121 protein-coding genes, 4 tRNA genes and 3 pseudogenes (1 of these 128 running past the window's edge) are annotated in these 103584 nt (G+C 50.4%); 93 read left to right on the forward strand and 35 right to left on the reverse strand.

The window, feature by feature from the left end:
* The 4 genes from IPH19_04965 to IPH19_04980 form a co-directional block, all read left to right on the forward strand.
* Window positions 1-480 carry the 3' end of an aminotransferase class I/II-fold pyridoxal phosphate-dependent enzyme gene (locus IPH19_04965; protein QQR60726.1) on the forward strand. The gene continues 1311 nt to the left of window position 1, outside the view, so only the last 480 of its 1791 coding nucleotides appear in the window; the start codon falls outside the window, past its left edge; its stop codon occupies window positions 478-480.
* Between the two features lie 120 nt (window positions 481-600).
* Complete coding sequence (locus IPH19_04970; protein ID QQR60727.1) at window positions 601-1380, forward strand: class I SAM-dependent methyltransferase; 780 nt, start codon at window positions 601-603, stop codon at window positions 1378-1380.
* Window positions 1381-1385: 5 nt separating this feature from the next.
* On the forward strand, window positions 1386-2129 hold the full coding sequence (locus IPH19_04975; protein QQR60728.1) for a class I SAM-dependent methyltransferase: 744 nt from the start codon (window positions 1386-1388) through the stop codon (window positions 2127-2129).
* Window positions 2126-2989: a glycosyltransferase family 2 protein gene (locus IPH19_04980; GenBank protein QQR60729.1), complete on the forward strand. Its 864-nt coding sequence runs from the start codon at window positions 2126-2128 to the stop codon at window positions 2987-2989. Before IPH19_04975 ends, IPH19_04980 begins: the two co-directional genes overlap by 4 nt.
* Here the strand turns inward: IPH19_04980 and IPH19_04985 are convergent.
* Complete coding sequence (locus IPH19_04985; protein QQR60730.1) at window positions 2986-3729, reverse strand: methyltransferase domain-containing protein; 744 nt, start codon at window positions 3727-3729, stop codon at window positions 2986-2988. The two genes, IPH19_04980 and IPH19_04985, sit on opposite strands and share 4 nt — an antisense overlap.
* Before the next feature lie 37 nt (window positions 3730-3766).
* Here IPH19_04985 and IPH19_04990 point away from each other — a divergent pair, with 37 nt between their 5' ends.
* Genes IPH19_04990 through IPH19_05010 form a run of 5 tightly spaced genes read left to right on the forward strand, consistent with a single transcriptional unit; the run spans window position 3767 to window position 8240 of the window.
* Window positions 3767-5161, forward strand: a complete 1395-nt coding sequence (locus tag IPH19_04990) for a glycosyltransferase family 39 protein (protein ID QQR60731.1) — start codon at window positions 3767-3769, stop codon at window positions 5159-5161.
* Between the two features lie 13 nt (window positions 5162-5174).
* Complete coding sequence (locus tag IPH19_04995) at window positions 5175-6389, forward strand: glycosyltransferase family 4 protein (protein ID QQR60732.1); 1215 nt, start codon at window positions 5175-5177, stop codon at window positions 6387-6389.
* A gap of 2 nt (window positions 6390-6391) precedes the next feature.
* Window positions 6392-6616 carry a hypothetical protein gene (locus IPH19_05000; GenBank protein QQR60733.1) on the forward strand — a complete coding sequence of 75 codons (225 nt, stop codon included), beginning with the start codon at window positions 6392-6394 and terminating at the stop codon, window positions 6614-6616.
* Between the two features lie 48 nt (window positions 6617-6664).
* Window positions 6665-7105 carry a hypothetical protein gene (locus IPH19_05005; protein QQR60734.1) on the forward strand — a complete coding sequence of 147 codons (441 nt, stop codon included), beginning with the start codon at window positions 6665-6667 and terminating at the stop codon, window positions 7103-7105.
* A 7-nt stretch (window positions 7106-7112) separates the two neighbouring features.
* Window positions 7113-8240, forward strand: coding sequence for an asparagine synthase C-terminal domain-containing protein (locus IPH19_05010; GenBank protein ID QQR60735.1), 1128 nt, complete (start codon window positions 7113-7115; stop codon window positions 8238-8240).
* Here the strand turns inward: IPH19_05010 and IPH19_05015 are convergent.
* Window positions 8203-9516 carry an oligosaccharide flippase family protein gene (locus IPH19_05015; GenBank protein QQR60736.1) on the reverse strand — a complete coding sequence of 438 codons (1314 nt, stop codon included), beginning with the start codon at window positions 9514-9516 and terminating at the stop codon, window positions 8203-8205. The two genes, IPH19_05010 and IPH19_05015, sit on opposite strands and share 38 nt — an antisense overlap.
* Before the next feature lie 143 nt (window positions 9517-9659).
* Between IPH19_05015 and IPH19_05020 the strand changes: the two genes are divergently transcribed.
* The 4 genes from IPH19_05020 to IPH19_05035 are packed head-to-tail and all read left to right on the forward strand — an operon-like array spanning window position 9660 to window position 13969.
* Window positions 9660-10328, forward strand: a complete 669-nt coding sequence (locus IPH19_05020; GenBank protein ID QQR60737.1) for a class I SAM-dependent methyltransferase — start codon at window positions 9660-9662, stop codon at window positions 10326-10328.
* 58 nt (window positions 10329-10386) lie between these two features.
* Window positions 10387-11010, forward strand: a complete 624-nt coding sequence (locus tag IPH19_05025; protein QQR60738.1) for a hypothetical protein — start codon at window positions 10387-10389, stop codon at window positions 11008-11010.
* A gap of 18 nt (window positions 11011-11028) precedes the next feature.
* Complete coding sequence (locus IPH19_05030) at window positions 11029-12192, forward strand: 7-cyano-7-deazaguanine synthase (protein ID QQR60739.1); 1164 nt, start codon at window positions 11029-11031, stop codon at window positions 12190-12192.
* A gap of 10 nt (window positions 12193-12202) precedes the next feature.
* The gene (locus tag IPH19_05035) at window positions 12203-13969 is read left to right on the forward strand and encodes an NAD-dependent epimerase/dehydratase family protein (GenBank protein ID QQR60740.1); all 1767 of its coding nucleotides are present in this window, start codon (window positions 12203-12205) and stop codon (window positions 13967-13969) included.
* Window positions 13970-13998: 29 nt separating this feature from the next.
* Here IPH19_05035 and IPH19_05040 read toward each other — a convergent pair whose 3' ends face one another.
* The gene (locus IPH19_05040; protein ID QQR60741.1) at window positions 13999-15261 is read right to left on the reverse strand and encodes a sugar transferase; all 1263 of its coding nucleotides are present in this window, start codon (window positions 15259-15261) and stop codon (window positions 13999-14001) included.
* A 433-nt stretch (window positions 15262-15694) separates the two neighbouring features.
* Here IPH19_05040 and IPH19_05045 point away from each other — a divergent pair, with 433 nt between their 5' ends.
* From IPH19_05045 to IPH19_05075, 7 genes are all read left to right on the forward strand, one after another.
* Window positions 15695-16651, forward strand: a complete 957-nt coding sequence (locus IPH19_05045; protein ID QQR60742.1) for a S8 family serine peptidase — start codon at window positions 15695-15697, stop codon at window positions 16649-16651.
* Window positions 16652-16740: 89 nt separating this feature from the next.
* Window positions 16741-17766, forward strand: a complete 1026-nt coding sequence (locus IPH19_05050; GenBank protein QQR60743.1) for an NAD-dependent epimerase/dehydratase family protein — start codon at window positions 16741-16743, stop codon at window positions 17764-17766.
* Between the two features lie 17 nt (window positions 17767-17783).
* Window positions 17784-18806 (forward strand): GDP-mannose 4,6-dehydratase, encoded by a 1023-nt coding sequence (locus IPH19_05055; protein ID QQR60744.1) that lies wholly within the window; start codon window positions 17784-17786, stop codon window positions 18804-18806.
* Window positions 18807-18845: 39 nt separating this feature from the next.
* Window positions 18846-19523 carry a glycosyltransferase family 2 protein gene (locus IPH19_05060; protein QQR60745.1) on the forward strand — a complete coding sequence of 226 codons (678 nt, stop codon included), beginning with the start codon at window positions 18846-18848 and terminating at the stop codon, window positions 19521-19523.
* Window positions 19524-19529: 6 nt separating this feature from the next.
* The gene (locus IPH19_05065) at window positions 19530-19850 is read left to right on the forward strand and encodes a DUF2304 domain-containing protein (protein QQR60746.1); all 321 of its coding nucleotides are present in this window, start codon (window positions 19530-19532) and stop codon (window positions 19848-19850) included.
* Complete coding sequence (locus IPH19_05070) at window positions 19847-20971, forward strand: glycosyltransferase family 4 protein (protein QQR60747.1); 1125 nt, start codon at window positions 19847-19849, stop codon at window positions 20969-20971. Before IPH19_05065 ends, IPH19_05070 begins: the two co-directional genes overlap by 4 nt.
* Window positions 20953-21987: a glycosyltransferase family 4 protein gene (locus IPH19_05075; protein ID QQR60748.1), complete on the forward strand. Its 1035-nt coding sequence runs from the start codon at window positions 20953-20955 to the stop codon at window positions 21985-21987. Before IPH19_05070 ends, IPH19_05075 begins: the two co-directional genes overlap by 19 nt.
* Here the strand turns inward: IPH19_05075 and IPH19_05080 are convergent.
* On the reverse strand, window positions 21966-23939 hold the full coding sequence (locus IPH19_05080; protein ID QQR60749.1) for a hypothetical protein: 1974 nt from the start codon (window positions 23937-23939) through the stop codon (window positions 21966-21968). The genes IPH19_05075 and IPH19_05080 overlap by 22 nt on opposite strands.
* 76 nt (window positions 23940-24015) lie before the next feature.
* On the opposite strand from IPH19_05080, the gene IPH19_05085 reads away from it, so the two are divergent.
* The 7 genes from IPH19_05085 to IPH19_05115 all read left to right on the forward strand — a co-directional run bounded on the left by IPH19_05085 (window position 24016) and on the right by IPH19_05115 (window position 27682).
* Window positions 24016-24597, forward strand: a complete 582-nt coding sequence (locus tag IPH19_05085) for a CDP-alcohol phosphatidyltransferase family protein (protein QQR60750.1) — start codon at window positions 24016-24018, stop codon at window positions 24595-24597.
* Window positions 24598-24599: 2 nt separating this feature from the next.
* Entirely contained in the window at window positions 24600-25934 is a 1335-nt protein-coding gene (locus IPH19_05090; GenBank protein QQR60751.1) for a UDP-N-acetylmuramoyl-L-alanyl-D-glutamate--2,6-diaminopimelate ligase, read from the forward strand.
* A 2-nt stretch (window positions 25935-25936) separates the two neighbouring features.
* Window positions 25937-26461: a PH domain-containing protein gene (locus tag IPH19_05095; protein QQR60752.1), complete on the forward strand. Its 525-nt coding sequence runs from the start codon at window positions 25937-25939 to the stop codon at window positions 26459-26461.
* Between the two features lie 14 nt (window positions 26462-26475).
* Window positions 26476-26889, forward strand: coding sequence for a septum formation initiator family protein (locus IPH19_05100; protein ID QQR60753.1), 414 nt, complete (start codon window positions 26476-26478; stop codon window positions 26887-26889).
* Between the two features lie 8 nt (window positions 26890-26897).
* Entirely contained in the window at window positions 26898-27467 is a 570-nt protein-coding gene (locus IPH19_05105; GenBank protein ID QQR60754.1) for a hypothetical protein, read from the forward strand.
* A gap of 63 nt (window positions 27468-27530) precedes the next feature.
* Window positions 27531-27605: transfer RNA gene (locus IPH19_05110), tRNA-Gly, on the forward strand.
* Between the two features lies 1 nt (window position 27606).
* Window positions 27607-27682, forward strand: a tRNA-Thr gene (locus IPH19_05115).
* A 33-nt stretch (window positions 27683-27715) separates the two neighbouring features.
* Here IPH19_05115 and IPH19_05120 read toward each other — a convergent pair.
* Both IPH19_05120 and IPH19_05125 read right to left on the reverse strand, forming a co-directional pair.
* Window positions 27716-28849, reverse strand: coding sequence for a rod shape-determining protein RodA (locus IPH19_05120; protein ID QQR60755.1), 1134 nt, complete (start codon window positions 28847-28849; stop codon window positions 27716-27718).
* A 9-nt stretch (window positions 28850-28858) separates the two neighbouring features.
* Complete coding sequence (locus IPH19_05125) at window positions 28859-29725, reverse strand: hypothetical protein (protein QQR60756.1); 867 nt, start codon at window positions 29723-29725, stop codon at window positions 28859-28861.
* An 83-nt stretch (window positions 29726-29808) separates the two neighbouring features.
* Here IPH19_05125 and gyrB point away from each other — a divergent pair, with 83 nt between their 5' ends.
* From gyrB to IPH19_05150, 5 genes are read left to right on the forward strand one after another with little or no spacing between them, the layout of a single operon-like run.
* Entirely contained in the window at window positions 29809-31848 is a 2040-nt protein-coding gene (gyrB, locus tag IPH19_05130; GenBank protein ID QQR60757.1) for a DNA topoisomerase (ATP-hydrolyzing) subunit B, read from the forward strand.
* 56 nt (window positions 31849-31904) lie between these two features.
* On the forward strand, window positions 31905-32309 hold the full coding sequence (locus tag IPH19_05135) for a putative ABC transporter permease (GenBank protein QQR60758.1): 405 nt from the start codon (window positions 31905-31907) through the stop codon (window positions 32307-32309).
* 51 nt (window positions 32310-32360) lie between these two features.
* Window positions 32361-32690: a hypothetical protein gene (locus IPH19_05140; protein QQR60759.1), complete on the forward strand. Its 330-nt coding sequence runs from the start codon at window positions 32361-32363 to the stop codon at window positions 32688-32690.
* A 44-nt stretch (window positions 32691-32734) separates the two neighbouring features.
* Window positions 32735-33418: a 50S ribosomal protein L25 gene (locus tag IPH19_05145; GenBank protein QQR60760.1), complete on the forward strand. Its 684-nt coding sequence runs from the start codon at window positions 32735-32737 to the stop codon at window positions 33416-33418.
* An 8-nt stretch (window positions 33419-33426) separates the two neighbouring features.
* Window positions 33427-34506 (forward strand): DUF3048 domain-containing protein, encoded by a 1080-nt coding sequence (locus IPH19_05150; protein QQR60761.1) that lies wholly within the window; start codon window positions 33427-33429, stop codon window positions 34504-34506.
* On the opposite strand, the gene prmC is transcribed toward IPH19_05150, so the two are convergent.
* Window positions 34503-35372: a peptide chain release factor N(5)-glutamine methyltransferase gene (gene prmC, locus IPH19_05155; protein ID QQR60762.1), complete on the reverse strand. Its 870-nt coding sequence runs from the start codon at window positions 35370-35372 to the stop codon at window positions 34503-34505. The genes IPH19_05150 and prmC overlap by 4 nt on opposite strands.
* Window positions 35373-35416: 44 nt before the next feature.
* Between prmC and IPH19_05160 the strand changes: the two genes are divergently transcribed.
* From IPH19_05160 to IPH19_05175, 4 genes are all read left to right on the forward strand, one after another.
* Window positions 35417-35493, forward strand: a tRNA-Val gene (locus tag IPH19_05160).
* 44 nt (window positions 35494-35537) lie between these two features.
* Window positions 35538-36554 (forward strand): hypothetical protein, encoded by a 1017-nt coding sequence (locus IPH19_05165; GenBank protein QQR60763.1) that lies wholly within the window; start codon window positions 35538-35540, stop codon window positions 36552-36554.
* 11 nt (window positions 36555-36565) lie between these two features.
* Window positions 36566-36799: a hypothetical protein gene (locus IPH19_05170; protein ID QQR60764.1), complete on the forward strand. Its 234-nt coding sequence runs from the start codon at window positions 36566-36568 to the stop codon at window positions 36797-36799.
* Between the two features lie 43 nt (window positions 36800-36842).
* Window positions 36843-38090: a PQQ-dependent sugar dehydrogenase gene (locus tag IPH19_05175; GenBank protein QQR60765.1), complete on the forward strand. Its 1248-nt coding sequence runs from the start codon at window positions 36843-36845 to the stop codon at window positions 38088-38090.
* On the opposite strand, the gene IPH19_05180 is transcribed toward IPH19_05175, so the two are convergent.
* The 4 genes from IPH19_05180 to IPH19_05195 all read right to left on the reverse strand — a co-directional run bounded on the left by IPH19_05180 (window position 38080) and on the right by IPH19_05195 (window position 41371).
* Window positions 38080-39402, reverse strand: a complete 1323-nt coding sequence (locus IPH19_05180; GenBank protein QQR60766.1) for a hypothetical protein — start codon at window positions 39400-39402, stop codon at window positions 38080-38082. The two genes, IPH19_05175 and IPH19_05180, sit on opposite strands and share 11 nt — an antisense overlap.
* Window positions 39403-39426: 24 nt before the next feature.
* Window positions 39427-39873: a hypothetical protein gene (locus IPH19_05185; protein QQR60767.1), complete on the reverse strand. Its 447-nt coding sequence runs from the start codon at window positions 39871-39873 to the stop codon at window positions 39427-39429.
* Between the two features lie 28 nt (window positions 39874-39901).
* Window positions 39902-41002: a hypothetical protein gene (locus IPH19_05190; protein QQR60768.1), complete on the reverse strand. Its 1101-nt coding sequence runs from the start codon at window positions 41000-41002 to the stop codon at window positions 39902-39904.
* A 75-nt stretch (window positions 41003-41077) separates the two neighbouring features.
* On the reverse strand, window positions 41078-41371 hold the full coding sequence (locus tag IPH19_05195; protein ID QQR60769.1) for a hypothetical protein: 294 nt from the start codon (window positions 41369-41371) through the stop codon (window positions 41078-41080).
* Between the two features lie 39 nt (window positions 41372-41410).
* On the opposite strand from IPH19_05195, the gene IPH19_05200 reads away from it, so the two are divergent.
* The 8 genes from IPH19_05200 (at window position 41411) to IPH19_05235 (ending at window position 46803) form a co-directional block, all read left to right on the forward strand.
* Window positions 41411-42553, forward strand: coding sequence for an NADP-dependent malic enzyme (locus IPH19_05200; GenBank protein QQR60770.1), 1143 nt, complete (start codon window positions 41411-41413; stop codon window positions 42551-42553).
* A 21-nt stretch (window positions 42554-42574) separates the two neighbouring features.
* The gene (gene ftsE, locus IPH19_05205; GenBank protein QQR60771.1) at window positions 42575-43261 is read left to right on the forward strand and encodes a cell division ATP-binding protein FtsE; all 687 of its coding nucleotides are present in this window, start codon (window positions 42575-42577) and stop codon (window positions 43259-43261) included.
* A 2-nt stretch (window positions 43262-43263) separates the two neighbouring features.
* A complete protein-coding gene (locus IPH19_05210) occupies window positions 43264-44169 on the forward strand; it encodes a hypothetical protein (GenBank protein ID QQR60772.1) in 906 nt (301 codons plus the stop codon).
* Window position 44170: 1 nt separating this feature from the next.
* Window positions 44171-44521, forward strand: coding sequence for a hypothetical protein (locus IPH19_05215; protein ID QQR60773.1), 351 nt, complete (start codon window positions 44171-44173; stop codon window positions 44519-44521).
* Window positions 44522-44542: 21 nt separating this feature from the next.
* Window positions 44543-44713, forward strand: a complete 171-nt coding sequence (locus tag IPH19_05220; protein ID QQR60774.1) for a hypothetical protein — start codon at window positions 44543-44545, stop codon at window positions 44711-44713.
* Complete coding sequence (locus IPH19_05225) at window positions 44710-46425, forward strand: hypothetical protein (protein QQR60775.1); 1716 nt, start codon at window positions 44710-44712, stop codon at window positions 46423-46425. The genes IPH19_05220 and IPH19_05225 overlap by 4 nt, the downstream gene beginning before the upstream one ends.
* Before the next feature lie 35 nt (window positions 46426-46460).
* Window positions 46461-46534: transfer RNA gene (locus tag IPH19_05230), tRNA-Gln, on the forward strand.
* A 62-nt stretch (window positions 46535-46596) separates the two neighbouring features.
* Window positions 46597-46803 carry a hypothetical protein gene (locus IPH19_05235; GenBank protein ID QQR60776.1) on the forward strand — a complete coding sequence of 69 codons (207 nt, stop codon included), beginning with the start codon at window positions 46597-46599 and terminating at the stop codon, window positions 46801-46803.
* A gap of 3 nt (window positions 46804-46806) precedes the next feature.
* On the opposite strand, the gene IPH19_05240 is transcribed toward IPH19_05235, so the two are convergent.
* Complete coding sequence (locus IPH19_05240; GenBank protein QQR60777.1) at window positions 46807-47427, reverse strand: hypothetical protein; 621 nt, start codon at window positions 47425-47427, stop codon at window positions 46807-46809.
* 42 nt (window positions 47428-47469) lie between these two features.
* On the opposite strand from IPH19_05240, the gene IPH19_05245 reads away from it, so the two are divergent.
* Genes IPH19_05245 through IPH19_05255 form a run of 3 tightly spaced genes read left to right on the forward strand, consistent with a single transcriptional unit; the run spans window position 47470 to window position 49671 of the window.
* Window positions 47470-48372, forward strand: coding sequence for an ABC transporter ATP-binding protein (locus IPH19_05245; GenBank protein QQR60778.1), 903 nt, complete (start codon window positions 47470-47472; stop codon window positions 48370-48372).
* Between the two features lies 1 nt (window position 48373).
* On the forward strand, window positions 48374-49126 hold the full coding sequence (locus IPH19_05250) for an ABC transporter permease (GenBank protein QQR60779.1): 753 nt from the start codon (window positions 48374-48376) through the stop codon (window positions 49124-49126).
* Window positions 49123-49671, forward strand: coding sequence for a DUF45 domain-containing protein (locus IPH19_05255; protein ID QQR60780.1), 549 nt, complete (start codon window positions 49123-49125; stop codon window positions 49669-49671). Before IPH19_05250 ends, IPH19_05255 begins: the two co-directional genes overlap by 4 nt.
* Before the next feature lie 38 nt (window positions 49672-49709).
* Here IPH19_05255 and IPH19_05260 read toward each other — a convergent pair whose 3' ends face one another.
* Window positions 49710-51089: a DEAD/DEAH box helicase gene (locus IPH19_05260; GenBank protein QQR60781.1), complete on the reverse strand. Its 1380-nt coding sequence runs from the start codon at window positions 51087-51089 to the stop codon at window positions 49710-49712.
* Window positions 51090-51250: 161 nt separating this feature from the next.
* On the opposite strand from IPH19_05260, the gene IPH19_05265 reads away from it, so the two are divergent.
* Window positions 51251-52279 (forward strand): AI-2E family transporter, encoded by a 1029-nt coding sequence (locus tag IPH19_05265; protein ID QQR60782.1) that lies wholly within the window; start codon window positions 51251-51253, stop codon window positions 52277-52279.
* A gap of 33 nt (window positions 52280-52312) precedes the next feature.
* On the opposite strand, the gene IPH19_05270 is transcribed toward IPH19_05265, so the two are convergent.
* The gene (locus IPH19_05270) at window positions 52313-53212 is read right to left on the reverse strand and encodes a DUF4163 domain-containing protein (protein ID QQR60783.1); all 900 of its coding nucleotides are present in this window, start codon (window positions 53210-53212) and stop codon (window positions 52313-52315) included.
* A 31-nt stretch (window positions 53213-53243) separates the two neighbouring features.
* Here IPH19_05270 and IPH19_05275 point away from each other — a divergent pair, with 31 nt between their 5' ends.
* The 5 genes from IPH19_05275 to IPH19_05295 all read left to right on the forward strand — a co-directional run bounded on the left by IPH19_05275 (window position 53244) and on the right by IPH19_05295 (window position 57087).
* The gene (locus IPH19_05275; protein ID QQR60784.1) at window positions 53244-53828 is read left to right on the forward strand and encodes a thermonuclease family protein; all 585 of its coding nucleotides are present in this window, start codon (window positions 53244-53246) and stop codon (window positions 53826-53828) included.
* Between the two features lie 7 nt (window positions 53829-53835).
* Window positions 53836-54375 (forward strand): vitamin K epoxide reductase family protein, encoded by a 540-nt coding sequence (locus tag IPH19_05280; protein ID QQR60785.1) that lies wholly within the window; start codon window positions 53836-53838, stop codon window positions 54373-54375.
* A gap of 37 nt (window positions 54376-54412) precedes the next feature.
* A complete protein-coding gene (locus IPH19_05285) occupies window positions 54413-55249 on the forward strand; it encodes an HAD family phosphatase (GenBank protein ID QQR60786.1) in 837 nt (278 codons plus the stop codon).
* Window positions 55250-55312: 63 nt separating this feature from the next.
* Entirely contained in the window at window positions 55313-56800 is a 1488-nt protein-coding gene (locus tag IPH19_05290; GenBank protein QQR60787.1) for a leucyl aminopeptidase, read from the forward strand.
* Between the two features lie 32 nt (window positions 56801-56832).
* The gene (locus IPH19_05295) at window positions 56833-57087 is read left to right on the forward strand and encodes a glutathione S-transferase N-terminal domain-containing protein (GenBank protein ID QQR60788.1); all 255 of its coding nucleotides are present in this window, start codon (window positions 56833-56835) and stop codon (window positions 57085-57087) included.
* 29 nt (window positions 57088-57116) lie between these two features.
* On the opposite strand, the gene IPH19_05300 is transcribed toward IPH19_05295, so the two are convergent.
* Window positions 57117-57569 (reverse strand): peroxiredoxin, encoded by a 453-nt coding sequence (locus IPH19_05300; GenBank protein ID QQR60789.1) that lies wholly within the window; start codon window positions 57567-57569, stop codon window positions 57117-57119.
* Between the two features lie 85 nt (window positions 57570-57654).
* Between IPH19_05300 and IPH19_05305 the strand changes: the two genes are divergently transcribed.
* Window positions 57655-58626, forward strand: a complete 972-nt coding sequence (locus IPH19_05305) for a hypothetical protein (protein QQR60790.1) — start codon at window positions 57655-57657, stop codon at window positions 58624-58626.
* 28 nt (window positions 58627-58654) lie between these two features.
* On the opposite strand, the gene IPH19_05310 is transcribed toward IPH19_05305, so the two are convergent.
* From IPH19_05310 to IPH19_05335, 6 genes are all read right to left on the reverse strand, one after another.
* A complete protein-coding gene (locus IPH19_05310) occupies window positions 58655-59470 on the reverse strand; it encodes a hypothetical protein (GenBank protein ID QQR60791.1) in 816 nt (271 codons plus the stop codon).
* Window positions 59467-60324, reverse strand: a complete 858-nt coding sequence (gene era / locus IPH19_05315; GenBank protein ID QQR60792.1) for a GTPase Era — start codon at window positions 60322-60324, stop codon at window positions 59467-59469. The genes IPH19_05310 and era overlap by 4 nt, the downstream gene beginning before the upstream one ends.
* 120 nt (window positions 60325-60444) lie before the next feature.
* The gene (locus IPH19_05320; GenBank protein QQR60793.1) at window positions 60445-60849 is read right to left on the reverse strand and encodes a hypothetical protein; all 405 of its coding nucleotides are present in this window, start codon (window positions 60847-60849) and stop codon (window positions 60445-60447) included.
* Between the two features lie 52 nt (window positions 60850-60901).
* Window positions 60902-62230, reverse strand: coding sequence for a 23S rRNA (uracil(1939)-C(5))-methyltransferase RlmD (gene rlmD / locus IPH19_05325; protein ID QQR60794.1), 1329 nt, complete (start codon window positions 62228-62230; stop codon window positions 60902-60904).
* A gap of 75 nt (window positions 62231-62305) precedes the next feature.
* On the reverse strand, window positions 62306-62614 hold the full coding sequence (locus tag IPH19_05330) for a hypothetical protein (GenBank protein ID QQR60795.1): 309 nt from the start codon (window positions 62612-62614) through the stop codon (window positions 62306-62308).
* 153 nt (window positions 62615-62767) lie between these two features.
* On the reverse strand, window positions 62768-63001 hold the full coding sequence (locus IPH19_05335) for a hypothetical protein (GenBank protein ID QQR60796.1): 234 nt from the start codon (window positions 62999-63001) through the stop codon (window positions 62768-62770).
* A 129-nt stretch (window positions 63002-63130) separates the two neighbouring features.
* Between IPH19_05335 and IPH19_05340 the strand changes: the two genes are divergently transcribed.
* The 22 genes from IPH19_05340 to ligA all read left to right on the forward strand — a co-directional run bounded on the left by IPH19_05340 (window position 63131) and on the right by ligA (window position 81245).
* Window positions 63131-63541: a TrmH family RNA methyltransferase gene (locus IPH19_05340; protein ID QQR60797.1), complete on the forward strand. Its 411-nt coding sequence runs from the start codon at window positions 63131-63133 to the stop codon at window positions 63539-63541.
* Window position 63542: 1 nt separating this feature from the next.
* Window positions 63543-64667, forward strand: coding sequence for a glycosyltransferase (locus IPH19_05345; GenBank protein ID QQR60798.1), 1125 nt, complete (start codon window positions 63543-63545; stop codon window positions 64665-64667).
* A gap of 28 nt (window positions 64668-64695) precedes the next feature.
* Entirely contained in the window at window positions 64696-65250 is a 555-nt protein-coding gene (locus IPH19_05350) for a glycosyltransferase (GenBank protein QQR60799.1), read from the forward strand.
* Complete coding sequence (locus IPH19_05355; GenBank protein ID QQR60800.1) at window positions 65247-65411, forward strand: hypothetical protein; 165 nt, start codon at window positions 65247-65249, stop codon at window positions 65409-65411. The genes IPH19_05350 and IPH19_05355 overlap by 4 nt, the downstream gene beginning before the upstream one ends.
* 1 nt (window position 65412) lies before the next feature.
* The gene (locus tag IPH19_05360; GenBank protein ID QQR60801.1) at window positions 65413-65754 is read left to right on the forward strand and encodes a Rieske 2Fe-2S domain-containing protein; all 342 of its coding nucleotides are present in this window, start codon (window positions 65413-65415) and stop codon (window positions 65752-65754) included.
* Complete coding sequence (gene murJ / locus IPH19_05365; GenBank protein QQR60802.1) at window positions 65751-67388, forward strand: murein biosynthesis integral membrane protein MurJ; 1638 nt, start codon at window positions 65751-65753, stop codon at window positions 67386-67388. Before IPH19_05360 ends, murJ begins: the two co-directional genes overlap by 4 nt.
* A 183-nt stretch (window positions 67389-67571) precedes the next feature.
* Entirely contained in the window at window positions 67572-67919 is a 348-nt protein-coding gene (locus tag IPH19_05370; GenBank protein ID QQR60803.1) for a hypothetical protein, read from the forward strand.
* Between the two features lie 59 nt (window positions 67920-67978).
* Entirely contained in the window at window positions 67979-69784 is a 1806-nt protein-coding gene (lepA, locus tag IPH19_05375) for an elongation factor 4 (GenBank protein ID QQR60804.1), read from the forward strand.
* 139 nt (window positions 69785-69923) lie between these two features.
* A complete protein-coding gene (locus tag IPH19_05380; GenBank protein QQR60805.1) occupies window positions 69924-70106 on the forward strand; it encodes a hypothetical protein in 183 nt (60 codons plus the stop codon).
* Window positions 70103-70375: a hypothetical protein gene (locus tag IPH19_05385; GenBank protein ID QQR60806.1), complete on the forward strand. Its 273-nt coding sequence runs from the start codon at window positions 70103-70105 to the stop codon at window positions 70373-70375. The genes IPH19_05380 and IPH19_05385 overlap by 4 nt, the downstream gene beginning before the upstream one ends.
* An 87-nt stretch (window positions 70376-70462) precedes the next feature.
* Window positions 70463-71827, forward strand: coding sequence for a single-stranded-DNA-specific exonuclease RecJ (gene recJ / locus IPH19_05390; GenBank protein ID QQR60807.1), 1365 nt, complete (start codon window positions 70463-70465; stop codon window positions 71825-71827).
* A 5-nt stretch (window positions 71828-71832) separates the two neighbouring features.
* Complete coding sequence (locus IPH19_05395; protein ID QQR60808.1) at window positions 71833-72183, forward strand: hypothetical protein; 351 nt, start codon at window positions 71833-71835, stop codon at window positions 72181-72183.
* A 208-nt stretch (window positions 72184-72391) separates the two neighbouring features.
* Window positions 72392-73255, forward strand: coding sequence for a hypothetical protein (locus IPH19_05400; GenBank protein QQR60809.1), 864 nt, complete (start codon window positions 72392-72394; stop codon window positions 73253-73255).
* 124 nt (window positions 73256-73379) lie between these two features.
* Window positions 73380-73883, forward strand: coding sequence for a hypothetical protein (locus tag IPH19_05405; GenBank protein ID QQR60810.1), 504 nt, complete (start codon window positions 73380-73382; stop codon window positions 73881-73883).
* Between the two features lie 120 nt (window positions 73884-74003).
* Window positions 74004-74411 (forward strand): ribonuclease HI family protein, encoded by a 408-nt coding sequence (locus tag IPH19_05410; GenBank protein ID QQR60811.1) that lies wholly within the window; start codon window positions 74004-74006, stop codon window positions 74409-74411.
* Between the two features lie 18 nt (window positions 74412-74429).
* Window positions 74430-75878, forward strand: a complete 1449-nt coding sequence (locus IPH19_05415; protein QQR60812.1) for a hypothetical protein — start codon at window positions 74430-74432, stop codon at window positions 75876-75878.
* A gap of 11 nt (window positions 75879-75889) precedes the next feature.
* Window positions 75890-76963: a type IV pilus assembly protein PilM gene (pilM, locus tag IPH19_05420; protein QQR60813.1), complete on the forward strand. Its 1074-nt coding sequence runs from the start codon at window positions 75890-75892 to the stop codon at window positions 76961-76963.
* Window positions 76964-76965: 2 nt separating this feature from the next.
* Window positions 76966-77781: a hypothetical protein gene (locus IPH19_05425; GenBank protein ID QQR60814.1), complete on the forward strand. Its 816-nt coding sequence runs from the start codon at window positions 76966-76968 to the stop codon at window positions 77779-77781.
* Entirely contained in the window at window positions 77760-78287 is a 528-nt protein-coding gene (locus IPH19_05430; GenBank protein ID QQR60815.1) for a response regulator, read from the forward strand. Before IPH19_05425 ends, IPH19_05430 begins: the two co-directional genes overlap by 22 nt.
* Window positions 78288-78303: 16 nt before the next feature.
* On the forward strand, window positions 78304-78762 hold the full coding sequence (locus IPH19_05435; GenBank protein ID QQR60816.1) for a prepilin-type N-terminal cleavage/methylation domain-containing protein: 459 nt from the start codon (window positions 78304-78306) through the stop codon (window positions 78760-78762).
* A gap of 25 nt (window positions 78763-78787) precedes the next feature.
* Window positions 78788-79261, forward strand: coding sequence for a prepilin peptidase (locus IPH19_05440; protein QQR60817.1), 474 nt, complete (start codon window positions 78788-78790; stop codon window positions 79259-79261).
* Window positions 79262-79265: 4 nt separating this feature from the next.
* Entirely contained in the window at window positions 79266-81245 is a 1980-nt protein-coding gene (ligA, locus tag IPH19_05445) for an NAD-dependent DNA ligase LigA (GenBank protein ID QQR60818.1), read from the forward strand.
* A 25-nt stretch (window positions 81246-81270) separates the two neighbouring features.
* Here ligA and IPH19_05450 read toward each other — a convergent pair whose 3' ends face one another.
* Window positions 81271-82359 carry a hypothetical protein gene (locus IPH19_05450; GenBank protein ID QQR60819.1) on the reverse strand — a complete coding sequence of 363 codons (1089 nt, stop codon included), beginning with the start codon at window positions 82357-82359 and terminating at the stop codon, window positions 81271-81273.
* A 66-nt stretch (window positions 82360-82425) separates the two neighbouring features.
* Here IPH19_05450 and gatC point away from each other — a divergent pair, with 66 nt between their 5' ends.
* The 8 genes from gatC (at window position 82426) to IPH19_05490 (ending at window position 87922) form a co-directional block, all read left to right on the forward strand.
* Entirely contained in the window at window positions 82426-82725 is a 300-nt protein-coding gene (gene gatC / locus IPH19_05455; protein ID QQR60820.1) for an Asp-tRNA(Asn)/Glu-tRNA(Gln) amidotransferase subunit GatC, read from the forward strand.
* Window positions 82726-82727: 2 nt separating this feature from the next.
* A complete protein-coding gene (gene gatA / locus IPH19_05460; protein QQR60821.1) occupies window positions 82728-84155 on the forward strand; it encodes an Asp-tRNA(Asn)/Glu-tRNA(Gln) amidotransferase subunit GatA in 1428 nt (475 codons plus the stop codon).
* Window positions 84155-84652, forward strand: a complete 498-nt coding sequence (locus IPH19_05465) for a hypothetical protein (GenBank protein QQR60822.1) — start codon at window positions 84155-84157, stop codon at window positions 84650-84652. Before gatA ends, IPH19_05465 begins: the two co-directional genes overlap by 1 nt.
* Before the next feature lie 80 nt (window positions 84653-84732).
* A complete protein-coding gene (locus IPH19_05470; protein ID QQR60823.1) occupies window positions 84733-84918 on the forward strand; it encodes a hypothetical protein in 186 nt (61 codons plus the stop codon).
* Complete coding sequence (locus tag IPH19_05475; GenBank protein ID QQR61369.1) at window positions 84897-85508, forward strand: prolipoprotein diacylglyceryl transferase; 612 nt, start codon at window positions 84897-84899, stop codon at window positions 85506-85508. The genes IPH19_05470 and IPH19_05475 overlap by 22 nt, the downstream gene beginning before the upstream one ends.
* A 12-nt stretch (window positions 85509-85520) precedes the next feature.
* A complete protein-coding gene (locus tag IPH19_05480; protein ID QQR60824.1) occupies window positions 85521-86435 on the forward strand; it encodes an FAD-dependent oxidoreductase in 915 nt (304 codons plus the stop codon).
* Between the two features lie 65 nt (window positions 86436-86500).
* On the forward strand, window positions 86501-87145 hold the full coding sequence (locus IPH19_05485) for a thioredoxin domain-containing protein (GenBank protein ID QQR60825.1): 645 nt from the start codon (window positions 86501-86503) through the stop codon (window positions 87143-87145).
* A gap of 45 nt (window positions 87146-87190) precedes the next feature.
* Window positions 87191-87922 carry a DsbA family protein gene (locus IPH19_05490; GenBank protein QQR60826.1) on the forward strand — a complete coding sequence of 244 codons (732 nt, stop codon included), beginning with the start codon at window positions 87191-87193 and terminating at the stop codon, window positions 87920-87922.
* A gap of 44 nt (window positions 87923-87966) precedes the next feature.
* On the opposite strand, the gene IPH19_05495 is transcribed toward IPH19_05490, so the two are convergent.
* Window positions 87967-88725, reverse strand: coding sequence for a ZIP family metal transporter (locus tag IPH19_05495; GenBank protein ID QQR60827.1), 759 nt, complete (start codon window positions 88723-88725; stop codon window positions 87967-87969).
* 59 nt (window positions 88726-88784) lie between these two features.
* Here IPH19_05495 and IPH19_05500 point away from each other — a divergent pair, with 59 nt between their 5' ends.
* The 5 genes from IPH19_05500 (at window position 88785) to IPH19_05520 (ending at window position 92245) form a co-directional block, all read left to right on the forward strand.
* Window positions 88785-89177, forward strand: a complete 393-nt coding sequence (locus IPH19_05500) for a transcriptional repressor (protein ID QQR60828.1) — start codon at window positions 88785-88787, stop codon at window positions 89175-89177.
* Complete coding sequence (locus tag IPH19_05505) at window positions 89174-90133, forward strand: AAA family ATPase (GenBank protein QQR60829.1); 960 nt, start codon at window positions 89174-89176, stop codon at window positions 90131-90133. Before IPH19_05500 ends, IPH19_05505 begins: the two co-directional genes overlap by 4 nt.
* 95 nt (window positions 90134-90228) lie before the next feature.
* Complete coding sequence (locus IPH19_05510; protein QQR60830.1) at window positions 90229-90996, forward strand: hypothetical protein; 768 nt, start codon at window positions 90229-90231, stop codon at window positions 90994-90996.
* A 142-nt stretch (window positions 90997-91138) separates the two neighbouring features.
* On the forward strand, window positions 91139-91900 hold the full coding sequence (locus tag IPH19_05515; GenBank protein ID QQR60831.1) for a hypothetical protein: 762 nt from the start codon (window positions 91139-91141) through the stop codon (window positions 91898-91900).
* Window positions 91901-92050: 150 nt separating this feature from the next.
* The gene (locus IPH19_05520; protein QQR60832.1) at window positions 92051-92245 is read left to right on the forward strand and encodes a hypothetical protein; all 195 of its coding nucleotides are present in this window, start codon (window positions 92051-92053) and stop codon (window positions 92243-92245) included.
* Between the two features lie 145 nt (window positions 92246-92390).
* Here IPH19_05520 and IPH19_05525 read toward each other — a convergent pair whose 3' ends face one another.
* From IPH19_05525 to IPH19_05555, 7 genes and pseudogenes are all read right to left on the reverse strand, one after another.
* Complete coding sequence (locus IPH19_05525; GenBank protein ID QQR60833.1) at window positions 92391-92843, reverse strand: magnesium transporter; 453 nt, start codon at window positions 92841-92843, stop codon at window positions 92391-92393.
* Between the two features lie 108 nt (window positions 92844-92951).
* The gene (locus tag IPH19_05530) at window positions 92952-93527 is read right to left on the reverse strand and encodes a hypothetical protein (protein ID QQR60834.1); all 576 of its coding nucleotides are present in this window, start codon (window positions 93525-93527) and stop codon (window positions 92952-92954) included.
* Between the two features lie 35 nt (window positions 93528-93562).
* Entirely contained in the window at window positions 93563-93958 is a 396-nt protein-coding gene (locus IPH19_05535) for an SIS domain-containing protein (protein QQR60835.1), read from the reverse strand.
* Window positions 93959-93990: 32 nt separating this feature from the next.
* Window positions 93991-94416: a DUF1761 domain-containing protein gene (locus IPH19_05540; protein QQR60836.1), complete on the reverse strand. Its 426-nt coding sequence runs from the start codon at window positions 94414-94416 to the stop codon at window positions 93991-93993.
* Between the two features lie 15 nt (window positions 94417-94431).
* Window positions 94432-96085 (reverse strand): annotated as a pseudogene (locus IPH19_05545) (ABC transporter ATP-binding protein).
* Between the two features lie 63 nt (window positions 96086-96148).
* Window positions 96149-97884 (reverse strand): annotated as a pseudogene (locus IPH19_05550) (ABC transporter ATP-binding protein).
* 14 nt (window positions 97885-97898) lie between these two features.
* Entirely contained in the window at window positions 97899-98156 is a 258-nt protein-coding gene (locus IPH19_05555) for a helix-turn-helix transcriptional regulator (GenBank protein QQR60837.1), read from the reverse strand.
* Between the two features lie 145 nt (window positions 98157-98301).
* On the opposite strand from IPH19_05555, the gene IPH19_05560 reads away from it, so the two are divergent.
* The 4 genes from IPH19_05560 (at window position 98302) to IPH19_05575 (ending at window position 100315) form a co-directional block, all read left to right on the forward strand.
* Window positions 98302-98937 (forward strand): NAD(P)H-dependent oxidoreductase, encoded by a 636-nt coding sequence (locus IPH19_05560; protein ID QQR60838.1) that lies wholly within the window; start codon window positions 98302-98304, stop codon window positions 98935-98937.
* An 11-nt stretch (window positions 98938-98948) separates the two neighbouring features.
* Window positions 98949-99467: a DUF1993 domain-containing protein gene (locus tag IPH19_05565; GenBank protein ID QQR60839.1), complete on the forward strand. Its 519-nt coding sequence runs from the start codon at window positions 98949-98951 to the stop codon at window positions 99465-99467.
* Window positions 99468-99549: 82 nt separating this feature from the next.
* Entirely contained in the window at window positions 99550-99918 is a 369-nt protein-coding gene (locus IPH19_05570) for a MerR family transcriptional regulator (protein QQR60840.1), read from the forward strand.
* Entirely contained in the window at window positions 99887-100315 is a 429-nt protein-coding gene (locus IPH19_05575) for a TipAS antibiotic-recognition domain-containing protein (protein ID QQR60841.1), read from the forward strand. The genes IPH19_05570 and IPH19_05575 overlap by 32 nt, the downstream gene beginning before the upstream one ends.
* A gap of 533 nt (window positions 100316-100848) precedes the next feature.
* Here the strand turns inward: IPH19_05575 and IPH19_05580 are convergent.
* The 5 genes and pseudogenes from IPH19_05580 to IPH19_05600 form a co-directional block, all read right to left on the reverse strand.
* Window positions 100849-101262, reverse strand: coding sequence for a hypothetical protein (locus IPH19_05580; protein QQR60842.1), 414 nt, complete (start codon window positions 101260-101262; stop codon window positions 100849-100851).
* A gap of 539 nt (window positions 101263-101801) precedes the next feature.
* Window positions 101802-102191, reverse strand: coding sequence for a DUF1428 domain-containing protein (locus IPH19_05585; protein QQR60843.1), 390 nt, complete (start codon window positions 102189-102191; stop codon window positions 101802-101804).
* A 4-nt stretch (window positions 102192-102195) separates the two neighbouring features.
* On the reverse strand, window positions 102196-102528 hold the full coding sequence (locus IPH19_05590) for an MscL family protein (protein ID QQR60844.1): 333 nt from the start codon (window positions 102526-102528) through the stop codon (window positions 102196-102198).
* Window positions 102529-102535: 7 nt separating this feature from the next.
* Window positions 102536-102791, reverse strand: a pseudogene (locus IPH19_05595) (GIY-YIG nuclease family protein).
* A 2-nt stretch (window positions 102792-102793) separates the two neighbouring features.
* Window positions 102794-103450, reverse strand: coding sequence for a tryptophan-rich sensory protein (locus IPH19_05600; protein ID QQR60845.1), 657 nt, complete (start codon window positions 103448-103450; stop codon window positions 102794-102796).
* Window positions 103451-103584 lie beyond the last annotated feature (134 nt).

The following is a 103584-nucleotide window of genomic DNA, read 5'->3' on the forward strand; positions in this document are numbered from 1 at the left end:
TTTGTGCAAATGCGTTTTCGGCTCTGGTCAAAAGCAAAAAATGATTGGTTGTTTATCATTGATTCAGATGAATTTCCTACGTCGGCTCTCGTGGAGCGTGTTCGGGCTATTATCGCGGGAGATCGTCATGGGGAGGCGCATCGTTTTTGTCGTTTAGCAAGATTGCCGAATGGACAAATGATCGAACGAGCTACTTTTTATCCGGACTTATATATTCGATTGTTTCGCCAGTCGGACAAATTAACGTTAGCGAAGAAGAGAGTGCACGAACGGTTTATCGTCCCGAGTGATGTTATTCTAATCGACCATTCAGAAGCGCTGGTGGCGTATTGGCCTGAATTATCGGTTTTTGAGGCAAAATCAGAGAAATATTTATCGCTTGACCTTGAATCATCAGTTATCGATTGGAAAACGTTTTGGCGTTGGATATTTTGGTATAATATCCGACATGGCTTCGGTATCATTTTCAAATCTTTTTAGTGAGATGTCTCGCATATATCCAAGGTAAAATTGTCACGCCATGGGCCTACGAGCGAGTATTTTTGGTTTACAAGTATCGTATCGTGAAGGGTTATTGGCACCGGTTAAATCAAAATCCGTATGAGCGACATTCAACGCAAACAAGACGATTGGAAATGGCAATGGGAGCGCTATGAGGATAAAGAGCGCTGGTTGTTTCATGATTGGATTTTTCCTAACACGTTGGAGGCTTTTCGTGGAAAGCGTGTTTTGGATGCGGGTTGCGGCGGTGGTCAGCACACTTCATTTGTCGCACCATATGCGGCGGAGATTGTGGCGGCTGATCTGAATGCACTCGATGTCGCCAAGGAACGTACCAAGCAGTTTACCAATATCCAGTACGTTGAAGGGGATATTGCCAAGATTACATTTGATCAACTTTTTGATATCGTTTATTGCGTCGGCGTTATCCATCACACGGATGATCCGGACGCGACGTTCAAGAATTTGGCGAGTCTCACCAAGCCCGGCGGAAGAACGATTATTTGGTGCTACTCATATGAGGGAAATTTCTTGAACCGAGTGTTTGTCGAGGGTGCGAAGCGCTTGATTCTCATGCGCTTGCCTAAACCCGCTTTGAGAATGTTTTCAAAAATCATGACAGCGTTGGTTTATATTCCGGTGTATACGATTTACTTTTTGCCGCTGCCTTTTCTTCCGTATTACGAGTACTTCCAGAATTGGCGCAAACTTTCTTTTGAGCGCAATGATTTGAACGTGTTTGATAAGCTGAATGCTCCACAGACAGACTTTATTAAAAAGGAACGCGCAGAGCGTTGGTTTACGGAGAACGGATATCGCGATATCTCTGTCACGCCCTATGTAGGCGTGAGTTGGCGGGCGTCGGGGACCAAGACGTAGCTATTATGGAACAACCCGTCGGATCTTTAACGTTTAATCCCGCGATATCAAAAGCGATGGGGTATCAGCGTTGGATTTTTGATTTGATGAAGCCCGTGATCGGGCTTCATGTCCTCGAGATTGGGGTTGGATCAGCGCCATTTGTAGGATTGTATTCTGGAATTCGTCGATGGTATCCGTGCGACATTGATTCGAAAAGCGTGGCGCGCGCTCTTGAAATTGGTACCTCTGCTTTACCAGGAGTACAAATCAAGGGTTATGTAGGCGATGCTGGTTCTGATGCTTTTTGGGATCAGCTCAGTGAGTCCGAGCCCGATACGGTGATCGCTGTAAATGTCATGGAGCATGTGAAGGACGATGCGCTTTTCCTTAGGCGAATCTATCAAGTGTTTGACCGATCTGGTTCTGGAAGTGTCGGTCTATTTGTTCCTGCGCTACCATTTATTTATGGCAGTATGGATGCTTCGGCGGGTCACTATCGACGATATACAAGGTCCGGGCTTATGAAGCTTTGCCAGGATGCTGGATTTGTTGTCGAGCACATTCAGTATGTTAATTTTCCAGGGATTTTTTATTGGTGGTGGCGTGGAAAGATAAGAAAAACACGAGATCTCGCTGATCCCGGCTTAGAAAATAGTATTTCTAAAATAGATCAGTACGCCGTTCCTATTATCCGTTTCTTTGAAGATCGTGTCCCTCCACCCATTGGACAATCTTTAGTAATTCGGCTAAAGAGGGTATCAGTATGAAATCACTTTCGGTCATCATTCCGGCACTAAATGAAGCAGATGGAATTGCTCCTACGCTCGACCGAATCAAGGCCGTTGCCCAAGTCCAAGGATGGGATTTGGAGCTGATTGTTGTTGATGATGGCAGCAAGGATGGGACTGGGGATAAGGCTCGGGAAGCAGGCGCGACTGTTATCCGGCATCCCACGAACGGGGGATACGGCTTGTCTTTGCAGGATGGAATCCGTCTTGCGAAGCATCCGTTGGTTGCGATTACGGATGCAGACGGTACCTATCCGATCGAAGAGCTGCCAAAGCTGTACTCGATGGTTGCGGACGAGGGTTACGATATGGCTGTTGGTGCTAGAACCGGTACGGAGTATAAAAAGGGACTGCTCAAATATCCGGCACGCATCATGTTCCGATTACTTGCCGAATATGTCGCGGGACGTCGTATCCCGGATATCAATTCTGGTTTGCGCGTCATGCGCCGCGAGAAATTACTGCCGCATCTCTCGCGAACCTGTCTTGGATTTTCTTTCACGACATCGATCACGCTGATTTTTTTCTTGAACGGCTTTTTTGTCGGATACACGCCGATCAATTATGCGGTGCGTATGGGTAAGAGCAAGGTGCGTCACATTAAAGATACGCTACGTACGACGCAGATTATGGTGTCAGTGATTGCGCACTATAATCCATTGAAATTGTTTTTGCTGATCGCGCTTTTCTGTTTGCTCGCTGCATTGGTTGCGGTGTTTTTGGGATGGCTGATCGGTAGCACGTGGCTAGGATGGGTTTCAGCTGTATTAGTTGGCGCTGCTCCGATCTGTTTTGCTGTGGGTTGTTTGTCTGAAGGTGTAAGACTTTCGTCGACTTAAATTTTTCTCCACTGGGCGACCAGCATTCCTGATGCGAATCGTTTTGAGAAAATGGGCGACAGCCACTTTTCTAGTTTGAACAAGAAGGGCGATAGTATCGTTTTTAATTTCTTTGGCATTCTCCAGACCATGGAATTCAGAACAAATATGTACGCCGGACCACCGATATACGTACAAGATATCTCTTGGAAATGTCCTGACGATTTTTGAAGAAGTTCCTCGTAATTGATCGCCTCTTCATTTTCTTCGAAGAGATTATCGATGCTGTACCACATTTTGCGAATGATGTTCAGGAACGATTTGTCATGCGGTTCGGCAAAACACAATATTCCATTTGGCCTCAGTAATCGATGAAATTCCTTAATCCCTTCCATCGTGTGCGGCGGAAGGTGATGCAACCCGCCCACAATACAGATTACGTCGTAGGTGTTTGCAGGTAGGTTGGTTTTGGTTGCAGAGGCATGCACGGTGCGTGTTTGCGGGCGTTTTTCTTGATAGATGCTTAGTGCATTGCTAGAGATATCCAAAGCGGTAATACTAGCGTGGTTCCTAACAAGAAAGTCTCCGCAAGCTCCGGAGCCGCACATGGCCTCCATAACTTCTTTACCCGCCAGATCGATGTTTTTAAACAGATGCGGGTTTAAAAATTCCTCACGATATTTCTCGCTTTCAGCGTCGTGATAGTGGCTGTCGTATAGCGAGATAATGTTGTCGTAGTGCGCTTCCTGGGAGGATTCCATAGATGTATGATTATTATGCTGTATTGATTTTTTGTCTATGTTCCAACGATTACATGCCTTCGGCTTTGTTCGAATGAAGTATTTTGTGCTTTTGCTCGCTTTGATCGTTGGTTCGTATTACATCATTGCAAGTCCTGGTGTTTTGGAGGCAGACGCATCTCAATATCATGAAATGGCGCTCGGATTGACCTCTGGGCAGGGTTTTATTTTGGAGGGTGAAGTCAGTATGGAGCGCGAGCCATTGTATCCGTTGTTTCGGGCCGGATTATTGATGCTTGGCATAGATGTATCTGGCATCCTGTGGGTACAGCTTGCGTTTTTGATCTTTGCGCTTTGGGTTTTTATGCTCGTACTTGAGCGATTTTCCCATGCTCAGGCGCTTTGGAGCGGGGCGATCGCGGCTGTATATCCAGGATTCATGATTTGGCCATCTCTTCATCTTTCTGAAAGTCTATCCATTTTTCTTTTAGCAATTTTTTGTTATTTGTATGATCGTGCTTTGTCGCATGATGCTGCCCTACGTCAATCATGGTGGAAATTCTGCATGTTGGGTATTGTCTGCGGTTTACTGATATTAACCAAGGCTGCATATCTTCTTTTGCCAATCGTTATTGTTATCGCTATCTGTTTTCAAAGCAAAGTCGCGAAGCTCGCTAAGGCTTCACTATTTTTTGTTTTGGTTTTGGCGGTATTAATGCCATGGCTGTATCGTAATCATGTGCGTTTTGATCGATGGAGTATCACGAATCGATCCGGATGGATGGTTTATGCGCGTGGTATCAAGACGGAGTTTTCTTGGGGGCAGCTATTGCAAACCGGTGCTTCAGTTCTAGTTGGGGAGTCTGTTTTAGTCTGGCTCGATCCAGAAGCTCGGCCGATCGTTCGTCAACAATGGGTTGAGCCGCTCCAATCTGTTATTGCGATGAGAAAAGAGGGTGTTTCCTATGTTGAAATCGATCGGGTATTTATGGAACGCGGAAAAGAAAAACTGTTTTCACATCCGGCAAACTTGCTGCGTTATGCCGCTTGGATACCAATTGAGACGGTACGGTTGCTCGCTTTTGTGTCGCCGCGTTCGCCGCTTTTTAATGTCGAGCAAATGTTTATCGTTGAAGCGCGCGCAGAGGCACTTTCTTGGTTCAAAATTGTTCTGCTTGCTGTTTTACATTTTTTTCAGTTCGTTTGGATTGTCTCGATTTTTACCGGGTTGGTTATTCTTCTGCGACGAGGTCTGTTCTTTCAAATCAATATAGTGCTCGTATTGTATACGATTGGGATTTATGTTTTATTCGATTCCATCGCGCGTTACAGTGCTCCTGTTTTTCCGTTATTGGTTAGCTTGGCTTGCGTTGGTTTTGGTTGGCATGTCTCAGGTTTGAAAACGTTTTCTCGCTTTTTAAGCAAGCTGGCTTTTTTAAAGCCAGCGCGCTAGGATCGTTGGAACTATGAAAATTGCGATGGTGACTGACAGTTTGTATCCATGGGTGGGCGGGTCAGAAACGGCGATTCGTATGCATGTAAAGACGATGCGATCCATGGGGCACGACGTGCGCGTCTATGGTCTTTTTGATCAAGTCGAGTCACCTGGCGAGGATGTACCTACGATAAAAGTTTCGAGCCGCTGGATGGGTCTTCCGCTTAAGATCTATGGACGATATCGAAATTTACGACGTGAATTATTGTCTTTTAAACCCGATGTGATCAATGCCCATTTTATGCTCCAATCCGGATGGGCCGGTGTCGCTTGCGGGAAGTCCTTGGGTATTCCGACGGTAGTAAGTGTGCGAGGTAAAGGTGTTTTTTATCGGCCGAAAAGCTGGCTCGAGGTTCTGGCGTTCCCGATCTTTCGTCACCGCTCATTAACCGCAGACGCGATGCTTGCGACAAGCGAAGAGATGGCGGATATGGTGTTATGGCGGTGGGGCTTTAAGCCAACGCCGCTTGCTAATGGTGTTGAGACGCATCTTTTTCATCCGGACGTTGATGGCTCTTCCATACGGCGCGAACTTGGTTTGGAGGGTAAGCGTGTTATTTTCTGCGCGCGAAGGTTGGTTGTTAAAAATGGTATTCAGTATCTCGTAAAGGCATTGCCCAGGATCGCAAAAGCAGTGCCTGATGTGCAGCTTGTACTCGCTGCTCCAAAAGAACGTGAGTATGAAAATTTGATTGCTGATGCTAAGCAGCTGGGTGTTTTTGATCGGATGCATTTTGTCGGACAAGTTGATCACGATGTGCTGCCTCAGTACTTTGCGATGGCTGACGTCGTTGTTCAGCCGTCGCTCGCTGAAGCGAGGAGTTTGTCGTGTCTTGAGGCGATGGCATCTGGCAGTGCTATCGTTGCTACTGCTACAGGTGGATTGGCCGAGTTGTTAACGCATCGTCTCGATGGATATCTTGTCCCGCCGTTTGAGCCGAGTACGTATCATGTTTCGGCCCCAAAAGAAGAAGGTGTGCAGAATCTCGCGGCTGCAGTGATTGAAGTTTTGTCGGATGATGTGTTGCGAGCCTCCCTTGAGAAAAACGCGCGAGAATCGAGTTTGCAATACGATTGGTCTCAGACTTCTACGCGTACGCTTGAGATTTATCAGCAGGCAATGAAGATTCATGAGCAGGGTGGCCGTCGGTACAGCTGGTGGTCCTATTTTGGGTTTGATCGCTAACTATGTGCGGGATTGCCGGCAAAGTTGGGCCTGGCATCGGCCATGATCATCAAGATGATGTTTTGAAGGCCGCGCAACTCGTTTCGTATCGAGGGCCGAATGGCTGTCATGTTGATACGGTGCCTGGCGCCTCTTTTTCTCAGGCGCGCTTATCAATTATCGATTTGCATCAACGATCCGATCAGCCTTTTTTGGTCGTCGGATCGTCGTTACATGATGGTTTATAACGGTGAAATTTATAACTACCTCGGAGTTACGCTCCGGAGCTTGTTGCCTTGGGTTGGACGTTCCGTACAGAAGGCGATACAGAGGTCGTTATTGCTGCATATCAACAGTGGGGAGATGCTTGTTGGAATCGTATGAACGGAATGTGGGCGGTGGCGATTTGGGATACAGGGACCCATTCGTTAACGCTTAGTCGTGACAGGTTTGGCGTCAAGCCCCTCTACTACTCTCTCGCTGGGGATTCTCTAGTCTTTGGTTCGGAAATAAAGCAGGTGCAGCAATTAATTGGTTGGACGCCTGATCCGAATTGGAGAGAGGTGTTACTCATGCTGGATCGAAGGAACATCAATAAACGTGAAACGGTTTTTCTTGATATCTATCAGCTTGAAAATGGGTCTTTGCTAACCTATCGATTGGATGACGAGTCGAGACCTGTTTTGCGTCCTTGGTATGCGATGTCTACGCAGTCGACGGAATTAGCTTACGGTTGATGCGACGGTGCAGCGCTTCCGCGAGTTATTTATCGATAGTGTGCGTTTACGCTTACGTAGCGATGTTCCGGTTGGAATTTGCTTGTCAGGTGGGTTAGATTCGAGCGCGATTGCTTGTGTTATGGCGCGTGAACTTGGAGTTACGCCGCACGCGTTCAGCGTTGTTTACCAGGATCCTCGGTATTCGGAGGAGCGCTATATGGATGCCGTGGTTGCACATACGGGAGCCAATGGCGAAAAGATTTTTCCCTCCGGACAACAGTTTATTGAATCTATTCAGAAAATCGTTTGGCATCACGATGAGCCGCTTCAGATGCCAGGCACATTCTCGCAGTGGGGGGTTATGTCTTTAGCTGGTAAATCCGTACGCGTTGTGCTTGATGGACAAGGCGGGGATGAAGTTGCTGGAGGTTATCCTTCTTTTCACCCGGCCCTTTTTAGAGGTCTTGTTCGGGATCTTGTGTCTTCACGTGCGGCGAGTGCGTATCGTGAGATTGTCGAGATTGTTCAGGTGCAAGGTGAATATGGTTCATCGCTTAAGCATTTAATCGGCGAGTCTCTATTTCCGAGCACTAAACTGCCAAGCCGCACGTTGCGTTTATTAACTAAACAATATGCAACGCGCATATCGGGCACGCAGATCGCGCTCTCCTTCCGTGATGCCTTAGCAACGGAAATGTACAGGCAATTTGATCTGGAAAATTTGCCTATGCTTCTCAAGTATGAAGATCGGATTAGTATGGCGCACTCTATTGAGTCGCGTGCTCCATTTATGGACTATCGATTAGTCGAATTTTGCTTTGGCCTGCCCTATCAATACAAGATAAAGGGTTCGAGCATGAAATGGATTTTACGGCAGGCGCTGCAAGATTTGTTGCCAGCTGCCGTCCGCGATCGCCGGGATAAAAAAGGATTCCCAACGCCGCTAGCTGAATGGATGAAGCGTGATGTGGGCGCGTGGATGCGTTCTCAAGTTGGTCAGGCTTTTGAAGTTCGACCAGAGCTGCGAGAGATTTTTCAGCCTGAGGAAATTGACCGGTGTTTTGTTGAGCATCAAACCGGACGTGCTAATCACGAAAGGATTTTGTTTCGTGTTTTTACGACGATGCTTTGGTATCGTCAGTGGTATTCCTAGAGGATGCGCGTGGATAGGTGAGCGGAATGCCGGTAAGGCGGGTGAGGGTTTTTGAAATAACGGCGCCCCAAGCGCCAAAGAGCGGGATCAGGATGACGTTGCTCGCGATTTGAAGCACGGTATTAACTCCATAGAACTGCCACAGCGCTTTTACGTTGTGATGTGCTTGGAAATAGTTGATGCCGACGATGGATGCTAGTCCAAAAAGGCCGATAGCGTAAACGATTGAAGGTAGAACCTCATTTCCATATTGCGGGAATAGCAGCGGAATGGCGATCGGGGCGATCACGACGTAAGACGCGATCATGAGTCCCGATAATCCGAGCATCGTCCAAAAATGCTTGCGTGTCTGTGCGAGCGTTTTTTGATTTTGTTCGCGTGTCGAGAAACGGCGCAGCATCACGCCTCCGATCGCATTCACGAAATCCTTCATCTGCTCCGGAATCAGCGTTGCGATGCTGTAGTTGGCGAGCGTCCCGTATCCGGCAAGACTTTGCAGCAGAATTTGGTCGAGCTGTGCGGCGAGTGCTTGGATGATGCCGATCGCGTTCAGGTGGTCGCCGAGTTTTACGTGTTCGTCGGCGGAGCCTTGTTTTGGCAATTTACGGATCTCATTCCAGGTGATGAAGCCGCGGAATAAAATATCGAGACCGAGATAGGCAAAGAAGACGGGGAGCAGTTCTTTGGTTTTCCAGATGACGAAAAAGAAACACATGGCAAAAATGGTGTTATTGATCACGGCGATTTTTGTCAGACGCTGGATGCGTTCTTGTCCTGTCAGAATCGATCCGTATAAACCGCAGATGGCGTAGACCGGAAAGAGCGCGCCGGAGAAGGCGAGGGCCATAGCGACATGCGTTTCACCCACATACCAGCGCTCGATCGCCGCGATCAAGAGCACGAGCGAACCGAGCGGAGCGATCATGAGGATCCGTTTCATGCCGGCCCAAACAACGATCGTATCGCCTTTAGCAATTCCGCGAATAATTCCGGCGCTGACTCCACCGGCGGCAAACATTCCGGCAAGCGCAAACATGGCGAGGACATAGCGGAATTCACCCATGGTGTTTCTCGGCAACCAACGAGCCATGAGAAATGTCGTCGCGACACCGCGTAGCACACCGCTCGCTTGTCCAAAGCCTAGCCAAACAAAAGACTTGCCGTAGAAGCGCACATCAAAGCCAAGGGCTTGTGTGACTCGGTCCAAAGCTTTGCTACTTGATTGACGCAGTTCCATGCGACAGGTAGCGTACCCATGATCACTTTTTTGCGCCATATGGTAGAGAATAAGGACTTTTACGCCGAACATTCCGATCAGATTTGGGAAAAGCGTTTTGCGTCTCCGTTTCCTATCCGGAGATATGCACACACGACGCAATACGAGGCGATTTTAGCGCATGTGAAAGCCGGGAATCGGTTTTGGATTCCGGCTGCGGCGAGGGTGTTATTCCGATCATGCTTGCCAAACGTGGGATCGCGTCGACGGGAAGCGATTTATCACGGCCAAATATCGAACATGCCAATCAGTTGGCAAAATCACAAGGTGTAGAATCGCTCACGACCTTTCTGGAAGCTGATGCCGAACGTCTTCCGTTTGCCGACAGGTCGTTTGATGTTGTGATCAGCTCACATGTGCTCGAGCATCTGCCTGATTTTGATCAGGGGTTCCGCGAGCTGTGTCGTGTGGCTCGTAAGCGGGTTATCGTTGCTTTACCGACCGGCTTGAATGCTAGCGCTATGGCGCTTCTAGGTGGCGATCATGGATATTGGAAGCTCGGTAAGAAGTCCTTTGTTGCATTGCCGTGGGGATTTTTACGTGTATTATTTGGCGTTTTTGGTGAAGGGGTTCAGGAGGGCTATGCCGGACATGATGAATTGCCGCATATTTGGCGATACCCGTGGGTGATGCGCCGACGCTTGCAGCATCCTGAATGGAAGTTGGTTTCTTTTGAGGCGAGCACGCTTGTCATGCCGTATTTTAATTTCTTATTGCCAGTCGCCAAGTTTTTGGATCGATATCGCTCTGCTCCGATTTTGCGTAATTTTGGGTACGGATCGATTGCGGTTTTTGAACGGATCGATTCTTGATTATGTGCGGACTTGCCGGCTTTGCCGGATCTGGGGATCGGCGGAGGCCTTACGCAAGATGGCGAAGGCCATCGAGCGGCGCGGGCCTGATGATGACGGTTTTTTTGAAGCGCCTGGAGTCGGATTTGGTTTTCGACGATTGAGTATTATCGATGTTGGTGGCGGTCATCAGCCTTTATCAAATGAAGATGGTAGCGTGCAGGTCATGTTGAATGGCGAGATTTATGGATTCCAGAGACTGCGCGATGCATTGTTAGCGGATGGTTATCGTTTCAAGACAAAGTCCGATACGGAAGTCATTGTGCATGCGTATGCCAAATGGGGAGATGCGTGTTTTGAAAAATTGGACGGCATGTTTGCGATTGCGATTTGGGATGCAAAGGAGCGGCGTCTTGTGATCGCGCGTGATCGGCTCGGGAAGAAGCCGATGTATTGGACGGTGAACAATAATACGATTTGGTTTGCATCAGAACTGAAAGCGTTGCTGGCTGCGCGCGTTGTTGAGAAAAAGATCGACCTCGTTTCTTTGGCTGCTTATTTCAGGAGCGATGCTGTGCCAACGCCGCGCTCCATGTTTGAGGGCGTTTCAAAATTGCCGCCAGCTTCTGCCATGTCATGGAAAGATGGAAGTATTGAAAAGACTTGGAAGTTTTGGAGCTGCCCGCAGGAAACGATCGACTAAAGAGATCCGGTTGCGGGATTGCGTGAACGGTTTGATCTTGCCGTGAAAGAGCGTTTGGTTTCCGATGTGCCGCTCGGATTATTTTTGTCCGGCGGACTTGATTCGACAGCGGTTGCGGAGAGCGCGAGTCGGCAATCTTCAACAAAACTCAAGGCATTTACTATTGGATTTGATGACAAGTCGCATGATGAGTCGGAGGCTGCGGCGTTGGTCGCAAAGTCGCTGGGGCTTGAGCACTATGTTGAAAAATTAACCGCGGAATCGGCTTTGTCGATGATGCATGAGGCGACAGAGATGTTGGATGAGCCTTTGGCGGATGCGGCCGTGCTGCCGCAATTATTGTTGTCTCGATTTGCGAGAAAACAGGTAACTGTTGCTTTGAGCGGTGATGGCGGTGATGAATTGCTTATTGGTTATCAGCATATTCCAGCACATCGAGTGGTTGAAGCATTGCCTGCGATTTCCCGTTTTGGATCGCGTGTCGCGCAAAAACTTCCGGCTGGAGGAGGGTATTTTAGTTTGGGATTTAAGGCGCAGCGATTTGCGCGGGGAGCATCCATTGAAAATCGTTTGGCGAGAGATTTGGCTTGGCGCGGCGCGGTAGACGCATCGACGTTGAAGCAGATTCTTGATTCGCGGGTTTTATTGAACGCTGATCCGGATTGGTCTGAGCGTTTGTTGACTGAGTATGCTGCTGAAGCTGGGAATGATTTTGATGGATGGCGCGGATGGTCTTGGGCGTATCTCCGAAGTTTCCTGATGGATGAAGTTTTGGTGAAAGTGGATCGGGCGACGATGTGGTTTTCTCTCGAGTCTCGTGCGCCGCTGCTTGATCGACGCGTTGTTGAATATCTTCTCGCTTTGCCGACCAAGTACAAGACGGGTGCTTGGGGGAAGAAACGGCTGTTGCGTGAGCTTGTGAAGGGGCGCGTGCCGTCGGAGATACTTGATAAGCCAAAGCATGGTTTTGGTGTACCGGTAGCTGATTGGTTGCGAGGGCCGTTGAAATCGATGTTGTTGGAATTAACAGCGACGGATCGACTGCGTGAGCAGGGATTATTCCGACCAGAAGGTGTTGAACAGCTCGTGAGCGACCATATTTCCGGGAGAATTGATCGAAGAAAAGAGCTTTGGGCGATGCTTCAATTTCAGCTCTGGCATTCCAAATTCTTTCGTGATTAGGTAGCGGCCTATGATCAGGATTGCCATCATGGGTACAGGTATGGTGGGTGGAGCTCTTGAGCGCTATTTCCGTCTGCACGGTACCGTTCCGGGACTTTTTGACCCGCCAAAGGGTTTAACGGATGCATCGGTATTGGCTTTAGCCGATGTTATTTTTATCGCCGTTCCAACGCCGTATTATTTGGACGGGAGCGGGTTTGATGAAAGCTATTTGCGTTCCGCGATTGAAGCGATTCCGGTTCCGGGTAAGACTATTGTTTTGAAGTCGACGATTTTGCCAGGAACGACAGAGCGCATGCAGGCGGATTATCCGATGCATCGTTTCTTATTTAATCCGGAATTTTTGACAGAGACGACGGCGGATCGGGATATGCAGTTTCCAAATCGACAGATTGTCGGATACACGGCGGAGAGCCGGAAGGATGCGGAGCTCGTGATGGGTATTCTTCCGCGAGCGACTTTTGAGAATATTATTCCATCGCGTGCCGCGGAAATGGTGAAGTATTTTGGCAATGCGTTTTACGCGCTGAAGGTTGCGTACGCCAACCAGATGTATGATCTTTGTGAAAAGATCGGTGTCGATTATGACTTGGTCAAGGAATGCGCCAAAGCCGAGCCGTGGATGGGCATGCATCACTGGGAGATATTCCATAAAGGTTATCGCGGGTATGGAGGAAAATGCCTGCCAAAGGACACACGCGCGATTGTCCAGCTCGGAAGCCGTGTCGGATCGGATCTGTCGATTTTAAAGCAAGCAGAAGATTATAATAATGCGATCTGCGCTGCCCAGGGTTTGAATATCCAGTGGGAAGAAGGCTCGCCCAAGAAGGGAATGATTCCGCCAACATTTATCAAGAAGAAGAAATACTTGGTGACAGGTGGAGCGGGATTTATCGGTTCAACGCTCGTTGATGCTCTAATCGCCGCTGGTCATGAAGTGCGCGTGATCGATAATTTGTCGACCGGAAAACGGGAGCGCGTGCATCCATCGGCGGAATTCGTTTTGGCAGACTTCACCGATTTGGAACAGATTCGCGATCATTTTCAGGGTATCGATGGCGTATTCCATGTTGGAGCTTTGCCGCGTATTCCGTATTCCATCGAACATCCATTGCCGGCCGCGGAAGTGAATGTTATGGGAACGTTGAATGTGTTTGTGGCGGCTCGCGATGCGAATGTGAAGCGCGTTGTGTATAGCGCTTCTTCATCTGCGTATGGCAGCCAGGAGGAATTGCCTTTGCGCACGGATATGCCGGCAAATCCTTTGAATCCGTATGCATTGCATAAGTACGTCGGGGAGAAGATTGCCGAGCAGTTCCATCGTTTTTATGGAATGGAAACCGTGTCACTCCGTTATTTCAACGTGTATGGACCGCGGATGGCTAATGAAGGGGCTTACTTGAATGCGATTGCCGCCTTTATCAAGCAGCGTAAAAATGGCGAGCCGCTAACGATTTATGGTGACGGTGAGCAGACGCGCGATTTCACGCATGTGTTTGATGTGGTACGTGCCAATATGATGGCGATGGAATCAAGTCGCGTGGGCCAAGGCGATGTCCTGAATGTTGGAGCGGGCGAGAAACACTCGGTCAACGAGATCGCTGCCATTGTCGGGGGAATACCGCAGTATCTCGAAGCAAGAAAAGGAGAGGCTCGTGATACGCTTGCTGATATTTCAGGGACGCGTGAAGCGCTTGGTTGGGAACCGCGTCACAAGTTCGTTGAGAGTCTTCGCCAGTTGCTGCGTGATGAAGGGATTGAGCCTGCGATTAAGTAAAAAAGACCGCCCCGATGAGGGCGGTCTTTTTATGTGCCTTGTCTGCGAAGGACGATACCGATTGTTCTGAGGAGAATAAGCGCGTCAAGGAAGAACGAGCGATGTTTGATGTAATACAAATCGTATTGGAGCTTTTTCAAGTTGTCCTCGAGGCTTGCTGTTGGTGTCAGGAACATGACTTGTGCCCATCCGGTTAACCCCGGGCGTGTAAGGTGACGCAGAGCGTAGTAGGGCATGCGCTCGATGAGCGGCGTGACGAATTCCGGGCGTTCTGGGCGCGGGCCAATAAGGGATAGATCGCCGATCAAGACATTCCAGATTTGTGGGAGTTCATCGATACGGGCGCGGCGCATGAAGCGGCCAAAGGCAAAGAGGCGAGGATCGGTTTTGGCGTCGGCGGTGAAGCGGGCGCCGTCTTTTTCCGCATCGAGATGCATGGTGCGGAATTTGTAGATTTTGAAGGTTTTACCGTTTTTACCGACACGGAGTTGGGAGTAGATGACCGGGCCTTTTGAGGAGAGTTTGGTTGTGATGGCGATAAACGGGAAAAGAAGGGCTGTGACGATGCCAAATGGAATGGCGAGGATAATGTCGGAAACGCGTTTTGCGGATTCGTACCAAGCTTTGTTGCCTTCATTCAGATGATGCAGGAACCAGCTTTCCGTTACGTAGGAAAGTGGAATGCGGCCCGTGGCGGCTTCCTCGATCTCTGCGCGGTCAAGAATTTGAATCGAGTTAAATAACGAATTATAAAGATGACGCGAGAGTTCAGGTTGCGATTCCGGTCGAACACCCAGGACGACGGAAGTAATGCGTTCGCGTTCAATCGTGTTTTGATACTCGGAAAGAGGGAGCCATGGAATATCGTTGTGACGATAGGTTTCTCCGCCCGTTGAGATCGCGGCAACGAGCTTCATCCCGAGAGCGCTTTCACGGAGCAGGGCATCGACTTTACGCATTTCTTCTGCAGGACCGACAAAGAGAACGCGGCCGCCGGAGAAGTAGGATTGGAGAATGCGTCCAGCAAATAAGCGCCAAGCGTATCCCAAGAGCAGCGATAAGCTGAAAAAAAGGAAGAGAATGGTGCGCGGTGTAAGACCAAAGAAGGGGATAAGGTAGAAAAATCCAAAAGCGATAGCCAAGTTCGCGATCATGCCTTCAAGAAATGTACGGAACAATCGCACCGGCTCGCGTGTCAGGACAAGGTTGTAGAGACCGGCGATATAAAAACAAATACCCCAAAGAATGATGACAAAGGTGAATGGAATGATGTTGACCGCCCAGATATTCAAGTTGATTTCCGTATTTCTGATGGCGAGCGCGAGGAAAGCGCCAGCTCAAACATGAGGACGTCGCCTATGACGAGGAGGAGACTTTTGAGCCGTTGTCCATTGTGTAGCATAGCGATTGGCTAATCGATCTAGCCTACTGTATGCTGGCCTTGTTTAGACGTCCAGCACATGAGAAAACTTTTTCAGTGGTCAGTTTTCAGTGGTCAATTTGCCCTGATTTTAGGGTTTTTTCTGCTTGGAACCCCTGTTTTAGCTGCGGAGTCCATCACGCCAAATGATCCGCTCTATCATCGCCAATGGGCTTCGCGTCAGATCGATGAGGGAAGGCGTGGAGTTACACCACTGGTAGCCGGGATGTGATTGTGGCGATCATTGATGGCGGGTGTGGACATCCGGCATCCGGACTTTTGGCCAAATGTCTGGGTAAATGAAGATGAGAAAGATCGAAGATGGTATTGATAATGACGAGAATGGATATATCGATGATATTTTTGGATGGAATTTCGTGAACGATTCTTCCTGGGTTGGTCCGATGAATGCGCGTCAACAGCAGGATGATGCGTGGAGTCATGGGACGATTGTCGCTTCACTGGTTGCGGCGCGTGGAAATAATTCGGAAGGAATTGCGGGTGTCACTTGGAATAGCCGATTCATGCCGCTTGTTGTGCTTGATGGAGATGGCTTTGGAAATATTCCAAGCATTGTGCGCGCTATTCGGTACGCGATACAGCAGGGCGCGAGTATCGTTAATTTAAGTTTGACTGGTTATGAGAATGATCCGGAGTTGGATCAGGTGCTTCTTGAGGCGGAGGAGGCGGATGTCTTAGTTGTTGTTGCTGCTGGAAATGATTCGGATGAAGCCGGCCGTGATTTGGCGGAGTTGCCGGTTTATCCGGCGTGCAGTGTGAACGCCTCTTCGACATTAATCGCTGTAACGGGAACCGACGTTCTTGATCAGCGGGCTCCGTATGCGGATTTTGGCGCAGCCTGTACCGATCTTGCGGCGCCGGGGCATGAACTTATCGGTGCGCACCCGACGACGAAATCCGATGGACTCCAAAGCAACAACGACGCGCTTTACATCGATACGATCACGGGCACGAGTGCTGCAGCTCCGCTTGTATCCGGTACGGCTGCATTGATCCGCAGCGTGAAGCCGGATTGGACAGCGCAACAAGTTCGCGATCGTATTCTCGAGTCGGCGGATTTGATTGAGCCAGGTGTTTTTGCCGGAGAGATCGGCAAGCTTGGCCGAGGCCGATTGAATGCAGGGCGCGCCCTTGAGGGTCTCGTCGAACGCAAGGTAGAAAGCGGAAAGCCGGTTGTCGAGAAGCTGCCTGAACTGCCGCGATGGACGACAGGCGTTTGGCATTTTTTTGAACAGTTATGATAGACGAGATCAAAAGCGTTGCTATTTCGCGCATAGACTATTCACATTCCGTAAGGCGCATAACGGCTAAAACGTGGTATCATTCCGCCATGTCCAGCAAACGTTCTGTTATCGACAAAAAGAATATTCTTGTCACAGGCGGATCCGGTTTTATCGGTTCGCATTTGTGCGATGCGCTCGTGCGTGATCACCACGTGATCTGCATGGATAATTTTTCCACGAGTACCGTCGCTAACATCGAGCATCTTTTGCAGAATCCGAATTTTGAATTCATCAATCACGATATTACCCAGCCATTTGATTTGGCGAGCTATTCCGAGCTGGAGCGATTCAAAATCAAGTTCCAAGGCCTTCAGGAGATTTACCATCTTGCAACGCCAATTTCCAAACGTCACTTTGAGGATTTTAAAATCGCTACTGTTTTGACCAATTCCATTGGTACCAAGAACGTTTTGGACGTTGCGGTCGCGAATCATGCCAAAGTGCTGTACGCCTCTTCATCGGCGTTATACGGGCCGCGCCGTCCGGATCGGCCTTATGTATCAGAGACGGATCCTTGTACGCTTGATCACCTTACGCCGCGCGGTGCTTATGATGAGGGCAAGCGTTTTAGCGAGTCGATTTTGGAGACGTATGCCGATGTGTATGGAATCGATGTAAAGATCGCGCGTATTTTTAGAACGTATGGACCGCGCATGAAGATTTATGACGGCAACTTGCTGCCGGACATGATCAATAATGCGATTGATGAGAAGGATATCGAGCTCACAGCGCCAGAGGATGCCAAGATTAGTCTTGCGTATGTTTCCGATATTATCGATGGACTTGTGCGTCACATGAATACACCGGTAGATGTGACGGTTGTAAATCTTGGATCAGATCAAGAGCACTTTTTGTCTTCCGTGGCCGCGACGATTACGAAATTGTGCGACTCTCCTTCACGCATCCGTTTTGAGCCTTCTGCGTCTGGTTGGACGGAGGCTGGTTTGCCGGATATTTCAAAAGCAAGACAGATTCTTGGCTGGCTTCCGCTTGTCCGTTTGGAAGATGGTTTGCGCCAGATGATCGATTATTCCCGCTCTAAGCGCCGTGAATCAGGAGGCTTTCACGCCTAATGCGTAACGAAATTTCTATGTCTGACAAACCCGTATTTGATAAGAAGAATGTCCTCGTGACCGGAGGCGCCGGTTTTATCGGTTCGCATTTGTGCGAGGAGCTGCTCAAGACCTCGCGCGTGATTTGTCTTGATAATTTCATGACGAGTCAGGAATCCAATATCGACCATCTGCTCAAGAATCCGGATTTTGAATTTATTCGCCATGACATCAGTGTGCCTTTTGATCCGGAAGCATTTCCAGAGCTCGCGCGATTCAAGGTGAAGTTCCAAGGCATCCAGGAGATCTATCATCTTGCTTGTCCGACGAGTGCCAAAAAATTTGATCAGTACATGATGCAGACGCTGTATGCCAACTCGATCGGCATCAAGAATGCGCTTGATCTAGCTGTGCGTTACCAAGCCAAGTTTTTGCAGGCGTCGACATCTGTTGTGTATGGACCACGTCCTGCTGATGGTCATAATTTTAAGGAGGAAGAGTACGGCGCTGTTGATGTGCTTACGCCACGCTCTTGTTATGACGAGGGAAAGCGTTTTGCGGAAACAAGCTGCTTTACCTATCAGCTTGTTCATAAAGTGGATGTCCGTATTGCGCGCATTTTCCGTACGTATGGACCGCGCATGCCATTGTTTGATGGCCAGATGATTCCGGATTTTATTACGAATGCGCTTGATGGGAAGGAATTGGAAATTTTTGGAGATGAGTCATTCCGTACGTCGCTGGTTTATGTAACGGATATTGTCGATGGAATGGTGAAGCTGATGGGAGCAACGCAAAATCCTGGACCAGTAAATTTGGGTTCGGATGTCGATGCGCCGCTTGTGGATGTCGCAAATCGTATTATGGAAATGACTGGATCGACCTCTAGTATCGCTTTCCGCGAACCGTTGATGTTCATGACGCAGCTTGGATTGCCCGATCTTTCCAAGGCCAAGGAGAAGCTTGGTTGGATTCCGTTGGTTACACTTGACGATGGTTTGAAGCGAACGATCGATTATACGATCGCCAATAAGAGCCTGCTTTCTTTCCGGTCCTTCTAGAGGGTTGAAATTCGCTACGCTTCGCGCTAAGGTCGGGGTATGAAGGTTGTGGCCGTCATCCCTGCTTATAAGGAGAAAAGCCGTATTATCGCGGCTATTTCTGGTATTCAACCGATGGTTGATCAGATCGTTGTTATTGTCGATGGTTCTGAGGATGGGACACTGGAAGAAGCGAGAAAAACTTCTGCCACGGTTTTGCATCATGCGATCAATCGCGGTCAGGGTGCGGCTTTGAAAACAGGAACGGAAGCGGCATTAAAATTAGGTGCGGATGTGATCGTGCATATTGATGCTGATGGCCAGCAAGATCCACAGGCGATTCCCATGTTGGTGGCGCCAATCAAAGAGGGAAAAGCGGATGTGGTATTTGGATCACGTTTTTTAGGTATCGATCCTGAAGGAATGCCGCCTGTGCGCCGAATGGTTTTGATCGCTGGGAAATTGTTTTCACAATTTGTTCTTGGAATTCCAAGACAGATGACTGATCCGCAGAGCGGTTTGCGCGCGATGACAGCCGAGGCGGCGCGTCGTGTTGATTTTAAGCAGGATCGAATGGCGCATTGTTCCGAGATTTTGCGCTTGGTGACCCGCTCCGGTTTGCGCTGGATGGAAGTGCCTGTGCGTGTCTCTTACACAAAAGATACGCTTGCCAAGGGCAACCAAACGAGCGACGCGTTTCGTATCGTGTGGCATTTATTTCTTGGCATGTTCCAATAATCGAATATGTTATTCCAACTTGTTTTGAGTGCCGCTTTCATTGCCAGTTTGGTTTTGGTTTGGCGTCGACATCGGCAGCAAGCGATTAGCGGTGCCGTAGCCTGGCTGTGGTCGATTGGCGTTGTTGGGGGTTTGGTCGTGATTTGGTATCCGGATACGGCCAGTTTTATTGCGAATGTTGTCGGTATTGGCCGCGGAGCCGACTTGGTGGTGTATCTTGGTATTGTGCTGTTATTTGTTCTGGTTTTTCAGCTGCATGTTTCGCATGTCCGTCTGGAACGACAGCTCACCAAGATCGTGCGCGAAGAAGCATTGAAAGATTTATGAAGATCATCCACGTCTCTTGTACCGCGCCGCCGGAAATCGGCGGGATTGGACGATCCGCTTTGCGCGAGGTCGCTGGTTTGCGTGCATTGGGCGAGGATGCGGTGCTGGTTGCTCCAGAGATCGATACGCGTGAAGGCGAGAGATCTTTTGTGCGACGCTTGCGGCCATTATGGCGTTTTGGGAATGCCTCATCTTTATCCGGTTTGGCTGATGTCCTTGGGAAAGCCGACGTGATCCATCTTCATTATCCTTATTATGGAACGGCAGAAGGTTTGTTGATGAGTTATCGGCATTTACCGCCGATTATCGTGACGTTTCATATGGATGCGACGGCTGGAGGCTGGAAGGGATTCCTCTTCCGTTTGCAGCGCTGGCTTGTTCAGCCTTGGATTTTGCCGGCTGCTCGCCGCATTTTGGTTTCAAGTTTTGATTATGCAAAGCATTCCTCCATCAAAGGGATTTTCCGTGTACATCCTGAGCGTGTGGAGGAATTGCCATTTGGTGTTGATACGGATGTTTTTTCACCCGGGCCTGATCGGCGAGAACGTTTCATGATTCCGGCGGAAAGCCGTGTTGTTTTGTTTGTCGGAGGATTGGATCGCGCGCATGCGTTTAAGGGAATTCATGAATTGCTTACAGCTTTTTCCAAGCTTGATCCGGCTGATCACTTGCTGCTGGTTGGGGAAGGAGATTTGCGAGAGTCGTATGAGATACGAGCACGCGAACTTGGGGTTGCGAATCGCGTCCATTTTTTGGGCAAAATCGATCAAGAGACTTTGGTTGATGCGTATCGAACAGCGGATGTATTTGCGTTTCCGTCTACGAGTGCTGCTGAAGCATTTGGCTTGGTTGCGCTTGAAGCGCAGGCTTGCGGTGTACCTGTTGTTGCGTCTGATTTGCCTGGCGTGAGAACGGTGGTGAAGCGCGATGAGACGGGTAAGCTTGTCGTGCCTGGTGATGTGGAGCAGTTGGCAGGCGCATTACGTGATTTACTTCATGATCCACAAGAGCGTGAGCGTATGGCAAAAAATGCCCGAGCTCATGCCGAGCAGTATTCTTGGGAGCGTCATGTGGAGCGATTGCGCGAAATTTATCGTCATGTATGCGCATTGCGGTCATAACGAATTCTTTTCCTCCCCAAAAGGGTGGAGCTGCCAGCATCGCCTCGATGCAGATGGCGATTTTACGCGAGGCCGGGCATGAGGTTCGTGTATGGTATCCGCGTATCGATTGGCTGGATAAGTCTGCGCCACAAAGACTGGTTGCGCATTTTTTTGATCTTTTTTCACGGAGCGCTCTTCAGCAAGAGGTTATTGGTTGGAATCCGGACTTGTTAATGACTCATAATATGACGGGATGCGGTTTTGGTACGGCATCGGCGATACAAGGACGCGGATACGGTTGGGTTCATTTTTTGCACGATGTCCAGCTATTTGAGCCATCAGGAAGACTGGTGGATGTTTCACGAATTACATTTTGGCAAAAGACATGGTCACTTTTGCGACGTTGGACATTTGGCAAGCCTGATCTCGTTATTTCGCCGACGCGTTGGCTTGCTGATGAACATAAGCGACGCGGTTTTTTTTATGAGGGGGCGATCGAGATTTTGCCCAATCCTTCTCCGACGGTGGAATTTGTCCCGCGTATGCCGCAGGAACCGATGCAGCTTATGCTTGTCGGTGCGACAAGGGAAAAGGGTTTGGATTTTGCAAAAGAGCTGCTTTCCCAGCTTCCATTTGAAGCGCATCTTGATGTGGTTGGCCCAGGAATGCCTGGAGATCCTCGGATTACGTATCGCGGGGCATTGGAGAATGCCGAGGTCCTTGAGCTGATGAAACGAGCGGATGCGCTACTCGTGCCATCAACGATCGCGGAAAATCAGCCGACGGTCATTTTGGAGGCGGCAGCGGTTGGCTTGCCTGTTATTGCGGCAAATGTTGGCGGGGTTTCTGAAACGCTGGATGGTGCTGGACTCTTGTGTCCGGAAGGAGATTTGTCGGCCTGGATTGATAGCGTGGTTCATCTGCGCCATGCATCATCATATGCGATGCAGGCTTCACGCATGTATGAGCTCGCCAGAAATCATGATCCGGTGGCGTACGCCTCAACCTTTAATCAATTGATTTCAAATCTGTAAACGCGGACACGGTTGTCGCGGAAGCTTTCTTGTCTATCTGCCATAGCTGAAAGATGTTCCGCGACTTTGGAGGCATCCCACCAATAATCATTCAAGACGACATAGACGAGTTTTGTTTGTCCTAATCGAGCGGCTTCGCGTACGGGATCGATACTGGAATTGATCTCCATGATGTCCAGGAATTTTTGATAGAGAGGGCCGCCTGTTGGGATCGGATAAAAGAAAACCTCGCCGGCGTAGCGCTTGAATCCAAGCTCTTGAACAGCGGCTGCGGATACGGATTGGTTGGCGAGTACGGTGTAAGGGCTGCCGGTTGCATCGCGATCGATCCAGCGAGCGGCCTCAATATCGGCGCGCCCGACGCTCCAACCGCGACTTACGTTGGCGGCGTCGTGCCTAGGAAGGGATGTGTAGGCGTTGGCAGATATTCCGGCGGGAATGAGTGCGAGCAAAAGCAGGGCGGGTGCGAGTCCGAGGCGCGGGATGCGGGCGAGTGCGCGGCTTAGCCCGCCGAGAGCAGGAATCAGCAGAATGAGGCTCGCGATGACAAAGAGGCGATCAGCGTAATTGCCGCGCTCGTAATCGATCAGGAAGGGGAATTCACCGGCAGCTTGCAAAACCAGGCCGGCGATGACGAGGAATGTTGCGGACGAGAAAAGAATTATGGATTCACGGCGATCGTCGCGGTTTTTCCAAATCGCAAAGATCGATGCCAAGAACATGATAGGCAGCTGAAGTACTTCCATAAGTGCGGCAGCATCAGCCCAAAGTGCAACGCGATTGGATGGGGGTTGGAAGCGGCTGAGCACGGAACGTATCGCATCGATATCTAAGAGACGTGTTAAATCCCAAGTGACTTGATTGTTAGAGATCACGCCAAGCAAAGCAAAGGCTGCTGGTACAGAGATGCCCGCTGCGATGACGAGCGGGGTTGCGAGCCAAGCTCTTTCGCGCGCCATGAGTGCGAGCGTGATGAGGAAGAAGGGGAGTCCGGCGAGCGGATGAATTGCTAAAGACCATGCGGCGAGTGAGAGGATCGCGATCGGGTGAAGTCGTCCGAGGGCGGATGCGATCGCCAGAAAACTGATGAGATAGACAAATGCTTGAGGCGTCGTTACGACGAATGGCGCTAAGGGAATAACAAGAAGACTGGCAGCTAACATCCAGTTGGCTTTGTTGCGATCACGCGTCGTCCAGGAGATACCGATCGGTAAAAGAATCAGGCTGACGAGCATGAGCCAGCGGTCGATATCGACAATGGGCACGGAGAAGAGGCGAGCCAACCACGTCTCAAGAACGTATAAGCCCATGTAGTAGGGCGGTTTTGGGGAGAGGGTTCCGGTGGTCGATAAAATATCCATGCTTGCGCGATGCAAGAATCCGTCAAAACCAAAGCCATTCGCGTAGATGAGCGGGCCAATCGATAAAACGGAAATAAGCCCGAGTGCCGAGATGCAGATAGCTGGCCAGGTTGCTCGTGTTTTCCAGGCGGCGAGCAGTCCTGCGAGCCCGATGACGGCAAATGCGGCTAGTGTGGGAGCGGGGAGCAGGGGCCAGGGTGTGCGGATTGGATCAAGCGTTGTCGCGAGCCAGGCGCCGCGAATAATATAAAGTGTGCCCAATGCAGCAGGAAGGATCGTCGCGATAATCCAGAGCCAAGCCGGTTGATCCGTGTTTTGCTCTTCCGATTCTTTTACATGCGTTTTGATGACGAGCGGTCCAAGGCAGAGCACGGCGAGTGCGAGAGATAATGCGTCCGTGAAGGCACCGAGTTGGAGATTGAGGTAATAAAATACGCTTTGCCAAAGCGATTGGATCGCAAGTAGCACGAAAGCGCCAACGAGCCATCTTCCGCCGGCTGTTCGGCCGCGGCCGAGGCGCTCGCCGTAGATCCATCCAAAGTAGACGTAGCTAAAAACGACGGCTGCTTTAAGGGCGAGAACTCCGAGCATAAAAGATTTGTCGAGCCTAACAAATATGGCAGACATTGGCTATTTTTCTACTTTTTCCGTATGCTAGAAGCCAGATATGTTGATGACGAATGAGACGATTCAGCTCTATCCGCATGATCGTCTTTTGGCATGGACCTTGGTGCCACTTACGCCAAAGTTCGTCCGGCCAAATCACCTCACCATCCTACGCATTCTGCTTATCCCGCTCGTGTTGGGCGCTTTGTGGTATGAATCTTGGACTTGGTCGCTGATTCTTTTTTTGATAGCAGCCATTACGGATGCTTGGGATGGATCGCTTGCGCGGCTTCGCAAACAAATTACGCTTTGGGGAACGATGGCTGATCCGGTTGCTGATAAGCTGCTCATCGGATCAGTGGTTGTCTTGTTTGTCGCACGTGAGGTGAATATTATTTTTGCTGTTACGATCATTCTTATCGAGCTGATGCTGGTCGCGGGCGCTTATATACGCAAACGCCAAGGTCGATATACTTCTGCTAACAATTACGGTAAGTTGAAAATGTTTTTGCAAGTACTGGGAGTCAGCTTGCTTCTCGTTGCAAAATTGTTTGGGGTTGAGACAGCGGTCCCGGTAGCGATCGGCACTTTGTCGCTCGCCATTGTCCTAGCGATTGTGTCGCTTATCACGTATACGCCTTAATTATGCTGCATCGGCTGAAAACGATGATTCCAGAACCGTTGCTCGCGATTTACCATCGCATGCTTGCGCGTGTTTCGGCTGTTGTTTATCGAAACCCATCGCAGGAACTGATTGTGATTGGCGTGACTGGGACAAACGGCAAAACAACGGCGAGTTTTTATTTAGCGCGTGCCCTTGAAGCATCCGGCTTTGGCGCGGGTTGTACGACGACAGCGTTGATGAAGATCGGAAAAAAAGAATGGATCAATAAGACTAAAATGACCATGCCGGGCCGATTCTTTTTGCAAAAAATGATGCGTGAGATGGTTGATGCTGGCTGTCGATATGCGGTTATCGAAACTTCATCGCAGGGTTTGGCGCAAGGACGCCATCTCTCTATTGCTTACGATGTAGGCGTGTTTACGAATCTTACACCGGAGCATATTGAGGCGCATGGCGGATTTGAGAATTACAAAAAAGCCAAACATATCTTGTTTGAGCATGTTGGCAAGCGCCATGCCAAGCGTATTGCAGGGAAAGCGGTTCCAAAGGGTGCGGTATTGAATGCTGATAGCGAGTATTCGGAATATTACGCAGCAGCTCCCGGAGTTGAAATGAAGGAGTGGTATGGCATCGATCATCATCAGGGATTGTATGCAGAGGATGTCGCTCTTGATGCGACTGGTTCTCGATTTGTTTTGAGACTTGCGGATGATGCTTCCCTGCGCATCCCCGTGCGTCTGAATCAGCCTGGTGATTATAATATTTCTAATGCCCTTGCCGCGCTTGCCGTTTGCCGTATGCTCGGAGTCGACCTCGAGAAAGCGGCAAAACAGCTTGAAGGAGTTGCGACCGTGCCCGGACGTTTTGAGCGTATCGACGCTGGTCAGTCTTGGACGGCGATTGTCGACTATGCGCCGGAGCCGGAAAGCTTCAAGCAGCTCTATCGTGCTTTGAAGGCTGTTCCGCGCGAGCGAACGATTCATGTGCTTGGTTCCTGTGGCGGAGGCCGAGATGTTGCGAGACGTCCGATTTTGGGTCAGTTGGCCGCCGTAAATGCCGATATCGTGATTGTGACCAATGAAGATCCGTATGATGATCATCCGCAAGAGATTATCGATCAGGTCGCGACGGGGGCGCGCGAGGCTGGTAAAATAGACGGAGAGAATCTTTTTCTCGTCGAGGATCGTAAGGAAGCGATTGTTCAGGCGATGGCGATGGCACGACCGAATGATCTCGTTGTTATGACGGGTAAGGGTTGTGAACCGTGGATCTGTGTCGCTGACGGAAAGAAGATTCCGTGGGATGAAGCTGGTACGGCAAGGGAAGCGATAGAGCAGGCTCTAAAGAAATCGTAATTATGTTTCGCATACGCGATGTCATTCAGCTTCAACCAGATGAGCAAACGCTGTTATTAGAGCGCCGTCATTTGCGTACGATGGCGGGTTCGCTTGTTTTGGCCGGTCTCTTGATTGCCGTTCCGTTTTTCTTTTTGTTTCCTTTGGTTCGAGTTGGTGCATTTGGCATGGCGATCTTTTGTTTGCTGCTCGCTGTCGGTGCGGCTTTTGCTTTGCGTGTTTTTATCACTTGGGATTCGCATGTATTGATCGTGACCAATCGTCGAATTGTCCATGTAGAGCAGACGGGGGTTTGGCGACGCCATGTGCGTGAGATGCCGCTTTCGGCACTTGAACAGGTGAGCATCGAGCGTCGCGGACCGTGGGATGCACTGTTCCGTACCGGTGTTTTGCGATTACGCGCAAATGGTCACGGGACGATTGTTTTTGCCGGAGCCCATCGACCCGAGGTTTTGGTAGAGATTATCGAAAAAGCGAGACCGCAGCACTCGGCTACGCCAGCTAGTTTCCAGTTAAAGCCTCTGTAAGGTAGAATCCGGCTATGCCGCGATCTGCGACTTCCGCTCTTGGAATTGCCCGTTGGCCACTACTTGTAGCGGCCTCAGGAACGTTATTCCTTGTTGTTGGAATTTCGACGGTACGCGAGACGTATCGTGAATGGCAGGTGGATCAGGAGATTCATCAAATGCAGGCGCAGATCGAGCAGTATGAAGGCCGCAAGCTTTCCCTTGTCGAATTATTAGCGAGACTTGATTCTGATGAGGCGCTCGATAAAGAAGCTCGGACACGGCTTGGTTTGCGTAAGCCGGGTGAGCGCGTGATTATCCTGCAGGGAAGTGACGGTATGCAGGCGAGCTGGCAAGATGATGTGCAGACGTCAGCCGTGAATCTTGCAGCGCCTGACTTGCGTAGTAACCCGAGACGTTGGCTCGATTATTTTTTTCCACGCCCATGAACCCTAGAATGAAGTTGTTGGTTGCTTGCAGCGCCGTTATCTTGCTGGCTGTTTTTGCTGGCAGCGCTGTCGCAAGTGTTTATCTATGGAAATCCGAGGGTCCGATTGTTCGTGCCGTGGGCGGATGGCTTCCGGCGGCCAAGGTCCAAGGACGTACGGTCAACTACGGAACCTATCTTGAGCATGTGGATGCCCAGCGTGCTTTTTTGTCCGGTCCTATGGCGGCAGATTCCGGAGTCGTACGCGATATTACGGATACAGAGCGTCAGGAAGCTTTGGATCGCGCGATCCGCATTGAGGCTGTGGCTGGTTTAGCCGAAGAGGCCAATGTTGTTGTCACGCCGATAGATGTTGACCGCGCGTATGCTGATTTGGTCTCGCGAGCGGGCACATCGACTTCACCAGAAGAGATTCAGGTATTTTTAAAAGCTCAGTTTGGTTGGGATGAAGCAGAATACAAGCTGTATCTTTTGAAGCCTGCGTTTACAGAGGAAATTCTTCGTACGAAGGCGGGTGATGCCTTTGATGCCGCGCTTCAAGCGCGTATTGATGGCGCCAAGCGTTATCTTCGCTTCTAGGCTTGCCAAAGGTTGAGGGGCTTGTTACCATCGTGACCACATTTGAGAGTCGGGTAGCTGCGTGCGGGTATCGTATAGTGGCTATTATGAGTGCTTCCCAAGCACTAGAGACGGGTTCGATTCCCGTTACCCGCTCCAGGCCGATGTAGCTCAGTTGGTAGAGCAATGCTTTCGTAAAGCAGAGGTCGCGGGTTCAAATCCCGCCTTTGGCTCCATAACAAAACCGCCCTTCATGGGGCGGTTTTGTTTTACTCGAACAACATTTTGCCTGCGGCTTGATCGACAAGTCCTCGACGTCTGACAGCGACAGATTCCGCGAGGCCGATACAGACAAAGACGATCAACATGTAAGAGGCGGCGGCAGAGAGGAAGGGCATTGGAATACCGGTAATCGGCATCAGACCTAAATTCATTCCGGCATTAACCATGACGTGTATGAGGAAAACGGCGCCGACACCCATGAGCATAAGCGCGGCAAAATCATCCTCGGATTCATAGCCGAGTCGTATGAGCCGCACGAGGATCAAACCAAAGAGAAAGAAGACAAAGATAATGCCGGCTAAACCAAGTTCCTCACCTACAACGGCAAAAATAAAGTCCGTGGCAGCTGCTGGTAGGAAACGTAGGCGGGCTTGGGAGCCCTCGCCGATACCTTTACCGAACCAACCGCCAGAACCGATGGCAATACGTGCTTGAATGGCGTTATAGCCGGCTCCTCGCGGGTCGCGTTCCGGATCGAGGAACGACTCGATACGGTCTCGTTGATAGGGCTGAAGGGCGAATGTCCAGACGATGCCCGCGGTGGTGATAAAGACGAGCGGTAGAATAAGCCAGGCGTGGCGTGGAAGACCCGCAAAGAGCGCCATGATGCCCCAGATGAGGAAAAGAACCATTGCTGAGCCAAAGTCTGGCTGGAGAAGCACGAGACCGGCGTAGATGCCGGTGGCGACAAAGCTGATGCCGAAGGTTGTCCACGATAAGCGGCCTCGCCCACGGCGTACAAAGAAAGCGGCTAGATAAACGGCAAGCGTTACTTTAGCGATTTCAACAGGCTGGAACGAGAGCGCACCAAAACGGAACCAGCCTTGTGTTGCGTTGATACGGACGCCAAAGAAGAGAACGCCTGCCAAAAGTACGGCGCCAAAGATGTACAGCATCAACCCGTATGAACGGAGATGGCGGTAGTCGAGAAAGATCAAGACGGCGATGGTTGCAACGCCGATCGCAAAGGTGACGAATTGCTTATGGAAAAGAAAGAGGTCAGAAGGTTCTTGGGAAACACCGATACCGTAGATCGCGACTAAGCCGACGGCTGCTAACGTAAAAGCCGCTGCGAGGAGCGTCCAATCGAGCCGTTCTAAATATTCCCAAAGACGAGCCATTCTGCGAGCTTACGGAAAGTAAGCCTCGGGATCAAGGATGTTCACATAAGCCGAGATTTCCGTGCGTGTGATTCCGCTCAAATTATCGAACCAATTTACGATGAGAGGCTGGCTTGATCCTGCGCCAACCTGTTGTTTTCCGATGGTTGTTACGCCTGCCGGAGTCGTGCCGCGATAAAGAATAACGGTGAGATCGACATTCCAGTAACCATATGGGCTTGGATTGCTAAAAGTTGAAGATGTTTGTCCGACGATTTGCGCGCCAATGGTTAGATCGCGTCGATAGGTGATATCGGAGAAATCAAATTGTAGGCGATTGGCTGCAAAGGCGGCGTAGTCTTTGTTGACGGCGTTTGGATCAACGCGATGCCACTCGATATTCTCGATAACGAGCTGGGCATTTCTCGAGGTTGTGTCAATGCTTGAACCGAGCTCGGTTAAGTAGCGCTGGCTTTTTGGAAGGATGAAGCCTTTACGCGCGTCGGTCATCAAGTCGCCGATGCGGAATCGATAGTCAAAGCTGGCCCACCAGGTTTCGTTGGAGTTGGAGAGCTGCACCAGGAAGTCTTTACGATTGCCGGAAATTTCAAAGACGGTTACGTCGCTGGGGAGCAGTGCTTGAGGCGTTGTTGCTTGGAGGCCAGAAATCGCCAGTTGATTTTCCGCGATAATGCGCGGGATACGGGCTTCACGCGGATAGGAGATGATGTAGGCGTCTAGAAGCGACCAAAGTACAAAAGCCCAGAAGATGATATTGAGGATAATGAGCGTCCAACGAATAATGGAACGCATGCGTTCACGATTACGAACCCACCAGCTTGCGAGCTGAAGTTCTTGCTCGGTCATTCCAGAGCCGATGATGTGTTCGTCAGGCATGGGCCTATTTTAGCACCCTTCCGAAGGCTTGACGAAATGGCTGGATAGAGCCGGATTTTCATGCTAATCTCTTGTGGACTTTTATGGCCAAATCCGAACCGAAAAAGAAGATTATGGGCGCCTATGGTGCCGAGCAAATCTCCGTTCTTGAGGGGTTAGATCCGGTGCGCAAGCGTCCTGGCATGTATATCGGCTCAACAGGTCCGGATGGCTTGTTCCATCTTCTCCGTGAAATTGCCGACAACTCATTTGATGAGGCGATGGCCGGACATGCGGATGAAATTATTGTCACGCTTTTGCCGGATGATCGCGTATCCGTATCCGATAATGGCCGCGGTATTCCGGTCGATAAGCATCCGAAGACAAAGGTTTCTGCATTGGAAACGGTTCTTACCGTGCTACATGCGGGAGGTAAGTTTGGAGGCGATGACTCAGGCTATAAGATCTCCGGTGGTTTGCACGGTGTAGGCGCATCAGTCGTTAACGCTCTTTCAGAACACTTGGAGGCAATCGTTGAGCGTGACGGGGGAATGTATAAGCAGGAATATTCGCGTGGGAAACCCAAGGGTGAAGTGAAAAAGATTGGTACAAGTAAGCGTCATGGAACGACGATTATTTTCAAGCCGGATCTTGAAATTTTTAAAGAAGGAACACGATTTGATTATCAGCGCGTGGTCGATCATTATCGTCAGCAGTGTTATCTCACCAAAGGGATCAAGCTTGTTGCGATCGATGAACGCGAGAAAGGTCAGCATGATGCCTACGCGTTTTATTTTGAAGGCGGCGTTTCTTCTTATGTCCGACATTTGAACCATAAGAAGCAGCCAAAACACGAAAATATTTTCTTTGTTGAGAAACAGGTCGATAAGGCCGAGGTTTCGATTGGCTTGCAGTACACGGATGATTACGTTGAAACGCTGTACGCATTTACCAACAACATTATCAACCCGGAAGGCGGTACGCATGTCCAAGGGTTTCGTGCTGCATTAACGCGCGTTTTGAATAGCTACGCACGCACCAAGGGTTATTTGAAAGAGAAGGATGACAACTTGTCGGGTGAGGATGTGCGTGAAGGTATGACGGCGGTTATCTCTATCCGTTATCCAGAGCCGCAGTTTGAAGGTCAAACAAAGGGTAAGCTCGGTACGCCGGAAGTACGCGGTGCGACGGAATCGGTGATGGGCGATGCCTTTGCGATGTTTTTGGAAGAGCATCCGAAAGATGCTGAGGCGATTATTGGGAAGTGTGTCCTTGCGCAGCGTGCCCGTGCTGCTGCCCGTGCTGCTCGCGACACCGTGCTACGCAAGGGTGCTTTTGAAGGTTTGACGCTGCCTGGTAAGCTCGCCGACTGTTCCAACCGCGATCCGCAAGCCTGTGAACTCTTCATCGTTGAGGGAGACTCTGCCGGTGGATCGGCTAAGATGGGACGCAATCGCGATATTCAGGCGATTCTGCCTTTGCGCGGAAAGATTTTGAACGTCGAGCGCGCTCGTCTCGATAAAATGCTTTCGAGCGAGCAGATCAAGAACTTGGTGATTGCTCTGGGCACGAATGTCGGTGAATTGTTTGACATGTCCAAACTGCGTTATCACAAAGTTGTGATCATGACAGACGCTGACGTCGACGGAGCTCATATCCGTACGCTTCTCCTGACGCTGTTCTATCGCTATTTCCCGGAATTGATTTTGAAAGGCCACGTTTACATTGCTCAACCGCCATTGTTCCGAGTCGCCAAGGGCAAGAATATTAAGTACGCGTTTAGTGAGGCTGAGCGCGATAAACTTGTCGATGAGCTCGTGAAGATCAAGGAAGAGAAGGCCAAGGCTAAAAAGGGAAAGAGTGAAGAGGTCGAGGAAGAGGCAGAGGTTGTCGATGGTGAAGAGGAGGTCGTGAAAACGATCGGCGGCGTTGCTATCCAGCGTTACAAGGGTCTTGGAGAAATGAATCCTGAACAGCTTTGGGAAACGACGATGGATCCGGCGGTACGCATGATGAAGATTGTTACCGTTGATGATGCGGAAAAGGCAAATGAAGTTCTTGATATCTTGATGGGCTCGGAAGTTGCGCCGCGCAAGAAGTTCATTCAGACGAATGCCAAGCATGTAAAGAACTTGGACGTATAAATCAAAAGAGCCTCTCACGTAGAGGCTCTTTTGATTTTTAGGAGTATGATTTGAATATGTACTGGATTACCGTCTTTTTTTTCTACTCATTTTTTGGTTGGTGTCTCGATAGCGGCTATCGGAGCTGGTTTGCGCGTCGATGGGTCATGGGAAATGCGCTGAAACCGATTCCGTTGTCTCCTATTTATGGTGTAGGCGTTATCTTTATTTTATTGCTCGAGCCCGCTTTTGCCGCTTGGCCGATTCTTTTTCAGTGGATTGGATACGGGGCCGTGCTCGCTACGATCGAGGGCTTGTCCGGACCTGTGGTTACTCGCGTTTGCGGGCGTCCGCTTTGGAAATATTCTCGTGACAATTCTTTTCTTGGATATACGGATCTTTGGCATGCGGCGATTTGGGGATTGCTAGCATTGCTCGTGATTTGGTTTGTGCATCCGTCTATTTTTTCTGCCGTAGGTTGATCTGTCCACAAGACGATTGTCGGGATGCTTGTTTCGGGCTATAACGGATGTATGAGTCTTCGACAGTCGCGCTTGATCGTCGAGTGTCCGCATTGCCACGCTACCTACACGGAAGAAACCGTGACCTTGGTACGCGATGAGGGCGAGCGGAGGCTTTTTCATTGCGCCTGTCCATCGTGTAAACGGTCGATGATTGCCCTGATTCGCGACCATGAAGGCTGGATCAGTACGATGGGTTTGGTAACTGATTTGGATGCGGCAGATGCAGTTCGACTCGCTAGCGAGAGTCCGGTTGGAGCTGATGAGTGTATTCGAGCATATCAATATATCAGTCAACAGAGCCAAAATCTCTGTCAGACTCTCTTAAAGCGCTCCTCTTGACGGAATCGGGTCTTTTCCGTAAGATTTAGGCACTTTTTTCGACTATGATTTACGCATTATCCGCCAAGACCCGTACCAGCATGGGCAAGCGCTCCAAGGATGAACTCGCTCAGATGCGCGTTCCGGCTGTTATGTACGGCTCCGGTGTGGCCAACCAGAATGTTTCCGTGCCTCGCTCGGAGTTCTTGAAGGTCCTCAAGCAGGCCGGCTACTCGAGCCTTATCGACATTACTGTCGGTGAGACTTCTCCGGTGAAGGCTGTTATCAAGGAAGTGCAGGTTCACCCACTTTCCATGGAACCGATTCACATCGATTTCCATCAGGTTCGTATGGACCAGGAAATGGAAGCGGTGATTCCGTTGAAGTTTATCGGCGAATCCAATGCGGTTAAGGCTGATGCCGGTACGCTTATCAAGTCGCTCGACGAAGTCGAGGTTCGCTGTTTGCCAGCCAACTTGCCGCATGAGCTTGAAGTCGACTTGTCCAAGCTTGCGACATTCGAGGACTCGATCACGGTTGCCGACATCAAATTGCCTAAGGGCGTTGAGCTCGCTACGGATCCTGAACTTACGATCGCTACGGTTTCTCGTCCGTTGACGGAAGATGAGCTGAAGAAGCTTGAAGAGAGCCAGGTCGGCGATGTCAGCGAAGTGAAGTCCGAAGCCGAGTTGAAGAAGGCCGCCGAGGAAGCCAAAGCCGCCGAGGAAGCCGCTGCAGAAGCCAAGTAACTTTCCACATGAACTTGAATCCCGAGATTGTTCTGGGATACGCAAAACGGTTTCGCTGGCACATCGCCATCGGAACCGTTTTTGTTGTCGCGTTGTGTGCGGTAGCGCTTTGGTTGATTTTGTCCGGCGCAACGCGTTCATCAGGTAGCGGCGGTACGGATACTGGTTTCCAGGTTCCTACATCGACAGAGGCTTTAGTTGCCCGCCGTTTGGACGGTGTTTTGGTTTCGCCTTCTGTAGCTTCGCTGGCTCCAAGATCTGTGATGATCGAGAATCATCCGGATGCGCGTCCTGTTTCTGGTTTGTCTAAAGCGTCCATCGTGATTGAGGCGCCTGTTGAGGGCGGGATTACCCGTTACTTGGCCTTCTTTGCTGCATCGACGACCTTGCCGCAGATTGGTCCGGTGCGCAGCGCTCGACCTTATTATGTCGATTGGGCTGATGGTTGGAATGCCTCGTATTTCCATGTTGGTGGGAGCCCGGATGCTTTGGAAAAGATTTCTGCTTTGGCCGGATTTACTGACGTGAATGAATTTGCGCAGGGCAATAGCTTTTGGCGCGACAATACGCGATCAGCGCCGCATAATGTTTATACAAAGAATGAGTTGATGGATGCGATTCTTGTTAAGGAAGGCGTCGCAAGTTCAACAGCTCCTGTTGCTTGGCATTTTCAGGATGCGGCCAGCTCGACGGATCGCGGTACCGTTGACGAGGTTCGTATTCCATACGGCGGATCATTTAATGTTCGATGGGATTTTGATCCGGAGCGTGGCGTGTATGCCAGAAGTTTGTCCGGTGTTGCTCAAAAGGATCGTGATGGATCTGTGGTTGAGGCGGAGAACATTATCGTTCTTAAAACAGAGCAGCAGGTTCTTGATACGACAGGACGTTTGCGTATTCGAACAACAGGAAGCGGCGAAGCGGTTGCGTATCGTGATGGAAAGCGTTTTGTCTTGCGATGGCGCCGCTCAGCTGGCGAGCCGATCCGTTTTGAATCGACAGATGGAACAGAATTTATTTTTACGCGCGGACGTACGTGGATTGAAGTAACGACCAGCGATCCGATTTTTGGTGGTATTGGCGGTTAATCGGTTCTCAGGACTTCTAAAATTCTGTCGCGTCCGCAGCGGTCGTGATGGATACGGATGATAGCGTTTGGAAAAAGACGCGCGGCGATGTCGCGGAGTTTTGGTGCTTGAGGCGGATCGAACTCAAGTAAAACGAATGCGGCGTTATGCTCACTTGCTTGGGCGAGGAGCCGTTCGTTAAGCGCTAGACCTTTGTTAGAAGCAAAGAGCGCCATGGATGGTTCGTAACTCGTTACGCTTTTAGGCATCGAACGTTTGTCTTCTGGAGGAAGGTAGGGGAGATTTGCCAGGATACAGAGCGGGGAGTCGGTATCGATTTTGTTCAGGAGTTTTGCGGTCAGCAAGTTCCCTTTATTAAAATGGATTTTTGCTTTGAGGTGTTTGGCATTTTTTTTGGCAATGGCTAATGCGCGTCTGGAGAGATCGGTTGCGAAGACCGTTGCGTCATGCGATTCAAGCGCCATGGTTATGCTGATGGCTCCTGAGCCGGTGCCTACATCGATAATGGTTGGATGCTTGAGATGCTCCAATCGGCGGAGGGCGATTTCTATCAAATCTTCTGTTTCCGGACGAGGGATGAGGACGCGTTTATCGACGTAAAAATCACGACCATAGAAAGGAGCGGAATTAAGGAGATAGGCGAGCGGTTCATCGCGTAAGCGGCGACGTAGGAGTCGGTTGAGATTCCAGAGCTGAAGTGTTTTGAGGGTTGCATCGCGGTGCGTCAGGAGCCAGGATCGATCCCGTTTAAGAATCTTGGAAGCGATCCAATGGACGTCCTGATGAGCGATGTCTTTATCTTTAAGAACATGCGCCAGACGCTTTTCTGCGTCTGCGAGCCAAAGGGCGAGTGTCAGGGTCGGCATCTTGCCAAATTCTACTCGATTCCGTATTATTCCGCTACGTTTGCGGACGTTTAGCTCAGTTGGTTAGAGCGCACCGTTCACATCGGTGAGGTCGCAGGTTCGAATCCTGCAACGTCCACCATCGATGACCCCGCCCAACGGCGGGGTTCGTTGTACCATGTAGATATGTCCAACCTTGTTTCCATCGCCGCCGGTCACATTCGTGACATTTTGGCCGGTGCCATCAAACGCGCTCCAAGCGAGCGTGTGGTTGTGATTTATGATCTGCAATCCGGTTTGTCCAAAATCATGGCCGATGCTTATCGCGAGGCGATTCCTGATGGGCGATTTATTGATTTTGCCGAGACGGATGCCGCATCGATTTTGAAATTGATTGACGAACTTTCACCCGGAGATGTTTTTGTACTTGTTCAATCGAATAGCTTTCGATTGAATGAATTCCGAATTCGTATCGAATTATTTAAGCGTAAACTCAAGTGTATCGAGCATGTCCATTTGAATCGCATGGCAGAAGACCAGTATGCTACTTGGGTCGACGCGTTGGCTTTTGACCAAAATTATTTGCAGACAAAAGGTCATGGGTTAAAGGCGGTTTTGGATCAGGCCTCGACGGTGAAGATCATTGGAAAGGATTCTGAACTCGTGTGGGAAGGTGGAATGGAAGAGGCGAAGCTTAATATCGGCGATTATACGGGGATGGAAAATATCGGCGGTACGTATCCGATTGGCGAAGTGTTTACGGAGGCACGCGATTTGTCCAAGGTAAATGGTTCGTTTCGGATTTATGCCTTTGCCGGGGATGATTTTAACGTGCGATTTTTTGAGCCGTTTCTGGTTACTGTCGTCGATGGGATTTTGATTCCTGGCGAGGATGCACCGGAGGAATTCAAGAAGATTATGGACTTGATTCGTGCGGAAGAACGCGTGCTCGTGCGCGAGCTTGGTGTCGGGATGAATCGGGCTATCTCACGCAAGACGCCGGTGAACGATATTACGGCTTTTGAGCGCGTACTTGGCTTGCATATGTCGATTGGTGAGAAGCACGGCGTCTACAAAAAGCCGGGTTTGATTCCGACGAAAACGCGTTATCATGTGGATGTTTTTCCGGCTTTTGAGCGTTTGGAGATCGATGGCAAGGTTGTGTTTGATAATACTCTTGCCGAGAATCAAATTTTGGTGTAGGTTCGAATTATATGGTTTGGGCACTTGTTATCGCGATCGCGCTCCACATCTTTGCCTATTTTCTTTATAAAATGGGTTCGGATGTGCTTGAAGCCGGCAATCATTTTCCGGTTGCTTGCGGTATTTTTATTGTTTTTTTGATTGCGGCTGCGGTTGGTTTGAAGTTCATTATCCCTAATCCAGGCGCAGCTAACGTTGCATCGATTCCACAAGCTTGGATGGATCCGGTGTTTGCCGCAGAGTAGACAAAAAGCGCCTTCGGTGGGCTCTTTTTGGTATGATCGATCTATGAAATATCGATTGTTCCTGGGTTTTGCCGTTATCGTGATTGTGGCGTTTGGAGGATTTCTCTATGCGGCATGGCCATATCGAGGTTTGGTTCCGACTTTGATACCGCCGCCGATCGATCTTGGTGAGGCGACTCCCACGACATCTTCATCGACAAATGATGTAGGGGAGATGCAGCCTGGGAAGAATGAGACGGGATTACCTTTGAAATTGCCGGACGGATTCTCAATGAATGTGTTTGCAAAGAACACGCCTGGTGCCCGCGTGGTTTTGGATGTTGGTGATGCATTGATTGTTAGTCTTACAACTGCCGGTAAGATTGTCCGATTGGTCGATGCCGATAAAAATGGGATTGCGGAACGTGTAGAAGAATTGGCCCGCGGCTTAAATAAGCCTCATGGACTGGCATTGCGTACCACCGGAAACTTGCGATTTGTGTATGTCGCGGAATTGCAGCAGCTTTCACGTTATGAGTTGAGTGCTGAAGGGAAGCTCATGAATAAAACCAAGCTGACGTCGCTGCCGTCAGGAGGACGGCATTTCACACGCACCATCCTACGTAAAGATGTCCCGTCTGAAAGCGATATTTATCTTTCCATCGGTTCATCTTGCGATGTCTGTAATGAAAAAGATGCACGGCATGGAACGGTGCAGATCTGGAATGGTTCTGAAATGAAGCCTTACGCGCAGGGGTTGCGTAATGCTGTCTTTATGACGTACGGGCCTGATGGAAAGATTTGGGTAACGGAAATGGGCCGGGATTTTCTTGGCGATGAATTGCCTCCGGATGAGATCAATGTTCTTGAAGCGGAAAAGAATTACGGTTGGCCGACGTGTTACGGACAAAATATTCACGATACGCAGTTTGATAAGAATACGTATATCCGTAATCCCTGCATGGAGCCATTTGAAATGCCGAGTAAGATCGATTTACCAGCCCATTCCGCACCGCTCGGTCTCGCGTTTATCCCTACGGGTAAAGGTTGGCCTAAGGAATATGAAGGTAACCTGCTTGTAGTCTTCCACGGCTCTTGGAATCGATCGGAGCCGACGGGTTATAAGGTGCGTCGATTTGTCCTTGATGCTAATGGCAATGTCGTGAAGGATGAAGATTTTATTTCTGGTTGGTTGGATGATGCGAGCGTGCTTGGCCGTCCTGTTGATTTGAAATTCGATAACAACGGGACATTGTTCATCTCCGATGATCGTGCAGGTTTGGTATATCGTGTGACGCCGCCTAAACGATAAGCGGAAGTTCTGCTAAATCCATCTTTTCTCCCGTGATAACGCTATCGATGCGATAGGCGCCGTGAGTTGGAGCTTCGATGTAGCCGTTCCAGGCAAAACGCGCGAGACCGCCGGAATCGACCCAATCAAAGAGCCATTCATTGGCGTATTTTGGATCGAGCTGTGGAGTGCCGGCATTTACGGTTTCCAGCCATTTTTTGTTGAAATCTTCTTGTGAGCCGATGGGCGGAGCCATGATAATCGGCAGCCCGAGCCCTGCGTAAAAAGAGAGTTCACTGGGTTTGGTCCAAAGAATGTCTGTTGTACGGAGGGTTTTGGCAAAACTTCGGAAATAGCTCGGGCGATCGGAGTACCAGTGGATATGTAGGCTGCGTTCAATCGTTTTTTTCATCCCAAGGTCGATGGCGGCCTTTTTGAATTCTTTTGCAAGGTTTTCTCGTGTACCAGCTTCTAGGTTGAGACGAATCTCATTCCGGATGAGTCGAGTTTTAAGGCTCTGCATGAGCTCGATGCCGAGTTTGTGCTGCGCTCCGGCGCCGCCGACCGTAAATGTGAGCGTGAGGGGATGCTTTTTTTTGAATTGGCAAAGTTGTGGACCGAGTTCATCATGAAGAATCTTGGCATACTTTTGGATAAAGATGCCTTTGGGGTCAAGATTGCAGATACGCGCGGCAAGATCGCTTTTAACGATGGAAGCATCAGATCCGCCGATATTTCCTTTTGGTAGTGGAAATCCGGTGAGAAAAATATTTTCTTCACGGACTCCATAGAGCTTTAAGCGTTCAACGACACGGCCATTGGAGGCAAAATATTTGATGCGTGATTTTTTGGGGTCAACCGGCACCCAAGCACGGGAAATGTCCGTGTCGCATGTCACGATGTAGATATCGCCAGGATAGCCGTAATACTCGGCAGCGAATGCCGGGAGAAAGAATGTTGAAACGAATGGGAGTTTGCGCTTGGAGAGTTTTTCAACGAGATGTTTGCCCAATCCGTTTTTAATCGAGCGATAGATTTGATTGAGCTGGATCGTTGAGCGGCTTAGATCGCGGCGCGGATAGAAGTCCGGAATACGTTGAAAACGGTCCATGACCCCAAAAGCCATTGGTCCGATGACGGGTAATGGCTGCAGTCTTGAGATTTGCTCGTAGAGCTGGCGTGATGCGACCCACTGTTTTTTTTCCGATTCTGGAATGCCGGGATAGTTGTTTGCCGTGATGATGTCGCCATATGCCAAGTCCTCAAGGCCAAAGGCCGCGCGTTCATGGCCATAGCCCATGTTTACAGAAATGACCCATGCCTTGTTGTGCATGAGTCATATTCTACCACACGTATTTTATTTCTTTTTGGATTCCCTGGATTTTCTAGGCTCGGGTTCTTCTGATTCTTCTTTCATGTCGATTTCCTTGATATAGGATTCGAAATGTTTTTCGTAGCGTTCCTCGACCATGCGGTCGAGCGCGTCTTTTTTTAGACTCGTCGATTTATTACCGAGTTCTTTCAAGGTTTCGTTCTTGGCTCGATGCCAGGCCCATTCATCGGTATAGACGTACCAGGCGTAATTCCAAAGCTCATCTTCCATTTCATGGAGCATGGCATGGGCGCGTTCTTCCGAGATGCCGAGCACCTCTTCCAGCTTGGAAATTGATTCTGGGTATGCTGCTTCCTCAAGACCTTGCTCGCGTCGAACAAGGCTTTCCGCGACATAACGTAGAAGCATTCCGCGATGGAATTCTTCTAGCTCGCGTTTTGGAAGGGTGAGAGAGACGAACTCCTGATGCATAGGGCGGGTGTCAGGTTTCAGTTAGCCGTTACTTCAGTACATCGGGCGATGTCGGTTTGCGAACGTCGATTTGGTAGCAGGTGCGTCCGGTACCATGCTCCCAGAATTTGGAAGTGGACGGATTATAGTTGGTTGGTTCAGTGCTGTTTGTGACCGTGCCGAATGTCGCGCAGAGCGAGTAGCTGTCGGAGTCGGTCAGGGTGTATTCATATTTCTCGCTTGTTTCCGGATCAACAATGGAGCCGACGTATGCATCGCGGGTTGCTTGCAGTGTTTCAAGATCTTTTGGAAGGGCCTTGTTAAGGCTCCAGTAGTTATCGACCGCGTAGGAAATGGATTGCAGTTCCGAGATGCGGCGATCATCAAAGCGGCGTGCACGCTCGGCAGAAGGGGAGCCGGCGATCCATAGACCGGAAACCGAAACGACAGTGACGATCGCTACGACGACCGAGATAAAGGCTTTCAATCCAGCAGGATAGGCTTTCCAGTTGCGAGGAATCTCTTTTTCTTCCCCACGCAAATCCCAAAGATAGTAGCCAAAGATGGAGCCGGCAATCGCTAGAACAATGATGACTTTCAAGAGGAAGCGTGTGGTGATTTCGCCGCTCAAGAAGTAGGTGACGAGCGTGATCAAATCGCCGATGATAACGCCGGCGGCAACAAAGAGCGTGACATAGGTGAGCCACTTGCGGACTTTGGATGAACGCTTTTCCGGGTCACGGGCGATGGCTTGGCGAAGCATGCGCGAGATCCAGTAGAAAATCGGGAAGGTGATGATGAGGGCTGCGGTTGCGGAGCGGATTACGGATGTTGTTGATTCGTAAATGTACGAGTACTCGACGGCGTCTGGCAGCCAGCGGTTTACAAATTGAAACAAGTTGGTTCCAAGACTGATTGCGCTGATGTACAGCGTGAGGAACATGACGAGGTACATGAATGCCTCGCGTGCCGAGAGATAGGGTTTGCGCTTTGGGACGGCAATCGGGAAATCAATATCGGCATAAGCATCGATAGCCGTTCTTACCTCATCGTCCGGCCAACCTGCGGAGCCGAGCGCGTGAGCCAATTTTTCTCGGGAAAGTCCTTTTTCCAAGCCTTCTTTTACGAAGAGTTGCAGGTCGTTATTCATATGGAGTTACTGTAGTAAAGTTAGAGCTTTTTGTCCAAAAAACAGTCCCCGACTCGATGTGTATCGGATCGGGGATCAGGGGCTGTATTTTTTTTGGCAGAGTTCGAGTTTATCCTTTGGAAGATAGAACATGCGGATGGAGGACCATTTTCCATTCCAGAACTGCTCTAGATACATCTCGTATCGCGGGCGCTCTGTAATATCTATAGCGACATTGAGCGACGAGTCGCCCCAAAAGAACGCGTTGGTGAGTATGGCGACGAGGCGGGTGTTTGTCGGGATAGCCAAGGGCCAGGTTTTCTCGGCGATCTCTACGTCTTCCTCGCCATGTTTGATGACGGCCTCTACGTTGAGGATGTGTTCATTCATGCTTGTCAATTCCTCCACGCAGGGTGATCATGTGCACCTATGGCTCAAGACGTCAAGCGATTGGCATTGGAATTGCATGAGAAACTGCGGGGAAAGATTCGTATTGAACCAACCTGCACGATCGAGACAAAAGAAGATCTTACGTTGGTTTACTCGCCGGGTGTCGGAGCCGTGTCTCAGGCGATTGCGGCTGATCCAGCTTCTGTTGATCGATATACATGGCGTCGGAATACTGTCGCGATTGTTTCTGATGGTTCTGCCGTACTTGGCTTTGGCGACATCGGACACTTGTCAGTACTACCGGTGCTTGAAGGCAAGTCGGCGATCTTTAAGCGTTTTTCCGGCATTGATGCGATTCCGATTTTGATCGATACAAAAGATGTGGATGCGTTTGTCGAGACGGTGGCGCACATCGCCTCATCGTTTGGAGCGATTCAAATGGAAGATGTTTCTGCGCCGCGTTGTTTTGAGATCGAACGTAAATTGATGGAGCGATTGGACATGCCGGTGATGCATGATGATCAGCATGGAACAGCGATTGTTGCGCTGGCTGGTTTGATGAATTCGCTGAAGGTTGTCGGTAAGTCGATGGAGTCGATTCGTGTTGTTTTGAATGGGGCTGGTGCGGCAGGAATCGCGATTGCGCGTTTATTGGTTGATGCCGGAGTGAAGGATATTGTGATGTGTGATCGACAAGGTGCTATTTATGATGGACGTGAGGGATTGAATGATGAGAAGAAAGAAGTGGCGGCATTTACGAATTTGAATAAGCGAACGGGTAGCTTGTCGGAGGTTGCCGTTGGCGCGGATGTGTTGATCGGCGTATCAGCGGCCGGGGCGTTTACCGTAGAGATCGTGAAGTCGATGGCAACGAGCCCGATTGTGTTTGCACTTGCGAACCCGGTGCCGGAAATCGATCCGGAGACGGCGGCCTTGGCCGGTGTGGCTGTATTAGCGACCGGGAGAAGCGATTTTGCCAATCAAGTAAACAATGCTTTGTGCTACCCGGGTTTGTTTCGCGGAATGCTGGATAGCGGAGTGAAAAAAGTGACATCGGAGATCAAGCTACGTGCAGCCCAGGCGATCGCCGACTCACTGCCAAATCCGACTCCTGATGCGATTATTCCATCGATTTTTCAGCCTGGTTTGCATGAGCTCGTGGCAAAGAGCATCAAGGGTTAAATTTCTGCTATACTGTGCCGTATGATCGTTCTTGAAGGTGTTTCAAAAGCGTATGGTTCGGATTCTATCGGTTTGGACGATGTTTCTTTGCATATTCCGGCTGGTGAATTCGTCTCTATTGTGGGTCAGAGCGGTGCCGGAAAAACGACGCTCGCCAAACTATTGATGGCGGAGGAGCAGCCGACGAAGGGTCGTATCGAGATCGGTGGTTGGGATATTACCCGTATCAAAGCACGGGAGATTCCGGAGCTGCGTCGGCAGATCGGCGTGATTTTTCAGGATTATAAATTATTACCAAAAAAGACGGTGTACGAAAATGTTTCATTTGCACTGGAGGTTGCGGGAGTTAAGAGCAGAGTGATTCACGATATTGTTCCGCAGGTTTTGAATATTGTGGGTTTGGATGAAAAGTTTAATCGATTTCCGCGGCAATTATCGGGAGGCGAGCAGCAGCGCGTGGTTATCGCGAGAGCATTGGTGCATCGACCCAAAGTATTGCTAGCCGATGAGCCCACGGGAAACCTTGATACATTGAATACGCAGGACATTATGGACTTGCTCGTGAAGATTAATGCTTTTGGAACCACGGTGGTGCTCGTGACGCATAATCGCGAAGTGGTGAATGCGCTGCGTCGGCGAGTGATAACATTGAAGGACGGGAAGGTTGTATCGGATCAGAAGCACGGTAAATACATGTTGACCGTATGACGATGGCTTGGAGAATCTTTGTCGCGAGTTGGAAGCACTTTGCACGCAATCTCTGGATTGGTATTGCAACGGTGTTTGTTTTCACGATCGCTCTGCTCTCGGTGAATGTTCTTCTTGGCGTGAACGCGGTTATTGAGGAAGTGGTGACTTTGTTGGAACAGAAGGTCGACGTTACCGTTACGTTTAATTCTGATGCGCCGGAAGCTTTGTTGTCGCAGGCTCGTTTTTATGTGGTTTCCTTGCCGCAAACAGCTGAAGCGAGGCTGATCACTCCGGCGGAGGCGTTGGAAGCATTCAAGGATCGTAATAAAAATAATCCGAAAATTCTTGAAGCGTTGAATGAATTGGCGGCGAATCCGCTGGGGGCGCAGCTGGTGATCAAAGCAAAGCATCCGGAGGATTATCCTTTTTTGCTCGAGGCAATCCGTAATCCGCAGTACGCTCCATTTATTAGAAGCTCGTCATTTGACGATCATCGAGAAGCGATTGCCAAGATTCAGGACGCGGGAGCACAGATTCGTTTGTTTGCCTCAGCGCTCGTAGCGATCTTTGCTTTCTTTGGCTTACTCGCTGCTTTCAACGCCATTCGTGTGGCGATTTATACGCAGCGTGAAGAGATCGCAATTATGCGTTTGGTTGGAGCGAGCGCATCTTATATCAAGCTGCCATTTGTACTCGAGGGAATTTGGATGGCGTTACTCTCGGCATTTTTAACGGCGGTTGGCGTATGGTCGGTTGTTAAGCTGCTTGAGCCGCGATTGCTGACGGTATTTGATGGCCGCGATCCTGGGCTTTCTGCTTTCTTCATTCACAATGGATTCCAGCTCGTTGCATTCCAGTTGGGTGGTTTGCTTGTTTTGTCGGCGCTCGTGTCATGGATGGCGGTAGGGCGGTATATTCGCCGTTAATATGGTGACACTGCTCTTTGATCGACAAGCGGCATATCTTGGAGAATTGGTGACCAAGGAAGGTGCTTTGCGTCATTTTGTTTTAACGCAGGCTGGCGAGAAGGCTGTTGGCGGTCATGTTTTACAGTGGCAGACGCGCGGAGTCCCTTTTTACAAAGGAATCGCCAAACACGGCGATGATGGTTCATGTGAATTTATTACGTATCGGGAATATGTCGCTTCACGCGATGCGGCTTTCTTGAAGGCTGTGCATCGTTGGATTGCGACGCATGGTTTTCATGCGTACGACATCGACGACTCGATTTTACCAATGTGGGAACGTTTGCTCAGACTTCCGCTTGAGCCGGCTTAGCGTTTTCGTTTTTTGCTCGCGATGCTGAGAACGCCGGTTTCACGTCTGACCGCTTGGCAGGAATTGCTTGAGACCGCGGAACGCGCTTCACATGTTGAGCGTGCTAAAACGCAAGAGACGTTGGCTAAATTGAAAACGGCTGTTTCAAAGCATTTGCTGCATGCGTTTGAACAGGAAAAAACCAAGGTATGAAGGAGAGATTTTTAGAAGCGCCAAAACAGGCGCCCATGTTCTTGGATGAGAGTCTCTATTCTTTGCACGTGGAGGAGGCGCGACATGAAGGCGCCAAACGTGAACGTAAAGGGGTTTTGATGGCGATGAAGCGGTTTTTGGATACGCCAAAAGGCAAGCAGTTAGGAATGGTGATTTTGGGAGCAGGAATGTCCGCGAATGGCGTTTTAGGATACGAGTATTTCACGAGAAGCCGTGCAGCCGTTGATTCTTTTGAAGAAGCGCCGCTTTCTCCGGATTCATTTGCGGGCGATAGACCGTTGGAGGAAGTTCGTGGGGATTTGAATACGTGGATCGGAGCCGAGCGCGTGGCTGAGATGATTCCAATGGAGCGTAGCGATCGTGAGCGTGCGGCTCGCGAACGACGTCGAGAGGAGATTCGGCATGAACCGGTGGCTACTGTTGAGGGATTTGCCGAGCTTGGCGTTTCTCATGAATCGATCACGAATTATTTGGAAGAGGGCTTTCCTCGTTTCATGACGGCAGAGGGAAATGTCGACTCGATTCGATTTACTCCAGAGCATCGCGCGGTTCGTGAGGATTATCATTTGAGTGCAGGCCGGGAGACAGCTGGTTCTTGCTCGATCGCGGCTGGTGCTGATGAATCTCAGATCACGATATTTGGCGCCATGCTTGATGATCGGGGGCATTTGCGCGTTCAAGAGACTTTCCGTCAGGTGCTGACACATGAGCTTGCGCATTCCATTGATTGGACGAATTTGGAGGCGCTTGATCCTGCAACCCGTCTGCGCATGCTTCATCAGATGGCATCGCATGTACGTAATCCGGAGACGCGTTTGTTTTTCTCGTATGTAGAAGAAATCCAGAATGATGATGCGCGTACGCAGCTGGTTAATCGGATTATCGAGTATTACGCCGAGTTTACGCAGGCGGTGTTTGAGAATGCCCCAACCAGCGATATGGATAGCGCGGAGTGGGAAGTGACGACGGTATCTAAGCTTGTCGAAGAATATGCGCGCCGGCCTGAGATGTCGGAAAAGGAAACGGCTCGACTCAATCGCGCCGTGCTTGATGATGTGCGGCTTGTGCGTGAAGTTATCCAGGTGTATGAGCCGGATTTTGATTGGCGTGCGGCTTCAGCAGCGAGACGCGATATCGTGATGGAGATGTCGCGTGAAATGCAGAATGAGCAGATTCGTATGCGGATTACTGGAGTGCCGCTGGAAAGCGCAAGACATCTTTTGGAGGATGCGATGGAGCGCTCAATGGAAGCGTCGTCCGCATCGTCTCTTGAAGATGTGGCTTGGAGAGCGGGAACCGGTGATACGTATTTTACGAGCGCCTATGATCGCGGCTTGATGAGCACGGCGGCCTATGAGCGCGGACGGGAATTGGAACGCGAGATCGATATGGCGCAACGAGCTGCTATTCGGGAAATTGAATCCGGATTATCGGTTGTCGATGCGCCAGCGTATCGGTATCTCATTGCTATTTTGGAAACGCTCGAGAGCTTTGATCCGACGGCGGATTACTCGGATGATCGCCATATTTTGGATGCGCAGATTCAGGATTACGTTTCCTCATTGAAAATGGCGAGTCCTGAACATGTCGATGCAGCGAGGCGCTATCATGAAACGATGACAGGCTCGCGCGGAATTGATGCCGATGTTGCCCGCCGTGTATCGGTTCTTTTGGCAGAGGAGGCCGATTGACGAATCGGCGGTTTTCACGTACCCTTGGGCCACATTCGGGGATCGTCTAATGGTAGGACAGCAGCCTTTGAAGCTGTGAATCTTGGTTCGATCCCAAGTCCCCGAGCCATCAAAACCCGCGTCGAAAGGCGCGGGTTTTGTGTTTGGTGGAAGTGGGTTAGGATTGATTTTGTGACGATGATTCTAATCAAGACCTTGTACAAAATCGGCGATGTTGTTCCGGAAGACGGAATGTATTTATGCGTGCCTTGTAGCTTTGTTCAAGAATTTAAAGCGGGTGAGTTGTTTACGACATGCATCGCGTGTTACGCGGGGACATCTATGGGGCCGGAAGATTATACGGAAGAACACGTTGATTTTTGGGAGAAGTTTGCCTAAGGTTTAATTTGATTTTTGCAGAGATACCGCATCCAATCGTTTTGGCCATTCGCCACGCTCGCAAAGAGATTCTAATCGATCGCCAAGCGTGAGTTTATCGCCATCGTGTTTTACGAGATTGAATTCCGATGGGCAGTCATTGATGCTTGGCGTGAGTCCGGTGCAGCCGGTTTTATTGATGACGGTTGTGACGTCGGGTTCCCAGGTTGTGTTGCCGCATCGATATTGTTCAAATACTTGGGCTGTCTCCATCGAGAATGCTGTTAGGTGGAGTTCTTTGCGGATGAATTCTGCGTGTGAGGCGCCTTCAACTTCCTCGGATGGATCACCGATTTCATAAACACCAACTGTTTGTAAGCTATAGGCTTTCTTTTCACATATCGCATCAGAAAAGAATGTCTGTTCCAGGACCCAGTTGTTTGGCGTGAGTTGGAGACGGCGTTTGGTTGAGGCTTGGTCGCCAGTAGATGAAACGAGCTGTTCACATCCACCGCTGACCCAGTCACCTCGAATGTCGGGGCGATTTTGAGCATTTTGCCAAAGCATACCGATGACGATCAGGATGAGAATTCCTGTGATGCCGGCAAAGGCGGCTGGAGGCAGCGATGCGGGTTTGCGTTCCATAGAATTGCCCCGAGTATACATCGGATGTAGGCTCTTGGAACTATGGTTCCAGCCTTATCTGTCAATCACATCGGAAAAACCTTTAAACTACAGACAGGTGCCGATTTTCAAGCCTTGAATGATGTTTCTCTGGAGATCAAGGCCGGAACGATTCATGGATTGCTTGGTCCAAATGGAGCAGGTAAGTCGACGTTGATCAACTTGATTAGCGGCGTGATGGCTCCTGATTCCGGATCGATTTTGATCGAGGGTGTGGATGTCATGAAAGAGTCCGAGCGATCCAAACAGCTGATCGGTATTGTTCCGCAGGAAGTCGTCATCGAGATGGCTTTTACGGTACGAGAAGTGCTTTGGTTTTTTGCGGGTATGTATGGCGTGCCAGCAGCCGAGCGCGGACCACGTATCGAGAATGCGCTTAAAGATCTCGATTTGATTGATAAGGCTGATGAACGCGCTCGTAGCTTGTCGGGCGGTATGAAGCGCCGGTTGATGATTGCAAAAGCGATCATGCATAAGCCAAAGCTTTTGATTCTTGATGAGCCTACGGCCGGTGTTGATGTCGCGCTAAGACAAAAAATTTGGGAATTGGTGCGTCGATTAAATAAAGAGGGGACAACGATTTTGTTTACGACGCATTACTTGGAAGAGGCCGAGCAGCTTTGCGAGAATGTGACCTTGATTAATCATGGGCGGATTATTAAAGGGGGCTCGGTGAAGGAGTTATTGCGCGAGTCATCGCGTAATATGATTTCTTTTGAGTTGTTCAAACGTGATGTCGAACATTTACCGGGTGTGATCGTTGAAGGGACGGAGTATCGATATCCGATGAAAGACTTGGAGGCAGATGTGCATGCGCTGACAAACTTTTACGGTGGAAATTTGAAATCGATTCGTACAGAAGCTGTTTCGCTTGAGCAGGTCTTTTTGGAAGTAACCAAAGGTTAATATGAATCTGACTTACATGTGGGCTGTGTATGCGCGGGAACTCATGCGTTTCCGTAAGCTTTGGATGGATACATTGTTTACACCGATTGTTTCCATGGGTTTGTATTTGGCTGTGTTTGGTGTGGTCTCTTCCGGGCAGCAGGTTGGAGGTATTGAATATCTCGCATTTGTTTATACGGGATTGCTGACGATGACGATGGTGAACTCGAGTTTCTCGAATCCGGCCTTTGCCTTGGTTATCGCGAGAAATATGGGGACACTGATTGATTTGCAAATGGCGCCGATCGCTCCTTGGCGTATCGGATTGGCTTACTCGATGGCGGCACTTACGCGCGGTTTGATTACGCTCGCTGTTGGTATTACGGCGACCATATGGTTTGTGCCGCTGCGTTCCATCGCCCATCCGCTTTTGCTGCTTCTTGCCTTGGTTTCCACGGGTCTCTTGTTTGGGTTTCTCGGCGTTATTTTTGGAATGCGCGCCAAGAATTTTGAAGCGCTTACCTTTGTGACGAGCTTCGTGTTACAGCCGATGATCTTTTTGGCCGGCGTGTTTTATCCGATCGCGCAGCTACCGGGTATTTGGGCGACGATTTCCCAATTTAATCCGATGCATCATGTTGTGAATTTGGTGCGATTTTCTGCAACGGGTTACTCCGATGCATCGCCGATGCTTTCTTTTGGTATCGTCATCGGAGCAACATTGATTGCGGGAGTTGCGATGCATTTTGTCACGCAGAAAAGCTTGAAAGCATGACGCCGATTCCATACGAATTGAAACGTCGGAGAGGTCAGCGTTCTATCCGGGTGAGCGTTCATCCTGGCGGACGTATTTTGGTTTCTACGGGGTTGATGATGCCAGTGGGGGAGATTGAGAGATATTTGATGCGTAAACAGGAGTGGATCGTGCAGGCTGTGGCCAAGATGAGTGCTTGGCAGCCTGGCTTGTTAGCCAAGCGCGATCCTGAGGATTATCGAGTCTATAAAAAGGAAGCGTTGCGGATGATAGAAGATCGTATTAGTCACTTCAATAAAATATATCAGCATCGCTTCACGGGAGTGTCCGTGAAGAATCATCGGCATTTGTGGGGGAGTTGCTCCCGGCAAGGTCGATTAAATTTTAATTATAAGCTGATTCATTTGCCGCAAGAGCTTGCTGATTACGTCATCGTGCATGAGTTGTGTCATTTGGCGGTCTTCAATCACTCAAAAGCGTTCTGGATGGAGGTGGAGCGTGCGATTCCCGATTGGAAGAAGCGGCGTCTCGCATTGCGCAAGGCGGGAAATGGAACACTTGGATAACACAAAACCCGTCTTGCGACGGGTTTTGATTTGATCGATTAGGTGTGGATGCGCGGCTGGCGTTTGCCGGACGGAGCTTGGATGTCAAAGCCGCGTGCTGGCTTGGCCGAGGAGTGGTTTGAGACTCCGCGCTTGATGAAGCGGTCGTCGCGGCGGGCATTGGAGTAGCCGCTGGAGCGTTCCGAGCGGGCACCGTAGCCGGAGTTGGAGCCAAAGGAGCGCTTTTGGCCATAGGCTGGGCGCTGCGGCTCGTACTCGCGTGAAGCGGCTGGCATGGCGCGGGCCGGAGGAAGTTCCGGAAGGCGACCGACGGGCAGGGCTTTGCGGAGAATGCGTTCAATCGCTTTTACATCGCTGCGCTGGTCAAACATGGCAAAGGAAATCGCTTTACCCGATGCGCCAGCGCGTCCGGTACGGCCGATGCGGTGAACATAGTCTTCTGCAACATCTGGAAGATCGTAGTTGATAACGAGCTCGATGTTTTTGACGTCGATACCGCGGGCGGCGATGTCGGTAGCAATGAGTACGCGATATTCACCGGACTTGAATCCATCGAGAGCGCGGCGTCGCTGGGCCAACGAGCGGTCGGAGTGGATTTCTGCGGAAGCGTGACCCATCGAGCGGACAAGGCGGGCGATTTTGCTGGCGCCATGCTTGGTGCGCGAGAAGACGAGGACGGTGCCGCGATATTCTCCGAGTAATTTTTCAAGCAAGCGGGCTTTTTCATCGCGCGAGACAAAGAAGATTTCTTGATCAACTTTTTCTGCGGCGGTGCCGGCGGCGGCGACTTCTACACGGACCGGAGTCTTCATGTAGCTGTTGGCCATGCCGATGATTTCACTTGGCATGGTGGCCGAGAACAACATCGTCTGGCGATCTTTAGGGACGGCCTGGATGATGCGGCGGATCTGCGGTTCAAATCCCATGTCGAGCATGCGGTCGGCTTCATCGAGAACAAGCGTGCGGACATCATCGAGCTTCAGGGTGCGCTGTTCGATGTGATCGTTCAAACGTCCTGGGGTACCGATAATGATATGCGGCTTGCGATAGAGCATGTTGAGCTGCATCTTCATCGAGGCACCTCCGATCAAGACCGCGGTGCGGAGATTGAGGTGGCGGCCGAGTTTGGCAAAAGACTCTTCAACCTGAAGAGCGAGTTCGCGCGTCGGCAAAATGACGAGACCGCGTCCCTTGGTGATGGCGAGGCGCTGGATCATCGGGATACCAAAAGCAAGCGTTTTGCCGGTACCTGTCTGCGCGATGCCGATAACATCTTTTCCTTCGATGGCGATCGGAATGGACTTGGCCTGGAGTGGCGTCGGCTGGTCGTAGCCATTTTTTTCCAGAGATTCAAGCAGTTTTGGTGCGATGCCGAGACCGTGAAAACCGGTCCCAGTCGCTTGGGTTTGTGGTGACATTACAATGTGTCAATCGGGACCCGCTTCCTGACGGTCACTTCATGTGACGCTTGCCTGGCACGAATCATGGGGTCCCGAGCATGTTCGGAACATCCTTTTCGATTGAGGTCGCAAGAATACCTTATTTTGGCTAAGTTGTCAAACCTGCTATCCTACTATTCATGCAAGCTACTCGTTTACAACAGATCTTTTTTTATGCGATGTTAGCGGGGATTTTGATCCTGGCTTTCATGGTCTTCCAGCCGTACTTGGTTGTATTGGCTGTTTCTGCCATGGCGGCTGTCGCTTTACGCCCTTTTTATTTACGTTTAACGGGTTTGTTACGCGGCCGCTCCGGACTTGCTGCGGTTACGACTATTCTTGTTTTCGTGGTCCTTTTGCTTATTCCTGTCGGATTGATGGGGACGCAGATCGTCCGTGAAGCCGGGGAGCTCTATCAGGAGATCCGCATGAATCGCGATGTTTATCTTCATACGATTGAGGACGTCGTGCTTGCGCCTGTTCGTATTTGGTTTCCGACGCTTGATCTCTCGCTTGATTCAGGTGTTGAGCGTGCATTGGGCTGGCTGACGCAGAATCTCGGACCAATATTTTCTGGGACGGCTAATATTCTGCTTGACTTGTTTTTGGGTATCGTTGCCTTGTTCTATTTTTTACGCGATGGAAAACGCTTTACAGAATCGTTCATGAGGCTCTCTCCTCTGCAGGATCGCCATGATCTTGTTATTATGGCTCGTCTCACCGCTGCCGTTAATTCTGTCATTAAAGGGCAGCTGCTTATCGCCGTCATTCAAGGAGCGCTCACGGGAATTGGTTTTTGGATTTTTGGGGTGCCGAACCCAGCGCTCTGGGGAAGTATTGCTGCTGTTTGTGCTTTGGTGCCGGGCGTTGGTACGAGTTTGGTGCTTATTCCGGGAATTATTACGCTATTGGTTACAGGTCAAACTTGGCCGGCTCTTGGACTGGCGATTTGGGGCGGTTTAGCTGTCGGCTTAATTGATAACATGCTTGGTCCTTATCTTGTTGGACGCGGTGCAAATATTCATCCGATGTGGGTTTTGTTTGGCGTGTTGGGCGGTATTTCCCTTTTTGGACCGATGGGATTCTTGCTCGGTCCGATGATTGTGAGTTTGCTTTTTGCCGTCTTTGATATTTATCGCATGGTGATTTTGCGCAGCGATCAGGAATAAAAAACATCCGCTTCGGCGGATGTTTTTTATTGATTATGGCTGCTTGATCAGTAGCTTTCCTTCCAACTCGGACCAAGGTAGGAAAGCCATTGGCTGGCCGGCAACATACGGAGTGATTTCATATGCATTCCAGAAGAACATGATGCCTTCGCCGGCGAGAAAGAAATTGGTAGCTGTTCCGAATTTCTCGCGCTGCTCTGCTTCCGGCATGGCTGTTGTGTTATTTACGATGCCGTTGATTTCCGTGCGGGCTTCTTCGAACAAGGCTTCTTCGTAATCCTTGAGAATATCGACGTACGCTGCTTTCATGACGGCTTGCAGTTGATCGTTCTTGATCACGTCTCCAAGCGTGAGACGTTGGCCGGTTGCAAGATCGAGTGTTACGGCTTGAATGCCTGGGTTGCCGTGCGCGCCTCCCGTGTATTGGTACGTTTCGATGGTGAGGCTCGCGTAATCGGCGTTGAGCATGTGGACGGTGAAGGTCGAGTCATCGACGTACATCATGTGTTCCACCGATTCCGGTCCAAGCTCTTGCGTCATGCTCTCGATGTCCGATCGGCACATCTCCATGAATTCTGCGCTGACTTCTTCCGGATTCAAGGCAATGGTTCCGGTGGCGGAGATGAGTCCGTAGGCGCGCATGATTTCTTTGTTGGCACGATCGAGTACCGGATTACTCGGTTGTTCTTCTGGCGTCCATGTGTGCGGCTTGGTTAATTCCGGATAGGTGAAGACAAATTGGCAGCGGTCGACGGAGTTGTCGGACCATTTGTCGGAGAAGGTGTAGGCGGCGATACTTGGAGCGCCGGGCCAATCGCTCTTATTAATGGTTGTGGAAGGTGTGTCAGTTTTCATTCCCGGTAACTGTGGAATTTGGCAGCCAGCAGCCAAAAGGAGGGGGAGGGCTAGTAAGCCGAGGCGTGCGTGTTTCATATGTGGCGCATCTTAATATATGATAGGCCGGATGTCTCGCAAGAAGTGGCTCAAGTTTCTGACGACCTTTATTTTGGGTCTGGTGGCCTTGGCGTGGCTCCGGGTCGACTCTGCAGAACTCCCTGCCGATATTGCTCCGGATATTCAGGAAGAGGTGGTGGTCGAGGAGCCTGAGCTTGCGGTTACATCGACGAATGCTTTGGCGATACGTGCGGTTGATGGAGATACGATTGAGGTACAGCTTGATGGATCTGCGGATAAGGTAAAAGTGCGATTGCTTGGCGTAGATACTCCGGAATCGGTTGATCCGAGACGTCCGGTTGAGTGTTTTGGAAAAGAAGCATCCAAATTCACGGCGTCGCTTGTTGATGGGAAACGTATTCGACTTGTCGCCGATCCAAAAGCCGATGAAGTTGATAAGTATGGAAGATTGCTACGGAATGTTATTCTGGCTGATGGAAAAGATTTGAACGCGACATTGATTAGCGAAGGTTACGCGAATGCTTATCTATCTTTTCCTTTGGATAAAACGCGAAAAGCACAGCTGACTGTGTTAGAACGTGAAGCAAAAGAAGCGCAGCGCGGTTTATGGAATCCTGAAACATGTTCCAAATAATATGAGAATGCCTTCACCACCAATTGCAAGAATCGGAATGGGAGCTACCGCGCTGGTTGGCGCATTTGCGTCGGCTTACTTACTTGATGTTTATCTGACGGGCGGACCGATTGTATGTGGTGCGGCTCAATCCGGATGCGACGCGGTGCGAGCATCCGGTTATGCGTATGTGTTTGGTTTGATTCCTCGTCCTGCGCTTGGTTTACTTTTTTACGGAATGATTTTTTGTTTGCTGGTGACTCGATCTGCGACGCAGGCGCATGCACTTAGGCTGCGCCAGCTTTCCTATTTTTTGGCTGCGTTTGGTGTTTTTGAATCCGTATATCTCATTCTTGTTCAGGCGCTCGTTATCGAAGCGTTTTGTCTGTGGTGTTTGATGTCTGGGGCGGCAGCCTTTTTCATTGGCGGATTGGCGATTTTAGATCGGCCTGAACGGCATCATGAAATGTCATCGTTCAGAGAAATGCGAGCGTATTTGGTGATGTTTCTGGTTTATGCACCTTTGGCCGCTGGTTTGTTTTGGTGGTTGACGCGGATCGCGCATTAGGGCAAGTTTCGGCTCGGTCCTTTTGATTGGAGGAAAAATGACGACGACGGATGTCGCTTTGTGTGATTTGGATGGAACGCATTTCCGCAAAACGCTCGAGGTCTCGCTCGCGGATCATCTGATCTCGAGCGGTCTGGTCGAGGCTTCAGCCTTTGCCAAGAGCCGCGTGTTCTACGATGCTTGGAAGCGCCGTGATCTCGACTACCCGCAGCTGACCGACGCGCATTGGCGCGAGGTCTCGGAGGCCTTCAAAGGGCTTCCGGTGGATGCGGTTCGCGATGTCGCACGCCAGATGATCGAGGAGATCGGTGCGAATGTCTACGTCTTCATGCGCGAGCTCATGAAGTCGCTGCACGCGTGCAAGTACAAGGTGATCGGTGTCAGCGGTTCCAACCAGGAGACGGTCGAGATCTTCGGCCAAGCTCATGGCTACGACCGCGTGATCGGTACCGAGTATGCGCGCGAGAACGGTATCTACACCGGCGGCGTGGCCTATTGGCCGGGCGAGAACAACAAGCACGACATCGCCAAGAAGCTGCTCGCCGAGTACGGCGCGTCTCCGGAGCGCTCGATCGCCATCGGCGACACGGTCAATGACTTCGGTATGCTGCAGAGCGTCCGTTATCCGATCGCTTTCAACGCGACGCGCGAGCTCGAGAAGCTCGTACGCGAGTCGTCGAGCGAGTGGAGCCGCAACATCGGTATGGTGACGGAACGCAAGAACCGTCTCCGTATCGAGAAGTTCTATCCCGATCAGCGTTCTCGGCCGCGCGCCTGCGAGTGCACGCTCGAGGACATGCTGCCCAAGGACGTCGCCGAGGAGCTCAAGAGCCGACTCGGCCCCATGTGCGCCTACGATACCAAATGGCCCTAATCCAAGGCCCCCGAAACTCGGGGGCCTTGTTCGTTTCTGTACGGGAGCCTAGGCTCGTTTTATATGCAGATTTTTATCGAGAAAGGACTTGCGCCAGCCAAAGGCTTTGATCTTTTGGTGTATCCGGTTTTACGCAAGCAATCCTTGGCTAAGCTGGTGGATCGATCTATTGCTGCTTTTGCCGAGCAGGAAGGTTTTGAGGGCGGAGCTGGCGAGTGGCTTTGCGTCCCAATGCTCAATGGTGAGAAATCGACAAAGATCGCTTTTCTGGGAATGGGGGATAAGCGTGGGATTGAGGAAGATTCTTATCGACGATTAGGCGGACAATTGGCTAAGCGCATCAAAGAGGCAAAGGCCAAGAATGTTGCCGTGTCTTGGGAATCGGTTGCGTCTCTTGGAGTTTCTGGCCGCGATGCGATGCGCGCGTTTATGGAGGGATTGAGGCTCGGCGGTTATGTTTTTCATGCGTATCATCCGGAACATAAAGAAAAGCATCGCAAGAATGCAGCTAAATCGGTGGGTGTTTTTGTCGATAACACGCTTATCGCGACCGCGATGCAGCGCGGATTGGAGGAGGCCGAGTCGCTTGCAGCCGGCGTGCATCTGACGCGCGATCTCGTGAATACGCCTTCCATGGATATGGCGCCGCAGCATATGGCGGATGCGGCTGATGAGGTCGCGCGTTTGTCCAAACGAATTAAAATAAAACATCTCGACAAGTCGAGAATGGAGCGCATGGGAATGGGGGCGGTTCTTTCTGTTGCACAAGGCTCGCTGCATGAACCGAAAGGCGTGCACTTGATTTATACGCCGTCGGGAAAAGCGAAGCGTAAGATTGTGATTGTTGGAAAGGCTGTGACGTTTGATTCTGGTGGACTTTCGATTAAGCCGGCAGATGGAATGATGACGATGAAGATGGATATGGCTGGCGGTGCAACGGTTATCGGATTATTTCGTGCGCTCGCTAACATCGAAGTTGATGCGGAGGTTCATGGAATTTTTTTCGCGGTCGAGAATATGCCGTCGGGAAGCGCGTATCGACCTGGCGATGTGGTGACGGCGATGGATGGAACGACGATCGAGATTTTAAATACGGATGCAGAAGGACGTGTGACGCTTGCTGATGCGCTGGCTTATGCGAAGACGCTTGAACCGGACGCTATTATCGATTTAGCGACGCTGACAGGTGCTTGTATCGTTGCGCTGGGAGAAGAGATTGCTGGTGCGATGGGAAATGATCGAAAGCTTGTGGATAAACTTATTGGTTACGGAAAACAGACCGGCGAGCCTTTGTGGGAATTGCCGATGCATCCTTCTTATGAAGAGCATGTGAAGTCGAGAATCGCCCATCTCAAGAATATTGGCTCACGAGGTCAAGCGGGGGCTATTGCTGGTGCAATGTTCTTGAAGCGTTTTGTCGGCGATACGCCTTGGGTACATCTCGATATTGCCGGACCAGCTTACGCGGAACGTGAGTTGCGTCCGGATTCGCCCCCCGGTGGAACCGGTTTCGGTGTTCGATTATTGATGAGATATCTACAGGGTCTGTAAGAGCGTGGTATACTGGGATCGAAAATAAATATATGACTGTCAAAGTGTATTCGACCCCGACTTGCCCTTACTGCAAATTGGCAAAAGATTATCTGAAGGAAAAAAATATCGCTTTTGAGGATATTGATGTTGCTGCTAATTCTGACTCCGCTCAGGAGATGGTGAAGAAGTCCGGACAAATGGGCGTGCCGGTGCTCGAGATCAATGGACAAATTATTGTTGGATGGAATAAGTCGGCGATCGAAGAGGCGCTCGCGACCAAGTCAAAAGCAAAAGTCGCGGCTTAAAAAAAACATCCCCGTTCGGGGATGTTTTTTTAAGCTTCTTTGAATGCTTTAAGGATCTCGTTTGTTCGCGGAAGTCCTTGGCGATAGTAGATGATGCGGCCTTCTTGATTGATACCGACAACGGTACGTCTGACAATTTTGGCGATGAGCAAGTCTTGTTCGGCGTCGTATGCTTTTGCGATTTTGCGGCCTTCATCGACCAAGAGCGGGAAGGGGAATTCGTGTTTATTGCTGAAGGCGGCGTGAGAGCTCATGTCTGCGGGATTGATTCCAAAGACCTGGATGCCAGCTTTTTCAAAATCGTTCCAGTCATCGCGGATGGCACAGAGCTGAATGGTGCAGCCCGGAGTTTGGTCGCCAGGGTAAAAAATGAGGACAACCGGGCCTGTGGACAAAGCTGATTCCAATGCAACGATGTTACCGTTTTGGTCCTTCAATGAGAAGGCTGGAGCCTTGCTGCCGATGCTCGGAGTTTTTCCCATAGGTAGGAGATAGTATGCCGGAAAAACGGAGAACTGTCATGGAGTTTGACGATCGGCTGTTTTCAAGAAAAGATACCCGTCATCTATGCGCTTTTCCCGATTGTTAGCCGGTTTTGCCTTGGTCGCCCTTATGGGTGCTGGCTGCGATTGGCGCACCTTGCCGTTAGTGGAGCGTTTTGCGCCTGCATCGACTTCTACCGTTGCACTTAGCGGAACGCCGCTTGAGGCGGCGAAGGCTATTCAGTTCTTGCCTGGCGATACATTTGAAGTGCGACAAACGGTTTTTGGATTCGGTGCCTTTCTTCCTGATTTGCTCGGAAGCAAGGATGGCGTACGTATGGTGACGATTACGCGTTTTGCGCCAGCGAACTTTGCAAATTTTTCTTGGAGCGTGACGACGGAAAAAGAAACCAAGGCTTCGCTTGATGCACGAGCTGCCTATGAGCGCGACTTGGAACAGAATCCTCGTGGAATCGGAGAGAAGGTTGCGGTGCCTCCTGTTCCCCAGATGGAGCGCGTAACGGCGAGTGGAACGGTCATGGATGTTTCTTTGAAGACGCCGCATAGCGCTTATCTTCCTGCATACTGGAGCCCTGGTTTGAATAGTTTGATGAATGAGAAGAGCGGCATCTGGCTTTCAGAAGATGCGTTTATGGAATTGGTGCGCACGCGCCACACGATTTTGAATCTTGGTGTTTTTGATGCGGAAGCAAATCAGGCTGCTAAAAATGTTGCTGATTTGAAAACGACGCTGGATCGCCTACGTAAGCAAGCAAATGAGGATGGCCAGTTTCAGGATCTGACATTGCTTGAGGCAGAGCCGGATTTTATCGAGTATCCGCTAGAAGTGAATGGACGAACGGTCATGGTCTCGGCGATCAAAGCGAAGAATTGGTTTGGTGAAGTGATCATCTTGAACAGCGCGCAGAACCCGATGATTCTCAAAGTGACGATGAATCCGCTTGCAGCGAGTGCGAGCGATGCGATTGGCGGAAATGTTGCCTTGCTCGACAAGATGTACGGATACGAGATCTCCAATATCCAGCTCAAGCGCTAAAAAAACTTCCCCGATCGGGGAAGTTTTTTTATTCGGCGGCCTCTGCGTGCAGTCTGCCGATCTTGCTCAGGTTTTCATTGTAACGCTGATAGTAGAGCTGATCTCGGATCATGCGCCAGGCTTTGATGCGCTCGGCTAGGTCGGCGACTTTGCCCTCCAGCTTTACTCCCGGATTTTCGGGCCAAGGGGCTTTTTCTTCTTTGAGAGCTTTTAGGAATTCATCCCAGTCATGTTCGAGTGCTGCTTCTACGTAGCGGATGGATGGTTCGGCGTCTTTGCCGATGGCGGCGAATCCGTCGAGGCTTTCAATGACTTGTTTGATGCCGATTAAATCGGGGTCCATTTTTTCCGCCTCTTTGTTAAACCCTTCTTCGCTTAACATGGTGTGGCGGATTTCATGGTCCATGAGAAACATCTCGGCTTTTTCTTTGGCGACCTGCACGGCGATCTTTTCATTGGTGCGGTCATGCTTCATCCAGCTGGCGGCGCGAATGATTTTACGGATTTCATCGATGCGGGCTTGGTCGCGCGCTTGGCGTGCAGCAGCGAGCTCATCGAGGAGAACGGGTTCTACGTCCCAGATGTTGTATCGAAAGAAATCTTTACACAGTTCTACGCGATTTTTTGGCGACGGAACATTTTTTTCAAAGTATGGCTCAACATCTTGCGAGCGCGGCTTGGAAAGATGCTCCAGTACCGACTGCAGGCCGAGCATGCGTTCTGCATGAGCGGCAAGATTTTTTTCATATTCCCCGCGTCGACGGACATTTTCCGCCAATGCACTCGCATCGCGCATGCTTTGCTGGCGATGATAGTTTTTTTCAAAGGGGTTACGGGAGTTCATACGGTGAAGCGTTGCGGCCATTTTGGATCGACGTTGACGGTGAATTCAAGATAGACACGCATGCCGGTGACATCTTCCAACTCACGGCGTACATCGATTCCGATTTGTTTGAGCATCGAGGCCTTGGCTCCAATAATCATACCCTTGTATCGATCTTCTGTTGTCCACACCGTGGCGGCCACGTACTTGCTGCCATTGTCGCGATCGCCGATGTCCGTTACTTCAATGTGAACGGAGTAGGGGAGTTCTTGCTCGAGACGCATGAAAACTTTTTCACGGATCAATTCTTCAAGCCATTCCTTGTGCGCCATGTCGGTGATTTGGAGATCCGGGTAGAACGGTTCGCCTTCCGGAAGCATTTCAAAAATAGAGTCGACGAGGCGGTTCAAATCGGAACGGCGCTTGGCGGAAACTTCGATGACTTCTTTTTGACCAACGTCGATGCGGCGCATGGCATTTGTGTGCGGTCGCTTTTCCTCGGACAAGTCCATCTTGTTGATCGCAAGGATGATCGGCGTCGGAAGTTTGCGGAGGATACGCTGGATGTTGTCTTCTTCGGCACCTGGCTCGCGTGTTGGGTCGGTGACGTAGACGACGACGTCGATTCCTTCCAGCTGTTCTTTTACGGATGCGTTTAGCTTTTGCGAAAGCTCGTCTTTTTTGCCGAGGAAAACGCCTGGAGTATCCACAAAGACGATTTGACCGCGAGCGTCATGCAAAATACCGCGCACCGGACGGCGCGTGGTTTGGGGTTTGGGTGTGACAATGGCGACCTTGGAGCCGACGAGGGAGTTCAAAAGCGAGGATTTGCCTACATTTGAGCGGCCAGCCAGCACGACGAAACCGGATTTCATGTGATTATATTAGTCTGTAAACTGTAAGCTGTAAACTGTAAAACTAGATAAAAATGCAGATGCCCCGCGCGCCGACAGCTGTCGACGGGCGGGGCAGGTGGTCAGTCGAGCTGAGCTCGATCAGGGCATGGAGAGGAAGCGGCGAGCGCCTTCTGTTGCTCCGATGATTTCGTTCACGGCGATTTCGCTGTCAGCATCGCACTCCTGCGTCAGATGTGGCGACGGAACATACATGTTGGCGTAGATGTTCCGCTTTCCGACGTGTACGATCACAGGTCCTGGATGGATCTCTGGCGGTAGAAGATCGATGATGTAGGCTGGATGTCCGTTGACGTTGAGCCATGCGTGAGGATCACCGCCTGGACGATGGAAGCCGTCTACGGCTACGACACCTGGTACGAGATACGCGATGACGCGTATCAAGACGGCGACGGTGGTTTCCTTGCGGAAGCGCTCCGGGATCGACTCGTAGGCCTTGCGGACCTGATCGAGAAGGGTGACGAGGGAAGGATCGATGTTGCGCATTCGGCTAACCTCCGAGCGTTAGCTAATCATATTTTATTCTTTATGTCAACGCTCAAGATTGCTTCGTTCCTCGCAATGACAATCGAACTACGACCTCGACATGCGGGGTATGTGGAAAGAGGTCGAGAGCTTGGAGGGACTCGACTTTGTACTTGGTTTTGAGTTGCTTTAATTCATCGACGAGACGATGGAAGTTGCAGGAAACATAAACGATCATCGGCGGTTCATTTTCGATGAGGGCTTGAAGGGCTTTTGGATGGAGGCCGGCGCGTGGCGGATCGATGATGACGGCGTCGGGTTTTTCCGTGGACCAATCAAGAGCTTCGGTTGGACCAGCGCCCCAGCGGGTTTTATCGGCGACGCCGTTTGCGTCTGCATTTTTATGAGCGAGTTCGATAGCAAAAGCATCGAGCTCATGACCATAGACGGTATTCCCACGTTTGGCTGCGGCAATGCCAAAGAAGCCGAGACCGCAATACAGATCGAGGAGTTTGCCTTTGGATGGAATCAAATCGAGAACGGTTGATTGGAGTTTGGCTGCCATCGCGGTATTTGTTTGGAAAAAAGAGTTTGGGTGGATGGCGTAGCGGATGCCATTTGTTTCTTCGTTCAGATATTCATTGCCGTGGAGCAAGATGAAAGATTTGGCGTAGGAGACGTCGGTGATTTCCGGATTTTCGCCAAGGTAAATTGTGGTGCAGAGCGGGGAGAGTCGTTTTACGATCTCGGCGCGCATTTCATCGTTTACGCGATTAAAATCGTGCACCAAGAAAATGAGCATTCGTTCATTGGTATTTTTGCCGAGACGAATGACGGTGTAGCGGACATCGCCCGTGTATTTTTTGGAATCCCAAGGTTCGAGTTTGAATTCTGTGACGAGATCGCGGACGATTTGCAGGATGGTTGGCGTTTCTTTATCGAGCAGCATGCAAGTCGACAGATCGATATAGCGATTCCATTGACCATATTCTTTTAAACCCAGCTCGCCTTTCCAGCCAAAAACGTAGTCCATTCGATTGCGATAATAAAAGGTGTCCGGAGCTGATTCAATTTTTTCGATGCGCTCTTCATGTCCCGCATGCTCAAAAGCGCGATTGATCATCATGAGCTTCATTTTGATTTGCGCGTCGTATGCCATGTGTTGCCAAAGACAGCCGCCGCAGGTTCCGGCGTGAGGGCAAGGCGTTTCTACGCGGTCGACTGAAGGTTTTTCGACTTTGGAAAGACGGGCGATTTTATGACCTTTGTCGCGCTTGATGAAGGTTGCTTCTACTTCATCGCCCGGAGTGGTGAAGGGGATGAGGATGTTGGGATCGATAAGACCGCGGCCTTTGTCGTCGAGGCCGGTTACGGTTCCGCGGATGATATCGCCAAATTTCATGGTCGCATGAAAACACGAAACGGCCGTCTCGAGAAGAGATGGCCGTTCGAAGTAGATAAGAGAAGAGGAGAGGACTCAGGTGTCGGCGCGGAGCGAGCTGATGGCCGCCAGGCGAGGCTCGCTCTTGGCGGGCGCGCGGATGACGCGCTTGCGGCGCTTGGGCATACGGCCGGAAACCTCGAGCTCGTAGACCTTGCGGCCGAGCATGTAGTGCTCGCTGCGCTTGTCCTCGGCGTTGGCATCCACACTGGCTGCGGCGGCGTTGTAGCCGCGCGTCCACTCCGCGTTGGCGGAGAGCTGCTCGACCTCGTCCTTGATGATGGTCGGGCAGTTGCTATCGTGCCCATAGGGCACCGAACATTTTTCGCACGGGTCTTTGATCATCGCACTCCTTCTTCCCTTGAAAGATCGGCGGCATGACAGTATGTCGCCGGGGTTACAACGTAATTCTCGAGATATGATCTGTCAATCCAATCTGCCATGAGCAAAGCAAAAGCCGATGGTGAGTACCATCGGCTTTGGCAGAGGGTCGAGGCTTCAGGCCTCGGCGGTGAAGGTGGTGGTGAACGCCGAGGCGTCGGGGAGGTCGATGATGGGTCGGCCCTCGCGCGCGGCGCGGCCGCGCATGAATGCGAGGTTGGTGCCGCGCGTCCAGATTCCAAGGAAAGTGAGGTTCTTGAGGCCGCAGTGGAACGCGGCCGTGATGTCGCTCATGTCCGAGTGCTCGAACACGATGTCGTCTTCGAAGGTCTGCCGTTCCATGGGTCGCATGGGTTCTCCTCGTCCAAGCCGGCGGATTGTCGGCTAAGGGACTTGAATTTATACTCCATTTAGGCCATTTTGTCAACCATGAGACGGGAGCTACATCTCATTGCCCATGATATCAGGTCCCTCGAGAACGTGGGGGCCTTGTTTCGCGCCTGCGATTCTCTAGGGGTAGCCAAGCTTTGGTTGGCGGGTTTTACAGCTGCGCCGCCCGATGCCCGTATTTCCAAGGTTGCTTTGGGGGCGGAGCTGGCTGTCCCTTTTGAAGCCGTGACGGATATTTCCGAGGTATTTCGTAAACTGCGTGAACAGGAGATTCCCGTGTACGCTCTTGAGCTAACAGAAACAGCTATTGATTTAGCCAAGTTTGCGCCACCGGATCGCTTGGCGATATTGCTCGGTACGGAGACAACGGGGGTTCCGCCATCACTTATCGAGAGATGTGAAGGGACGATCAAGATTGGCCAACATGGGATTAAGGAATCGTTGAATGTGGCGGTTGCGGCTGGTATTGCGGCTTGGGCGGTTTTGAATGCTCGAGGCTAGTATGCGTGTTTTACTTTTAATATCGGATACGGGAGGCGGACATCGGAGTGCCGCTGTTGCGATAGAAGCGGCGTTGAAACGACTGGATCCTTCCATCGAGATCATTATCCGCGATGCCCTGATCGAGACATCGACGTGGCCATTGTCCCACTCCCCGCAAATCTATACGTTTGCGATGCGGCATTTACGTTGGGTTTGGGCATTTAGCTGGTATCTAACCAATGGCAAGCGCCGTGCGCGTTTAATGGCCGATGTGTTTTGGCCGGTTATGAAGCGGCGCATGATTGAACTTGTTACCAAAGATCAGTCAGATTTAATCGTGAGCATTCATCCGTTCATGACGCGGGCGGTATCGCGAGCTATCCGGGCTTCCGGGAAACCGATTCCGTTTAGTATCGTTGTAACGGATTTAGTGACGGGTCATGCAACTTGGTATGACGAGGATGCGGATTGGATTTCTGTGCCGACGGAAGCCGCCAGGGATCGTGCGATGGCGTTAGGCGTAAAAGCGGAGCGTGTTTCTGTGATGGGGCAGCCGCTGCATCCGCGCGCGATGGAATTGCATCATGATCGTGAAGCGCTGCGAACGTCTTTTGGTTGGAAAGAGCCGGTTGTGTTGTGTGTTGGCGGGGGAGACGGGATGGGCGGACTTGGAACATATGTGCGCGCGATGGCGGAGGCCAAGATCGCCGCACGGCTCGTGGTGATTTGCGGAAGAAATATCAAATTACAGAAGGAGCTTGAAGCGGGGTCGTTTTCTATTCCAGTTGAAGTACATGGTTTTGTTTCAAATTTACCTGAGATGATGTCGGCAGCGGATGTGTTGGTGACCAAAGGAGGCCCGGGATCGATTATTGAAGGATGTCTCGCCGGGCTACCCATGGTGATTTACGACTATATCCCCGGACAGGAATATGGAAATATGCGATTGGTTTGCGATTCCGGATTTGGAAGTTATGTTCCTGATGCAAAAGCGATGCCGTCGGCGGTGATGTATTGGTTGGAACATCGCGAGGCGCGACAGGAAGTTGGCAAGCGTGCCAAGCGTTCTGTAACAGCAGATTCCTCGATGAGGATTGCAGCAAAATTGCTTGATCTCGCGACATCTGTAAGACTCGACAGATAAGCGGTTTTTTGTTAGATTGGCTGTTGTTATGAAGGTTTCTATCGTTATTCCGACCAAGAACGAAGAATTGCTTTTACCCAGACTTCTTGGGGCTCTTGCGGCCCAGACATATCAGGGTTTCGAGATTATTGTCGCTGATGCTTTTTCTACCGATAAAACGCGCGAGATTGCTGCGTCCATGGGCGCGTTTGTGATTGATGGCGGTATGCCGGGACCAGGCCGCAATCTTGGTGCAAAGGTTGCTAAGGGTGATTTGTTGTTTTTTATGGATGCGGATGTTCTGCCGTCCAGTAACCGATTTTTAGACGATGTTGTGGCGGAGTTTGATCGCCGAGGTGCTGATGTTGCGACTTGCGAGCTTGAGCCATTGTCTGATCGTTCCGATGACCATTTTGGTCACGATGTCTACAACTATTTTGTTCGTGCAACGGAAACGGTGCGGCCGCATGCGCCTGGCGCGTGCATTCTTGCGAAACGTCATGTACATGAAGCGATCGGGGATTTGATGAACAGGTTGTTTTTATCGAGGATTGTGAATATGTCCAGCGTGCACACAAAAATGGTTTCCGTTTCCGTCAGATGAGAACGCAGCCGCTGCTTGTTTCCGTGCGACGCTTTGAGAAAGATGGTCGATGGAGAATTGCGGCAAAATATATTTACGGAGAAATTTACATGATGACGAAAGGTCCATTCCGTGAATTGCCGTATCAGTACGAGATGGGCGGTGAAGAACCCAAGCGTTAGCATGGCTATTGTTTGTCGAATGCCGATTTGTGCGATCGGCGAGCTGGCTCCCGGATCGACGCGGGCGTTTTCTTTTGGTCCGGCTACGAAAGGTATCGCTTATAATCGCGATGGCGTGATCAAAGCGTATGTGAACCGCTGTACGCATATGGGCGGACCGGTTGAGCTGCATGGCGGCGGGACATTCCGCTGCCGATGGCATGGAGCGGATTTTGATCCGTGTACCGGAGCCGCGGTTGACGGACAGGCGCCGGAAGGGACATTTTTGAAGGCGATTGAAATAATCGAGGAGAATGGACAGTTGTTTGGCGTGCTAGAATTGCCTGAAGATCCCTTTGCATGATCACCTGGTTTAAACGCGTCTGGAATGGGGAGACCGACGGCCTTACGGCTGCGGCATTTATTGTCGGTGCTTCCTCGCTTGCTTCCCGTTTGCTCGGATTGGTACGCGATCGTGTTTTAGCCGGGACATTTGGCGCTGGAGCATCGCTTGATGCGTATTATGCGGCGTTTCGTTTGCCAGATACGGTTTATAACTTGCTGATTCTTGGTGCCATTTCTGCCGGATTTATTCCGGTTTTTACCGAGTATTTGGAAACCAAGGGAAAGGATGCGGCGGCTAAGCTCGCGGGACAAGTTTTAACGACGGTCGGAGCCTGTCTTGCTGTTGCGAGTGCTTTTGTGGCGTTATTTGCGCCTGCGATTTTACCGATGATTGTTCCGGGATTTGATGCGGATACGCTTGCAAAAACGATTGAGCTGACGCGCGTCATGTCGATCTCACCGTTTTTGCTAGGACTTTCAGCAGTGATCGGCGGAGTGATGCAGTCGATGAAGCGTTATGTCGGTTTTGCGCTTGCGCCGGTGTTTTATAACTTGGGAATTGTTGTCGGAACGATGGTTCTGGCGCCTCACATGGGTATTTTGGGAGCTGCTTATGGCGTTGTGTTTGGAGCCGTAATGCATTTTTTGGTCCAGGCATCGACTCTAGGTTCTTTCCCACTTGGGAAATTGCCGTGGCCGTCTTTTTCTTCCAGAGGCGTCAGACGAATTATCGCGTTGATGGGTCCGCGTACCGCGGCTCTCGGTATTTCACAGGTTAATTTGGTTTTTTTGCTGTCCATCGCTACCACGATTGAGCCAGGTGCCGTTTCTGTTTTTAATCTTGCGAATAATTTGCAGATGTTTCCGGTTGGCTTGATCGGTATCTCGTTTGCGATTGCGGCATTTCCGGCCTTATCAAAAGCGCATGCCGTTGAAGATGATGATGGCTATCGCAACGCGCTGTCTGCTGCTGCGCGTAAAGTAATTTTTTTAATTATTCCCGCGACGGCTATATTTATTCTGCTTCGTGCGCAGATTGTGCGTTTGGCACTTGGAGACGGCCAATTTAATTGGAATGACACGATTCGTACCGCGGATGCGCTCGCTTGGTTTGCTGTTTCATTGCTTGCGCAGTCGCTTGTGCCGCTTCTCGCGCGAGCGTTTTATGCGCTGCAGGATACGTGGACGCCATTTTGGATCAGTGTCGCAGCTGAAGCCGTGCTTATCGGTTTGGCATTTTTTTTACGCGAGCCGTTTGGCGTGATGGGGTTGGCGATGGCATTTTCCGCTGCCGCTCTTGTGCAGTGTTTGCTGCTTGGATTGTTTTTACGTCGATTATTTGGCCAACTTGGAAAAGGGGAGTCGCTTATTTCCACATACAAAACCGCGATTGCGACCGTCGCGCTTTGCACGGCGGCGTTTCCGGTACGCCAATGGTTGGGAACGATTTATAACCTGGAAACGACTTGGCAAGTTGTTTTACAGACAAGCGGAACATTGCTGGCAGGCGGATGCGCTTTTTTGCTGACGGCTTGGCTGGTCCGATCGCCGGAATTGGTTGAATTTCGCATGGCAGCAGAGAGACGCTTGTTTAAAAAGGCTAAAGTTGCCGAGGGGGCTGAGGAAGCGAGCGGCATGGCTAAGACCCATTGACAGCGAGGTAATAATTTGATTCTATCATCTCTGGCTTGAAACGGAGGTTTTATGCCCGAGCATGTTTGGGAATCAAAGCCCGAATACGAGGGTTCGCCTTACGAGAGGCGGAGATGCGCCGTCTGTCATCTCGATGATGGACGAAATAAAAACGATGGTACTTGGCTACCGCATGCTGAGAACTTGAAGTGGCGCGTCACGACGCCGTGCATCGAGCCTGTACCCGAGAAGATCAGCTATCATCTGCTGGTCGAGGAGATCTTCTCCGCCTTCTCCGACAAGCGAAAGGCCCAGGATCTCCTGAACCGTATCCGCTGTATCGGCGTGCCGGGCAATTGGGCGGTGGGAATCGTGATCAGCGGCCGAGTGACCTACCCTGAGGTCAAGGAGCCGTTCAAGGACTACGACTACGGTTTTGCCGAGGTGCTGCGCTGGCTGCGGGCCCGGCAATTCGATCCCTACAGGTATTCGGATCTTCACTATCGAGAACGGCTCGCAGATCGGAGCGATTGCTGCATCGACAGCGACTGAACAGTGCGCCCGTCCAGAACTCTGGACGGGCGTTCGATTTTCCGCTAGATTGAGGCCCAATGGAACAGTCTCGCATCCGCAATTTTTGCATTATCGCCCATATTGATCACGGCAAGTCTACGCTTGCCGATCGTTTGCTTGAGATCACGGGAACGATCGAGAAGCGCAAGATGAAGGAGCAATTGCTCGATACCATGGATTTGGAGCGCGAGCGCGGTATTACGATCAAGCTTCAGCCGGCGCGCATGGCTTACAAGGCCAAGGATGGTACGGAATATGAGCTTAATTTGATCGACACGCCTGGACACGTCGACTTTAATTATGAAGTCTCGCGTTCACTCGCTGCCGTTGAAGGTGCGGTTTTGCTAGTTGACTCGACACAGGGCGTTCAGGCGCAGACGATCGCTAACTTGTATTTGGCGATTGAGCAGAATCTGACGATTATCCCGGTGCTGAATAAAATCGATTTGCCAAACTCGGATGTGGAGCGTCGTGCTGCTGAGTTGATGCAGTTGATTGGCTGCAAGCGTGAAGAGATTTTGTCAGCTTCGGGAAAGTCGGGTGCGGGTGTTCCGGAGATTTTGGAACGTATCGTAAAAGATGTTCCGCCGCCGCAGGGTTCACGCGAGAAGCCATTCCGCGCGATGATTTTTGATTCCAAGTACGACGACTATCAGGGTGTTGTGGCTTATGTACGTTGTATTGACGGACATCTTGAGAAAAATAGCGGCGTCGCATTCAAAGCTTCCAAGGCGATTGGATCGGCATTAGAGATCGGCTACATGAATCCGCAGCATTTTTCTAGCGGGCATATGGAGGCGGGGGATATTGGTTATCTTGTGACGGGTTTGAAAGATATTGGGGCTGTGCGTGTCGGTGATACGGTTGTGAGCGCGTCGCAGGCAAGTGAGACGGAGGCGTTGGCCGGTTATAAGGATGCGCGTCCGATGGTATACGCCGGCGTGTTTCCGCAAGAAGGAAATGAATACGAGAAATTGCGCGATGCGATTTTGAAATTGAAATTGAATGATGCAGCACTGACATTTGAGCCGGAACACTCGATGGCTCTTGGATTTGGTTTCCGCGTTGGTTTGCTTGGCATGCTGCACTTGGAAATCGTGCAGGAGCGTTTGAGCCGTGAATTCAATATGGACGTCGTTATTACGACGCCGTCTGTAGGATATGAAGTTTTGTTGACGGATGGAACGGAGATGTCAGTGAAATCGCCGAGCGGATTTCCTGATCCGTCCCGTATCGAGCTGACGCGCGAGCCTTGGTCGCGAGTCGATATTTTGTGTCCAAAGGAATATTTGGGAAATGTTATGGCTCTTGTTCAGGATCGACGCGGTATTTACAAGAATACGGAATATCTGGATGTGACTCGTGCGCTTTTGCATTATGAAATGCCGCTGGCCTCGGTTATCGTCGATTTTTATGACAAACTGAAAGGTGTGACGGCTGGATACGCATCGCTCAACTATGAGTTCATGGATTATCGTGAATCGGATGTGGTGAAGCTCACGATTATGGTTGCTGATGAGCCCGTAGAAGCTTTGGCGACGCTGCTTCATTCAAGCGAGGCTCAGCGACGCGGCAAGGAAATTGTCGAGACCTTGAAGGAAGAGCTGCCGCGGCAGCAGTTCGTGATCAAGCTCCAGGCTTCTGTTGGAGCCAAGATTATTGCGTCGGAAAGAATCTCTGCCTTCCGCAAAGATGTGACGGGTTACTTGTATGGCGGAGATGTCACGCGTAAAATGAAATTGCTGGAGAAGCAGAAGAAGGGTAAGAAACGTATGTTGGCGCATGGAAAAGGCTCGGTTGAGATTCCGCCGGATGCGTTTATCAAAGTATTGCGCCGCGGATAGTACCCTTGATTTCTATCGATATCTATGTTATCTAAACAAGGCCACCCGCTGATCGTTAAAGTGTTTGCAGGATTCATGATCTTTGCAACCATTTTATTCTTAGTGGGACCGTTCCTGAACTAATTACACGGAGGATTTCGTGTCGCCAAAAAAAGACGTGGATACGTCCTTGTCCAGTGCATGCGAAGAGGTCGAGGATCGTGAACCGCAACGCCCAGTGTGGTGGCGCGGTCCGACCAAGACCACCGGCCTTCTGTCGCCTCGCGAGCTGCGCGAGATGGCGAATGCCGACTGCCGTTTCCTCGACGAGGAAGCGTCGTGAGCGGCGCCTCGATCACGCCAGAGCTGCGCGCAGAAATGCGTGAACGCGTCATCCGCTACGAACAGGAGCTGCGTTCGGATCAATCGTTTTGTCAGCCTTCGCAGATCATCGATCGGGATGCCGTCCCTGTGAAGCTCGGCGACTACACGGAAGAGCAGATCGATCTCATCATCAGGATCGAGCGCTCGCTCGACCATGGCAAGCCTGGCGAGACTGAGGACGAGAGGCTCGCACGCGCTCTTCAGCGCTACATTCTTGGTGGAATCTGAAGCTCTATGACCCCGCTCGACGACTGTCGGTCGGGGTCTTGCTTTTTATCTTCCACGAGGCATGCCGGATTGCGACAATGCTGACTCATGGAAAAGCGTTGGCAGGTGGCGGAATCTTGTCCGCCGGAATTTGTTCAAACTATCGGCCAACCGATCGTGGCGCAGTTGTTATGGAATCGCGGAATTCGGGAGCGGGCTGAGGCGGATGCATTTCTCTCGCCGTCCTGGGAGCACCATGTTCATGATGCCCTACAGTTCCGACAAATGGAGGCGGCGGTGGTACGCGTTTTTGATGCGATGGAAAAAGGGGAGAGGATTACCGTTCATGGTGATTATGATGCGGACGGTGTGACGGGATCGACCTTGATTATCAATGTTTTGAAAGAGATCGCCAAAAAAATGGGAAGCGAGGCTGTGGTGGATTATTATATTCCGCATCGCGACAAGGAGGGGTATGGATTGCATCGCGACACGGTTCCTAAATTGAAAGAAAGGGGAACGGCTTTAATCATTACGGTTGACTGCGGGATTGCCTGTGTTGAGGAGATTGCCTTAGCAAAAATAGACGGGATCGATACGATTGTCGTTGATCATCATACGTTTGGTGAAACGGTTCCGGACGGACATCTGATTCATCCAGGTTTGCCGGAAGAGACGTATCCGTTCAAGCATCTCGCGGCGGTTGGCGTTGCGTATAAATTTGCCTGTGCTTTGCTGACTCGGGCGCGTGAGCGCGGGTTGGATTTTGTGGAGGGGTGGGAAAAGTGGCTGCTGGATCTTGTGGCGATTGCGACGGTGACGGATATGGTGCCGTTGGTCGGGGAGAATCGCGTGCTTGAGACATTTGGGCTTACGGTTTTGAATAAAACCAAGAGACCGGGATTTTTGGCGCTATTTGAAATGGCGGGTGTTGAGCCTGGGCAGATTACTTCCGAGACCGTCGGTTTTGCGATCGGGCCGCGTATTAATGCCGCGGGACGCATGGACCATGCGACGGTTGCGCTTCGACTTTTACTTTCAGAATCGATGGATGAAGCGCGGCTTATCGCGAGAGAACTAGAGGATTTAAACAAAGCGAGACAAGACGCGACGAAGAAAATGATGGTGGAGGCGGAAAAAATCGTTGGTGATGATGTGAAGGATAATGTGATTGTGGTTTGGAAAGAGAATTGGTCGCCGGCTCTTGTCGGACTCGTTGCTGGACGATTTATGGAGAAGTTTTCTCGACCGGTGGTCGCTGTCGGAAAGCATGGGGATCATTGGATTGGGTCGGGGAGATCGATATCGACTTATAATATTACGGATGCCGTGAAAGCTTCTGGTGAAGGAATTCTGACAAGAAGCGGTGGTCATGTGCAGGCTTGCGGATTTGCATTGACAGACGGTGATCAGTTGTCAGTTTTCAGTGATCGGTTAAAGAGCATGCGCGATCGATTTCTGCCGAAGAGCTGACGCCGTTGCTTTCTATCGATGCAGAAATGACGCTGGCTGCGGTTGCGATGGATGTGGCGGAAGCGGTGAAGCGATTGGAACCATATGGAATGGGAAATGCGCTTCCGATTTTTTTATCCAAGCGCTGCAAGATTCTTTCTTCCGACACGATGGGTTCGACGGGAAATCATTTACGGATGCAGCTTGCGGATGGTTCGGGGAGAGCGGTGAAGGCGGTTGGTTTTAAGATGGGTGGTCGAATTCTTGAAGCTTTGATGGGGAAAGAGATTGATGTTGTTTATAATCTTTCGATTAATGAGTGGAATGGGCGGAGGACGGCGGAATGTCGATTGATTGATTTTCGGGCGAGCGCATAAATAGAAAATGCTTTGCGTTAGCCAAGAATTTGACAAAATAGCTGTTTTTTAGTATAGTTGATCGTTAGTCAAAATTTTCACTATTTTGGCTAATTTTAGTTCGGAAGTGGTCCTTGGAGGTCGACTTGTGGGCGCGGATGGTCTGTGTCCATGATTGAGTGCCTTTCAAAGGACGCGGTTCACGGCAATACCGTGACGGGAGGCTGATATGAGCTGGAGCACACGTAGTCCTCTGGAAGCGGCGGCGCTATCGAGGGCGGAGACCGCAGAAAAGACTTACGAAGCAGATCAGCGCTATCGTCTGAGCCAGCAGGTTCCGATGGCGAGTGAATCTGGCCTGAGAAGCGAGTTCGACCAGGGGAGAAAAGATTTTCTCAAAATGAACTTCGATGACTATCTTCACAGGATCGTTGTCGATATCGATGCGGATCTCCCTACCTTGCGCCGTATCGTCCGATGTCCATTTCACCCCCCGACCAAGAATGGGTTCGGCTGCGATCAGCCATGGTTTGAGAATGACGAATTCTTTTCTTTGAGAGGATATCGTTACAATTGGACTCGGCACAGATCCTGCAAGGATGAGGTTCTGTACAAGTCAAACCCTGATCGCGACTGCGCGCCTCATCTTGATTGCGATCAGAATCGCGATGTGTTCATTGCGCCGGTTCCCCACCACTTTTTGGCTTCTGGGATTTGCGATGTCTTGGAGCCTCTTGCTGCCTATGCAGACCGGCGAGGATTCCGGTTTGCAATGGAGTTGGAGATGGCCGCATTTGCGGCACAGCACCCTTGGTCTGTGAACAACGGGAATTCGATCATCGCGCTCGGCGCATCCAGGCTGCACTCATCGCCGTACTCATTTCGTCATGAAGATGTGGATGTCTATCTTGAGATCCACAATGAGGGTGCTATTCGCCACCTTCACCGGATGAGCGGCCCATCGCTTGATCGGCATTGTGATGCTGTCCGTCGTTTTGCAAACGACAGCTTGAACTGTGGTCTCGTGTACCGTAATCATGTCCTGCAAGAAAACGACCGAATTCTCTTGGTCAAGAAGACGGGTCCGTTGTAGGTTGAGCGTTTCTACTTGGCAGTCCGTACCGACTTACTGGTACGGGCTGTTTTCGTTTGTGATATCGATGCCAGATCGACTACAGAGCGGTTGACAAAATTGATGAAATATGATTAAAATATTTTTGTCCTTTTCAAAGGAGGTGCTCATGGAGCGGGTCTATCCGATCAATGTCGAATTGATCGAGTGGCCGACGTACCAGATGTATCAATCGCTGTTCTATGGCGTTTGCAGCCAGCTCGATCGTCGGGTCAATGGCGGAGTGCTTCATCCTGCAATTGCCCATATCAAGCCTGTCACAGGAAGGATTGATGTCGTTAGTGCTGTTATCGATCCAACACGGATCGTTGCTTCAGATGATGTGATTCGTTGGGGCCGTTCGCACTCACTGCGTCCGTTGTTTCCTTGGGAGTATTACACGTTCATCGCTCAATACGTTGAGAAGATGCGTGATGTCCGGACTGTTTGCCTTGGTTTCCAGTATCGCAAACGTGGAAGTCTGTTCTTTTCCAGAACCAAGTACTTTGTTCCGCATGCGTATCAGATCGGACAAGATCTCTGTCTTGACTCGGCTGAATATGAGCATCTTTGGCTTAACGGAACCCACTTTCTTTTTACGAGTTACTGATCCAGGAAATATCGTGCTGTTTGTAACGTCGTAAGTTCTCGCGTCTCTTGTTCTCCTGAAAAAGGATTGAGCATGGGACGCGTTTTTGGTTATTGACGATTTTCGCGCTAGAATCCCGCCATGCATGTCATTATCCGTACCGATGGAGGTGCTCGAGGGAATCCGGGACCGGCTGGGATCGGTGTTGTTATCGAGGACGCAAAAGGGAAGGTGTTGGAGGAACATGCCAAGTTTTTGGGTGTGAAGACCAATAATCAGGCAGAATATGAAGCCGTGATTCTGGGATTGCAGCGCGCGAAGCATTTGAAGGCGGAGTCTGCGGAAGTTGTGGCTGATAGCGAGCTCGTGATCAAGCAGGCGAATGGCGAATATAAAGTGAAGCACGTAAATATTAAGCCGCTTTTTGCCCAAGTTCAGGATTTAGTGCGGCAGATCGGATCGGTGAAGTTTAGGCATGTGAAAAGAGCTCAGAATGAACATGCGGATGCCTTGTCGAATAAGGCGATGGACGAGGGTATCACAAGGTAAAGATGGTATTATTGGGGTATGTCGAATCCATTTGAGCTATCGCATCACGCAACATCCCCCGCGACGAAGAGTGGGCGCTTCATGGAAGTTCGATCTGCCGTCGAGAGTACCCCTGCGTTAACCAAGTCATTTGGCTCAACGGTTGAACTTCATTTCTCGGGGGCAGAGCAGCAGCGGTATATGTCGAATGCTGTATTTGGTGAGGCGCTCCAGGATAGCCTGACTCATTTGTTTGATTCGGGTTTTAGTCCATCGGTTGAAGAGCTTGATCAGAAGATGGATGAGATTGGGACTGAGTTGAATACGAGTCAGAGAAAAATTCTCACCGGCAGCATGCATCGGATGAAAGAGGCGATACAGTCCGTTAGTCCTGAGTATAGGGTCCGTTGCCAGTCGCTCGCTCAAACGTTTTACGAGGGGCTTGCGGGGTCGGTGGAAGAGCTTGGCGGATTTCCCCCGGAGATAGAAATTACATCACTTGGTGCCGTTATGATTCGTGTTCAGGATCTGGGCGCATGGCGACGGATCTGCGATTTTCAAGGATTTGAACCCGGGCTCGCTGGCATAAAAATTCTTTCTCCGGAAGGTCAGTCAGCCGTTTCAGATGACGACGCAAAGGATTTCGGACGCATGATCGTTCTTGCGCCTGAATATATTACACATATGGGCGGAGAATCGAGTGATGCGTTTGCGAAGCATGAACTATTCCATGATGTTTATCATCTCGCGATTGCGCCCGAGCAGACCGTTTCGTATCGAGATCCTTTTGAAAAGGAGGTCTTCATTTCGGTGAAAAATGAACTGTTGGCGTATCTTATTGGGAATTCCCGCTGGAATTCAAATTTGAACGACACAGCCGGTTCTGTGATCGTGCGTGAAACATTGGATCCTCAATTACAGAACCGCAGGCCTGAGGAGATTATCGCCTTCGCTTCTTATTCGAGCAGACTTCAGAGAGAGGGCGCGACCCCAGAACAGGCTCGGGAGCGTACAAGACAGTTTTCAAATGAGCTATTTTCTGCCATGCACGCGATTACAAAGCTTGCCCTGCTTCAGGATCGGTCGTTTGAGCAAGGCGTTTCACGTCTTTTGGTTTCGCAGTCATTTAAGGAGATTGCGTTCCATGCTTCAGAGCTCAGCGGTGAGCGCGAGGTGGTGGCTGAAGACCTTTTGAAGGATTCCGAGACTCAAGAGCCTGCTTCTTTCGCATATATCATCGAGGCTTTAAGCAATGCTGTGCGCTTTAGTATTCCCATCCAATCTCTCGAAGCTGTACTAGTTCTCGTCGAGCAAGCTATAGACCAATTTCGTGGTTATGACTCGCGAGATGTACCGCCTCAAATACTACAACTACAACGACTTGCTCAACTGGCTCGAGAAAGCGTTATGAAGCCACAACATGAAAAGAATGCCCAGGCGAACGCCCTCTCGAATAAGGCCATGGACGAGGGGCAGGGTGTGCTATAATCGACCTAACTATGGGGCTTTTTTCTTCTGCGCCGGTTTCGACGAGTTATTTGGGTGTGGATATCGGTTTTGCCGGGATGAAACTGGTCGAACTTAAGAATGAGAAAGGACGAGCGCGACTCGTGACTTACGCGTATGCCAACGTGGCTTCCGATAGTCTTGAGAAGTCGCTTTTGAATGATATTCCAAATGCCGCCGATCTTTTGAAGAAGATGGTTGGTAAGAGTAAGGCTACGGCAAAGAAGGCTGTTGCCGCATTGCCGATTTCTTCCGTTTTTTCATCGATTCTTTCTGTGCCGACGACGAATGATAAAGAATTGAAAGAGGCGGTGCAGCTTCAGGCAAAGAAATTGATCCCGCTTCCGTTGGAAGAGGTTTCGCTTGATACAAAAGTGATCGACAAGACAGAGAAGGGTGCGGATGGCGGAAAACCATCGACGCGTGTTCTTGTGACAGCTGCTCCAAAGACATTGGTTTCAAAGTATGTCGAGATTTTTAAACAGGCTGGACTTGAATTGATATCGCTTGAGACGGAAGCGTTTGCGGAGATTCGCGCGCTGATCGGAAAAGATCGTTCTACGATCATGGTGGTTGATATCGGATCGCTTCGTACAAATATTATGGTGGTGGAGGGCGGAATTCCTTTCATTACGCGTTCGATCGCTACGGGAGGAAATGCCATTACGCAGACGATTGCCAAGACGCTCGGTATTCCGATGGATCAGGCGGAGAGCATGAAGCGCGATATCAAGTCGATGCAGGCTTTTGCACCGACGGGCGATCTTTCGCCGATCCTGACGGTGCTCGTAAAACCGATTTTGGATGAGATCAAATATTCTTTCACATTGTATCAGCAGCAAGCTAACGGAAGCGGGAAGCGTATCGAGAAAATTATTTTGACCGGAGGTTCAGCACTCTTGCCGCGTTTGCCGGAATTTTTGACGCAGCAGATGAATGTGAATTCGTATTTGGGAAATCCATGGGCGCGTGTTGTCTATCCGCCGGATTTGCGACCTTTGCTTGATGAGCTCGGACCTCGTTTTGCGGTGACGATCGGTTGTGCGATGCGTGATCTTGATAACTAACCATGAAGCGGAAATTGGCTAAAGCCCGTAGCCGCGGGCGTGTCTCGCGACGCGATTCTGCGGCGGCGGAATCTTTGCATCGCCACGGCTTATTGCCTTCGCAGGCTGTGGTTGGTACGGGTTTGCTTGAAGCGGATGAGGCTCGTGATCTTGGTTTTGAATTGCCGAACTTTAGCTCAGTGACGCCGGCTCAGGATACAAATCGATTACTGCGCATTATTTTGCATGATGCTGATGTTGTGCGCGCGCATCAGATCCGTATTTTGCCGACAGATCGAGAAGCCGATATTTTATTTGATAATGGCGGCGAACGACGCATTCCGGCTTCTGTGCTGCCTGCGCTAGCGATGCGCGCTCAGCGCATCGGTGGAAGACTTGGCTGGCATGTGCAGGTTATTCCGGCTGGAACGGGTCCTGCGCTACAGCTGATTCGCAAACGATCAACAGGGGAACAGCATCATCCAGCCGACTGGTCTGGTGTTTTGGATGGTTTTCGCGGGAAGCCGGAGGGTTTGCTTGTGATCATCGCGCCTGATGCGTATGTGTCGAGGCATTTTCTTGCCAAGTATCCACTGGTTGAATCTGTTGATGATTGGCGCGAGATGAAAGGCGATAAGCCTGTTTTATATGATGCGGATCGTGATGAGGGGCGTGAGCTGGCTTTGCATGCGGCGATTTCTGGTCGGATCACCATCGCTTTGATGGCTCGTTCTGCGAATGACTGGTGGAGTCAGGCTTCGGAAGCGGGTATTCCTGTACGCGTGGTGCGCTCGCGCTTGACGACACTTGGCCCGGCATGGGAATCATTCCAGATATGAAGCGCACCGTGCTCAGCGTCGAGGATGATGCTGTCTTTGCGGATATTCTTGCCAAGAATTTGGAATCGGGTGGTTTTGCCGTGATGAAATCGAGTAACGGGGAAGATGGTTTTAAACGTGCCGTAAATGACAAACCGGATGCGATTTTGCTTGATATCGGTTTACCAAGAAAAGATGGATTTGAATTGTTGGAAGCGCTCAAGACCACGCCTGAGACCTCTTCGATTCCGGTTTTCATGCTGTCGCGCCTTTCATCACGCGAGGATGTTGATAAATGTTTCTCATTGGGGTGTGCTGATTATATGATTAAGTCACAACATCATCCGGAAGATGTGGTTCGCCGGTTGAATCGACATTTTGGATTGGAAGATGGTTTTGCGCGCTGGGAGGTTTTGGTGGCCTTGGGCGTTGTTTTGCTTGCCGCGAGTCTGTTGTGGTGGCAGCTGGGTCATCCAAAGGCTACGCCAGAGCCACAGGCGCCTGGCGTCGAACTTCAGTCGCCGTAGTGGTATAATCGGATATATGACGTTTCGACGTGGATTTACGGTGCTTGAAGCATTGATCGTGCTCGCGGTGTTTGGTTTGCTGGCGACGCTCGCGGTTTTATCGCTCAATAGCGCGCGTGCGAGTTTGCGTGATGCGCAGCGACTTTCTGATGTGAGCGTCGTGCGTTCCGCTCTGAGTCAGTACTGGTTGGAGAACGCAACGTATCCGCAATCGGCCGGAATCGATCTTGGAATGCCGGGAGCAAATGCAGAGAAATTGTCTGCAGCCGGATTTGTGGCGAGTGCCGATCCGACGCAGCCGGTTTATTTGACGCGTATTCCGACGGGACCAAAAGTAAATGAATATTATCGCTACCGTGCGGGTCCGAATGGTTACTCGATCCGATTCCAGACGGAAACCAGAACAGACTTGGGTCCGGCAAATGTTTACTACGCACATGCGACCGGAATCGATCTTGAGGACGTAGAAAAGTAATGCTCACGCAACATAGTCACACATCATGATAATCGAGAGCGCTGTATTGTTTGCTTTCGTTGTCTATCTTTTGGCGTTGGCCTGGTATGACTGGCGCAAGAAATTGCTGCCGGTTGAACCGATGATTGCGGCGACGCTCATCGGTTTTTTGCTGAATGTGTTTACTGGCGAGGCGCTTTCTTCTGTGATTGGCGCCTTGGTCGGTGCGGCTTTTGTTTGGATTCAGGTTTTTGTCTCGAAAGGAAAATGGATGGGGAGAGGTGATATCTGGTTTGCGGCCTCGATCGGTGCTTTTGTTGGATGGCCTGGAATCGCGGTGGCGTTGTATTTGGCTTATGTCGTTGGTGGAGTTATTGCGATTGTTTTGTATGCCGTCGGGGCTTATAAGCGGGGAATACACATTGCCTTTGCCCCGTTTTTAACCATCGGTGCGATTGGGTCGATGCTTTGGGGCGATCAAATCGCCGGTTGGTTTGCACGTGGATTTGGGATAGGATAGGGCTATGACGAAGCAGGACGCGAAGGAGCGTATCGCCAAGTTGCGCGAGCTTATCGCCAAGTATCGGTATGAAATGCATGTGCTCGATAATCTCTCGATTAGCGAGGCGGCTTTGGATTCGTTGAAACATGAACTCTACAAGCTTGAGCAGGAGCATCCGGACTTGATCACGAAAGACTCGCCGACACAGCGCGTTGCCGGAAAGCCGGCGGAAGGGTTTAAGAAAGTCGCGCATCAGGTACCGATGCTTTCTATTGAGGATGTTTTTTCACGAGAAGAAGCAAATGAGTGGTTGGAGCGCTTGAAGAAGCTGGAGCCGAGAGCGCATTTTGATTTTTTTGCGGAGATCAAGATGGATGGTCTGGCTGTATCGCTCGTTTATGAAGACGGATACTTTGTGCAGGGTTCGACGCGAGGTGACGGACGAGTCGGTGAAGACGTGACGCAAAATTTGCGTACTATAGAAGCGATTCCGCTTATTTTACGAAAAAAGATTCCTGGACGCGTCGAGATTAGAGGCGAGGTGTATCTGACGAAAAAGCAATTGGAACAAATCAACAAGAAACAAAAAAAAGAGGGCGGGGAATTGTATGCGAATCCACGCAATACAGCGGCAGGAACGATTCGCCAGCTTGATCCGTCTATTGTTGCCGAGCGAAAGCTATCTTTTTACGGATATTCTTTGATTACGGATCTTGGTACCAAAACACATGCGGAAGCGCACAAGATGATTGAGGAACTTGGTATTCCGCAGAATCCGTTGAATCGACATTGTAAGAATTTGGATGAGGTCGAGCGCATGCACGAGGAGATTTATAAGAAGCGCGATACGTTGGCGTATTGGTTGGATGGCATCGTTGTCAACGTGAATGATGATCGACTTTTTGAAACGCTGGGCGTTGTTGGTAAGACGCCGCGTGCGATGATTGCTTGGAAGTTTCCGGCGGAGCAGGGGACAACGAAAGTGAAAGATATTGAGGTTTCTGTCGGTAGAACGGGAGTGTTGACGCCGGTCGCGTTGCTCGAAGCGGTGCAATTGCAGGGGACGACGGTGACGCATGCGTCGTTACACAATGAAGACGAGATTCATCGACTAGGGTTGAAGATTGGGGATACGGTGATTGTTGAGAAAGCTGGCGATATTATTCCAAAGATTATTAAAGTATTGCCTCAGCTGCGAACCGGGCATGAAAAAGCGTTTCACATGCCAAAGAAATGTCCGATGTGCGGGTCGCATGTCGAACGTAAGGCTGGGGAAGTGGCGGTGATTTGTACGAATCGCAATTGTTTTGCGCAGCAACTCGCTAAGATGCTTCATCTTGTTTATGCGTTTGACATGAGGGGGCTTGGGGAGAAGATTGTTGAGCAATTAATTCAGAAAGGGTTTGTGCATGAGCCGGCGGATGTGTTTAAGCTGGAACCGGGTGATTTTTTACAGCTAGAAGGTTTTGCGGAAGTATCGGCGAATAAACTACATAAAGAAATCCAGGATCATTGTGAAATTGATTTGGATCGATTTATTAACGGGCTGGGTATGAAGCATGTTGGGGAAGAGACGGCTCGTGATTTGGCGCAGGCTTTTGGTACCATCGATAAATTTCGAAAGGCGGAGCTGGATGAACTGCTTGCGGTCGAGGGCATCGGGGAGATTGTCGCAGAGTCTGTTGTGGCATGGATGAAGGATAAGACGAACAGTAAGCAGTTGGATGATCTTTTGAAGGTGGTGCATGTTCGTCATGTGAAAAAAGCAGGGAAGGGTCCGCTGACCGGTACGAGCTGGGTTATCACGGGTACGCTCGAGTCCATGTCGCGTGATGAGGCAAAGGAGAAGATTCGGGCGATGGGTGGGGATATTAGCGAGTCGGTTTCAAAGAAGACTTCATTCGTTGTTGTAGGGGATAGTCCGGGGTCGAAGTTTGATAAGGCTCAGAAACTTGGTGTGACGATTTTGGAGGAGAAGGATTTCTTGAAGAAAATAAAATAATCCCGCCGATCAGCGGGATTATTTTTTATTCAGCGGTGAGTGTTTGGAGGAGCGGATCTTCTGCGATTGGCGCTGGGGCTGGCATCAGGAGGTTGTGGATCTCTTCAATGGTTTTCCAGATGAGCGGGGCGACGATCGGTTCATTCCCGGTTGAGGCGATGTTGATGCCGAGGGAAATCTTGTAGGTGCGGACAGAGGCTGTTTTGCAGACGTCGCGCTTGAGGCGTGCGTTATAGGTGCAGGTTTCAACCGGTTCCTCGATGTTGCCTCCTACTTCCATGCGTTCCACGCGATTTTTGGTGACGTTTAAGTTTACGACCATGAAGAGTTTGCTGAGATTTTTGCGGAGCTCGACGTATCGCTTGTTGATCGCCGTTACTTCCTCGCGATAGTATTTGTCGCGCTTCAAGGCTTTGATCTCGGCTTGCTGTACGGCGTTGATAAGGCTTGGGTTGATGCGGACGCGCAGACGGGTGATGTCATCGCCAGCGGCGTTCTTCATGCGCTTCTCGACGGCGATGACGCGGAAGATTGGAAGTTTGCGGATGGCGGCTTGGGCGGTGATTGATGCCGGGAGCTCGCCGGTGATGTTTTGGGAGGAAATGAGCGGGAGATTTTTCAAATCGTTTACGCCATTTGGAGCGTCCATCCCAACCCACGTGCCAATGATGGGAGCGATATCGACTTCAAAGTTGGACTTGAGGAAATCGACAACCATGGTCGGAACTTGGGCGAGGCGGAAGTAGAGTTTGTCGCCGGTCATTTGCCATTCGATCGACATTGGCTGATCAAGCGCGAAAGCGATTTCTGATCCGCTTTCTACGCCTTTCATCGAGAAGCGTTCAAGCGAGAGCCGACCTTCTCCATTCTGTTTGTCCAAAACGCGCGTGCCGAGCTTGATGGCGATTTGGCCCGTCATGCCGCTGCCAGGCTTTCCGATCACGCGCTCGCCAATATCGAGCTTCATGTCCAAGTCGAGCTTGTAGCTGGTCATGGAATCCATGGCTTTGACGGCTTTGTCGAGAGATTGTTCAGGGGTGGCAGCGATTGCTGTCCATGGGAGGACAAGGGCGGTAAGACTCGCTGCGGCAAACCAACGCTTAAAGTGGATCATATGGCGGCAGTTTAACAGAGGGAATCGCCTTTACCAAACAGCTCAGGGACGGTATTCTCATGCGGTATGGCATTGACTCGAGACGAGATTACTCGCTTGGCAGAATTGTCCCGTTTGGCGCTCACAGACGAGGAATTGAAGCGTATGGAGGAAACGATCGATCCGGTACTTGAGTATGTCGGACGATTATCCAAGATCGATACGACTGGTGTTCCTGAAACTGAAGGCGATGTTTTGGTGCGTTTGCGCGATGATGTTGTTGATGGCAGCTCGGAAGGCGAGCGTACGGCGATTCTTTCTAATTTTCCGGACAAGGCTGGCGATGTTTTGCGCGTGCCTGGTGTCTTTGAAAAACCAAAAGGCTAATTATGGGACTTCTTCTTGAGCAGACGATTCGATCCGCTGCGGACGGTTTGGCGTCCAAGGCGTTTTCGTCGATGGAATTAACGAAGGCGTATCTCGCACAGATTCGCGGATTGGATTTGGGCGTGCATGCCTACTTGGACGTTTTTGAGGGTACAGCGATGGATCAGGCGCATGCATCGGATGAGCGCCGCGCGGCAGGGAAATCGGCTGGCGTTTTGGATGGAATCCCGCTCGCGATCAAGGATAATATTTTGATACAAGATCAGCGCGCAACGGCCGGATCGCAAATCCTTGCCAATTATCGCGCCGCTTATGATGCGACGGTGATTACAAAATTGCGCGAGGCTGGGAGCGTATTTTTGGGCAAAACCAACATGGACGAGTTTGCCATGGGTTCATCGACTGAACGCTCTGCATTTGGTCCAACAAAGAATCCGCGCGACTTGGCCCGTGTTCCGGGAGGTTCGAGCGGCGGAAGTGCTGCAGCGGTTGCCGCTGATATGGCGATTGCTTCCCTTGGTTCTGATACGGGAGGATCGATTCGTCAGCCGGCTTCATTTTGCGGAATTGTCGGATTCAAGCCGAGCTATGGATCTGTTTCTCGCTCGGGATTGATGGCAATGGCTTCTTCACTCGACCAAATCGGGCCAATGACCAAGACGGTTGAGGATGCTGCTGTGTTGTTTGAGACGATTCGCGGAACGGACAAACTGGATCAGACGACGGTTGATTTTGGTCAGATCAGCTATGAGACGCGACAAGACATGAAGGGTATTCGCGTCGGGATTCCGCGTCAGGCTTGGGGTGAAGGGATGACGGCGGGTGTACGTCGTCAGACGGAAGAGGCTTTGGAAACGATGAAGAAAGCCGGAGCCGAGCTGATTGAGATCGATTTGCCTTATGCGGATGAAGCGCTTGCTGTTTATTATGTCTTGATGCCGTGCGAGGTGTCGGCTAATTTGTCGCGTTTTGACGGCATGCGTTACGGACAGCGCGAGACTCGTCCGACATTGATTGAAACGTATCTCAAGTCGCGTTCGGAAAATCTTGGTGAAGAAGTGCGACGCCGCATCATGCTTGGGACGTACGCTTTGTCGAAGGGTTATTATGATGCGTATTATCGACAAGCTCGAAAAGTGCAGACGCTGATCAGACGCGCTTATGCATCGGCTTTTGAACAGGTTGATGTGATTGTGACGCCGACGGCTCCATCCACGGCGTTTAAGCTGGGTGAGAAAATGTCTGATCCGCTGGCGATGTATTTGGAAGACGTATACACGGTTGGCGCAAACGTGGCAGGTCTTCCGGCGATTTCCGTACCTTGCGGAACGGATGAGGGCTTGCCGGTTGGATTGCAGTTTATCGGCAAGATGGGTGCGGACGGCGGATTGCTTTCAACGGCACGCGTGTTTGAGCATATTAATTTGTGATGTTATTTCAATTCGTATTTGACGGTGGCAACCTCACTAATTCTGTTCTTCCGAGCGGAACTGTTAATTTTGGTTCGGTACTGGGTATTGTTTTGCTAATTATTGTTGTTGGCTTGGTCCTCGTTATCGGCATTGCAACGGCGTTTCGCGCGTTTACTCGACCCTCACTTGAGGGATTGGATCCAAAGCGTTTGACTGCTATGTGGGCGGAGATTGAGAAGACATCGGATCATGGATTGATGGGAGCAAAGCTCGCTGTTGTCGAGGCGGATAAATTGCTCGACACGGTTTTGCGCAAACTGCACTTTCCGGGAGAGACGATGGGGGAGCGTCTCAAAACGGCTGCGTATAAATATCCAAATATTTCTAAAGTTTGGGGAGCGCATAAGCTACGCAATCAGCTCGTGCATGATGCAACGTTTGAGATCTCGATCCGTCAGGCCAAGTCGGCTGTCAGGGATTTTTATGCTGCGCTAAAAACACTAAATGTCTTTTAATGTCATTGCGAGTAGCAGCGAAGCAATCTTGAATCGCAGGATTGCTTCGTCGTCGGACTCCTCGCAATGACAATGGATATATGATTCCCTATTTTGAACTGACTTCGTTTCCTATTCTTGGCGTGACATTCCAGACATGGGGAACGATTGTTGCCTTGGGGTATGCGCTTGGTACTTATGTTGCTTGGAGACGGGCTAAAGAGAAGGGTCTTGATCCTGAGCGGATTTTGGATCTGGCTTTTGGATTTTCATCGGGGCGTTTTTAGGGGCGCGTATTTTTCATGTGGTGTTTTATGATCCGATGCATTATCTGGATCAGCCGCTTGATGCATTGGATCCGCGTAAGCCTGGATTTGCGATGTTTGGCGGGCTGCTCGGTGCAGCCGGTGTATTTTTCTATTACTGCCGATCGCGCGCGATTAGTTGGATTGCGTATGCTGATACACTGGTTTGGGGATTGCCGTGGGGCTGCGGGGTCGGTCGCATTGGTTGCTTTTTGATTCATGATCATCCCGGGACGCTTACGCATTCGTTTCTGGGCGTAAAATATCCGGATGGCCAGACGCGTCATGATCACGGTTTGTATTTGTCGATTATCGGTTTTGTAACAGGCTTTTTGTTTCTTTGGTTGAATCGCAAACAGCGACGTCCGGGTTTCTGGTTCGGTAGCTATATGGTGATCGAGGGTATTACGCGTTTTGGATTGGATTTTTGGCGTATTGTCGACAAGACATACTTGGGATTAACGCCAACGCAGTATGTGGCGATACCGATGATCGGGTTGGGCTTGTGGTTGATTCTTCGGAATACCTCACCCTCGGTCCCTCTCATTCGTAAGGAGAGGGAGGTCGTGTGATAGAATGTCGGCATGTTTGATTGCATCGTGATTGGTGGAGGACCGGCTGGAATGGCGGCGTCTGTCTATCTTGCGCGTCAAAAAATGAACTTTGCGATGTTCGCCGGAAATCTCGGCGGACAGGTGATTTGGTCGTCGGATGTCGAGAATTATTTAGGTATCCACCAGATTAGCGGTATCAAGCTGGTTGAGGCATTTGATAAACATTTGGAAGATTATCGTGAGGCGATGGAATTGCATGAGGGGGAGAAGGTAAAGCGCGTGACGAAAACCAAGGGCGGTTTTTCCGTTGAGACAGAGCGCGGCGCTTATCCGACAAGAACCGTTTTGATTGCGACCGGTGCCGATCATCGCAAGCTTGGCGTTCCAGGAGAGGATGAATATACAATGAAAGGTATTTCGTATTGCGCGACATGCGATGCGCCTTTATTTGCCAACAAGGTCGTACATATTGTTGGTGGAGGGAATAGCGCTATGGATGCAGCGTTGTTTGCCGCTAAGTACGCGAAAGAAGTTCACTTGGTAACGATCAATGCCGAGCTTATGGGCGATGAGGTTATGAAGCAGCGTTGTTTATCGCAGGCTAATGTTCAGGTGCATGTTTCAACCAAGACGGTCGGATTTGCGGGTAAGGCGATGTTGGAATCAATTATTTTAGCTGGAGCTGATGGAAAAGAGCGGGAAGTGCCTACGGAAGGTGTTTTCATTGAAATTGGTCTTATGCCGCAGTCAGAGATGATCGACTTTGCGGCAAAGGATAAGTCGGGGCAGATTATTATCGATTCCCACAACCGCACGAATGTTGACGGGGTTTGGGCGGCCGGAGATGTTACTTCCGTGGCCTTTAAACAGATCGCGGTTGCGGTCGGAGAGGGGTCAAAGGCGGCTCTTGATATCATTCGTTACCTTCAATCTACGCAGGCTTGACAATAGAGCTGAAATTCTATGGCTGGCGTTGCGTAGTAAGGGTTGTCATGCCATTCTTTTAACCTATGCAAGATGCTTCCAACAAGAATTTATTGATCGGTGTTGCTGTAGTTGCGGTGCTCGTTTTTGGAGGGTTGGTGTGGGCGATTATGTCGGCTCCGACATCTGCCCCGCTAGCCAATGGTGAACTCATTTTTGATGACGTGAACGATCCGTTCATCGGACCTGAGAATGCTACGACGGTCGTCCGTCTGTACAGTGATTTCCAGTGTCCCGCGTGTCGAGCGGCCGAGGGTGGAGTCAATTACGCTATCGAAAAATACAAGGACAAGATCAAATTTGTCTGGAAAGATTTTCCTCTCATGACGATACACCCGAATGCGCGTCTTGCGGCCAATGCCGGACGATGCGCACAGGACCAAGGTAAGTTTTGGGAGATGAAGTCCAAGCTCTATGACGGACAGTCTAGCTGGGACTCGAGCCGCGACCCTTCAGCGGACTTTAGAGCTTACGCCTTACAGATCGGATTAAATGTCGATCAATTCAATACCTGTCTTGATAGCCGGGCGAATGATGCAAAAGTCATGGCCGCTTACCAAGAAGGCGTACGGAACAATGTCGATCGGACGCCTACGACGTTTGTTGGCACGGAACGCTTGTTTAGCCTGACGCCGACCGAATGGGATCAAGCACTTGCCAATAAGCCGTAAATAGATAGACGGCCCCTTTCATAACTGCTATTCTTCTACAAATTTATGTCTCAAAACTTTTTTGACGGCGGTCCAAAAACAATGTTCTTTACCGGGCTTTTTCTCGGAATCGCCGTGTCGGCGGTTGTCGGGTTAGGGGTGACGTTGAATCTTGTCATGGGTGGTAACGCTTTAGCTGTCGGCGGTAATTCCGGTGCGTATGTTCCTCCGAGCGGAGCGCAGGCTCCGGCTGCTCAGGCTCCCGTCGCTGCTGGACCGTTGAAGCCAGTGAGTGCCAACGATCATCTTTTGGGGCCTAAGAACGCAAAGGTTACCTTGGTTGAGTACTCGGATTTCCAGTGTCCGTTCTGCTCACGTCATCTCCCGACAGTGAAACAAGCGCTGAAGGATTTTCCGAACGAAGTAAACTTGGTTTATCGCCACTACCCGCTTTCCTTTCATCCGGAAGCTCAGAAGTCAGCTGAAGCTTCGGAATGTGCAGCTAAACTCGGCGGCAACGATGCTTTCTGGAAGATGCATGATGAATTGTTCACGAATCAAGCAACTCTTAGCCGATCTCTTTATACCGAGCTTGCCAAGAAAATTGGTTTGAACACGGTTAATTTTGACAAGTGTCTCGATGGAGGTGAAATGGCAGCCAAGGTCAATACGGATTTGCAAGATGGTACAACGGCAGGTGTTGAAGGTACGCCGGCAACCTTTGTTAACGGTCAGCTTATTTCTGGCGCTGTACCGTACAGCGAGTTGAAAGCTGCTATCCAGGCTGCTCTTAAATAAGACCTCATAATAAAAAAATTCCTCCGGCCGGAGGAATTTTTTTATTATTCGAGCCCTGCCGTGAGATACATGATGGCGAGACCGAGGAACATCGCCAGTGTTTGCCAGGCACGCGTGCTAAGTTTTGGCTCCTCTTTAATTTCTGCAAACAAGTTTGTGCAAGCCATGTAGATCATGAATCCGGCGGCAAGCGGGATCGTCCACGTTGTCAGACGTGTCACAAATCCGGCGGCAAACCATGTTCCGACAACGCCTGCAATCATGGCCAAGGAAACCAGCAAGTTAAGCCAGAGCGCTTTCTTTTTGGAAAATCCAGAAGAAAGGAGTATGCCAAAATCGCCGAGCTCTTGTGGAATTTCGTGTAAACCGATCGCGACGGCGGTATTAAAGCCGAGCGTAGGATTCACAAGAAATGCCGACATGACGGTAATGCCGTCTGTAAAATTGTGTACGGCGTCTCCGATGAGATTCAGATAGCCGACCGGTTTTGCGGGAGTGTGATCATGTTCGTGATCGTGTAGTTCACGGCCTGCGTGGCTGTGATAAATCCAGAGCATGGAATCGAGGACAAAGAAGAGCAGGATGCCTGCTAATGCCCAAGTCAGTGCGTTAGGGGACGCTTCAATCGATTCAGGTAGGAGATGAAAGAACGCATTTCCGAGGAGCGCGCCGGCAGCAAAAGCGACAACAGCATGCTGAATAAACGCGGTCTGGCTCTTTTTCCACGCGAGACTGGCGTAACCCAGTAACGATAGAAGGCTCATGATGATGGCGGCTGATAAAGCTGGTAGCAGGGTTTCCATATGTGGATAACCTAGCATAGGTCCTTGACAAATGCAACTCTGTTGCGTTAAATAGGTTCATGCAAGAACGCCAAACCAAGTCCAAGCTCGCCATACGGGAGGTCCTGTCAGCTTCTCAGAAGCCGATGGCGGCTATGGAATTGGTTGAGGCTTTAGGAGGGCGCGGTTTATCGGTTAATAAAACGACGGTTTATCGAGAGCTTGAGAAATTGCTTTTGAAAGGCGAGATTTCGGAGGTTGATTTTGCAGATGGTCAGAAGCGTTACGAGATGACGCATGGCGATCATCACCACCACGCGGTTTGTATGAGCTGTGAAGCGGTTGTCGAGCTTGAGATTGAGCCGCAATTGGAACAGATTCAGTCCTCGGTAGCCAAGCAGAGCGGGTTTCGTATTCAGAAGCATTTGGTTGAGTTTTTTGGGATGTGCGGATCCTGTTCTAAAACCGTATGAAGATTGCATTTGTCGGAAAAGGCGGAAGCGGGAAGACGACGATGTCGTCATTGTTCTGCCGACATCTTGCTTCCCATGGCAAGACGGTTTTAGCGATCGACGCCGATATTAATCAGCATCTTGCCGGGGCTCTTGGTGTTCCATCTGACCAAGCTGCCGCGATTCCTGCGATGGGAAATCTCTTAACCGAGATTAAAGATTATTTGCGCGGGACAAATCCATTGATTGGCTCTGCTTCACAAATGGTCAAAACAACGCCGCCAGGGAATGGATCCCGGCTATTGCGTTTGAGTACGGTCGAGGCTTTTTTTGATCGTTTCGCCATCAAGCATGAAGGTATGCGTGTGTTGGCGACTGGCGGATTTCAGGAAGAAGATTTGGGCGTCAAATGTTTTCATGCCAAAACCGGTGCAGCAGAATTGGTGCTGAATCATTTGGTTGATCGCAAGGATGAGTTTGTGATCGTCGACATGACGGCTGGCGCTGACGCATTTGCATCGGGTCTTTTTACCAAGTTTGATCTTACGCTGATTGTCGTGGAGCCGACCCTGGCCTCCGTAAGCGTTTATCGACAATACAAAGGCTACGCTTCCGAGTTTGGCGTTCCATTGGCGGTCATTGGAAACAAAGTCGTCGACTCGGAGGAGGAGGCGTTTTTACGAGAACAAGTGGGGGATGATTTGCTCGCCATTATTCCGTATTCAAAAGCGGTGAAAGCGCGTGATCGCGGAGATGCAACAGCTGCTGACGCGGATCGTGAATTACTGGCAGCGTTCCATGTCCTTGAAGAGCGTTTGCAGCAGACGCAAAAAGACTGGAACCGTTTTTATCGTCATGCGGTTGAATTTCACCTGCGAAATGCCAAGAGTTGGGCAAATGCGAGTACGGGTATTGATCTCGCAACACAGATCGATCCGGACTTTGGTCCAGAGAACTTTGTCGCCGCATCAACTTGATCGTATCCGGCCCTTTTGTCACGCGAAAGCGTGGCTGAAGGGTCGGACGCGATCGCGCTTATGCGACGCGAGGCCGACACCTCAAAGGGGGTTCCATGTCCCTGTCTGTTCCTTTCGAGATCACCGAGCGCATCAAGGGTGCCACGGACGAGATCGTCGATCACGACACGTTCGTGAGCATCTGTAAGACGTCCTTGCCCGGCGCCGTGAAGATGTACGAGCTCATGTGCGAGCGCCTCAAGAGCGAGCCGAGCGGCTCGTATCGCAAGTGCTTTCACGGCTTCACCGATGTCGAGCGCGGCCATGTCATCCGCGCCTGCTACGGTGATGCGATCAATCGCGAGCTGAATCTCCACTACGGCATCGTGCTCGTGCGGACGGCATCCGGACGCGTGGTCGGCTTCACGCCCGAGTCATTCTCGCGCGAGGACTTCCGTTCCCGCGTCTTCAACCTCTCTGCGCAGAAGGCACATGGCGACGATCCGGTGGAGACGTCGGCGATCATCGACCACGCGGACACGCTGCGCGAGATCGAGCGGCTCTACCCGCTCGCCTACGCCTGCATCGCATCGCACGAGGGTCGTTCGTTCAACCACCGTGCTACCGAGCAGCCGCTCTTTGGGCAGCTGGTCGAGATGATCTCCATCCGTCCGTACCGCTTCCTGCTCGAGGATGCGTTCGGTCCGATCGCCACGGTCAACTGCTGCAAGCAGGCGGGACGCGGCAAGAAGGGCAAGGAGAAGTCCAAGGACGAGAATACGCCGTCCAAGCCCAGCGACACGCTGGGCGAGCTGTCCTGGGACTTCATCGTGAGCCGGACGCATCAGCTCCAGATGCAGGAACCGGCGATGTTCGACTGCTGATCAGTCCGCCTAGCGGACTTCCTCGCCGACCCACCCGTAGAAGCCGGGTGGGTCGGCTTTTCTTATCGTCTGGACAAGGGCGAAAGCTCGGCGTAGCGTTAATCCTTGTCGCCGGCTCTTGACTGGCGATAACGAGGCAAACATGCACATTCCGAGTGTGTCACCTGAGCTTGCTGAAAGCGTTCGCGTCAATGGTGCGATCAATGATCAGGAGTTTGGAGGCCTTATCCTGCACTGGTTTCCGGCGGCTTGGACGCTGTGTTTTACGCTCAGGCGTCAGACACATCCGAGGCCCGTGTCAGACAGACGCGAGGAGGATGAGACCGTGCCGGTGAGGCTCTTGAATGCTCTTCTGCATAAGTCCGAGCATCATAGCCCGCGGCCGGTTGAACCGATGATCAGACGGGTCTCGATTCCCGAGATGGTCGGTATCAAGGCTGTGTCCCAGGTGTACCAAGTCATGGCCAGCGATGCGATGCATCGATGCGCACAAACCGTTCATGAGGGAATGTTCCGACTGGAGTCGGAAGAGATCCTCGTGATGATTCCTGAAGGTCTCAAGGCTCCTCCGATCGAGCTTCCTCCTCTTGCTTTCATTGAGGAGCGCTATCATCTTGCCTGCGACCAGATCCGCATCGTCCTCGCGGACATGGAGGATTCAGACCGAGGGTACGGTCTTCTCGACTGTTCCAAGGCGCCGCGCAGTCTCGAACAGCTCGTGATGCTGATGGCGATTTATCCGTATCGTATGCGCATCGAGCGCGAGTACGGCGTTGAGCTGGCCTATCAGTGGCCGGGTATCCTCGCTGCCGCACCAGCTGGTACGAGAGGCCGTCTGCGCGAGTTCCGATCTGCCGCCGAGCAGATCCTCGCGATCCATCGCAATCCCAAGAGCACCGTCTGAACGATAAGAGCCCCGTCATGTATTCTGCTGACGGGGCTCTGATGTTATCCAAAATGGAATACAGTATCCGGACTTATTGCGTACGCTTGACGTATCCGACTGAATATAGTAAGCCTAAAAAGCGTTGCATCGTGGAAAGGATAGGTCGGTATGTTTTCATCGTGGAGAGACGGTATGCCTTCATCGCGTGAAGAAGGGGAAGGCGAGTCAGACAAGAGGGTTCTCTACGACAGCGCTGTCGAGCTGAATCCCAGTTCCAACTACACGACGGTCATCGAGGAAGAGCCGGACGGCCGTATCTTGATCCATGACCGGACAAAGTCGGGGAGCGGGCATTCCGCATGAGCAAGCTCGAGTTTCAGCAGCTGCTCGCTCATGCCCCGAACATTCTCAACAAGCTCAACAGGTAGTTCAAGACGGGTCGGTTGGTACCTTTGTTTTTACGAGCCCCGTCCCGCAGCTGCGGAATGGGGTTTTTTGTTTTGGTCTATTACGATGAGAGCAGGATAATGCTGGCGGTAATGCCGTAAATCAGAACGCTTAGCGTATCTTGAATGACGGTGGCAATTGGTCCTGCGCCGACGGCTGGGTCGAGGTGCTCCATTTGGACAAGTTTTGTGACGATAAGCGCTGTATGCGGCGCGATGGCAACGGCGATGAACATGGATATACCAACAACCATCGCAAGCATGGAGTCTTGGAACCAGATATATGCCGCGATACCGCTCAGTATGCCAGATATCGATCCAAGTATTATTCCGACGCCTGCTTCTTTCAGAAGGTAATTTTTGAATTTTGCTTTACGTGATCGGAGGTCGCGGCTAAAGATGCTTTGTGTTTGTGAACCCACGGCTGCGGCAATATAGACGACGAATGGAACAAAGAAGGCGATGCGAATGTCTTTGGCCAGCACGTCTTCAAAGGTAGAAAAGACAACGGCCAAGACAACGCCAAGAAATAGACCGACTAGAATGGATGGTAAGCGAAGACGAACAAGTTTTTTACCGACTCGGTATCGTCGTCGGCGTAGATGATGCGTTTCCAGCTCATATTAATCTCCTGTCATCTGTTTCTTTAGAAGCGTCACATTTGGAACCGGCCAAGGATCGATCTTGTGACGTCTGGCCAAGGCGACGCTTGTCGAGGCTCCCAGGGCAATAGCGGTCCACGCTTCTTGCAGACGGTTTTTGCCGATCACATCGATGGTGATGGCACGAATGCCGTTTTTCTGCAGGATTTCTGCCGTTAGCTTGATGCGTTTGTGATTGCGCGGATGATAATGCTCGGATTGAAAGAGAACAGCGACGAGCTGTTTTTTGACGGAGTGGGGAAATGTAATACCTTCCAAAAAATGATGGTCGAGTTCTGGAATCACTTGTGCTGCGGAAAGCTGTTTTCCATTTTCGTTTATTTGATTATTGAATACATGCGCCGCGCCAACGAGATGCTCGGCCGACATGAGTAAGACAAAAGATTTTTCCAGATGTCGAGCAAGATCAAAAGCCAAGCCCTGATCCTGGTTTTCAATAAGCTTCGCGACTTCATTGATTTTCCGTTCATCGATTTTTATGATTCCGGTTTTGGCGAGGATTCCGGCGATGCCAATCGTCATATAGCCGATGGCCATGCGCGGTTGATTGGAGGGATTCTCAACGGGATCGATCACGAGTGTTGGGAATTTGTGTTTTTGGCTAGCGCAAGTAACTCGCCGCCATTGGTCATGACGATGATGCGGGCTTTGCGGCGGATGGCTTCACGGGCTGCGGAAAGCGTCTCTTCTGTTGTGCCGGAATAGCTAGAAAGAATGACGAGCGTGTCGCGGCCTACGTGGCTCGGGAGACGATAGTCATTGCTGATTTCAAAAGGGATTGAGATCTCATCACGGAAGACGGACTGAATCACATGCGCGCCCAAGGTTGATCCGCCCATGCCAGAGACAACGATAGAAGCCGGCTTGTGATGACTTGTAGGAATGTTAAGGCTTGAGACTTGGCGCCAGGCATCGCGTAGCTGCGCGCCGAGACGCAAATCGTCGGATAAAAGAATAGGAGCCTTCATGGCTCCTATTCTAGCACAAATAATTAGATTTTTTAGCGCCAAACAGCGAGGATCACTCCCATGATGATGAGTGAGACCAAGCGGTATCCGGTGTTGATGAAGTAGAGCTTCCAGGGTTTATTGCCCCAGAGCTGCTCATCCATTTGCACAGGCGCAAAAAATCCGAGCCAGGTCCAGAAACCAGACATGACGCCGCCGACCCAACCAAATGTCTGCGTATAGGTCATCGCAAATTCTGTTGTAAATGATAGGACGTAGGCTAAAACAAGCGAACCAATGCTCATCAGGGCATAGGTCTTATTCATGCCTTTCATCGCCTCCTTGCTCATTTTGGATGGATCAATACCCATTAGTTTCATCCAAGGTTTGCCAAATAAAGGGCCGTACCAAAGGAACCCGAGAACGACGGTGGAAATGGCGGCGACGAGTATAGCGAGGTAGTTGGGGGTAAAAGTCATATGGACAGCATTCTATCAGCTTTTACGTTTTCCGTGCATCAACATGTCGACAGCTTTGTCGAGTGTACCGGCAGCCGTCAGTTCGCCGTTGTTTACAAAGAAGATGCCGTCAGCTTTTTCGATCGTGTTCAAGCGATGGGCGATGATGACCTTTGTTGTCGATCCTGGAAGCTGATCGAGGGCTTCTTGGAGCAATTGCTCCGTGACGGTATCGATGTTGGCGGTGGCTTCATCGAGAATCAGGAGTTCTGGCTTGCGCAAGACGGCACGCATGAAAGCGATGAGCTGCTTTTGACCCAAGCTGATGGAGTCGGCGCCGGAGACGGGCGTGTCGACGCCTTTTTCAAAGCGGGCGAGGAGACGCTCAAGGCCCATCGAGTTGATCGTGTCGATTTTTCTTGGTGGCTTGCTGCGGCAAAATCAGGATTGGCGTAGAAGATGTTTTCCAGGACGGTGCCCGTGAACAAGAATGGTTCTTGCAAGATGAAGCCGATTTTTTGGTGCGATCGCTTTCAGGGTAGGAGCGCAGATCGCGGCCATCGAGCAGGATGGTGCCGGAGGTTGGATCGTAGAGACGCGCCATGAGCGAGGCAGTTGTGGTTTTGCCGCCGCCTGTCGGACCGACGAGTGCGTAGGTTTTGCCGCGTTCCAAATCGATGTTGATGTTGCGCAAGACATCCGGACGCTCTGGATAGCCAAAGTGTACGCCTTGGAATTGTACAAGGGCTGGATTGGCGGCCTTTTCGCCTTCAATCGTCGGCAAGTCCATTGTTTCATCCATGATTTCGAGACGCGATCCCAGGCGGCTAATGCGAGCTGGAAGGAGTTCCAGAGCATGGCGATTTGGCGGAGCGGACCGTAGAAGCGCTCGACATAGATCAAGAAACTCAAGAGTAAGCCAAGCGTAAGGCTTTGTTGGGAGACGAGCAGGATGCCGTAGCCGAGAACGATCAGAATCGCCAAGTTGGAGAAAAGATCGTAAATCGGGGAGTAGAGGGCGCTGGCGATGCCGGCGCGTGTTGCTGCTTTGAAGTTGATTTTGTTGGCGATGGCAAAGCGGTCGCGGAAGAAGTCGCGGCGATCAAATGCGACAACGACTTTAAAGTGTTCCAAGCTTTCTTGAATTTCTGCGCTCAAACCGCCGGTTGCACGCAAACTTTCTGCATTGCGCTTTTAACCCAGCCGGAAGTGGCTTGCGTAAAGAGATAGAGTGCTCCGGCCGGGACTAGCGCGGCGAGGCCAAGATGCCAGTTCAATGAGAGCAGGAAGATACCGGAACCGACAATCATCACGATGCTCATCGTGAAACGCACCAAGGTTTCGAGAAGAATTGGTTGAGTTTGTCCGTGTCGTTGTTGATGCGGGAAATCAAATCGCCAGCTTTATTTCGGTTGAAGAAGGCGATTGGTAGCGATTGAGTTTGGCAAAATCATGTTGCGCAAACGGAAGAGCATGCGCTGACCTACACGGCCCATGAGCTGCATCTGCCAATAGCTTGTGCCGAGGGCGATCAAGAATGCGACGAGAAGCGCTGCGACGGTTGTAAAGATGCCTGGATAGTTTGCGGTGCGTACATAAGCATCGATGGCGTGACCAAAATGTAAGGCACGCTCAAGTTGATGCCGGAAGCGATGAAGATCGTAAGCGCCGTCAATGCCAAAGGACCAATCTCCGGTTTGAGATAGGGGAGAAGCTTGCGGACACCGACGAGCGCGGATGTCTTTTTGCGGGCTTATCGTTCATATTGGTTGGTGCTGCGCTGGGAATTGTAGATCTGGACGTATTCCGGAGAGATTTCCATCAATTTGTCGTGCGTGCCTTGAGCCAAGACCTCGCCCTCCATCAAAAAGGATGATGTGGTCGTAATCGCGGACAGAAGAGATTTTGCGTGACCGAGACAAGTGTGACGCTTGGATAGTTTTTGCGGACATTCTCGAGAATGCGGTGTTCCGTGTTGGAATCGACGCGGGCGGTGAAGTCATCGAGCAAGAGGATTTTTGGTTTGATAGCGAGAGCTCGTGCGAGCATCAAGCGCTGCTTTTGTCCGCCAGAGAGACTTGTCCCGCGTTCCGAGACGAGGGTGTCGAGACCGTTGGGGAGTGTATCGAGGAAATCTTTGAGTTCTGCGGTTTCAATCGCTAAGTCAAAATCTTCTTTGGCCACCTCACGACCAAAGGCGATGTTTTCACGAACGGTTAAATTGAAGACGATGCTGTCTTGGAAGACCATGCCGATTTGCGAGTGCAGGCTGCGGCTATCGTATTCTGAGACGGATTTACCATCGTACAGAACTTCGCCGGAAGTTGGCGGCGTGAGTCCGGTGAGGACATTGAGGAGCTGGGTTTTTCCAGCAGCTGTCGGACCGAGGATGGCGGTACGGGTTTTGGCCGGAAGGGAGAAACTGACATGCTTCAAGACAGGCGTTTCGCCAAAACGGATGTTGACGTCGCGCATCTCGATATGGCCGTCGATCGCTGCTTTCCATTCACCGTCGTTCTTGATTTCCGGAGCATCGAGCACTTCTGCGATACGGATATAGGAGGCGTTTGAGCGGGCCATCATGTTGCTCATAAAGCCGAGCATCAGCATCGGGAAGATGAGAATGCCGACATAGCTATTGAAGGCGGCGAGCTGGCCAATCGTCATTTCTCCCACGATCACAAAATGTCCGCCAAGACCAAGGATGACGAGTGTCGCAAGGCTGGAGATAAAGGTAATGAGCGGGATCAGGCTTGCAAAGACGCGCAAAATTTTGAGACCGTTTTCTTTCGCGTCCGTATTCACGACGAGAAATTTTTCCGTTTCCGATTGCTGGCCATGCAGAACGCGAATCAAGGTCGCGCCCAGAATACTTTCATTTATGGTTTTGTTCAGACGATCGATGATCATCTGCGATGCTCCAAACAATGCGCCGACTTTGGAGAAGATTCCGTAGAACATGAAGCCCATGATCGGAATGATAAGAAGAACGGTTAAGCCAAGCTTCCAATCTGTGGAAATAAGCATGACGCTCGCACCAATCAAAATGAAAAGCGAAGACACGACAATGACCATGCCTTGCGAGACGAACATTTTGATGGCGTCGATGTCGCTTGTGAGATTGGTGAGGAGTTTGGATGCCGTCGTGTTTTGGACAAAGGCAAAGCTTTGGCGGGAGATTTTGGCGGCCAACTGCTCGCGCAAATCGCTCGCGACACGTTCGGATGCAAATGCCTGGATGATGCCGAGGATGTAGTCGGAAATGAGCATCGTGGCACAGATCGCCAAAAAGGGGAGAGCGATGGCGACAAGGTTAAAACTTCCGCTCGTGTATGCGTCGATTCCGCCGGCAACCATACGGGGCAGCATTAAGCTCAAGCCTTTGCCGAATATCGACAGGCCAAGCAAACCGATGATCCAGCCCTTGTATTTAGGGAGGAGGCTCATCAACGTATTTTTCTTTTCAGCAGGAGTCTTCTTGTTGTTCATAAATAGGGTTAACTTCAGCACTTTCCAAAATATTTTTCGCCCCAGACAGCCATGTGCTTGAGGACGGGGAGCAGGTCTTTTCCTTTTTGGGTCAGATTGTATTCCGTACGCGGAGGGACCTCAGAATAGATTGTTTTAGTGATAATGCCGAGTCGTTCCAGGTCGGAGAGCCGGTCGGAGAGGGTGGTTGGATTTACGCCACCGGCTTCCGTTTGTAATTCATTGAAACGCAGGGTTTTAGCGAGAGCGCAAATAATAGCCTCGGAGTCCATTTGTCTCCGAGGACGGTTGTAGCAAAGGCTACGCATTTGGATTTGTTGTCTGATTCTTTGGGCATGATCTTGACGGTTTGGCGATCCATGCTATATTTTTTATAGCTAGTCAGTTTTTTTATAGGAATTTAAGGACATTGTCAATATGAATGGTCAAGAAATCATTAAAGCGATGAACTGGCGTTTTGCTACCCAAGTATTCGATGCTTCAAAAAAGGTTTCCGATGAAGACTTGAAAACGATCCTCGAGGCCGCTCGATTGACTCCGAGTTCATTTGGTATCGAGGCTTGGAAATTTCTTGTTATCGAGAATCCGGAATTACGAGGAAAAATCCGCGAGGCAGCTTGGGGTCAGCCCAAAGTTACGGAAGCATCGCATTTGATTGTGATCGCACGTCGTACGGATGTTCGCGAGCACATTACGGATGAATTGCTCGCTCGCACCTCAAAGGCGCAGGGTGTCGGTCTTGAGGCTTTGGATGGTTTAAAGCAGATGGTGAATGGAAATATGGCAGGCCGATCAGATGCGGAGATTGATGCATGGACCAAGAGTCAGGCGTATATCGCGCTCGGGGTAATGATCGAGACAGCTTCATTGCTTGAAGTCGATAACGGACCGATGGAAGGTTTTGATCCGGCAAAAGTTGATGAGATACTCGGCTTAAAGGCTAAGAATCTTACCTCGACCTTGCTGCTTGCTCTTGGATATCGCGATGAACATGCTCCCGTGCGTCCCAAGTCCCGCCGTTCGATGGAAGAGGTGGTTGAATTCATCAAATAAATTATATTCTTATGCAACCAATGTACGCATTTAGCGTTCCTGTTTTTCAAAAGATGTTGAAGACGGCGTTGAATCTTTTGGATAAGGCCGAGGCGCATGTAAAGACGAATGGGGGAACGGAAGCGGATTTGTTGGAAGCTCGATTGGCGCCGGATATGTTTCCATTTGTGAAACAGGTGCAAATTGTTTGTGACAATGCCAAAGGTGCATCATCGCGTCTCGCGGGAGTGGAGAATCCATCTCATCCAGACACGGAGACGACGATTGCGGAATTGAAGGCGCGCGTAGAAAAGACGATGGCGTTTCTCGATACATTGAAAGAAGAGCAGTTTGCGGACGCGGCTGATCGAAAGATCGTGCTGCCGTATTATCCTGACAAGCATCTCCTTGGAATGGATTATTTGCAGAGCCAAGCACTTCAGAATTTCTTTTTTCACGTCAACATGATGTACGCGATCTTGCGTATGAAGGGCGTGCAGATTGGAAAAGCGGACTATATTGTTGATGTTCCGTGGCAGGCTGGTGCGTAAAGTAGCTATATAGAGAGAAAATAACCTATTGACCCTGACATTGCGTCAGGGTTTATAGTATGCAAAGGTTCAGGCCAAACCTATGCCATATACGGTTAATCAATTAGCGAAGCTCGCCAGTATCAGCGTGCGCACGCTGCATCACTACGACCAAGTCGGGTTGCTTAAGCCTGCCCTGCTTCGCAAAAATGGTTATCGTGAATATGGGGAGACGGAGCTGCTTAAGCTTCAGCAAATTCTGTTCTTTCGCGAGTTGGATTTTCCGTTGGAGGATATTAAACGGATTATGTCCTCGCCGAGTTTTGATACACGGCAGGCGCTGCTGGATCATCGGAATATGATCGAGCTGAAAAAGAAACGTCTTTCCGGATTAATCAAAGCGATCGATAAAACATTAATTCAACTAGAAAAAGAAACCTATGGACGAGCAAGACTTGAAGGAGACGTATGACACTTTTGGTGAAGATACCGTCAAGGAGTACGCCGATGAGGTGAAGCAGCGTTGGGGGAATACGGAAGCGTACAAGCAGTCGATGGAGCGCTATAGCAAAATGACTAAGGCGGACATGGAGGAATATAAGAAAGGTGCGGACATCTTCATGAAGAAGGCGGCGGAAGTCTCTGAAAAGGGTGCGCTTAGCCCGGAGTTTCAAGAGATGATTGACCAACACTTCAAATCGTTAAGCGCTTGGTATGAGCCGAACTTTGAGATGTATCGTGGATTGGCCAAGATGTATGTAGAGGATCCGTGGTTTGAGGCTTATTATGAGAAGTATAAGCCGGGGTTGGCGAAAGTGTTTAGTGAGGGGATGATCCATTACGCGGATAAGAATGAGCCGAATAAGTAAAATAAATCCCCGCTCTTGCGGGGGATTTATTTATCGATGTAAGCAAAATACTTTCTTAAGAACGCGTTTGATGCCTCACTTATTGCGTCGAGTGAGATGTTCCAGAAGCCTCCATCGTCTGTGCCATGTGCGATATCTCCTTTATTTCTGAAATCCCATGCCTTTAGCGCCATGTTTATATCGCTTTTCTGACTTTGAGCAGTTTGCCTGTAAATATCATTCTGTCTTTACTGTTTATAAGATGATCCGAGGTACTCTTTCTTCTATCAATGCTGGCACTTATTAGCTCAATACATTTAATAAAGTTTAGGGCAATCTCTAAAGTATTAAAATTGCCAGTATATCTATTTCGAGATGCGATCGTTATGTATTTTATGCATCGCCTAAATACCCGATCAGTGCAGGCGAGATAGCGTTTGGATTTTGCAAGAAAGCCATTGGGTAAGTCCTTCGGAAAAAAATTTCTAACGTTAATTAATGGTGCTGGTGGGCTTATTCTGATCAAACGTCCCCTCACTTTAAAAAGATTCCTACTATCTCATAATCAAAATAGTTTTGGCGTCGAATACGTTTCTTGCCAAGTTGTTGAGTTGTCGTTTTAGGGCGAGGGATAGGGAGGCTATTAGGTCAGTAAAGCGATCTTCTGCTTCTTTGAGAACGAAGTATAAATTTTCTTCGCTGATCTCGGTGCTTACAAGGTAGGAAGATTCGAAAGTACGTATTGAAACTGGTTGTTGAGGATAATGTATGAAAGCATCCACGCCCTTACTTAAAGAATGGCTAGCGCTTCTTTTTTCAATAATAGGAATCTCTGGCAGATCCCTTTCTAAAAAGGCGGTTGTCTTTTCAATATGACATTCTCCAATCTTCACTTTTCGCTCAGGTAAAAAATCGCCTAAGATTTTTGCGTAGACGATATATTTTGTTTTTTTTCGCTGCTCACTCATAGAATTTTTTCACTTCATCCGTTATCGCAACAACCATATCTCGATCCAGCTTTTCGCATGTCCAGCAGACCGGCATCGCATGGTTCTGATCCTTCTATATTTTGGATCCCAGAAGCGATTCATGTATTACTTTTTCGATCTCTATATTTCTGGACCAAGAATCCAATGAAGGTTCCGATCACATAATACCCAAGAAACAAGATCAGTGTCCTGAAGACAAAAGAATATCTCAACCGTATTGCGACAATTTGCTTCCCGGTGTCATTACTTGTTTTTCACAACCGTTTTCTTCGGTCCAATAGGTGCAGACCGGAACGGTGTTGGGACAATATGGTTCCGTGTTAACCATGAATCCGTTCAGTAGAGAATAGCTATGGCCAGTAATGAAAGAAAGATAGATCGTTCCGTTAGTTAAAACGGGACTCAGACCGACGCGTGGCGCCGATATAAGAACGATCAAGAAAAACACATAGAGGCTGGCGCATGCCGCTAGCCCCGCGAGTCCGCCTTTGAGCCAAAGTGATCCCGACTTTTTCATCTTATTTCTTCCAAAGCTCCACCACTGGCTTGAATCCACCAACAGCCATACGTTTTTCATCAAATGGCATGACCATCTTTTCTTTAGGATGCTTTTCAATCCAGTCGTTCATTTCTTTCATGACCTTTTTATTTACTTGATCGCGATGCTTGCGCGACTTGTAGATGATAAAGGAATACCAGATTGTTTCACTTGGCTTGGGTTTGACGAGCTGCATGAAGGTCGTTGGCTTTTGTCCACCCATGCTTGGGTTCATGTCATCGCCGATACATTCAACGTAGGCGACGGCGCCATGTTTCATCCAGGATTTACCACCTTCTTGGGCCATCTTGCGATACGCGGCAATATTCTTCTTTGGAACCATGAGTACGAAACCGTCGATGTAGGACATAGGTTTAAGGATGATGATTAACTCTTCTTTTATCCAAGCGGTCGAGGCGGAGAATTCTAACGGCGGCGTAAATCACGAGGGCGATGACGAGGAAGTCGACAAAAGCCATGATGAACTCGCCGTAGAGGATCGAGGCACTGCCAATCGTCCAAGTGGCTGTTTTGAGACCGGCTGCTTTGCCCAGAGCCAGGCCGATAAGCGGGTTCAGTATATTCGTTACCAATGAGGAGACGAATTTTGAGATAGCTCCGCCGAGAATAAAGCCCACCGCCAAACCGACAACGCCTTGCTCGCGGATGAATTCCAAGAATCCATTCATGGGAGAGATTTTTTCCATAGTGCTATCAGTATAGCGTTATGTTTTCAAAAATCTTCTTTTTCCTGCTTGCTCCAACGTTTGATTTTGCCTCACGTTTACGTGCGGCTGATTCTGTTTTTGACGGCCGGCTCCAAGCGAGTGTGACAGGTCGATGGCTGCGCGTGTATGCCGCGCCTTTGCCGGCATTATTGCTTGAGAACGCGCTCGGCAACATTGGTCGAGATTCCCGTGTAGAGGCTGCTGTCACTGCAGCGCAGGATGTAGACGTGCCAGCGCTTCATAATTATTGGGGCGGCAGAGCTCCGGTGCAACGCCAGTTGATGCTGGCTGTTTCTGTCTGTTCATTGACGACGCACGCAGGGAAACAGCCGGGCTGAGTTGCATTCAAGTTTGCATCGAACCACCACGTTTTCGAATTTGGATTGTAAGTACCTTTTCCGATGGCGCCGCCTCCTTTAATACACGTGTTCTCCGCAATTTGTCTTGCATCTGTTTCCGACATGACGCTTTTTGGTATTGGATTTGTTATGGGAGCTGTCTCCGGTTGTAGATTCAAGCTCGTGATTGTCAACTGGAGGACGGTAGCGAAAATCACCCAAAGTAAATAGGGGATATTGATGAGAGCGATCCATCGCTGATGGGGATAGATTGATATGAGCGCCCAAATGAGCGTCGCAAGCACCAGTAGTATATCGAGAGCTGCGAGTAGGTTGTTCTGTAATCCAAACTGCAGTGGAGTAAAGATTGCATTGAAGCAAAGATTGAGGAGAAATGGCCAAATAATGTTGATCGGAAGCCGTTTTTTCGCTGCGAGATAAAAGACGTAACCAAACGAGATGGCGATGACGATATAAAGGACGGTCCAAACCGGTCCAAAAAGATATGAGGGAGGTGCCCAACTCGGTTTTATAAGGGTTTGATACCAAAGGTAGGTGTCCATAGAGCTATTCTTGCACGATCTGACTTATTCCGCTAAGATTCTGCCGCAATGAATGTCCGGAGGGGTCGCATAGTGGCCTAGTGCACTTGCTTGGAAAGCAAGCATACCGCAAGGTATCGAGAGTTCGAATCTCT

It is taken from the genome of Candidatus Uhrbacteria bacterium (assembly GCA_016699205.1).
Taxonomy (GTDB): Bacteria; Patescibacteriota; Patescibacteriia; order 2-12-FULL-60-25; family 2-12-FULL-60-25; genus CAIXDN01.

Bases quoted from the DNA above. Each gene is read 5' to 3' on its own strand.
- IPH19_05435 (QQR60816.1), top strand. From the start codon at position 78,304: ATGACGTTTCGACGTGGATTTACGGTGCTTGAAGCATTGATCGTGCTC.
- lepA (QQR60804.1), top strand. From the start codon at position 67,979: ATGGAACAGTCTCGCATCCGCAATTTTTGCATTATCGCCCATATTGAT.
- IPH19_05280 (QQR60785.1), top strand. From the start codon at position 53,836: ATGCCTTCACCACCAATTGCAAGAATCGGAATGGGAGCTACCGCGCTG.
- IPH19_05495 (QQR60827.1), bottom strand. From the start codon at position 88,725: ATGGAAACCCTGCTACCAGCTTTATCAGCCGCCATCATCATGAGCCTT.
- IPH19_05425 (QQR60814.1), top strand. From the start codon at position 76,966: ATGAAGCGGAAATTGGCTAAAGCCCGTAGCCGCGGGCGTGTCTCGCGA.
- IPH19_05035 (QQR60740.1), top strand. From the start codon at position 12,203: ATGATCAGGATTGCCATCATGGGTACAGGTATGGTGGGTGGAGCTCTT.
- IPH19_05080 (QQR60749.1), bottom strand. From the start codon at position 23,939: ATGCTCGGAGTTCTCGCCCTTAAAGCAGCCGTCGTTTTTAGCTACGTC.
- IPH19_05070 (QQR60747.1), top strand. From the start codon at position 19,847: ATGAAGATCATCCACGTCTCTTGTACCGCGCCGCCGGAAATCGGCGGG.
- IPH19_05515 (QQR60831.1), top strand. From the start codon at position 91,139: ATGCACATTCCGAGTGTGTCACCTGAGCTTGCTGAAAGCGTTCGCGTC.
- IPH19_05560 (QQR60838.1), top strand. From the start codon at position 98,302: ATGAATGGTCAAGAAATCATTAAAGCGATGAACTGGCGTTTTGCTACC.
- ligA (QQR60818.1), top strand. From the start codon at position 79,266: ATGACGAAGCAGGACGCGAAGGAGCGTATCGCCAAGTTGCGCGAGCTT.
- IPH19_05120 (QQR60755.1), bottom strand. From the start codon at position 28,849: ATGGCTCGTCTTTGGGAATATTTAGAACGGCTCGATTGGACGCTCCTC.
- IPH19_05100 (QQR60753.1), top strand. From the start codon at position 26,476: ATGCCGCGATCTGCGACTTCCGCTCTTGGAATTGCCCGTTGGCCACTA.
- IPH19_05250 (QQR60779.1), top strand. From the start codon at position 48,374: ATGAATCTGACTTACATGTGGGCTGTGTATGCGCGGGAACTCATGCGT.
- IPH19_05165 (QQR60763.1), top strand. From the start codon at position 35,538: ATGTCCAACCTTGTTTCCATCGCCGCCGGTCACATTCGTGACATTTTG.
- IPH19_05300 (QQR60789.1), bottom strand. From the start codon at position 57,569: ATGGGAAAAACTCCGAGCATCGGCAGCAAGGCTCCAGCCTTCTCATTG.
- IPH19_05220 (QQR60774.1), top strand. From the start codon at position 44,543: ATGCTGAGAACGCCGGTTTCACGTCTGACCGCTTGGCAGGAATTGCTT.
- gatC (QQR60820.1), top strand. From the start codon at position 82,426: ATGGCATTGACTCGAGACGAGATTACTCGCTTGGCAGAATTGTCCCGT.
- IPH19_05330 (QQR60795.1), bottom strand. From the start codon at position 62,614: ATGATCAAAGACCCGTGCGAAAAATGTTCGGTGCCCTATGGGCACGAT.
- IPH19_05085 (QQR60750.1), top strand. From the start codon at position 24,016: ATGTTGATGACGAATGAGACGATTCAGCTCTATCCGCATGATCGTCTT.
- IPH19_05135 (QQR60758.1), top strand. From the start codon at position 31,905: ATGTACTGGATTACCGTCTTTTTTTTCTACTCATTTTTTGGTTGGTGT.
- IPH19_05585 (QQR60843.1), bottom strand. From the start codon at position 102,191: ATGTCCTACATCGACGGTTTCGTACTCATGGTTCCAAAGAAGAATATT.
- IPH19_05580 (QQR60842.1), bottom strand. From the start codon at position 101,262: ATGAGTGAGCAGCGAAAAAAAACAAAATATATCGTCTACGCAAAAATC.
- IPH19_05170 (QQR60764.1), top strand. From the start codon at position 36,566: ATGGTTTGGGCACTTGTTATCGCGATCGCGCTCCACATCTTTGCCTAT.
- IPH19_05450 (QQR60819.1), bottom strand. From the start codon at position 82,359: ATGATCCACTTTAAGCGTTGGTTTGCCGCAGCGAGTCTTACCGCCCTT.
- IPH19_05180 (QQR60766.1), bottom strand. From the start codon at position 39,402: ATGCACAACAAGGCATGGGTCATTTCTGTAAACATGGGCTATGGCCAT.
- IPH19_05590 (QQR60844.1), bottom strand. From the start codon at position 102,528: ATGGAAAAAATCTCTCCCATGAATGGATTCTTGGAATTCATCCGCGAG.
- IPH19_05270 (QQR60783.1), bottom strand. From the start codon at position 53,212: ATGAAACACGCACGCCTCGGCTTACTAGCCCTCCCCCTCCTTTTGGCT.
- IPH19_05440 (QQR60817.1), top strand. From the start codon at position 78,788: ATGATAATCGAGAGCGCTGTATTGTTTGCTTTCGTTGTCTATCTTTTG.
- IPH19_05290 (QQR60787.1), top strand. From the start codon at position 55,313: ATGCAGATTTTTATCGAGAAAGGACTTGCGCCAGCCAAAGGCTTTGAT.
- IPH19_05465 (QQR60822.1), top strand. From the start codon at position 84,155: ATGTTATTTCAATTCGTATTTGACGGTGGCAACCTCACTAATTCTGTT.
- rlmD (QQR60794.1), bottom strand. From the start codon at position 62,230: ATGAAATTTGGCGATATCATCCGCGGAACCGTAACCGGCCTCGACGAC.
- IPH19_04985 (QQR60730.1), bottom strand. From the start codon at position 3,729: ATGGAATCCTCCCAGGAAGCGCACTACGACAACATTATCTCGCTATAC.
- IPH19_05415 (QQR60812.1), top strand. From the start codon at position 74,430: ATGTCGAATCCATTTGAGCTATCGCATCACGCAACATCCCCCGCGACG.
- pilM (QQR60813.1), top strand. From the start codon at position 75,890: ATGGGGCTTTTTTCTTCTGCGCCGGTTTCGACGAGTTATTTGGGTGTG.
- IPH19_05175 (QQR60765.1), top strand. From the start codon at position 36,843: ATGAAATATCGATTGTTCCTGGGTTTTGCCGTTATCGTGATTGTGGCG.
- IPH19_05245 (QQR60778.1), top strand. From the start codon at position 47,470: ATGGTTCCAGCCTTATCTGTCAATCACATCGGAAAAACCTTTAAACTA.
- IPH19_05520 (QQR60832.1), top strand. From the start codon at position 92,051: ATGTTTTCATCGTGGAGAGACGGTATGCCTTCATCGCGTGAAGAAGGG.
- IPH19_05025 (QQR60738.1), top strand. From the start codon at position 10,387: ATGGCGAAGGCCATCGAGCGGCGCGGGCCTGATGATGACGGTTTTTTT.
- era (QQR60792.1), bottom strand. From the start codon at position 60,324: ATGAAATCCGGTTTCGTCGTGCTGGCTGGCCGCTCAAATGTAGGCAAA.
- IPH19_05190 (QQR60768.1), bottom strand. From the start codon at position 41,002: ATGAATAACGACCTGCAACTCTTCGTAAAAGAAGGCTTGGAAAAAGGA.
- IPH19_05490 (QQR60826.1), top strand. From the start codon at position 87,191: ATGTCTCAAAACTTTTTTGACGGCGGTCCAAAAACAATGTTCTTTACC.
- IPH19_05335 (QQR60796.1), bottom strand. From the start codon at position 63,001: ATGCGACCCATGGAACGGCAGACCTTCGAAGACGACATCGTGTTCGAG.
- IPH19_05600 (QQR60845.1), bottom strand. From the start codon at position 103,450: ATGGACACCTACCTTTGGTATCAAACCCTTATAAAACCGAGTTGGGCA.
- IPH19_05225 (QQR60775.1), top strand. From the start codon at position 44,710: ATGAAGGAGAGATTTTTAGAAGCGCCAAAACAGGCGCCCATGTTCTTG.
- IPH19_05285 (QQR60786.1), top strand. From the start codon at position 54,413: ATGACGACGACGGATGTCGCTTTGTGTGATTTGGATGGAACGCATTTC.
- IPH19_05310 (QQR60791.1), bottom strand. From the start codon at position 59,470: ATGAACTCCCGTAACCCCTTTGAAAAAAACTATCATCGCCAGCAAAGC.
- IPH19_05055 (QQR60744.1), top strand. From the start codon at position 17,784: ATGTCTGACAAACCCGTATTTGATAAGAAGAATGTCCTCGTGACCGGA.
- IPH19_05000 (QQR60733.1), top strand. From the start codon at position 6,392: ATGTGCGGGATTGCCGGCAAAGTTGGGCCTGGCATCGGCCATGATCAT.
- IPH19_05360 (QQR60801.1), top strand. From the start codon at position 65,413: ATGGCTATTGTTTGTCGAATGCCGATTTGTGCGATCGGCGAGCTGGCT.
- IPH19_05505 (QQR60829.1), top strand. From the start codon at position 89,174: ATGAAGATTGCATTTGTCGGAAAAGGCGGAAGCGGGAAGACGACGATG.
- IPH19_05320 (QQR60793.1), bottom strand. From the start codon at position 60,849: ATGCGCAACATCGATCCTTCCCTCGTCACCCTTCTCGATCAGGTCCGC.
- IPH19_05065 (QQR60746.1), top strand. From the start codon at position 19,530: ATGTTATTCCAACTTGTTTTGAGTGCCGCTTTCATTGCCAGTTTGGTT.
- IPH19_05485 (QQR60825.1), top strand. From the start codon at position 86,501: ATGCAAGATGCTTCCAACAAGAATTTATTGATCGGTGTTGCTGTAGTT.
- IPH19_05345 (QQR60798.1), top strand. From the start codon at position 63,543: ATGCGTGTTTTACTTTTAATATCGGATACGGGAGGCGGACATCGGAGT.
- IPH19_05060 (QQR60745.1), top strand. From the start codon at position 18,846: ATGAAGGTTGTGGCCGTCATCCCTGCTTATAAGGAGAAAAGCCGTATT.
- IPH19_05195 (QQR60769.1), bottom strand. From the start codon at position 41,371: ATGAATGAACACATCCTCAACGTAGAGGCCGTCATCAAACATGGCGAG.
- IPH19_05400 (QQR60809.1), top strand. From the start codon at position 72,392: ATGAGCTGGAGCACACGTAGTCCTCTGGAAGCGGCGGCGCTATCGAGG.
- IPH19_04970 (QQR60727.1), top strand. From the start codon at position 601: ATGAGCGACATTCAACGCAAACAAGACGATTGGAAATGGCAATGGGAG.
- IPH19_04990 (QQR60731.1), top strand. From the start codon at position 3,767: ATGTTCCAACGATTACATGCCTTCGGCTTTGTTCGAATGAAGTATTTT.
- IPH19_05535 (QQR60835.1), bottom strand. From the start codon at position 93,958: ATGAAGGCTCCTATTCTTTTATCCGACGATTTGCGTCTCGGCGCGCAG.
- IPH19_05050 (QQR60743.1), top strand. From the start codon at position 16,741: ATGTCCAGCAAACGTTCTGTTATCGACAAAAAGAATATTCTTGTCACA.
- murJ (QQR60802.1), top strand. From the start codon at position 65,751: ATGATCACCTGGTTTAAACGCGTCTGGAATGGGGAGACCGACGGCCTT.
- IPH19_05045 (QQR60742.1), top strand. From the start codon at position 15,695: ATGAGAAAGATCGAAGATGGTATTGATAATGACGAGAATGGATATATC.
- IPH19_05350 (QQR60799.1), top strand. From the start codon at position 64,696: ATGAAGGTTTCTATCGTTATTCCGACCAAGAACGAAGAATTGCTTTTA.
- IPH19_05430 (QQR60815.1), top strand. From the start codon at position 77,760: ATGGGAATCATTCCAGATATGAAGCGCACCGTGCTCAGCGTCGAGGAT.
- IPH19_05140 (QQR60759.1), top strand. From the start codon at position 32,361: ATGAGTCTTCGACAGTCGCGCTTGATCGTCGAGTGTCCGCATTGCCAC.
- gatA (QQR60821.1), top strand. From the start codon at position 82,728: ATGGGACTTCTTCTTGAGCAGACGATTCGATCCGCTGCGGACGGTTTG.
- IPH19_05105 (QQR60754.1), top strand. From the start codon at position 26,898: ATGAAGTTGTTGGTTGCTTGCAGCGCCGTTATCTTGCTGGCTGTTTTT.
- IPH19_05480 (QQR60824.1), top strand. From the start codon at position 85,521: ATGTTTGATTGCATCGTGATTGGTGGAGGACCGGCTGGAATGGCGGCG.
- IPH19_05530 (QQR60834.1), bottom strand. From the start codon at position 93,527: ATGGCCATCGGCTATATGACGATTGGCATCGCCGGAATCCTCGCCAAA.
- IPH19_05295 (QQR60788.1), top strand. From the start codon at position 56,833: ATGACTGTCAAAGTGTATTCGACCCCGACTTGCCCTTACTGCAAATTG.
- IPH19_05355 (QQR60800.1), top strand. From the start codon at position 65,247: ATGAGAACGCAGCCGCTGCTTGTTTCCGTGCGACGCTTTGAGAAAGAT.
- IPH19_05305 (QQR60790.1), top strand. From the start codon at position 57,655: ATGCGCTTTTCCCGATTGTTAGCCGGTTTTGCCTTGGTCGCCCTTATG.
- IPH19_05125 (QQR60756.1), bottom strand. From the start codon at position 29,725: ATGCCTGACGAACACATCATCGGCTCTGGAATGACCGAGCAAGAACTT.
- recJ (QQR60807.1), top strand. From the start codon at position 70,463: ATGGAAAAGCGTTGGCAGGTGGCGGAATCTTGTCCGCCGGAATTTGTT.
- IPH19_05150 (QQR60761.1), top strand. From the start codon at position 33,427: ATGAACTTGAATCCCGAGATTGTTCTGGGATACGCAAAACGGTTTCGC.
- IPH19_05575 (QQR60841.1), top strand. From the start codon at position 99,887: ATGGACGAGCAAGACTTGAAGGAGACGTATGACACTTTTGGTGAAGAT.
- IPH19_05570 (QQR60840.1), top strand. From the start codon at position 99,550: ATGCCATATACGGTTAATCAATTAGCGAAGCTCGCCAGTATCAGCGTG.
- IPH19_05470 (QQR60823.1), top strand. From the start codon at position 84,733: ATGATTCCCTATTTTGAACTGACTTCGTTTCCTATTCTTGGCGTGACA.
- IPH19_05215 (QQR60773.1), top strand. From the start codon at position 44,171: ATGGTGACACTGCTCTTTGATCGACAAGCGGCATATCTTGGAGAATTG.
- gyrB (QQR60757.1), top strand. From the start codon at position 29,809: ATGGCCAAATCCGAACCGAAAAAGAAGATTATGGGCGCCTATGGTGCC.
- IPH19_04975 (QQR60728.1), top strand. From the start codon at position 1,386: ATGGAACAACCCGTCGGATCTTTAACGTTTAATCCCGCGATATCAAAA.
- IPH19_05255 (QQR60780.1), top strand. From the start codon at position 49,123: ATGACGCCGATTCCATACGAATTGAAACGTCGGAGAGGTCAGCGTTCT.
- IPH19_05185 (QQR60767.1), bottom strand. From the start codon at position 39,873: ATGCATCAGGAGTTCGTCTCTCTCACCCTTCCAAAACGCGAGCTAGAA.
- IPH19_05500 (QQR60828.1), top strand. From the start codon at position 88,785: ATGCAAGAACGCCAAACCAAGTCCAAGCTCGCCATACGGGAGGTCCTG.
- prmC (QQR60762.1), bottom strand. From the start codon at position 35,372: ATGCCGACCCTGACACTCGCCCTTTGGCTCGCAGACGCAGAAAAGCGT.
- IPH19_05090 (QQR60751.1), top strand. From the start codon at position 24,600: ATGCTGCATCGGCTGAAAACGATGATTCCAGAACCGTTGCTCGCGATT.
- IPH19_05555 (QQR60837.1), bottom strand. From the start codon at position 98,156: ATGGACTCCGAGGCTATTATTTGCGCTCTCGCTAAAACCCTGCGTTTC.
- IPH19_05200 (QQR60770.1), top strand. From the start codon at position 41,411: ATGGCTCAAGACGTCAAGCGATTGGCATTGGAATTGCATGAGAAACTG.
- IPH19_05275 (QQR60784.1), top strand. From the start codon at position 53,244: ATGTCTCGCAAGAAGTGGCTCAAGTTTCTGACGACCTTTATTTTGGGT.
- IPH19_05260 (QQR60781.1), bottom strand. From the start codon at position 51,089: ATGTCACCACAAACCCAAGCGACTGGGACCGGTTTTCACGGTCTCGGC.
- IPH19_05265 (QQR60782.1), top strand. From the start codon at position 51,251: ATGCAAGCTACTCGTTTACAACAGATCTTTTTTTATGCGATGTTAGCG.
- IPH19_05095 (QQR60752.1), top strand. From the start codon at position 25,937: ATGTTTCGCATACGCGATGTCATTCAGCTTCAACCAGATGAGCAAACG.
- IPH19_05210 (QQR60772.1), top strand. From the start codon at position 43,264: ATGGCTTGGAGAATCTTTGTCGCGAGTTGGAAGCACTTTGCACGCAAT.
- IPH19_04995 (QQR60732.1), top strand. From the start codon at position 5,175: ATGAAAATTGCGATGGTGACTGACAGTTTGTATCCATGGGTGGGCGGG.
- IPH19_05240 (QQR60777.1), bottom strand. From the start codon at position 47,427: ATGGAACGCAAACCCGCATCGCTGCCTCCAGCCGCCTTTGCCGGCATC.
- IPH19_05565 (QQR60839.1), top strand. From the start codon at position 98,949: ATGCAACCAATGTACGCATTTAGCGTTCCTGTTTTTCAAAAGATGTTG.
- IPH19_05015 (QQR60736.1), bottom strand. From the start codon at position 9,516: ATGGCGCAAAAAAGTGATCATGGGTACGCTACCTGTCGCATGGAACTG.
- IPH19_05145 (QQR60760.1), top strand. From the start codon at position 32,735: ATGATTTACGCATTATCCGCCAAGACCCGTACCAGCATGGGCAAGCGC.
- IPH19_05075 (QQR60748.1), top strand. From the start codon at position 20,953: ATGCGCATTGCGGTCATAACGAATTCTTTTCCTCCCCAAAAGGGTGGA.
- IPH19_05540 (QQR60836.1), bottom strand. From the start codon at position 94,416: ATGACTTTTACCCCCAACTACCTCGCTATACTCGTCGCCGCCATTTCC.
- IPH19_05410 (QQR60811.1), top strand. From the start codon at position 74,004: ATGCATGTCATTATCCGTACCGATGGAGGTGCTCGAGGGAATCCGGGA.
- ftsE (QQR60771.1), top strand. From the start codon at position 42,575: ATGATCGTTCTTGAAGGTGTTTCAAAAGCGTATGGTTCGGATTCTATC.
- IPH19_04980 (QQR60729.1), top strand. From the start codon at position 2,126: ATGAAATCACTTTCGGTCATCATTCCGGCACTAAATGAAGCAGATGGA.
- IPH19_05510 (QQR60830.1), top strand. From the start codon at position 90,229: ATGTCCCTGTCTGTTCCTTTCGAGATCACCGAGCGCATCAAGGGTGCC.